The sequence below is a fragment of the Nocardia anocheti genome (assembly GCF_029675105.1).
Taxonomy (GTDB): domain Bacteria; phylum Actinomycetota; class Actinomycetes; order Mycobacteriales; family Mycobacteriaceae; genus Nocardia.
Map to the genome: position 1 here is coordinate 55,685 of NZ_JAQQFV010000005.1, position 113,901 is coordinate 169,585.

Annotated in this window: 109 protein-coding genes (1 of these 109 running past the window's edge); 52 read left to right on the forward strand and 57 right to left on the reverse strand. The window is 70.3% G+C overall.

Features of this window, described 5'->3' with window-relative positions:
• Together mshB and QC180_RS14230 are read left to right on the forward strand one after the other, a co-directional pair.
• Positions 1–559 carry the 3' portion of an N-acetyl-1-D-myo-inositol-2-amino-2-deoxy-alpha-D-glucopyranoside deacetylase gene (gene mshB / locus QC180_RS14225; RefSeq protein ID WP_278263206.1) on the forward strand. Its footprint begins 335 nt before the window's first position, so the window shows 559 of its 894 coding nt (coding positions 336–894); the start codon falls outside the window, past its left edge; it ends in the stop codon at positions 557–559.
• A gap of 75 nt (positions 560–634) precedes the next feature.
• Complete coding sequence (locus QC180_RS14230; protein WP_278263207.1) at positions 635–1,051, forward strand: hypothetical protein; 417 nt, start codon at positions 635–637, stop codon at positions 1,049–1,051.
• Here the strand turns inward: QC180_RS14230 and QC180_RS14235 are convergent.
• The 3 genes from QC180_RS14235 to QC180_RS14245 form a co-directional block, all read right to left on the reverse strand.
• On the reverse strand, positions 1,048–1,395 hold the full coding sequence (locus QC180_RS14235; RefSeq protein ID WP_278263208.1) for a DUF1622 domain-containing protein: 348 nt from the start codon (positions 1,393–1,395) through the stop codon (positions 1,048–1,050). The genes QC180_RS14230 and QC180_RS14235 overlap by 4 nt on opposite strands.
• A 94-nt stretch (positions 1,396–1,489) precedes the next feature.
• Positions 1,490–3,091 carry a PH domain-containing protein gene (locus tag QC180_RS14240; RefSeq protein WP_278263209.1) on the reverse strand — a complete coding sequence of 534 codons (1,602 nt, stop codon included), beginning with the start codon at positions 3,089–3,091 and terminating at the stop codon, positions 1,490–1,492.
• Positions 3,088–3,588 (reverse strand): PH domain-containing protein, encoded by a 501-nt coding sequence (locus QC180_RS14245; RefSeq protein ID WP_278263210.1) that lies wholly within the window; start codon positions 3,586–3,588, stop codon positions 3,088–3,090. Before QC180_RS14245 ends, QC180_RS14240 begins: the two co-directional genes overlap by 4 nt.
• Before the next feature lie 148 nt (positions 3,589–3,736).
• Between QC180_RS14245 and QC180_RS14250 the strand changes: the two genes are divergently transcribed.
• The 4 genes from QC180_RS14250 (at position 3,737) to QC180_RS14265 (ending at position 9,299) form a co-directional block, all read left to right on the forward strand.
• The gene (locus tag QC180_RS14250; protein WP_278263211.1) at positions 3,737–6,337 is read left to right on the forward strand and encodes a bifunctional FO biosynthesis protein CofGH; all 2,601 of its coding nucleotides are present in this window, start codon (positions 3,737–3,739) and stop codon (positions 6,335–6,337) included.
• 107 nt (positions 6,338–6,444) lie between these two features.
• Positions 6,445–6,768 (forward strand): ferredoxin, encoded by a 324-nt coding sequence (fdxA, locus tag QC180_RS14255; RefSeq protein WP_022566345.1) that lies wholly within the window; start codon positions 6,445–6,447, stop codon positions 6,766–6,768.
• Positions 6,765–7,856, forward strand: a complete 1,092-nt coding sequence (gene dapC, locus QC180_RS14260; protein WP_278263212.1) for a succinyldiaminopimelate transaminase — start codon at positions 6,765–6,767, stop codon at positions 7,854–7,856. Before fdxA ends, dapC begins: the two co-directional genes overlap by 4 nt.
• A 237-nt stretch (positions 7,857–8,093) precedes the next feature.
• Positions 8,094–9,299, forward strand: coding sequence for a serine/threonine-protein kinase (locus tag QC180_RS14265; protein WP_278263213.1), 1,206 nt, complete (start codon positions 8,094–8,096; stop codon positions 9,297–9,299).
• A gap of 64 nt (positions 9,300–9,363) precedes the next feature.
• Here QC180_RS14265 and QC180_RS14270 read toward each other — a convergent pair whose 3' ends face one another.
• Positions 9,364–10,215 (reverse strand): oxygenase MpaB family protein, encoded by an 852-nt coding sequence (locus QC180_RS14270; protein WP_278263214.1) that lies wholly within the window; start codon positions 10,213–10,215, stop codon positions 9,364–9,366.
• Between the two features lie 115 nt (positions 10,216–10,330).
• Between QC180_RS14270 and QC180_RS14275 the strand changes: the two genes are divergently transcribed.
• Complete coding sequence (locus QC180_RS14275) at positions 10,331–11,758, forward strand: acyl-CoA synthetase (RefSeq protein WP_278263215.1); 1,428 nt, start codon at positions 10,331–10,333, stop codon at positions 11,756–11,758.
• Between the two features lie 8 nt (positions 11,759–11,766).
• Here QC180_RS14275 and QC180_RS14280 read toward each other — a convergent pair whose 3' ends face one another.
• The 4 genes from QC180_RS14280 to QC180_RS14295 all read right to left on the reverse strand — a co-directional run bounded on the left by QC180_RS14280 (position 11,767) and on the right by QC180_RS14295 (position 15,540).
• Positions 11,767–12,645 carry an RNA polymerase sigma-70 factor gene (locus QC180_RS14280; protein WP_278263216.1) on the reverse strand — a complete coding sequence of 293 codons (879 nt, stop codon included), beginning with the start codon at positions 12,643–12,645 and terminating at the stop codon, positions 11,767–11,769.
• Positions 12,642–13,721, reverse strand: coding sequence for an NAD(P)/FAD-dependent oxidoreductase (locus tag QC180_RS14285; protein ID WP_278263217.1), 1,080 nt, complete (start codon positions 13,719–13,721; stop codon positions 12,642–12,644). The genes QC180_RS14280 and QC180_RS14285 overlap by 4 nt, the downstream gene beginning before the upstream one ends.
• Before the next feature lie 133 nt (positions 13,722–13,854).
• Entirely contained in the window at positions 13,855–14,805 is a 951-nt protein-coding gene (gene dapD / locus QC180_RS14290) for a 2,3,4,5-tetrahydropyridine-2,6-dicarboxylate N-succinyltransferase (RefSeq protein ID WP_278263218.1), read from the reverse strand.
• A 117-nt stretch (positions 14,806–14,922) separates the two neighbouring features.
• Complete coding sequence (locus QC180_RS14295) at positions 14,923–15,540, reverse strand: DUF8020 domain-containing protein (protein ID WP_278263219.1); 618 nt, start codon at positions 15,538–15,540, stop codon at positions 14,923–14,925.
• 292 nt (positions 15,541–15,832) lie between these two features.
• Here QC180_RS14295 and dapE point away from each other — a divergent pair, with 292 nt between their 5' ends.
• The 7 genes from dapE to QC180_RS14330 are packed head-to-tail and all read left to right on the forward strand — an operon-like array spanning position 15,833 to position 22,760.
• The gene (gene dapE / locus QC180_RS14300) at positions 15,833–16,927 is read left to right on the forward strand and encodes a succinyl-diaminopimelate desuccinylase (RefSeq protein ID WP_278263220.1); all 1,095 of its coding nucleotides are present in this window, start codon (positions 15,833–15,835) and stop codon (positions 16,925–16,927) included.
• Positions 16,928–16,954: 27 nt separating this feature from the next.
• A complete protein-coding gene (locus QC180_RS14305) occupies positions 16,955–17,761 on the forward strand; it encodes an LOG family protein (RefSeq protein ID WP_474646445.1) in 807 nt (268 codons plus the stop codon).
• Positions 17,755–18,309, forward strand: a complete 555-nt coding sequence (locus tag QC180_RS14310) for an LOG family protein (protein WP_278263221.1) — start codon at positions 17,755–17,757, stop codon at positions 18,307–18,309. Before QC180_RS14305 ends, QC180_RS14310 begins: the two co-directional genes overlap by 7 nt.
• 11 nt (positions 18,310–18,320) lie before the next feature.
• A complete protein-coding gene (locus QC180_RS14315) occupies positions 18,321–20,087 on the forward strand; it encodes a long-chain-acyl-CoA synthetase (protein WP_278263222.1) in 1,767 nt (588 codons plus the stop codon).
• A gap of 48 nt (positions 20,088–20,135) precedes the next feature.
• On the forward strand, positions 20,136–21,101 hold the full coding sequence (gene folP / locus QC180_RS14320) for a dihydropteroate synthase (protein WP_278263652.1): 966 nt from the start codon (positions 20,136–20,138) through the stop codon (positions 21,099–21,101).
• A complete protein-coding gene (locus QC180_RS14325) occupies positions 21,098–22,036 on the forward strand; it encodes a glucosyl-3-phosphoglycerate synthase (protein ID WP_278263223.1) in 939 nt (312 codons plus the stop codon). The genes folP and QC180_RS14325 overlap by 4 nt, the downstream gene beginning before the upstream one ends.
• A gap of 55 nt (positions 22,037–22,091) precedes the next feature.
• The gene (locus QC180_RS14330; RefSeq protein WP_278263224.1) at positions 22,092–22,760 is read left to right on the forward strand and encodes a hypothetical protein; all 669 of its coding nucleotides are present in this window, start codon (positions 22,092–22,094) and stop codon (positions 22,758–22,760) included.
• A gap of 101 nt (positions 22,761–22,861) precedes the next feature.
• Here QC180_RS14330 and QC180_RS14335 read toward each other — a convergent pair whose 3' ends face one another.
• The 9 genes from QC180_RS14335 to sigE all read right to left on the reverse strand — a co-directional run bounded on the left by QC180_RS14335 (position 22,862) and on the right by sigE (position 30,052).
• Entirely contained in the window at positions 22,862–23,413 is a 552-nt protein-coding gene (locus QC180_RS14335; protein ID WP_278263225.1) for a DUF6640 family protein, read from the reverse strand.
• Positions 23,410–23,973 carry a TetR/AcrR family transcriptional regulator gene (locus QC180_RS14340; protein ID WP_278263226.1) on the reverse strand — a complete coding sequence of 188 codons (564 nt, stop codon included), beginning with the start codon at positions 23,971–23,973 and terminating at the stop codon, positions 23,410–23,412. The genes QC180_RS14335 and QC180_RS14340 overlap by 4 nt, the downstream gene beginning before the upstream one ends.
• Before the next feature lie 93 nt (positions 23,974–24,066).
• A complete protein-coding gene (locus QC180_RS14345) occupies positions 24,067–25,137 on the reverse strand; it encodes an XdhC family protein (RefSeq protein ID WP_278263227.1) in 1,071 nt (356 codons plus the stop codon).
• A 90-nt stretch (positions 25,138–25,227) separates the two neighbouring features.
• Entirely contained in the window at positions 25,228–25,800 is a 573-nt protein-coding gene (locus QC180_RS14350; protein WP_278263228.1) for a hypothetical protein, read from the reverse strand.
• Between the two features lie 116 nt (positions 25,801–25,916).
• On the reverse strand, positions 25,917–26,774 hold the full coding sequence (locus QC180_RS14355) for a hypothetical protein (protein WP_278263229.1): 858 nt from the start codon (positions 26,772–26,774) through the stop codon (positions 25,917–25,919).
• A gap of 181 nt (positions 26,775–26,955) precedes the next feature.
• Positions 26,956–27,375, reverse strand: a complete 420-nt coding sequence (gene tatB, locus QC180_RS14360; RefSeq protein ID WP_278263230.1) for a Sec-independent protein translocase protein TatB — start codon at positions 27,373–27,375, stop codon at positions 26,956–26,958.
• Positions 27,376–27,408: 33 nt separating this feature from the next.
• Positions 27,409–28,944, reverse strand: a complete 1,536-nt coding sequence (locus tag QC180_RS14365) for a trypsin-like peptidase domain-containing protein (protein ID WP_278263231.1) — start codon at positions 28,942–28,944, stop codon at positions 27,409–27,411.
• An 11-nt stretch (positions 28,945–28,955) separates the two neighbouring features.
• Positions 28,956–29,324 carry a hypothetical protein gene (locus QC180_RS14370; RefSeq protein ID WP_278263232.1) on the reverse strand — a complete coding sequence of 123 codons (369 nt, stop codon included), beginning with the start codon at positions 29,322–29,324 and terminating at the stop codon, positions 28,956–28,958.
• Between the two features lie 74 nt (positions 29,325–29,398).
• Positions 29,399–30,052 (reverse strand): RNA polymerase sigma factor SigE, encoded by a 654-nt coding sequence (sigE, locus tag QC180_RS14375; protein ID WP_278263233.1) that lies wholly within the window; start codon positions 30,050–30,052, stop codon positions 29,399–29,401.
• A gap of 269 nt (positions 30,053–30,321) precedes the next feature.
• Here sigE and QC180_RS14380 point away from each other — a divergent pair, with 269 nt between their 5' ends.
• The gene (locus QC180_RS14380; RefSeq protein ID WP_278263234.1) at positions 30,322–30,954 is read left to right on the forward strand and encodes an O-methyltransferase; all 633 of its coding nucleotides are present in this window, start codon (positions 30,322–30,324) and stop codon (positions 30,952–30,954) included.
• A gap of 24 nt (positions 30,955–30,978) precedes the next feature.
• Here QC180_RS14380 and glgC read toward each other — a convergent pair whose 3' ends face one another.
• Positions 30,979–32,196, reverse strand: coding sequence for a glucose-1-phosphate adenylyltransferase (gene glgC / locus QC180_RS14385; protein WP_278263235.1), 1,218 nt, complete (start codon positions 32,194–32,196; stop codon positions 30,979–30,981).
• A gap of 110 nt (positions 32,197–32,306) precedes the next feature.
• On the opposite strand from glgC, the gene glgA reads away from it, so the two are divergent.
• Positions 32,307–33,473, forward strand: a complete 1,167-nt coding sequence (gene glgA / locus QC180_RS14390) for a glycogen synthase (RefSeq protein ID WP_278263653.1) — start codon at positions 32,307–32,309, stop codon at positions 33,471–33,473.
• A 116-nt stretch (positions 33,474–33,589) separates the two neighbouring features.
• On the opposite strand, the gene QC180_RS14395 is transcribed toward glgA, so the two are convergent.
• From QC180_RS14395 to QC180_RS14435, 9 genes are all read right to left on the reverse strand, one after another.
• Entirely contained in the window at positions 33,590–34,618 is a 1,029-nt protein-coding gene (locus tag QC180_RS14395; RefSeq protein WP_347567328.1) for a putative RNA methyltransferase, read from the reverse strand.
• Positions 34,615–34,782 (reverse strand): DUF3117 domain-containing protein, encoded by a 168-nt coding sequence (locus QC180_RS14400; protein WP_011211259.1) that lies wholly within the window; start codon positions 34,780–34,782, stop codon positions 34,615–34,617. Before QC180_RS14400 ends, QC180_RS14395 begins: the two co-directional genes overlap by 4 nt.
• Positions 34,783–34,887: 105 nt before the next feature.
• A complete protein-coding gene (locus tag QC180_RS14405; RefSeq protein WP_278263237.1) occupies positions 34,888–35,520 on the reverse strand; it encodes a DNA-3-methyladenine glycosylase I in 633 nt (210 codons plus the stop codon).
• Positions 35,517–35,837: a DivIVA domain-containing protein gene (locus tag QC180_RS14410; protein ID WP_278263238.1), complete on the reverse strand. Its 321-nt coding sequence runs from the start codon at positions 35,835–35,837 to the stop codon at positions 35,517–35,519. Before QC180_RS14410 ends, QC180_RS14405 begins: the two co-directional genes overlap by 4 nt.
• 37 nt (positions 35,838–35,874) lie before the next feature.
• Positions 35,875–37,011: an Mrp/NBP35 family ATP-binding protein gene (locus QC180_RS14415; RefSeq protein WP_278263239.1), complete on the reverse strand. Its 1,137-nt coding sequence runs from the start codon at positions 37,009–37,011 to the stop codon at positions 35,875–35,877.
• 30 nt (positions 37,012–37,041) lie between these two features.
• Complete coding sequence (locus QC180_RS14420; protein WP_278263240.1) at positions 37,042–37,899, reverse strand: lytic transglycosylase domain-containing protein; 858 nt, start codon at positions 37,897–37,899, stop codon at positions 37,042–37,044.
• Positions 37,900–37,964: 65 nt separating this feature from the next.
• Positions 37,965–39,338: a lytic transglycosylase domain-containing protein gene (locus tag QC180_RS14425; protein ID WP_278263241.1), complete on the reverse strand. Its 1,374-nt coding sequence runs from the start codon at positions 39,336–39,338 to the stop codon at positions 37,965–37,967.
• Positions 39,339–39,480: 142 nt separating this feature from the next.
• Entirely contained in the window at positions 39,481–40,071 is a 591-nt protein-coding gene (locus QC180_RS14430; protein ID WP_278263242.1) for a DUF1003 domain-containing protein, read from the reverse strand.
• Positions 40,064–41,359, reverse strand: coding sequence for a magnesium transporter MgtE N-terminal domain-containing protein (locus QC180_RS14435; protein ID WP_278263243.1), 1,296 nt, complete (start codon positions 41,357–41,359; stop codon positions 40,064–40,066). Before QC180_RS14435 ends, QC180_RS14430 begins: the two co-directional genes overlap by 8 nt.
• A 75-nt stretch (positions 41,360–41,434) precedes the next feature.
• Between QC180_RS14435 and QC180_RS14440 the strand changes: the two genes are divergently transcribed.
• From QC180_RS14440 to QC180_RS14455, 4 genes are all read left to right on the forward strand, one after another.
• Positions 41,435–42,364 carry an HpcH/HpaI aldolase/citrate lyase family protein gene (locus QC180_RS14440; protein WP_278263244.1) on the forward strand — a complete coding sequence of 310 codons (930 nt, stop codon included), beginning with the start codon at positions 41,435–41,437 and terminating at the stop codon, positions 42,362–42,364.
• Between the two features lie 94 nt (positions 42,365–42,458).
• A complete protein-coding gene (locus QC180_RS14445) occupies positions 42,459–42,950 on the forward strand; it encodes a YflT domain-containing protein (RefSeq protein ID WP_278263245.1) in 492 nt (163 codons plus the stop codon).
• A gap of 4 nt (positions 42,951–42,954) precedes the next feature.
• Positions 42,955–43,536, forward strand: a complete 582-nt coding sequence (locus QC180_RS14450; RefSeq protein ID WP_278263246.1) for a suppressor of fused domain protein — start codon at positions 42,955–42,957, stop codon at positions 43,534–43,536.
• A gap of 877 nt (positions 43,537–44,413) precedes the next feature.
• Positions 44,414–44,701, forward strand: coding sequence for a DUF7919 family protein (locus QC180_RS14455; RefSeq protein WP_474646446.1), 288 nt, complete (start codon positions 44,414–44,416; stop codon positions 44,699–44,701).
• 18 nt (positions 44,702–44,719) lie between these two features.
• On the opposite strand, the gene QC180_RS14460 is transcribed toward QC180_RS14455, so the two are convergent.
• Complete coding sequence (locus QC180_RS14460) at positions 44,720–45,781, reverse strand: magnesium and cobalt transport protein CorA (RefSeq protein ID WP_474646463.1); 1,062 nt, start codon at positions 45,779–45,781, stop codon at positions 44,720–44,722.
• 95 nt (positions 45,782–45,876) lie between these two features.
• Between QC180_RS14460 and QC180_RS14465 the strand changes: the two genes are divergently transcribed.
• From QC180_RS14465 to QC180_RS14485, 5 genes are all read left to right on the forward strand, one after another.
• Positions 45,877–46,731, forward strand: coding sequence for a PHP domain-containing protein (locus tag QC180_RS14465; protein ID WP_278263249.1), 855 nt, complete (start codon positions 45,877–45,879; stop codon positions 46,729–46,731).
• Positions 46,728–46,994: a hypothetical protein gene (locus tag QC180_RS14470; RefSeq protein WP_278263250.1), complete on the forward strand. Its 267-nt coding sequence runs from the start codon at positions 46,728–46,730 to the stop codon at positions 46,992–46,994. The genes QC180_RS14465 and QC180_RS14470 overlap by 4 nt, the downstream gene beginning before the upstream one ends.
• Positions 46,995–47,045: 51 nt before the next feature.
• A complete protein-coding gene (locus QC180_RS14475; RefSeq protein ID WP_278263251.1) occupies positions 47,046–48,590 on the forward strand; it encodes an FAD-dependent oxidoreductase in 1,545 nt (514 codons plus the stop codon).
• A 411-nt stretch (positions 48,591–49,001) separates the two neighbouring features.
• A complete protein-coding gene (locus QC180_RS14480; RefSeq protein ID WP_474646447.1) occupies positions 49,002–50,222 on the forward strand; it encodes an NAD(P)-dependent malic enzyme in 1,221 nt (406 codons plus the stop codon).
• A gap of 77 nt (positions 50,223–50,299) precedes the next feature.
• A complete protein-coding gene (locus QC180_RS14485; protein WP_278263252.1) occupies positions 50,300–50,509 on the forward strand; it encodes a hypothetical protein in 210 nt (69 codons plus the stop codon).
• On the opposite strand, the gene QC180_RS14490 is transcribed toward QC180_RS14485, so the two are convergent.
• Positions 50,506–51,390 carry an ABC transporter substrate-binding protein gene (locus QC180_RS14490; RefSeq protein WP_278263655.1) on the reverse strand — a complete coding sequence of 295 codons (885 nt, stop codon included), beginning with the start codon at positions 51,388–51,390 and terminating at the stop codon, positions 50,506–50,508. The two genes, QC180_RS14485 and QC180_RS14490, sit on opposite strands and share 4 nt — an antisense overlap.
• Positions 51,391–51,599: 209 nt before the next feature.
• On the opposite strand from QC180_RS14490, the gene QC180_RS14495 reads away from it, so the two are divergent.
• The 5 genes from QC180_RS14495 to QC180_RS14515 all read left to right on the forward strand — a co-directional run bounded on the left by QC180_RS14495 (position 51,600) and on the right by QC180_RS14515 (position 56,337).
• Positions 51,600–52,481, forward strand: a complete 882-nt coding sequence (locus QC180_RS14495; RefSeq protein ID WP_278263253.1) for a glycine betaine ABC transporter substrate-binding protein — start codon at positions 51,600–51,602, stop codon at positions 52,479–52,481.
• A 186-nt stretch (positions 52,482–52,667) separates the two neighbouring features.
• Positions 52,668–53,354, forward strand: coding sequence for a helix-turn-helix transcriptional regulator (locus QC180_RS14500; protein WP_278263254.1), 687 nt, complete (start codon positions 52,668–52,670; stop codon positions 53,352–53,354).
• A gap of 35 nt (positions 53,355–53,389) precedes the next feature.
• The gene (locus QC180_RS14505; protein WP_278263255.1) at positions 53,390–54,862 is read left to right on the forward strand and encodes a DHA2 family efflux MFS transporter permease subunit; all 1,473 of its coding nucleotides are present in this window, start codon (positions 53,390–53,392) and stop codon (positions 54,860–54,862) included.
• A 233-nt stretch (positions 54,863–55,095) separates the two neighbouring features.
• Positions 55,096–55,542, forward strand: a complete 447-nt coding sequence (locus QC180_RS14510; RefSeq protein ID WP_278263256.1) for a hypothetical protein — start codon at positions 55,096–55,098, stop codon at positions 55,540–55,542.
• Between the two features lie 84 nt (positions 55,543–55,626).
• Positions 55,627–56,337 (forward strand): cutinase family protein, encoded by a 711-nt coding sequence (locus QC180_RS14515; RefSeq protein WP_474646448.1) that lies wholly within the window; start codon positions 55,627–55,629, stop codon positions 56,335–56,337.
• Between the two features lie 59 nt (positions 56,338–56,396).
• Here QC180_RS14515 and QC180_RS14520 read toward each other — a convergent pair whose 3' ends face one another.
• The 4 genes from QC180_RS14520 to QC180_RS14535 all read right to left on the reverse strand — a co-directional run bounded on the left by QC180_RS14520 (position 56,397) and on the right by QC180_RS14535 (position 61,624).
• Positions 56,397–58,190 carry an AMP-dependent synthetase/ligase gene (locus QC180_RS14520; RefSeq protein ID WP_278263258.1) on the reverse strand — a complete coding sequence of 598 codons (1,794 nt, stop codon included), beginning with the start codon at positions 58,188–58,190 and terminating at the stop codon, positions 56,397–56,399.
• Positions 58,191–58,282: 92 nt separating this feature from the next.
• On the reverse strand, positions 58,283–59,236 hold the full coding sequence (locus tag QC180_RS14525) for an alpha/beta hydrolase (RefSeq protein WP_278263259.1): 954 nt from the start codon (positions 59,234–59,236) through the stop codon (positions 58,283–58,285).
• A 16-nt stretch (positions 59,237–59,252) separates the two neighbouring features.
• Positions 59,253–60,086, reverse strand: a complete 834-nt coding sequence (locus tag QC180_RS14530) for an SDR family NAD(P)-dependent oxidoreductase (protein ID WP_278263260.1) — start codon at positions 60,084–60,086, stop codon at positions 59,253–59,255.
• Positions 60,083–61,624 (reverse strand): flavin-containing monooxygenase, encoded by a 1,542-nt coding sequence (locus QC180_RS14535; RefSeq protein ID WP_278263261.1) that lies wholly within the window; start codon positions 61,622–61,624, stop codon positions 60,083–60,085. The genes QC180_RS14530 and QC180_RS14535 overlap by 4 nt, the downstream gene beginning before the upstream one ends.
• Before the next feature lie 75 nt (positions 61,625–61,699).
• Here QC180_RS14535 and QC180_RS14540 point away from each other — a divergent pair, with 75 nt between their 5' ends.
• Entirely contained in the window at positions 61,700–62,326 is a 627-nt protein-coding gene (locus QC180_RS14540; RefSeq protein WP_278263262.1) for a TetR/AcrR family transcriptional regulator, read from the forward strand.
• 134 nt (positions 62,327–62,460) lie between these two features.
• Here QC180_RS14540 and QC180_RS14545 read toward each other — a convergent pair whose 3' ends face one another.
• The gene (locus QC180_RS14545; RefSeq protein WP_278263263.1) at positions 62,461–63,627 is read right to left on the reverse strand and encodes a hypothetical protein; all 1,167 of its coding nucleotides are present in this window, start codon (positions 63,625–63,627) and stop codon (positions 62,461–62,463) included.
• Between the two features lie 271 nt (positions 63,628–63,898).
• On the opposite strand from QC180_RS14545, the gene QC180_RS14550 reads away from it, so the two are divergent.
• Positions 63,899–64,390, forward strand: a complete 492-nt coding sequence (locus QC180_RS14550; protein ID WP_278263264.1) for a hypothetical protein — start codon at positions 63,899–63,901, stop codon at positions 64,388–64,390.
• Here the strand turns inward: QC180_RS14550 and QC180_RS14555 are convergent, their stop codons facing one another.
• A complete protein-coding gene (locus QC180_RS14555; RefSeq protein WP_278263265.1) occupies positions 64,391–64,975 on the reverse strand; it encodes a helix-turn-helix domain-containing protein in 585 nt (194 codons plus the stop codon).
• 81 nt (positions 64,976–65,056) lie between these two features.
• Between QC180_RS14555 and QC180_RS14560 the strand changes: the two genes are divergently transcribed.
• Together QC180_RS14560 and QC180_RS14565 are read left to right on the forward strand one after the other, a co-directional pair.
• Positions 65,057–66,070 carry an NAD(P)/FAD-dependent oxidoreductase gene (locus QC180_RS14560; protein ID WP_278263266.1) on the forward strand — a complete coding sequence of 338 codons (1,014 nt, stop codon included), beginning with the start codon at positions 65,057–65,059 and terminating at the stop codon, positions 66,068–66,070.
• Between the two features lie 147 nt (positions 66,071–66,217).
• On the forward strand, positions 66,218–66,832 hold the full coding sequence (locus QC180_RS14565) for a Uma2 family endonuclease (protein WP_278263267.1): 615 nt from the start codon (positions 66,218–66,220) through the stop codon (positions 66,830–66,832).
• A 10-nt stretch (positions 66,833–66,842) separates the two neighbouring features.
• Here QC180_RS14565 and QC180_RS14570 read toward each other — a convergent pair whose 3' ends face one another.
• Positions 66,843–67,394, reverse strand: coding sequence for a TetR/AcrR family transcriptional regulator (locus tag QC180_RS14570; protein WP_278263268.1), 552 nt, complete (start codon positions 67,392–67,394; stop codon positions 66,843–66,845).
• A 142-nt stretch (positions 67,395–67,536) separates the two neighbouring features.
• Between QC180_RS14570 and QC180_RS14575 the strand changes: the two genes are divergently transcribed.
• From QC180_RS14575 to QC180_RS14585, 3 genes are all read left to right on the forward strand, one after another.
• Entirely contained in the window at positions 67,537–68,124 is a 588-nt protein-coding gene (locus QC180_RS14575; RefSeq protein WP_278263269.1) for a hypothetical protein, read from the forward strand.
• A gap of 129 nt (positions 68,125–68,253) precedes the next feature.
• The gene (locus tag QC180_RS14580) at positions 68,254–69,762 is read left to right on the forward strand and encodes a serine/threonine-protein kinase (RefSeq protein WP_278263270.1); all 1,509 of its coding nucleotides are present in this window, start codon (positions 68,254–68,256) and stop codon (positions 69,760–69,762) included.
• Entirely contained in the window at positions 69,759–70,385 is a 627-nt protein-coding gene (locus QC180_RS14585) for a hypothetical protein (RefSeq protein ID WP_278263271.1), read from the forward strand. Before QC180_RS14580 ends, QC180_RS14585 begins: the two co-directional genes overlap by 4 nt.
• Before the next feature lie 12 nt (positions 70,386–70,397).
• On the opposite strand, the gene QC180_RS14590 is transcribed toward QC180_RS14585, so the two are convergent.
• The 8 genes from QC180_RS14590 to QC180_RS14625 form a co-directional block, all read right to left on the reverse strand.
• Positions 70,398–71,468: an HtaA domain-containing protein gene (locus QC180_RS14590; RefSeq protein WP_278263272.1), complete on the reverse strand. Its 1,071-nt coding sequence runs from the start codon at positions 71,466–71,468 to the stop codon at positions 70,398–70,400.
• Between the two features lie 48 nt (positions 71,469–71,516).
• The gene (locus QC180_RS14595) at positions 71,517–72,509 is read right to left on the reverse strand and encodes a DUF3039 domain-containing protein (protein ID WP_278263273.1); all 993 of its coding nucleotides are present in this window, start codon (positions 72,507–72,509) and stop codon (positions 71,517–71,519) included.
• A 68-nt stretch (positions 72,510–72,577) separates the two neighbouring features.
• Complete coding sequence (locus QC180_RS14600) at positions 72,578–73,087, reverse strand: helix-turn-helix domain-containing protein (protein ID WP_278263274.1); 510 nt, start codon at positions 73,085–73,087, stop codon at positions 72,578–72,580.
• Positions 73,088–73,159: 72 nt separating this feature from the next.
• Positions 73,160–76,945, reverse strand: coding sequence for a multifunctional oxoglutarate decarboxylase/oxoglutarate dehydrogenase thiamine pyrophosphate-binding subunit/dihydrolipoyllysine-residue succinyltransferase subunit (locus QC180_RS14605; RefSeq protein ID WP_278263275.1), 3,786 nt, complete (start codon positions 76,943–76,945; stop codon positions 73,160–73,162).
• Positions 76,946–77,071: 126 nt separating this feature from the next.
• The gene (locus tag QC180_RS14610; RefSeq protein WP_278263276.1) at positions 77,072–80,701 is read right to left on the reverse strand and encodes an ABC transporter ATP-binding protein; all 3,630 of its coding nucleotides are present in this window, start codon (positions 80,699–80,701) and stop codon (positions 77,072–77,074) included.
• Entirely contained in the window at positions 80,671–81,453 is a 783-nt protein-coding gene (locus tag QC180_RS14615) for an ABC transporter permease subunit (protein ID WP_278263277.1), read from the reverse strand. The genes QC180_RS14610 and QC180_RS14615 overlap by 31 nt, the downstream gene beginning before the upstream one ends.
• A complete protein-coding gene (locus QC180_RS14620) occupies positions 81,450–82,421 on the reverse strand; it encodes an ATP-binding cassette domain-containing protein (RefSeq protein ID WP_278263278.1) in 972 nt (323 codons plus the stop codon). The genes QC180_RS14615 and QC180_RS14620 overlap by 4 nt, the downstream gene beginning before the upstream one ends.
• Positions 82,418–83,161: a hypothetical protein gene (locus QC180_RS14625; protein WP_474646449.1), complete on the reverse strand. Its 744-nt coding sequence runs from the start codon at positions 83,159–83,161 to the stop codon at positions 82,418–82,420. The genes QC180_RS14620 and QC180_RS14625 overlap by 4 nt, the downstream gene beginning before the upstream one ends.
• A gap of 92 nt (positions 83,162–83,253) precedes the next feature.
• Between QC180_RS14625 and QC180_RS14630 the strand changes: the two genes are divergently transcribed.
• Together QC180_RS14630 and QC180_RS14635 are read left to right on the forward strand one after the other, a co-directional pair.
• The gene (locus QC180_RS14630; protein WP_278263279.1) at positions 83,254–84,048 is read left to right on the forward strand and encodes an enoyl-CoA hydratase/isomerase family protein; all 795 of its coding nucleotides are present in this window, start codon (positions 83,254–83,256) and stop codon (positions 84,046–84,048) included.
• Positions 84,049–84,129: 81 nt separating this feature from the next.
• The gene (locus QC180_RS14635; RefSeq protein ID WP_278263280.1) at positions 84,130–85,380 is read left to right on the forward strand and encodes a class I adenylate-forming enzyme family protein; all 1,251 of its coding nucleotides are present in this window, start codon (positions 84,130–84,132) and stop codon (positions 85,378–85,380) included.
• A 3-nt stretch (positions 85,381–85,383) separates the two neighbouring features.
• Here QC180_RS14635 and QC180_RS14640 read toward each other — a convergent pair whose 3' ends face one another.
• On the reverse strand, positions 85,384–86,127 hold the full coding sequence (locus QC180_RS14640; RefSeq protein WP_278263281.1) for a tyrosine-protein phosphatase: 744 nt from the start codon (positions 86,125–86,127) through the stop codon (positions 85,384–85,386).
• Between the two features lie 402 nt (positions 86,128–86,529).
• On the opposite strand from QC180_RS14640, the gene QC180_RS14645 reads away from it, so the two are divergent.
• Together QC180_RS14645 and QC180_RS14650 are read left to right on the forward strand one after the other, a co-directional pair.
• Positions 86,530–87,009: a TetR family transcriptional regulator gene (locus tag QC180_RS14645; RefSeq protein ID WP_278263282.1), complete on the forward strand. Its 480-nt coding sequence runs from the start codon at positions 86,530–86,532 to the stop codon at positions 87,007–87,009.
• Positions 87,010–87,056: 47 nt separating this feature from the next.
• Positions 87,057–88,235, forward strand: a complete 1,179-nt coding sequence (locus QC180_RS14650) for an alanine racemase (RefSeq protein ID WP_278263283.1) — start codon at positions 87,057–87,059, stop codon at positions 88,233–88,235.
• Between the two features lie 4 nt (positions 88,236–88,239).
• Here QC180_RS14650 and QC180_RS14655 read toward each other — a convergent pair whose 3' ends face one another.
• Together QC180_RS14655 and QC180_RS14660 are read right to left on the reverse strand one after the other, a co-directional pair.
• The gene (locus tag QC180_RS14655; RefSeq protein ID WP_278263284.1) at positions 88,240–88,860 is read right to left on the reverse strand and encodes a phosphoribosyltransferase; all 621 of its coding nucleotides are present in this window, start codon (positions 88,858–88,860) and stop codon (positions 88,240–88,242) included.
• An 11-nt stretch (positions 88,861–88,871) separates the two neighbouring features.
• On the reverse strand, positions 88,872–89,741 hold the full coding sequence (locus QC180_RS14660) for a carbon-nitrogen hydrolase family protein (RefSeq protein ID WP_278263285.1): 870 nt from the start codon (positions 89,739–89,741) through the stop codon (positions 88,872–88,874).
• A 62-nt stretch (positions 89,742–89,803) separates the two neighbouring features.
• On the opposite strand from QC180_RS14660, the gene QC180_RS14665 reads away from it, so the two are divergent.
• Together QC180_RS14665 and QC180_RS14670 are read left to right on the forward strand one after the other, a co-directional pair.
• Positions 89,804–91,612 carry a DEAD/DEAH box helicase gene (locus QC180_RS14665; protein ID WP_278263286.1) on the forward strand — a complete coding sequence of 603 codons (1,809 nt, stop codon included), beginning with the start codon at positions 89,804–89,806 and terminating at the stop codon, positions 91,610–91,612.
• Positions 91,613–91,723: 111 nt separating this feature from the next.
• Positions 91,724–95,494 carry a bifunctional RecB family nuclease/DEAD/DEAH box helicase gene (locus QC180_RS14670; protein ID WP_278263657.1) on the forward strand — a complete coding sequence of 1,257 codons (3,771 nt, stop codon included), beginning with the start codon at positions 91,724–91,726 and terminating at the stop codon, positions 95,492–95,494.
• 151 nt (positions 95,495–95,645) lie between these two features.
• Here the strand turns inward: QC180_RS14670 and QC180_RS14675 are convergent, their stop codons facing one another.
• From QC180_RS14675 to QC180_RS14690, 4 genes are read right to left on the reverse strand one after another with little or no spacing between them, the layout of a single operon-like run.
• Complete coding sequence (locus tag QC180_RS14675; protein WP_278263287.1) at positions 95,646–96,350, reverse strand: ESX secretion-associated protein EspG; 705 nt, start codon at positions 96,348–96,350, stop codon at positions 95,646–95,648.
• Positions 96,347–97,669, reverse strand: a complete 1,323-nt coding sequence (locus QC180_RS14680; protein ID WP_278263288.1) for a WXG100 family type VII secretion target — start codon at positions 97,667–97,669, stop codon at positions 96,347–96,349. Before QC180_RS14680 ends, QC180_RS14675 begins: the two co-directional genes overlap by 4 nt.
• On the reverse strand, positions 97,662–98,060 hold the full coding sequence (locus tag QC180_RS14685) for a hypothetical protein (RefSeq protein ID WP_278263289.1): 399 nt from the start codon (positions 98,058–98,060) through the stop codon (positions 97,662–97,664). Before QC180_RS14685 ends, QC180_RS14680 begins: the two co-directional genes overlap by 8 nt.
• Before the next feature lie 18 nt (positions 98,061–98,078).
• Complete coding sequence (locus QC180_RS14690) at positions 98,079–98,684, reverse strand: alpha/beta hydrolase (RefSeq protein ID WP_278263290.1); 606 nt, start codon at positions 98,682–98,684, stop codon at positions 98,079–98,081.
• 248 nt (positions 98,685–98,932) lie between these two features.
• On the opposite strand from QC180_RS14690, the gene QC180_RS14695 reads away from it, so the two are divergent.
• Entirely contained in the window at positions 98,933–99,844 is a 912-nt protein-coding gene (locus tag QC180_RS14695; protein ID WP_278263291.1) for an SMP-30/gluconolactonase/LRE family protein, read from the forward strand.
• Positions 99,845–99,909: 65 nt separating this feature from the next.
• Here QC180_RS14695 and QC180_RS14700 read toward each other — a convergent pair whose 3' ends face one another.
• Positions 99,910–100,737 carry a hypothetical protein gene (locus QC180_RS14700; protein ID WP_278263292.1) on the reverse strand — a complete coding sequence of 276 codons (828 nt, stop codon included), beginning with the start codon at positions 100,735–100,737 and terminating at the stop codon, positions 99,910–99,912.
• A gap of 189 nt (positions 100,738–100,926) precedes the next feature.
• Here QC180_RS14700 and QC180_RS14705 point away from each other — a divergent pair, with 189 nt between their 5' ends.
• The gene (locus QC180_RS14705; RefSeq protein WP_278263293.1) at positions 100,927–102,099 is read left to right on the forward strand and encodes an acyl-CoA dehydrogenase family protein; all 1,173 of its coding nucleotides are present in this window, start codon (positions 100,927–100,929) and stop codon (positions 102,097–102,099) included.
• Positions 102,100–102,108: 9 nt separating this feature from the next.
• Complete coding sequence (locus tag QC180_RS14710; protein WP_278263294.1) at positions 102,109–103,236, forward strand: acyl-CoA dehydrogenase family protein; 1,128 nt, start codon at positions 102,109–102,111, stop codon at positions 103,234–103,236.
• 67 nt (positions 103,237–103,303) lie between these two features.
• Here the strand turns inward: QC180_RS14710 and QC180_RS14715 are convergent, their stop codons facing one another.
• On the reverse strand, positions 103,304–103,696 hold the full coding sequence (locus QC180_RS14715) for a PPOX class F420-dependent oxidoreductase (protein WP_278263295.1): 393 nt from the start codon (positions 103,694–103,696) through the stop codon (positions 103,304–103,306).
• A gap of 79 nt (positions 103,697–103,775) precedes the next feature.
• Here QC180_RS14715 and QC180_RS14720 point away from each other — a divergent pair, with 79 nt between their 5' ends.
• The gene (locus tag QC180_RS14720; RefSeq protein ID WP_278263296.1) at positions 103,776–104,300 is read left to right on the forward strand and encodes a hypothetical protein; all 525 of its coding nucleotides are present in this window, start codon (positions 103,776–103,778) and stop codon (positions 104,298–104,300) included.
• A 13-nt stretch (positions 104,301–104,313) separates the two neighbouring features.
• Positions 104,314–104,865 carry a TetR/AcrR family transcriptional regulator gene (locus QC180_RS14725; RefSeq protein ID WP_278263297.1) on the forward strand — a complete coding sequence of 184 codons (552 nt, stop codon included), beginning with the start codon at positions 104,314–104,316 and terminating at the stop codon, positions 104,863–104,865.
• Between the two features lie 15 nt (positions 104,866–104,880).
• Here QC180_RS14725 and QC180_RS14730 read toward each other — a convergent pair whose 3' ends face one another.
• Positions 104,881–105,543, reverse strand: coding sequence for a hypothetical protein (locus QC180_RS14730; RefSeq protein WP_278263298.1), 663 nt, complete (start codon positions 105,541–105,543; stop codon positions 104,881–104,883).
• Positions 105,544–105,799: 256 nt separating this feature from the next.
• Here QC180_RS14730 and QC180_RS14735 point away from each other — a divergent pair, with 256 nt between their 5' ends.
• The gene (locus QC180_RS14735) at positions 105,800–106,084 is read left to right on the forward strand and encodes a hypothetical protein (RefSeq protein WP_278263299.1); all 285 of its coding nucleotides are present in this window, start codon (positions 105,800–105,802) and stop codon (positions 106,082–106,084) included.
• Between the two features lie 95 nt (positions 106,085–106,179).
• Positions 106,180–106,788, forward strand: a complete 609-nt coding sequence (locus tag QC180_RS14740; protein WP_278263300.1) for a GNAT family N-acetyltransferase — start codon at positions 106,180–106,182, stop codon at positions 106,786–106,788.
• A gap of 15 nt (positions 106,789–106,803) precedes the next feature.
• On the opposite strand, the gene QC180_RS14745 is transcribed toward QC180_RS14740, so the two are convergent.
• From QC180_RS14745 to QC180_RS14755, 3 genes are all read right to left on the reverse strand, one after another.
• A complete protein-coding gene (locus QC180_RS14745; protein WP_278263301.1) occupies positions 106,804–108,780 on the reverse strand; it encodes a serine/threonine-protein kinase in 1,977 nt (658 codons plus the stop codon).
• Positions 108,781–108,784: 4 nt separating this feature from the next.
• The gene (locus QC180_RS14750) at positions 108,785–110,584 is read right to left on the reverse strand and encodes a serine/threonine-protein kinase (protein WP_278263302.1); all 1,800 of its coding nucleotides are present in this window, start codon (positions 110,582–110,584) and stop codon (positions 108,785–108,787) included.
• 136 nt (positions 110,585–110,720) lie between these two features.
• Positions 110,721–111,839 carry a serine/threonine-protein kinase gene (locus QC180_RS14755; protein ID WP_347567325.1) on the reverse strand — a complete coding sequence of 373 codons (1,119 nt, stop codon included), beginning with the start codon at positions 111,837–111,839 and terminating at the stop codon, positions 110,721–110,723.
• A gap of 118 nt (positions 111,840–111,957) precedes the next feature.
• Between QC180_RS14755 and QC180_RS14760 the strand changes: the two genes are divergently transcribed.
• A complete protein-coding gene (locus QC180_RS14760; protein WP_278263303.1) occupies positions 111,958–112,728 on the forward strand; it encodes a deoxyribonuclease IV in 771 nt (256 codons plus the stop codon).
• Between the two features lie 99 nt (positions 112,729–112,827).
• The gene (locus QC180_RS14765; protein WP_278263304.1) at positions 112,828–113,757 is read left to right on the forward strand and encodes a TauD/TfdA dioxygenase family protein; all 930 of its coding nucleotides are present in this window, start codon (positions 112,828–112,830) and stop codon (positions 113,755–113,757) included.
• Positions 113,758–113,901: the final 144 nt, after the last annotated feature.

The following is a 113,901-nucleotide window of genomic DNA, read 5'->3' on the forward strand; positions in this document are numbered from 1 at the left end:
CGCCTTCGTGCGCTCCGGGGACGCGGCGGTCGACGAGCTCGTCGCGGTGATCCTGGCGCTGCGCCCGCGCGTGGTGGTCACCTATGACCCGCGCGGCGGCTACGGCCATCCCGACCACATCCGCGCCCACGAGATCACCACCGCCGCGGTGACCGCGGCCGCCGAGCGGGGCTGGGACGTGCCCAAGTTCTACTGGACCGTCACCGATGGGGAACTGCTGCGTCAGCACACCGCCGCGCTGGCCCGGCGCACCGTCGACGCGCTGCCCGGCGCGCTGCCCGCGGGCTGGCGGCTGCCGGTGGAGGCCGAGCTGGCGGCGGTGTCGACCGATACCGCGACCACCCTGGTCGATGTCTCCGAGGTGCTCTCGGCCAAGCGCGCCGCCCTGCGCGCGCACGCCACCCAGGTGAGCGTGGCGCCCAGCGGCCGGGAGTTCGCGCTGTCCAACGACATCGCCATGCCGGTGCTGCCCGTGGAGCACTTCCGGCTGGTGCGGGGAACCCGGGGGCCGGTCGCGGCCGACGGGCTCGAACACGACCTGTTCGCCGGGCTGGAGTGAGCCCGGCGACGGACGCGCGGCGCCGTGCCGATCCGCGCGGCCGGTCGGGCGTCGCGCCCGCATAGACTCGGCCGCATGACCGACCAGCCCGCCGCCGTGTCGCGGCGTCTGCCCTCGCTGCCGGACCCCGTGCTCTCGGGACTGGTCGTCGTGCTGCTGCTGTTCAACGCGCTGCTCACGCTGGTCGTCGAGGTGCTGTTCCTGCCGCTGTACATCGGCTCGGTGCCGGTGCCCATCTCGGCGCTGCTGGCCGCCCCGATCAATGTGGCGCTGGTCTACGGCATGGAGTCGGTGACCGGGCGGCTCGGCTTCACCTTCGCCCCGATCGTGGTGTGGGTCTTCGGTTTCCTGGTCGCCGCCTCGCGCGGCCCCGGCGGTGACATCCTGCTCGGCAGCAACGGCCGCACCCTGCTACTGCTGGCCTGCGGCGTCATCCCGCCGATCGCCTACCTCTACTACCGCTCGAACGCGAACCTGTTCCGCACGGGCTAGGTGCTCGCCTTGCGTTGGTTCCATGGCCACTGGCCGGTGAGTTCCAGTTGCATCGAGTAGCTCAGGAAGGTTCGCACCAGCACGATCAGGGCCAGCACGCCGACGCTGGTGAAACTCGGTGCGACGGCGACGGTTCGGATGATGTCGGCGGCGACCAGGAATTCCAGGCCGAGCAGGATCGCGCGTCCGAGGCCGCGCCGGTAGGTCTCGTAGGCGGGTTCGAAGTCGCCGCGCCAGCTGCGCGCGAACTGTGCCGTGGCGACCAGCGCGCCGATCGCGATGGCGGCCACGCCCGCCCCGTCCAGCGCCTTGCCTGCGGTCTCGATGATCTCGGTGAAGTCCACGAAGCACCCCTTGCGTGAGCGGCCGGGCGAGCTCTTCGCAGCCTACGCCGACCCGCGCGGCCCCGCGCCCGGACACTCGCGGCGTCGCGGGACCTCAGCGGTGGCCGAGCCGTCCGGGCGTGACCTCCTCGATGAGGGCGTAGGCGCGGTCGAGCGGGAGGTCGACGACGAGATAGGCCTTCTTGCCCGCCGCCGTCGCCGCGACGACGGTGGCCAGCCCGGCGCGGCGCTGCCAGAAGGTCTGGCGGACGGTCCAGCCGATGATGCCGGGCGCTTCCAGACAGTCGCGGTTGCGGTCGAGGCTGCCCCGCCGGGTGATGAGCCAGGTGGGGCCGCTGGTGCCGGGCAGCACACGGTGGCCGAGGCCCCGGTACCGGTCTTCGGCCAGGGCCGCCATGACCAGGGCGAACAGCACCGGAAGGGTCCAGCTCCAGCCGGGCAGGTCGCTGCCGTACAGCACGACGAGGAGCATGGCCACGAGCAGGATGCCCACCGGCCAGGCGGCTTTCGTATAGCGACGGCGGCGGGCGGCGGGGCCGTGTCGGTGCAGCTCGATGGTCCCGAGCGTGGCACCGGTGACCGAGCCACCGATGACGTCAGCGTCACCGAGGTCGGCGTCCGCGCGCGGCGGCGCCTCGGAAGACCCCACGCCGACTTCGGCTTTCGTGAGGGTGCCCGGGTGACGACGGGTGCGCAGCAGTTCGTCCAGGGTGCGTTCGACGGCCGTGCGCGGGGCCTGGGGGAGGATCTTCTGCCTCGGGTTCTCCCCGGTCATGATCATTTCCAGCTGCGCGGCGCGGGCGGCCCGCAGCAGCAGCGGTTCGCTGAGCGTGGCGCCGCGGAAACGGGCCAGGTCCAGGGTGATCTGGCGGGTGGTGAACAGGCCGTGGCGCAGGTGCAGGGTGGCGCCGTTGTCGAGGACCCGCAGGCCGAACCAGGTGGCCAGGTACTGCCCGCAGGCGGCCAGGCTCACCAGCGCCACCGTGCCCAGGGTCAGCCCGAGGACGACGATGGTGACGATCGAGACGCTGTCGTCGCCGAGATGCTGCACCGGCGCGGAGTCGGAGACCACATCGATGAGCCCGTACTGGGCGCCCAGGCCCGCGATCGGCGCGACGATGGCCAGGCCGGTCAGCGACAGCGGCGCGTAGCGCACCCAGGCGGCCCGCCAGTGCCCGATCTCGGTGCCGGTCTCGGTGGTGTGGGGTGAAACATGCGGAACCACCGGGGAATCCGGTGACGGCGCGGCTCCGGTGTGGGCGAGCAGTTCCGCGCGCAGCGCCGGGATGCGGCTGGTGTCGAGCGCGTCGAGCTTGAATTCGTCGCCCTTGCCGGTCTGCTTGCCGGTGCCGATCGCCAGCACCGCCAGGCCCAGCATCCGGTGCAGCAGATCGGCTTCCACGTCCACCGAGCGGATGCGCGGCCGTGGCACCGACAGGGTGCGCCGCTGCAGGATGCCGGTGCGCAATTGCACGTGGTCGGCATCGATGCGATAGGAGGTGGTGAACCAGCGGGCCACACCGTAGGCCGCGACCAGCGCCACCGGTCCCAGACTCCACAGCGGATTGCCGCTGGTGGTGCCGACGATCACCGAACCGAGCAGCACCGGGATGTATTTGATGATCTCGGTGACCGGATACACCAGCAGCATCCGGGGATCGAGCCGCTGCCACTCGACCGGGGTCACAGCGGTCATGTCGCGTCGCCGCGGTGCTGGGCGGCGATGGCGGCCAACCGGGTGACGGTCTGTTCGGCGACCGGCAGATCCAGCGCGCCGATCTTCACCGCGCCCGCCGAGGACGCGGTGGTCACCGTGACCGTCGCCAGGCCGAGCAGGCGTTCGAGCGGCCCGCGCTCGGTGTCGACGGTCTGCACCCGCGAGATCGGCGCGACCCGCGATTCCTGATCCACCCATCCCACCCGGGTGTAGACGGCCTCGTCGGTGACCTCCCAGCGGTGCACCGCGTAACGCCACATCGGCACGACCCCCACCGCGAGCACGGCCAGCAGCACCAGCACCAGCGCCGCCAAGCCCTGCAGATTGCGGTGCGCGCTGTCGAGCACCACCCATATGACCAGCACGGCGACCAGCACCACGATGCCGAGGGCGTTCTCCAGCGCCCACAGCAGCTTGGCCTTGGAACTCGGACGCCAGGCCGGTTCGGCCAGAATGGTGGAGCGCGGCAGTGACATGCTGCCCATGGTTCCACGCGGGACCGACGAGTTCACCCGGTCGGGAATACCGACGCGCGTCCGGCGGGTTGTCGTTCGACGGGACCGAACGACGCGCGCCGGTCATGGCCGTGACCAGCAGACCGCACGTTCTGGAAGGAAATAGCGCATGATCGACGGGGTGAGCGATCTTCCGAAGCCGAGCTTCCCGCTGCCGCCACCGACGCCCGCCGCCATGCGCAGGGCGTTGCGCCGGGCTCGCGACGGCGTCACCTTGAACGTGGACGAAGCCACCGTTCTGCTGCACGCCACCGGCGAGGACCTGGCCGATCTGTGCGCCAGCGCCGCGCGGGTGCGTGATGCGGGCCTGGAATCGGCGGGCCGACCGCGCACCATCAGCTACTCGCGCAATGTGTTCATCCCGCTCACCAAGCTGTGTCGGGACAAATGCCACTACTGCACGTTCGTCACCGTGCCGGGCAAGCTGCGCGCCGAGGGCAAGGGCATGTTCCTCGAACCCGACGAGGTGCTCGAGATCGCCCGTCAGGGTGCCGCGCTGGGTTGCAAGGAGGCGCTGTTCACCCTGGGTGACCGCCCGGAGGACCGCTGGCCCGAGGCGGCGCAGTGGCTCGACGAACGCGGCTACGACTCCACCCTGGACTACCTGCGCGCGGTCTCCATCCTCGTGCTGGAGGAGACGGGCCTGCTGCCGCACCTGAACCCCGGGGTGATGAGCTGGGCCGAGATCGCCCGACTCAAGCCGGTCGCGCAGTCCATGGGCATGATGCTCGAGACCACCTCCACCAGGCTGTTCACCGAGAAGGGTGCCTGCCACTACGGCAGCCCCGACAAGGACCCGGCCGTGCGGCTGCGCGCGATCACCGACGCGGGCAGGCTCTCGGTGCCCTACACCACCGGCATCCTGGTGGGCATCGGCGAGAGCCTCACCGAGCGCGCCGAGTCGATCATGGCCATCCGCAAGCAGCATCGCGAGTTCGGGCACATCCAGGAAGTGATCGTGCAGAACTTCCGCGCCAAGGACGACACCGCCATGCGCGATGTCCCCGACGCCGGGGTCGACGAGTTCCTGGCCGCCGTCGCGGTGACGAGATTGCTGCTGGGCCCGGATGTTCCGGTGCAGGCACCGCCGAACCTGGTGTCGCACAGCGATTGTCGCGCGCTCATCGACGCGGGCATCGACGACTGGGGCGGGGTGTCGCCGGTGACGGTCGACCACGTCAACCCCGAGCGGCCCTGGCCGAACCTGGACACGCTGCGCGAGATCACCGAGGCCGCCGGATTCACCCTGGTCGAGCGCACCTCGGCGCATCCGAAGTACGTGCGCGCCGGGCATCCGTGGATCGACCCGCGCATCGGCGCCCACGTCGACGCGCTCACCGACCCGGCCACCGGCCTGGCCCGGCCCGACGCCCTGCCCGTGGGCCTGCCCTGGCAGGAACCCGACGAGTCCTGGGATTCGATCGGCCGCGTCGACCTCAACACCGCCATCGACAGCGAGGGCCGCAAGACCGACAGCCGCAGCGACTCCGGCCTCGGTCAGGAGGTCGTCGGGGCCTTCGGCGACTGGGAGACCATCCGCGAGCACGCCCGCGAACTGGCCGTCACCGCGCCCGAACGCCTCGATTCCGAGGTCATGGCCGCCCTGAACGCGGCCGAGAAGGACCCGGCCGGACTCACCGACGATCAGTACCTGGCCCTGGCCACCGCCGACGGCGTGGCGCTGGATGCCGTTGCGGCACTGGCCGATCAGCTGCGTCGCGAGGTCTCCGGCGACGAGGTCACCTACGTGGTGAACCGCAACATCAACTTCACCAACATCTGCTACACCGGCTGTCGGTTCTGTGCCTTCGCCCAGCGCAAGGGCGACGCCGACGCGTTCACCCTGAGCACCGACGAGGTCGCCGACCGCGCCTGGGAGGCGCACGTCGACGGGGCCACCGAGATCTGCATGCAGGGCGGCATCGACCCCGAACTGCCGGTCACCGGTTACGCCGACCTGGTGCGCGCCATCAAGGCCAAGGTGCCCTCGATGCACGTGCACGCGTTCAGTCCGATGGAGATCGTCAACGGGGCCTCGCGCGGTGGGCAGAGCATCCGCGACTGGCTCGCGGCACTGAAAGAGGCTGGCCTCGGCAGCATTCCGGGCACGGCCGCCGAGATCCTCGACGACGAGGTGCGCTGGGTGCTCACCAAGGGCAAGCTGCCCACCTCGGCCTGGATCGAGGTGATCACCACCGCGCACCAGCTGGGCATCCCGTCGAGCTCGACGATGATGTACGGCCACGTCGACAATCCCACGCACTGGGTGGGTCATCTGCGCGTGCTGCGCGGCATCCAGGACGAGACCGGCGGCTTCACCGAGTTCGTCCCGCTGCCGTTCGTGCACCAGAGCGCCCCGCTCTACCTGGCGGGCGCGGCGCGACCGGGCCCGACCAACCGCGACAACCGGGCCGTGCACGCGCTGGCCAGGATCATGCTGCACGGACGCATCCACAACATCCAGACCAGCTGGGTCAAGCTCGGTACCCTCGGTACCCAGGCGATGCTCTCCGGCGGCGCCAACGATCTCGGCGGCACGCTGATGGAGGAGACCATCTCCCGGATGGCGGGCTCGCAGCACGGCTCGGCCAAGACTGTGGCCGAACTCACCGAGATCGCCGCGGGCATCGGACGCCCGGTGCGCGAACGCACCACGACCTACGGATCGGTGGCCGCGAAACCGGTGCCGTTGACGCTGTCGATCGGGTGAGAAAAACGTCGAGTTAGGGCAGGCTGACCTGGGGGTAACGTGGAGTCACGCGATAGGGTTTCGGGGGCGGAGCAACCCGCAGGTGAGGACAGACTAGGAGAACGGCAGTGCCGTACATCATCGCTGAACCGTGCGTTGACGTGAAGGACAAGGCGTGCATCGAAGAGTGCCCCGTGGATTGCATCTACGAGGGTGGCCGCATGCTCTACATCCAACCCGACGAGTGCGTTGACTGTGGTGCGTGTGAGCCGGTCTGCCCCGTGGAGGCGATCTTCTACGAAGACGACACCCCGGACCAGTGGAGCGGCTACATCAACGCCAACGTCGACTTCTTCGACGAGCTGGGTTCTCCCGGTGGCGCGACCAAGGTGGGCAAGGTCGACTACGACCCGGCCTTCATCAAGGCGCTGCCCCCCATGGCCGAAGAATGAGGGTCAGCAGCCTGCTGCCCGATTTCCCCTGGGACACCATCGCCGGGTTCAAACAGAAGGCGGCCGCGCATCCCGGTGGGCTGGTGGACCTGTCCGTCGGCACGCCGGTCGACCCGGTCGACCCGCTGATCCAGGCCGCGCTGAACTCGGTCGCGGCCGTCCCCGGCTACCCGACCACCCACGGCACCCCCGAACTGCGTGAGGCCGCCGTCGCGGCGCTGGCCCGCCGGTTCGGGGTCACCGGGGTCGACCAGGCGGCGGTGCTGCCGGTCATCGGCACCAAGGAGCTCATCGCGGGGCTGCCGCGACTGCTCGGGCTCGGCGCCGAGGACCTGGTGGTGATCCCCGAGATCGCCTACCCGACCTACGAGGTCGGTGCCCTGCTGGCCGGTGCCAAGCCGTGGCGGGCCGACGGTCTCACCCAGATCGGCCCGCAGAACCCGGCGCTGATCTTCGTGAACTCGCCGTCGAACCCCACCGGCAAGGTGCTGCCCGTCGAGCACCTGCGCAAGGTGGTGGCCTTCGCCCGCGAACGCGGCGCGATCGTCGCCTCCGACGAGTGCTACCTGGGCCTGACCTGGGAGGGCGAGGCCGTCTCGATCCTCGACCCGCGCGTGTGCGACGGCGACCACACCGGTCTGCTGGCCATCCACTCGCTGTCGAAGACCTCGAACCTGGCCAGCTACCGCGCCGGTTTCGTCGCCGGTGACCCGGAGCTGGTCGCCGAACTGCTCGAGGTGCGCAAGCACTCCGGCATGATGCTGCCGTTCCCCATCCAGGCCGCCATGACCGCCGCCCTGCGCGACGACACCCACGAGGCCCAGCAGCGCGAACGCTACCGCGCCCGCCGCGACATCCTGCGAAAAGCCTTGCTGGCCGCCGGTTTCCGCATCGACCATTCCGACGCGGGCCTCTACCTCTGGGCCACCCGCGGCGAACCCTGCCGCCGCACCCTCGAGTGGCTCGCCGACCGAGGCATCCTCGCCGCCCCCGGCGACTTCTACGGCCCCCGTTCCCCCGAACACGTCCGCATCGCCCTCACCGCGACCGACGAACGCATCGCCGAAGCGGCGGCCCGCCTGGCCTGACACCGTTCGCTCCCGACCGGCCGGATCGACTACTGTCCGGCGGGTCGGGGCGACACGGGCAGTACGTCGACGGGACCGACGCCTCGGTCTTCCGTGGCAAGCCCCTGGACCCCGCCCGCGCGCTCGGCATCATCGCCCAGACCGCCGAGGCGCTCGACTACGCCCACGAGCGCGATGTGCTGCACCGGGACGTCAAGCCCGCCAATCCTGCTGACGCCTTCGCGCGCGGGAGATCGCGTGGTGCTCACCGATTTCGGTATCGCCCGGTTGCGCGGTGACGCTCGTCAGCTCACCCGCACCGGCGACTTCCTCGCCACCCTCGCCTACGCCTCGCCCGAACAACTGTCCGGCGGCGAGATCGACCACCGCTCCGATCAGTACTCGCTGGGCTGCACCCTGTTCGCGTTGCTGACCGGTGAAAGTCCCTTTCCCGCAGGCAATCCCGGTGCGGTAGTCGCCGCGCATCTGACCAAGCCGGTGCCTCGGGTGTCCGCGGCTGTCCGCCTGCCCGCTGGGATCGATACGATCGTCGCCCGGGCGCTGGCCAAGGAGCCCGCCGAAAGATTCGACAGCTGTGCGGAATTCGCGCGGGCGGCCGCTGTCGCGCTGTCGGGCGGTGTCGAATCGGGAGAGGGTCCGGCGTTCGCGGGTACCGCTGCGGCGCGCCATGTCTCACCCGATGCGAGCGATCGGTGGACATCGGCTGGCTCGTCGGCGTCGGCGACATCCGCGCACCCGCCCGCGCACCGGCGACCGGCCGCCGACGCGACGCGGTTCAGCGATCCCCACCATCCGACCGTCGTGAGTACACCCCGCGCCGTTCCTCGGCCGCCCGCCAGCCCCGTGTCGTACACCCGGTCACCGCATCCGATTCCGGACCGCCGGGTCGCCGCGGGCTGGCGCACCCTCTCGGTCCTCCTGGTTGGGGTGGCGGTTCTGGGCGTGGCGGCCATCGGCATGGCAGGCGTCTACTGGAAATTCATCCGCCCCCACCGTCTGGCTCCTACGATGCCCTGGGGACAGCACCACTCGATCGCCGTGGCCTACCCCCAGATGATCCCCACCGATCCCCAGGGCGTGGGCTGGCGCGATGCCCGCTGCTCGGGCGCGGGCACCGTTGTCGCCATGGTGGGTGACCCGGTGCCGCGCGGTCAGATCATCTGCACCCAGCCCGACGGCGTCACCATCTGGTACACCGAGTACGACTCGCAGGACGCGGTGAGCGCCTACCTCGCCGCCCACACCGAGCGCGCGGGCGAGCGTGACTTCTCGCGGATGGGCACCCTCCTCCTGTTCCGTCCCACCGACCCCGGCGCCCCGTTCACCCTCGCCACCCACGCCTGGATCACTCCTGGTCCCGATGACGTCCTCGTCGAGGTCGCCTGGCCCGGCCACACCTTCGACGACCTCCGCACCCAGTGGTGGGACCAAGCTCCCCTGTGATCTCGACCGGGCAGAGCGGTACGGCCCGTGGCCGAGCGGTGGCCGCTGACGTGTCGCCTCGGCGTCAGACCAGGGGCTTTCCCTTGCGCTGACGGCGGCGCATGTCGGCGAGGGTGGCGTTGAAGGGGAAGTTGCGGATCGGGCGGGGGAGGCGGCTTACGACGGTGCCGGTGGTGCGCATGAGGCGGTTGAGGCGGCGTTCGTCGCGGGGGGTCCAGGTCATGCCCAGCTGGGTGCGGAGGTGGTCGGGGAGCAGGCCGGTGGTGTACCAGCGGTGGAAGCGGGCGAAGGGGAGGCGGATCGGGGCGGCCAGCATGCGGAGGTCGAGGAGGCGGTCGAAGTAGGCCTTGATGGTGGGGTCGATGCTGGTCAGGGGGAGGTGGGTGGACCAGTAGGCGTCGAAGGCGGCGCGGTCGGCGGGCCACATGTCGCGGGGGACCTGCAGGGTGGTGCCGAGGTGGTGGGCGTAGGAGTAGAAGACGTCGGCGACCTCGTCGTCGGTGGGGCCGTGCAGGCGGCGCATGACGTCGACCGAGCCCCAGTAGAGACAGGCGGCGACCCACAGCTGCAGGTTGCGGTCGAAGGCGTTGTACTTCACCGGGCTCTCGGCGGTGGAGCGCACGTGGCGGTGCACGCTGTCGACGGCGGCGCGGAAGGCGGCACGGTCCTCGTCGGTGCCCATCAGGGCGACCGAGAGGTAGGTGAGGGTGGTGCGGGTGCGCTTCACCGGATGCCGCATGATGCTGCCGCTGTGGACCCGTGATTCCGCGACGCCGTAGCCGACGGGGGCCAGACTGAGCTGCATGATCACGTTCGCGGTGGCGCCGTAGAAGGCGGCGGCCCCGTCGACATAGTCGCGAATATCGAAATCGGCCGGTTCGAACTTCGGCGAACGCGGGCGAGCGAGGATGGTCATCGTTGACCCCGTCTTCATCGGTGAGAGAACTATACGTTGAATGTCTCATTCTGTCGCCGGGGTGTCAACGGACGGCGGCGTACCGCGCCGGACCACACCGGGTTAGCGTGGACGAATGCCTTTCGGTCCGCCGCTGCTGCTCGCCTCACTCGATCCGGTCGCCGTCGCCGCCGGGGCCGACATTCCCGACGCCGTCACCATCGATGATGCCACCGTCTCGCGCTCCGATCTGCTGGGTGCGGCAACTTCGGTGGCGGAACGGGTGGCGCGGGCGCAGCGGGTCGCGGTGCTGGCCGAACCCACGCTGCGCACGGTGCTCGCGGTGGTCGGCTGCCTGATCGCCGGGGTGACGGTGGTACCGGTACCGCCGGATTCCGGCAGCGCCGAGCGCGCGCACATCCTGCGGGACTCCGGCGCGCAGGCGTGGGTGGGTGCCGCGCCCGAGGACACCGAACTGCCGGTGATCCCGGTGCGCCTGCACGCGCGCTCCTGGCACACCTATCCCGAGCCCGACCCGGCCCGCATCGCGTTCATCCTCTACACCTCCGGCACCACCGGCGCGCCCAAGGGCGTGCAGCTCAGTCGCGGCGCCATCGCCGCCGGGCTGGACGCGCTCGCCGAGGCGTGGGCGTGGACCTGGAAAGACACTCTCGTGCACGGACTTCCGCTGTTCCACGTGCACGGGCTGATCCTGGGTCTGCTCGGTCCGCTGCGGGTCGGCAGTCCGGTGATCCACACCGGCAAGCCGACGCCCGAGGCGTATGCGAAGGCGGGTGGCAGCCTGTACTTCGGGGTGCCGACGGTCTGGTCGCGCATTGTCGAAAAGCCGGAGCTGGCCAAGGAATTGAGCGCGGCGCGGCTGCTGGTGTCGGGCAGCGCGCCGCTGCCGGTGCCGGTGTTCGAGCGGCTGCGCGAACTCACCGGGCAGGCACCGGTGGAGCGCTACGGCATGAGCGAAACCATGATCACCCTGTCGACCCGCGCCGACGGCGAGCGCAGGCCGGGCTGGGTGGGCACGCCGGTGCGCGGCGTGCAGACCCGGCTGCGCGACGAATCCGGCGAGCCGGTCCCGCACGACGGCGCCAGCATCGGTGGTCTCCAGGTGCGCGGCCCGATGCTCTTCGACGGCTATCTGAATCGCCCCGAGGCCACCGCCGCGGACTGGACCGAGGACGGCTGGTTCCGCACCGGCGACGTCGCCGTGATCGACCCCGACGGTTTCCACCGCATCGTCGGCCGCGAGTCGATCGACCTGATCAAATCCGGCGGCTACCGCATCGGCGCCGGGGAGATCGAGACCGCACTGCTCGGGCATCCGGCGGTCGCCGAGGTCGCGGTGGCCGGGCTGCCCGACGACGACCTCGGCCAGCGCATCGTGGCCTTCGTGGTGCCCCGCGCGGCGGGCTCGGCCGAGCTGGGTGCCGAGCTGACCGCCTTCGTCGGCGAACAGCTCTCGGCGCACAAGCGACCGCGCGAGGTGCGCTTCGTCGACGCCCTGCCGCGCAACGCCATGGGCAAGGTGCAGAAGAAACTGCTGGGCTGAGCCCGGGCTCAGTCGGTGAGCCGGACGGTGGCGAGCTTGTCGGGATTGCGCACCGAGTACAGCGCGGTGACCACACCGTCGACCACCTCGATGGTGGTCACCTGGTCGACCACTCCGTCGAGGGTGGTGACCACCGCGGGCATGGCGTTGTAGGTGGCGATCCGTGCGCCCAGCTCACCCATCCGCGCGCCCTTGGCGAGCAGCCCGATGACCAGCCGCGCGACCTTGTCCGGTCCCTCCACCGGACGCCGCGCCGCGCTCACCACCCCGCCGCCGTCGCCGAGGAAGACCACATCGGGGGCGAGCACGTCCATCAGCGCCTGCACATTGCCGGTGGCGGCGGCCAGCGCGAACCGCTCGACCACCGACTGCGCCTGCGCGGGCGTGGCGATGGCGGTGTGCCGCTGCGCGTGCACCCTGGCCCTGGCCCGCTGATTGAGCTGGCGCACCGCGGCTTCGGATCGGTCCACCGCGGCCGCGATCTCGGCGTAGTCGAAGGCGAACACCTCGCGCAGCACGAACACCGCGCGTTGCAGCGGGGTGAGCGTCTCGAGCACGAGCAGCATGGCGACGGTGACGTCCTCGCCGGTGAGCACGTGCTCGACCCCGCCGTCGGCGGTGGTGGCCAGCGGCTCGGGCAGCCACGGACCCACGTACTCCTCGTGCCGGTGCGCGGCCGAGCGCAGCACCCCCAGCGCCTGCCTGGTGACGATCTGGGCCAGGTAGGCGCGGGGATTGCCGATCGCGGACAGGTCGACCCCACGCCAGCGCAGGTAGCTGTCCTGGAGCACGTCCTCGGCGTCGACCACGGTGCCGAGGATCTCGTAGGCGATCGAGAACAGCAGCCGCCGGTTCTCGGCGAAGGTGTCCTCGTGGGAGTGGGTCATGGCTGGCGGCCGCGCAGCCAGAGCGCGTTGCCGGTGCGCGCGGCGTGGGCGGCGTAGCGGACGATGCTCTCCTTGGCGACGGCGGCCGGGCGCCGGGCCAGATACAGCGGCAGCGGGGTGTCGTCCCCGCGCGTGGCCTGGACCACCGCGTTACGGCGGCCGATGCTCAGCGCCTGCCCGGCATAGGCCATCGAATACGGTCGCGGCGCACGTCCTTCGATCATCCGGGCGAGCGTATCGGCCGCGTGCGTGCCCTGCGGACCCGCGGTGGCACAGGCCATCCGCGCGCCGGGCACCGCCGCGCAGTCGCCGATGACGAACACGCGCGGGTCGGTGACGCTGCGCAGGTGCGCGTCGACGAGTGCGCGGCCCTCGGCGTCGACCGCGAGCCCGCTGCGCGCGGCGAGTTCGGGCACGCCCGAGACCACCGCCCACAGCGTCAGATCCGACTCCAGTTCCGTCCCCGAGCGCAGCCGCACACCCGACCCGTCGACCTGGTCGATCTCGCCACGCACACACTCGACACCCAGCCGGGCGAGCCCGCGCCGCGCACTGCGCTGCCCACCGGGCGACAGGCTCGCGCCCAGCGTGCCGCTCACCAGGCGCACCCGCAGGTCGGGGCGGGCCTCGGCGACCTCGGCGGCGGTCTCGATGCCGGTCAGCCCGCCGCCGACCACCGTGACCACACGATCCGCGTCCAGCGCGGCCAACGCGGCGCGCCCCCGCTCGGCGCCCTCCCAGGTGCCGACCGGGATCGTGCCGGGCAGGGGCCGCGCGGTGCTGCCGACGGCCAGCAGCAGGTGGTCGAAGGCGACGTCGGTGCCGTCGTCGAGGGCCACCGTGCCGTCGCCGATCTTGTCCGCCGCCGCCACCCGCAGCGTGATGCCGGGGCGCAGCATCTCGGTCAGCGGGGTCGCCGCCGACCCGGTGCCCGCCAGTTGCTCGTGCAACCGCACCCGCTCGATGAAATCGGCGCGCGGATTGACCACGGTGATCCGTGCCCCCGCCACCTTCGCGGCCAGCCGGTTGGCCGCCCCCGCTCCCGCATACCCTGCCCCGATCACGACGATGTGCATCGCTGCCTCCTGCTGTTGGATGGTGCGTTCGACCATGGGATGCCGCAGGGCGCGGTTCTGTGACGGTGATCTGGATCACCGCAGGCAGAAGGCCCCGCACTCGGGTGAGTACGGGGCCTTCGTGAAGCGTCGATCAGTCGTTGGCGTGCAGGGCGGCGTTGAGTTCCACGCCGGTGCCCTTGCGCGGCACGACCTCCACCGCGCCGGTGGTGGAGTTGCGGCGGAACAGCAGGTTCGACTGCCCGGACAGCGTGGCGGCCTTGACCACGGTGCCGTCGGGGCCGGTCACCTTGGTGCCCGCGGTGACGTAGAGGCCCGCCTCGATCACGCAGTCGTCACCCAGCGAGATGCCCAGGCCCGAGTTGGCGCCCAGCAGCGAACGCTCGCCCACCGAGATGACCTGGGTGCCGCCGCCGGACAGGGTGCCCATGATCGACGCGCCACCGCCCACATCGGTGCCGTCGGCGACGACGACACCGGCCGAGATGCGGCCCTCGACCATGGAGTTGCCCAGGGTGCCCGCGTTGAAGTTGACGAAGCCCTCGTGCATGACGGTGGTCCCCGAGGCCAGGTGCGCGCCCAGGCGCACGCGGTCGGCGTCACCGATGCGCACCCCGGAGGGCACCACGTAGTCGACCAGGCGGGGGAACTTGTCGACGCTGAGCACGGTCACCGGGCCGCGGGCGCGCAGCTTCAGCCGGGTCTGCTCGAAGCCCTCCACCGCGCACGGGCCGTGGTTGGTCCACACGACATTGCTGAGCAGGCCGAACTGACCGTCCAGGCTCAGGCCGTGCGGGCGCACCAGGCGGTGCGAGAGCAGGTGCAGGCGCAGGTAGACGTCGTGCGCGTCGACGGGGGCGGCCGACAGGTCCGCGATGGTGGTGCGCACCGCGATCACCTCGACCCCGCGCGCCGCGTCCACGCCGAGCAGCTCGGCGAACTCGCCCGCCTCCTCGGCGTCGAGGCGCTTGGTGCCGGTCTCGGTGACCTCGCCCAGCTCCGGGCTGGGGTACCAGGTGTCGAGGACGGTCCCGTCCGAGGTCACATTGGCGATACCGACTGCGGTGGCTCCCTGAATACTCACGTCCCCCATTTTGCCGGGTCGGCCCCGCGAAGTGTGCGCTACCCCCGGTGGCCCGACGAGAAAGGGGTGTGCGGGCCGCGATGGCCCGCACACCCCTCACGGTGTCAGCGTGTCAGATCAGGGCTGACCGGTGGCGAAGGCGATGACGGCGTCCAGGAACTCCTGGCCACCCATCACGTAGCCGCCGATGAGCATGCCCGCCGGGATGGTGATCAGCCACAGGAACGGGATGAACGCGCCGATGATGCCGCCGATGGCGATACCCGGCAGGTTCTTGTTGACCTGCTCCATGAGCCGGTCGTAGGAGCTGATGTCCTTCAGCTCGGAGATGTTGCCCAGCTTGCTGGTGTCCTCGGGGGTCAGCGAGGCGGCCAGCTTGACGCTGCGGCCGTCGGCGCTGATCTCCTGCGCCACCGCGATCGGCAGCCCGGCGACCTCGGACTTCAGCGCCACCTGGTCGACCGTCGCGCCGTCCTCGGCGATCAGGGCGACGGCGGTGCCGTCCTCGGTCAGCTGGAAGCGACCGCTGTCCACCGCCCAGGTGATGGTCTTGTCGACCGGCGAGACGGTGGTGTTGTAGTTGATGCCGTGCGCGACACCCGAAGTCACGCCCCCCGAAGCCACCACGACCGGCTGCTCGGTCGCCACGGCGGGCTGACCGTTCGCGGTGGCGGCGGTGATGCCCACCGCGGTGACCGCGAGGAAAACGGCGGTGGTGATCTTTCCGAACTTCATTCTGATGAACCCCTCCATGTGTGCGCGGCCCGATCGGGACGCAGCTGTAACGCTAGCCGAGCGAAAAACGATGGGGCACACCCGGGTTCGTCGTCATGAGATCGTCATATTTGCTCGAGCAGGCGTTTCGCGGTCTCGTGGGTCAGGTTCCGAGCGTCGCTCGGGGATGCGCGGGTTCGCTGAGGCGATGCTGTGCTCGGCGCGCGGGCCGGATCGTCGGTCCGGCGTCGCGGATCGGTGCGTGCTCGCGCGAACGCCCGGTGCGGGCCGCGCGGCGTACTACTGTCGAGATGTGACTCTCGATTTGCGCGCCGACCCGATCCAGTTGACCGCCGCCCTCGTGGACGTCCCCAGTGTGTCGCGGGACGAGGCCAAGATCGCGGATCTGGTCGAGCAGGCCCTGCGGGAGCAGACCAGCGGATTCGAGGTGCTGCGGCACGGCAATGTGGTCCTCGCGCGCACCCGACGGGGGCTGCCGACGCGGGTGATCCTGGCCGGGCACCTCGACACCGTGCCGATCGCCGACAATGTGCCCAGCCGCCCGGCCGAGGTCGACGGGGAGCCGGTGCTGTTCGGCTGCGGCACCGTCGACATGAAGTCCGGCGACGCGGTCTTCCTGCACCTGGCCGCCACCATCACCGACCCGGCGCACGACCTGACGCTGATCTTCTACGACGGCGAGGAGATCGCCGCGGAGTTCAACGGCCTCGCCCACATCGAGCGCGACCTGCCCGAATGGCTCGAGGGCGACCTCGCCGTGCTCGGCGAGCCGTCGGCGGGCTGGATCGAGGCGGGCTGCCAGGGCACCCTGCGCGTGCGGCTGAGCACCTCGGGTGTGCGGGCGCACTCGGCCCGGGCGTGGTTGGGCGAGAACGCGATCCACGGATTGGCGCCGGTGCTGGAGCGGCTGTCGGCGTATCAGGCCCGGCAGGTCGACATCGACGGCTGCGTCTACCGCGAGGGCCTGTCGGCGGTGCGGGTCTCCGGTGGGGTGGCGGGCAATGTGGTGCCCGATGTCGCCGAGGTGGATGTGAACTTCCGTTTCGCGCCCGACCGCAGTGTCGAGCAGGCCGTCGAGCACGTGCGCGAGGTCTTCGCGGGGCTGCCGGTCTCGTTCGAGATCACCGACTCCTCGCCGGGCGCGCTGCCCGGGCTCACCGCGCCCGCCGCGCGCACCCTCATCGACTCGGTGAACGCGCACGGCGGCGGCGGGGTGCGCGCCAAGTACGGCTGGACCGATGTCTCGCGCTTCGCCGCGCGCGGCATTCCGGCGGTGAATTTTGGCCCCGGCGACCCGAATCTGGCGCACAAGCGCGACGAGCACGTGCCGCTGGCGCAGATCACCGCCGTCACCGCGATGCTGCGCACCTACCTCACCCGGGGCTGATCGGTGCTCGGCAAGTAGGTTGGGAGCATGTCTACCGATTCCGCGGACGAGCAGGGTGGGAAGGTCAGATCGACGGCGAAGTTCCGGGGACCGGTGATGTTCCGGCGCGAACGCAAACCGGGCGTGCGCACCGCCGACCGCAACCTGCTGGACTCGCGTCAGGACGCCGACTGGGTGCACACCGATCCGTGGCGGGTGCTGCGGATCCAGGCCGAGTTCGTCGAGGGTTTCGGCGCGCTGGCCGAGGTGCCGCCCGCGGTGACGGTGTTCGGTTCGGCCCGCACCCCGCGTGACCATCCGGAATACCAGGCGGGCCTGGCCATCGGCGCCGCGCTGACCGAGGCCGGGTTCGCGGTGATCACCGGCGGCGGTCCCGGTGCCATGGAGGCGGCCAATCGAGGGTCCTCGGAGGCGGGCGGCTACTCGATCGGGCTCGGTATCGAGCTGCCGTTCGAGCAGGGCCTCAACGAGTGGGTCGACCTGGGCATCAACTTCCGGTACTTCTTCGTCCGCAAGACCATGTTCGTGAAGTACTCACAGGCTTTCGTGTGCCTGCCCGGCGGGTTCGGCACCCTCGACGAGTTGTTCGAGGCGATGACGCTGGTGCAGACCCGCAAGATCACCCGGTTCCCGATCATCCTGTTCGGCACCGCCTTCTGGTCGGGCCTGGTCGACTGGCTGCGGGATACGCTGGCCGCCTCCGGCAAGATCTCGCCCGAGGACGTCGACCTGATCCAGGTCACCGACAGCGTCGAGGAGGTCGTGCGGATCATCCAGGGCGAGCACGTGGGTCACCCGGACATCGAGCGCCTCGGCAGCGAGGACCAGTGGTGAGCCGAGCGATCTGTGTCTACTGCTCGGCCAGCACCACCGACCCCGAACTGATCGGCCTGGCCGCGCGCGTGGGCACCGAGATCGCCCGGCGCGGGTGGAGTCTGGTCTCCGGCGGCGGACACGTGTCGATGATGGGCGCGGTCGCCACCGCGGCCAGGGCGGGCGGCGCGCACACCCTCGGGGTGATCCCGAAACACCTGGTGCACCGGGAAGTCGCCGATGTGGACTCCGACGAACTGGTCGTCACCGACACCATGCGCCAGCGCAAGCAGATCATGGAGGCGCGGGCCGACGCGTTCCTGGCGCTGCCCGGCGGAATCGGCACACTGGAGGAACTGTTCGAGACCTGGACCGGTGGCTACCTCGGCGAGCACGACAAGACCGTGGTGGTGCTGGACGCGAACGGCTTCTACGACGGGCTGTTCCGCTGGATCGACGAACTGTACGAGCGCAACATCATGACCCGGCAGGCCCGGGACCGCGTCATCGTGGTCACCGACCTGGCGGCCGCGTTCGCCGCGCTGGAACCGGCTGCGGCGCAAGGGTAGGAGAGATCGACGTGAGCAATGACGCCCGCGACACGGTGAGCGTGTTCGACCTGGCCAGAGCACTGCCCGGGATGGCCATGGAAGCGCCCGGCATGCTGCGCAACGCGCGCGGAATGCTGGTGGGGCCCAAGGACAAAGCCTCCATCGGCCTGTACTTCCAGCGGGTCGCCCACCGCCGTCCCGACCGGGTGTTCCTGAAGTTCGAGGGCACCTCCTACACCTATCGCGCGGCCAACAGCGAAGTGAACCGCTACGCCGCCGTGCTCTCGGCGCGCGGGGTGCGTCGCGGCGAGGTGGTCGGCGTGCTGATGACCAACCGGCCCGAGACGCTGTTCACCGTGCTGGCGGTGCTCAAGCTCGGCGCCACCGTCGGCCTGCTCAACTACAACCAGCGCGACCAGGTGCTCGCGCACAGCATCGGCCTGCTCGACAGCGTGCTGAACGTGGTCGGCGCCGAATGCGCCGAGGCGCTGGACTCGCTGCCCGAACCGGCCGCGAACGTGCTGTCCGCCGAGGAGCTGGCCGAGGCCGCCCGCACCGCCGCCGACGCCGACCCCGAGGTCTGCGCGAAGGTCACCGCGGGCGAGCGTGCCTTCCTGATCTTCACCTCCGGCACCACCGGCATGCCCAAGGCCAGCGTGATGACCCATCATCGCTGGACCAAGAGCATGTCCGGCCTCGGTGGGCTCGGCGTCCGGCTGCGCGCCGACGACGCCCTGTACTGCTGCCTGCCGCTGTATCACAACAACGCGCTCACGGTCGCGCTGTCGTCGGTGCTGGCCGGGGAGGCGACCTATGTGCTCAGCCGCAAGTTCTCCGCCTCCGGCTTCTGGGACGAGATCGCCCGCGAGCGCGCGACCGCGTTCATCTACATCGGCGAACTGTGCCGCTACCTGCTCAACCAGCCGGTCCGCCCGGCGGAGCAGGGCAACCGGGTGCGGCTGGCCGTCGGCAACGGGCTGCGGCCGGAACTGTGGGACGAGTTCCGCCGCCGCTTCGGGATCGCCAGGGTGGTGGAGTTCTACGGGTCCAGCGAGGCGCCGCTGGCCTTCGTCAACGCGTTCGGTGTCGACCGGACCGCCGGGCTGTGCCCGCTGCCCTACGCGGTGGTCGAATACGACGACGAGACCGGTAAGGCGCGGCGTGGCCGCGACGGGAAGCTGCGCCGGGTGCGCTCGGGTGGGGTCGGGCTGCTGCTGGCCAAGGTGAACGACCGGCAGCCCTTCGACGGCTACACCGACAAGAAGGCTTCCGAGTCCAAGCTGGTGCGCGACGGCTTCAAGAAGGGCGACTGCTGGTTCGACACCGGCGACCTGGTGCGCGACCAGCACTTCTGGCACATCGCCTTCGTCGACCGGCTCGGCGACACCTTCCGCTGGAAGGGCGAGAACGTGGCCACCACCGAGGTGGAGGGCGCCCTCGACCACGACGAGCAGATCGAGCAGGCCGTGGTCTACGGCGTCGATATCCCCGGCACCGACGGCAAGGCGGGCATGACCGCGGTCACCCTGCACCCCGGCGCCGAGTTCGACGGCAAGTCCCTGGCCGACACCGCCTACGCCCGCCTGCCGCTCTACGCGGTACCGCTGTTCGTGCGGGTGGTCGCGGAACTGGAACAGACCTCCACCTTCAAGAGCCGCAAGGTGGAACTGCGCAAGCAGGGCTACACCCCCGACGAGAAGAGCCAGCTCTACGTACTGTCCGGCCCGTCGCGGGGCTACGTCCCCGCCTACGACGACTACGCGGCCGACGTCGCGGCCGGTCGGGCCCCGCGATAGCCCGGAATCGCCAGAAGACCGCAAGGTAACGTCTGATTTCGCATGAACATGGGTAACTCGTCGGGCACGCCCGAACCGCCACCAGCCACCGAACCGCCTGCCCGAGACACGACCGGCAGCGGTTCTCAGCCGTCGGCAGAAGTCGCGGGGAGGCGGGCGAGCTTCTGTGGGCGGGAGGTGGCCGGGGATCGGGCGTTGGTGATGGCGATCGTGAATCGCACCCCCGATTCCTTCTACGACCGCGGCGCCACCTTCACCGACGCGGCCGCCATGGATCGGGTGGCCCGTGCCGTCGACGAGGGCGCCGACATGGTCGATATCGGCGGGGTGAAGGCGGGCCCGGGCGCCACCGTGGACGCGGCCGAGGAAACGCTGCGGGTGGTGCCGTTCGTGGCGGCGATCCGGGCGAAGTATCCCGACCTGTTGATCAGTGTGGACACCTGGCGCGGTGAGGTCGCGCGGGCAGCGGTGGCCGAGGGCGCGGAACTCATCAATGACACCTGGGCGGGGGCCGACCCGGATCTGGTGCGGGTGGCGGCCGAGACCGGCGCGGGGATCGTGTGCAGTCACACCGGGGGCGCGGTGCCGAGGACCCGTCCGCATCGCGTGCGCTACGCCGATGTGGTGGCCGAAGTGACCGCGACGGTGGTCGCCGCGGCCGAGCGCGCGCTGGCCGCGGGCGTGCGTCGGGACGGGATTGTGATCGATCCCACGCATGATTTCGGCAAGAACACCTATCACGGGCTCGAGTTGTTGCGTGGAATCGACAGTCTCGTAAAAACCGGATGGCCAGTACTGATGGCACTGAGCAACAAGGATTTTATCGGGGAGACTCTAGGGGTAGGTCTCACCGAAAGGGTCGAGGGCACCTTGGCGGCCACCGCGTGGTCGGCCGCCGCGGGCGCTCGGATCTTCCGGGTTCACGAAGTCGCCGAAACCCGGCGGGTCGTGGACATGATCGCCGCGATCCAGGGCATCCGGCCCCCCGCACGAACTCTGCGAGGTCTGGCATGAAAATCCAACACCGCGAGCCCGCCTGGGCCACCACCCACACCTGGGACACCCCCGACTGGACAGTCGACGAACTCGTCGCCGCCAAGGCGGGCCGCACCGTCTCGGTGGTGCTGCCCGCGCTCGACGAACAGGACACCGTCGCCGACGTGGTGGCCAGTATCCGGCCGCTGCTCGGCACGCTCGTCGACGAACTGCTCGTCCTCGACTCCGGCTCCACCGACGCCACCGCCGCCCGGGCTCGCGCCGCGGGCGCCGAGGTGGTCACCCGCGAGGAAGCCGTTCCCGAACTCGAACCGCTGCCCGGTAAGGGCGAGGTGCTGTGGCGCTCACTGGCCTGCACCAGCGGCGACCTGATCGCCTTCGTCGACTCCGATCTCATCGACCCCGACCCGGCCTTCGTGCCCAAGCTGCTCGGCCCGCTGCTGACCACGCCCGGCACCCACCTGTCCAAGGCGTACTACCGACGCCCGCTGCGCCAGGGCGAGTCGGTGGACGCGCACGGCGGCGGCCGGGTCACCGAGCTGGTCGCGCGTCCGCTGCTGGCCGCGCTGCGCCCCGAACTGGCCCAGGTCCTCCAGCCGCTGGGCGGCGAGTACGCGGGCACCCGCGAGCTGCTCACGGCCGTTCCCTTCGCCCCCGGTTACGGCGTGGAGATCGGCCTGCTGCTCGACACCTACGACCGCCTCGGCCTCGACGCCATCACCCAGGTCAACCTGGGCGTGCGCACCCACCGCAACCGCCCCCTGTCCGACCTGGGCGTGATGAGCCGCCAGATCCTCGGCACCGCCCTGCGCCGCAGCGGCGTCCCCGACTCCGGCGCCGCCCTCACCCAGTTCCCGTTGATCGGCGGCGAATTCATCGCCCACTCCACCGAGGTCTCCCTCGAGGACCGCCCCCCGATGAAAACCCTCCGCCCCGAACAGGTCGCCGCCTGACCGACGGCGTAATGTCCCGCAGTTCAACTGAATCGAGCTGTGGGAGCGGGAATCGGTGTCGGCCATCGAGCAATACGGCAATGTCAGGTGTCGACACTGCGGGGCATCGCCCGCGCTGGACGTGGATCTCCTCGGGCACTGGGGGCTGCTGCTGTTCCGGGTCGAAACCACCGAGGTCGGCCCCTTCTGCCGCGACTGCGGACTGGCGACCTATCGCGAACTCACGGTCACCAGTTCGTGGTTCGGCTGGTGGGGCGTCCAGTCGCTGTTCTACAACGTGGGCGGTTTCGTGGCCAACGCCAGGACCCGCCGTCGTCTGGCCGCCCTCCCCGCGCCCGAAACCTCGTGGGGGCACACCCCCATGGACCCCGGCAAGCCCCTGTTCCGCCGGATCGGCGCGCTCGGACTGACCCTGCCGCTGTGGGTCGCGCTAGGCATCGTCGCGTCCTACTACGCCGCCGACCAGCTCGCGATCGAGGAATCCATGCAGCGGGTCACTTCGGGGCAGTGTGTCGGGCGGGTGGAGGTCGGCTGGTTCGGTGACGAGATCCGCATGCAGAAGGTCTCCTGCGCCGACTCGGCCGCCCTGGGCCGCGTGCTGCTGAAAGCCCTCGGCACCCCCGAGAACCCGCCCGGCGACGCGGCCTGTGCGGGCCTGCCGAGCACCCTGTTCACCCACACCGAACGCGGGTTCACGCTGTGCGTGGGGCCGGTCGGGATCTAGTCGGGCGATCGCTGGATCAGCGCGAGCTCAGACGCAGGCAGTTGCGGCACCTCGCCGACCGTACCGCACCGGTTCCGGCGGGCGCGGGGACGAGAAGTCTCTCACTCGTCTTCCAGCGAACGGACATCCGCCTCGGTCAGCGTCCCTCCGAGGGTGACGGTGGGTAGACCGGTACCCGTGCCGGGTGTCGGCTCGGAGCGTCGGTCGCCGCCGTTCGCGACGCGTCGGTTGAGCACGACGGCGACGCCCAGCAGGACGAGGAGGACCAGGGCCAGCAGGACCTGCGGGTGCAGCCCCAATGCCTGCGGGTTGTCGAATTCGGGGTCCTCGATGGCGGTGCCGGGGAACAGGAACGCGCCGAGCAAGCCCAGCCATGGGACGGTCAGGATCGCGCAGGCCGTGTCGATCCGGGCGCGCGAGACGCCGGGGCGCAGCAGCAGGATCAGTGCGAGGGCGCCGAGCAGGATCGACATCACGATGTACTGGGCGTCATGGAATTTCGCGTGCGGGGGCCAGGCCGCGTTGTGCAGGTGCTGGTCGGCGCTGGCCGGAATCAGGTAGTCGGCGAGCAGTGCGCCCACGGCGGTGATCACTGCGACCAGAACGACGAGAATACGTGCGGTGGAACGGGTGCGGGTGGGGGAGGTGCTCATGCGGGGCCTCGCAGGAAGTCGTCGATCACGTCGTCGACGTAATCGAGGTCGAAGGTCCGGTCTGCGAGGAGCCGCCGGAAGAACAGGGGACCGAAGAGCTGGTCCACGGCGCGGTCGACATCCAGCCCGGCCGGGAGCTCGCCGCGCGCGACGGCGTCGGTCAGTACGGTCCGCACCACCCGGGTGCCCGACTGGTAGAGCGCCTGCTTGATCCGCGCGAATTCCGGTTCGACAGCGGCTCTTTCGATCACTACGCGCATGGCCTGGTCGCTGCCGGGGTCGTGCAGCATGGCGCGGGTGCCCGCCAGTTCGCGACGCAGGTCGGTCCGGAGGTCGCCGGTCGGTTCGGACTGGGCCTGTGCGATGTGCCGGGTCAGGGTGGCGCGCACCAGATCGGTGGGTTCGGGCCAGAGCCGGTACAGGGTGGCCCTGCTGATGCCGCTGCGGGTGGCGACGGCGCCGTGGGTGAGCCCGGCGAAGCCCCGTTCGATCAGCAGTTCCCTCGCGGCGACCAGTGCGGTGTCGCGGCTGCGCACGGTGCGGGGATCAGGTAAACGCATCGGACCTCATTGTGAGACAGCGTGTTACGAACTTTCGAGACAAACTGTATCAAAGTTCGCGTGGAGGTGTCGATGGCCCGGGCGGCGGGACGCTCACCGGGGTGGATGGATGGGGCCGTCGAGGTCGGTGAGGGGGCGGGCTGAGGCGTGGGTGCGGGTGGCGAGGATTTCGGCGAGGATGGAGATGGCGGTTTCCTCGGGGGTGTGGGCGGCCAGGTCCAGGCCGAGGGGGCTGTGGACGCGGGCGATATCGGCGGGGGCGCAGCCGGATTCGCGCAGGCGGGCGGTGCGGTCGGCGTGGGCGCGGCGGGAGCCGAGGGCGCCCAGGAAGGCCAGGGGGAGGGGCAGGGCCGCGGCGAGCAGGGGGACGTCGAATTTCGGGTCGTGGGTGAGCACGCAGACGACGGTGCGGTGGTCGAGGCGGCCCGCGCGGTGTTCGGCCGCGAGATAGCGGTGCGGCCAGTCGACGACCACCTCGTGCGCGCCGGGGAAACGGGCCGGGGTGGTGAAGGTTTCGCGGGCGTCCACCACGGTGACGTGATAGCCGAGCTGGGCCGCGGCGGTGGCGAGCGCGCGGGTGTAGTCGTCGGCACCCGCCAGGATCATCCGCGCTGGCGTGTGGAAGACCTGCACGAAGGCGCGCGGACGGGCGGCGGTATCGGCACAGTCGCGGGCGCCGATGAGTCCGTGGTGACCGGCCGCGAGCAGGGCGGCGGCGTCCTGATCCAGCCCACGCCACGGCTCGTGTCGGTCGGGGCGCAGGAGTCTGCGGTCGGGGGTGCTCTCCAGCGTGGTGGCCAAGGCGACCGGATGATGGGCGGTGAGCGCGTCGTGGAGTTCGCGGAGCAGAGGCAGAGCGGTGTGGTCGAGACGTTCGACGAAGACCTCGATCTCGCCACCACAGGGCAGTCCGGCCGTGAATTCGTCGGCCGCGGCGAAGCGTTCGGTGCAGGCGTTGCCCTCGCGCAGGACCTGTTCGGCGGTGTGGACGACGGCGGCCTCGACGCAGCCGCTCGACAGCGAGCCCAACACCCGTCCGTCGCCGGTCACCGCCATGGCGGCACCGGTCTCGCGTGGTCCGGCATCGGTCCGGTCGACGATCCTGGCCAGGGCCACCGGCTGTTCGCCGAGCAGATCGAGTACCGGTCCGAGTAGCTCGCGCATCGCCCACCGGCCTCTCCGCAGTCGCATTGTGACTGCGCTGACCAGCCTAGCTATCGCCGAGCACGCGTGCGCGCCGAGCGCGCGGGAGTGTCAGTCGAGGATTTCGCGGCGCTGCAGCCCGGCCGGGACCGTGCCCGCGTGGAAGAAGTCCCGGAAGACCTCCGTCGCGTGGTCGGCCGTGAACACCTCTTCCGGGTAGACGTAGGTGTCCTCGTCACCGTGCGGCAGGTACACCGTGGGCAGGCCGAGGCGGCTGCCGACGGCACCGAGGGTGTAGCGGCGGGTGACGTGGTCGATGGTGGTGCGCAGCTGCAGCGTCATCGCGCCCGCCGAGCCCGCGCAGTGCAGCGCGAGATCGCCACGCGCCGCGCTCACCGTCGCGGTGACGTCGGTGGCGGGCATCGGTTCGGGGAGCAGGCTCAGTTCGAGCGCGTAGCGCTGGTGGCCGTCCATCCGGCGTAGCGGGCGCAGGAAGCTGTCGACATCCTCGTGCGGGCCGATGAAGACCTTCAATCGGTCGCTGTAGGTGACGCGGTGCGTGGCGACGATGACCTCGTCGGCCAGTGGCGTGGCGTCGAACGGGGGGACGGGGCGTGGATCCGGGGTGCCTGCCGCGCGGACGGGCAGGACCCGGCATGCGCTGGCCTCGGGAGACGAGAACATGTGAAGCTCACCTACTCACACTCGGTTACTCGCTAGCAATCTAACCATCGTGGACGACATGTGATCCATAACAATACCGTGATGCAGATCACAAAGCATGGTTAGTTTAATTCCAGCTATGGATGAACCCGGGTCGTAGCCAACCTGGGGTCGGTTTCGTGGCGATAGACCGGGGTGAGCAGGTCCGCGTCTACCGGTTCTCCTGTCGTGCGGTCATACCGAACCGCGATCAACACCGAGAACAGCTGGGTGCTCGCGCGTTCGTGCAGGGTCGCGAGGCGGGTCGCCAGCAATCGGATCGCACCCAGCGAGCCGGGCGGGTGCAGGCCGTCGATGAGCATGATGCTGCCGCGCCGGTCGGGGCGGGGGAGCCGGGCGAGGTAGGCGATGTCGTGCGGTTCGGTGCCGCCGGGCCGGTAGACGCGGCGCGCGGCCCGGTCCTCGATGCCGCGGCGGGTGTCGCCCGCGCGGGTGACGGTGCGGCGCAGGCGCGGATCGGCGACCACCAGCTGACGCAGGCTCGGCGAGAGTTCCGGGCCGCCGAGGATCACCAGACCGTCGCGATTGAGATCGATCGGGCGACCGGGCAGGAAGGTCTCCACCGTCGCCACGAAACCGAGCTGGCGCAGCAGCTCGGCCAGGCGTTGCGGGGCGGCCGGATCGGGCGCGCCCAGTAGCCTGCCCGCGCGGACCTCCGGCGCGAGTACGGTCAGCGCGCCGTGCCCGAAGAACAGGCCCTCGGGCACCGGACCCTGGGTGCTCACCTGATGGATTCGGGCGCGCGACAGGCCCGCCGCGGCGCCGATCCGGGCGAAAGTCCAGCCTTCGGCATGGAGTTCGCGGATCACGGCGCGCCTGATCCTGGTGAGTTCGTTGATGGTCTGCTGGGCAGCCGCCACCCCGTCGGTGGCCGCTTTGAGTCTCTCGACCTTGTCCTCGATCGCGAAGACTCTTGCCACGTCATCGGCCGACATGTGCGAAGTCTAGACAGCTCGACAGCATTCCGTGTCTATATCGGTTGACATCCAACTGTCCTGTGCGACAACGAGAATTCACGCCGTATTGTCGGCAATCACAAGGATGCGAGGTCGGCGCGGCCACGGGCCGATCGCGCGATCCTGTGGCAAATGCCGACCGTGCGGTGTGTTCTTCGGATCAGGTGGCGTCGAAGTCGATCGGCGGACGCTCGTTGTGTGTCAGCGGCTTCTGCGTCGGCGGGGTGGGCCCGGCGCCGGGCATGCCGCTGCTGGTCCCGAACAGCTGCTGCTTGTCGGGCACCGCGCTCTCCAGATCACGCAGGACCGAGTCGTCCCCGCCCAGCAGATGCTTGGTGACCGCGGCGCGCGGGCTCATCGACCGCAACTCGTTGAGCTCGGCCAACGGCTTGCGCAGCTCGTCGAACTCCGGTCCCAGCTCCTGCTTGAGCTGGCTGGTGGCCCCGCTGGCGTAGTCGCGCACCTGACGCAGCGAGCGGGTGGTCCAGCGCACGGCGCCGGGCAGGCGCTCCGGGCCGAGGATCACGAGGGCGGCGACGAGCAGGATCATCATCTCGCTCCACCCGATGTTGCTGAACACGGATCCAGGTTACCCGGCGCGCGACGCCGCTGGTCAGTCGGATTCCAGCGTGACCGAGACGTCCACCTGCCTGCCGTCGCGGATCAACTGCACGTTCACCTTGTCGCCGATCTTGTGCTGCTGCACGGCCACGACCAGCTCGTCGGGATTGGTGACCTCACGGTCGCCGATCTTCACGATCACATCGCCCTCGACGATGCCCGCCTTGGCCGCGGGCCCGTCCGGCACGACATCGGCGACGGCGGCACCGCTCATCACCTCGTTGGCGACGGTCTTGGTGCGCGCGCTCAGCCCGATCACCGGATGGTGCATCTGGCCGTCGTTGATCAGCGTCTGGGCCACGCTGCGCATCACGTCGACCGGGATGGCGAAGCCCAGGCCCACCGAGCCGCCGGTCTCGCTGCGGATGGCGGTGTTGATGCCCACCACGCGGCCCTGCATGTCGACCAGGGCGCCACCGGAGTTACCGGGGTTGATGGCGGCGTCGGTCTGCACGGCGTCGATGACGGCGTCGGTGTCGCTGCCCTCGCCCTGCAGTTTCACCGGGCGGTGCAGGGCGCTGACGATGCCGGAGGTGACGGTCTTGCTCAGGCCCAGCGGCGAGCCGATGGCCAGCACGTCGTCGCCGACCTGCACGTCGGCGGATTTGCCGAGATTGGCCACGGTGAGGTTCTTGGCCTCGACCTTGAGCACGGCCAGGTCGGTCTTGGGGTCGCGGCCCACGATCTGGGCGGGCACCCGGGTGCCGTCGGAGAACTGCACCTGGATGGCGGCGCGCTCGGACTTGTCGGTCGCGGCCATCGAGATGACGTGGTTGTTGGTGACGACATAGCCCTTGCCGTCGATCACCACCCCCGAGCCGGTGGCGCCGTTGTCGCCGACGGTGACGCGGATGGAGACCACCGAGGGCAGCACCGCGTTGGCGACCGCGGCGATGCGGCTGTGCGGCTCCTCGGTGCCCCCGGTCTGGTCCAGGGTGACCTCGCGGGAGGTGAGCGTGGAGGCGGTCTCGGCGGTGATCCGCCCGACCAGCCCGCCCACCACGGCGATACCGAGCGCCAGGGCGGCCAGCACCGCGAGGGCCTTGGGCGCGACGGTGGAACCGAACAGCACCTCGCGGGCGGTCAATTTGGGGGCGTCCGGCGGGCGCAGGGTGGGCGCGGCGGCCACGGCGGGAGCGCCGAGGCGGGCTCCGGCGGCCGGGTCACGCCAGGGATCGACCGGTCCGGCGACGGCGGGCTTGTCCTCGGCGGCACCGGGCTCGCGCTGCAGCAGCTCGTTCGAGCCCTCGGGCCGGGCGAAGGCCTCGGCCAGCACCCCGTCGGGCGGGCGCTGGGTGACGAGCTGATCGGCGTCGGCGGGCCGATCGGTGGGACGGGACTCGTGCGGGGCGAACGAGCCGGACTGTCCGTTCGGACGGCGGAACGCGCGCGCGGTATGGCTGTCGATGTGCGGCCGGTACACCGGGCGCGGACCGAGGTTCGGCGCGTCCGCGGGACGCAGGTTCCCCCGTTCGGCCCCCGATTCCGCGTGCTCGGTCGATCCGGAATTCGTCGATTCGCCTGTCACGTGTCGAGACTCTACTTGCGCCGCCAGGTTGTCCACCGGGTCGCGGTGAAGGAATCGGTGATGAATCCGAGAAACGCCTCGTTACGGCGCGGCGGCTGGGCCTGTGTGCCGGGCAGTTCGGCCAGCGGGATGCGGGTCAGGCTGTCGTGCAGGCTGCGCGGCACGGCCACCTCGGCGGCCCGGCGCAGCGCGATGCGGGCCTGCTGCTGGGCGTCGACCTCGGCCGCGCACTCGGGGCAGACCGAAAGATGCTGGGCGGCGCGCAGATAGGCGTTCATGCGCAACTCGCCGTCGACATAGGCCGCGACCGCTTCGCTGGCCAGGTGCTCGGTGGGCTGGAAGCGCGGCGATCGACCCGCCGCTCCGGGGTCCACACTCATGCGGAGTTCATCCTTCCGACCGACATCGACCGACAAGCCGGGGACACCTGACCCGGCGTCACCCAGCGTAGGCGTCAGCGGAGTACCGCTGCTGTAGTTCCATTATGCGCAAGGTGCTCGCGCAGTGCCTGCCGCCCACGGTGGATCCGGCTGCGCACGGTGCCCAGCTTCACGCCGAGTGTCGCGCCGATCTCCTCGTAGGACAGACCCTCGATGTCACACAGCACCACCGCGGCGCGGAACTCCGGCGCCAACGCGTCGAGCGCTTTCTGCAGGTCGGGGTCGAGGCGGGAGTCGTGGTAGGCGTCCTCGGGGGTGGGGCCCTCGGCGGGCACCCGGTCGTAGTCCTCGGGTAAGGCTTCCATCCGGATGCGGTTGCGGCGGCGGACCATGTCCAGGAACAGGTTGGTGGTGATGCGGTGCAACCAGCCCTCGAAGGTGCCCGGCTGGTAGTTCTGCAGCGAGCGGAAGACCCGGATGAAGGTCTCCTGGGTGAGGTCCTCGGCGTCCTGGGCATCGCCCGAGAGGCGGTAGGCCAGGCGGTAGACCCGATCGGCGTGTTCGCGGACGAGTTCGTCCCAGGAGGGCATGACGGTGCGGTCACCGGTGGCGTCGAAGGCCGCGGTGCCGGTGAGTTCGGCATCGAGCGCGTCACCCTCGAGGGCGACGAGGTCGGCGGGGAGAGTGTGGTCGGGCAGTGGGGCGTTGCGACGCGCCGTGTCTACCATCGGGATGGGACACCTCCTACTCGGGACCGCTGGCACGAAACCGGCCGGTCCGGGTCAGCGAACCTTGCTCTCGGTATCAACCCGCAGCGGTGTGGGGTTGTTCCCGTCTCGTGCCCGCCGCGATCGGCTGGCCTTGCGTAGGGCAACTATTTCCTGTCGCGATATGGGACAGGTGTGGGGATCCTGAGCGTGGCCTGAGAATCGACATTTCGCCGCACCCGCGCCTTCGCTGAATACACAGACCCCTCCTGTGACATAGCCTCTTAGCTGTGGCATCGAACGTGGAGCGGAACCTGGCGTATGTGGAGGAGTCCGTCGTCGAGGACGAGGTCCTCCTCGACGCGCGCGAGCGGGCCACCGAACTGGGCGCCGCACCCGTGCCCGCCTCGGTCGGCGCGGTGCTGAGCATGTACGCGCAGATGCTGGGCGCCCGCGCGGTCGTCGAGGTGGGCACCGGCGCGGGAATCAGCGGGTTATGGCTGCTCGACGGCATGCGTGAGGACGGCACCCTCACCACCATCGACTCCGAACCCGAGCATCAGCGCGCCGCCAAGGAGGCCTTCCGCACCGCCGACATCCCGCCCGCGCGCACCCGGCTGATCAACGGCCGCGCCCTCGACGTGCTGCCCCGGCTGGCCGACGGCGCCTACGACCTGGTCTTCGTCGACGCCGCGCCGATGGAACACCTGCACTACGTGGAGCAGGGCGTGCGACTACTGCGCGAGGGCGGGGCGATCATCCTGCACAACGCCCTGCTCGGCGGGCGTGTCCCCGATCCCGAACAGCGCGACCCGGCCACCACGGCGGTGCGTGCCGCCACCCGCGCCATCGCCGAGAATCCCGATCTGACCAGCGTCCTCATCCCGATCGGTGACGGTCTGCTCTGCGCCTCGCGGTGTTGAACGCGCGGCGTCAGCCGCCGTGTATCAACCGACCCAGATGCCCTTGCCGACGGTGACCACCCCGCCGTTGCTCACCGCGAAGCGTTCGCGGTCGCGGTCCAGGTCGACGCCGATGATCTCGCCCTCGCCGACCACCACGTTCTTGTCCAGGATGGCGTGGCGCACCACCGCGCCGCGCCCGATCCGCACGCCGGGCATGAGCACGCTGCCCTCCACGGTGGCGCCGTCGTCGATCATCACGTTCGAGCTGAGCACCGAGTTGCGCACGGTCGCGGCCGACAGGATCGAGCCCGAGCCCACGATCGACTCCTGGGCCAGCCCGCCCTGGGCGAACTTGGCCGGGGGCAGGTTCTCGGCGGCGCCGCGGATGGGCCAATGCTTGTTGTAGAGGTTGAAGACCGGGTGCACCGAGACCAGGTCCATGTGCGCCTCGTAGAAGGCGTCGATGGTGCCGACGTCGCGCCAGTAGCCCCGGTCGCGTTCGGTGGCGCCGGGCACCTCGTTGTCGGCGAAGTCGTAGACGGCGGCCTGACCGGCGGCCACCAGGGACGGGATGATGTCGCCGCCCATGTCGTGGTCGGAGTCGGAGTTCTCCGCGTCGGCGCGGATGGCGTCGACCAGCACGCGGGTGGTGAACACGTAGTTGCCCATCGACGCGAAGGTCACGTTCGGGTCGTCGGGCGTGCCGGGCGGGTGCGCGGGTTTCTCCAGGAACTGGGTGATCCGGCCGGACTCGTCGGAGTCGATACAGCCGAAGGCGCTGGCCTCGCTGCGCGGCACCCGGATACCGGCGACGGTGACGCCCGCGCCGGAGGCGATATGGCTGGCGACCATCTGTTCCGGGTCCATCCGGTACACGTGGTCGGCGCCGAAGACCACGATGTAGTCGGGGTCCTCGTCATAGATCAGGTTGAGCGACTGCATGATCGCGTCGGCGCTGCCGGTGTACCAGCGCGGGCCGAGCCGCTGCTGGGCGGGCACCGGGGTGATGTACTCGCCGGTGAACCCGGACAGCCGCCAGGTCTGGGAGATGTGGCGGTCGAGCGAGTGCGACTTGTACTGGGTGAGCACGCACAGGCGCAGATAACCCGCGTTGACCAGATTGCTGAGCACGAAATCGATCAGTCGGTAGGCGCCACCGAACGGAACCGCGGGCTTGGCGCGGTCTGCCGTGAGCGGAAACAGTCGTTTGCCCTCGCCACCGGCGAGCACGATCCCGAGTACGTGCGGCTGGCTCCTCACCCTGCTCAAAGTACAGGTCCGCGCAGGCGTCGGTGGCTCATGTCGACCCGACGGTCTAATTTGGACCGGTGAGTTCTGGCACCGACAGCGACGAGGAGCGGGCGGACGCGCTGCGCGTCGCCGTGCTGACCCGGGAATACCCGCCGGAGGTGTACGGCGGGGCGGGCGTGCACGTCACCGAACTCACCGCGCGGCTGCGCGCGTTGTGCGCGGTGACCGTGCACTGCATGGGCGCGCCGCGACCCGGTGCCGTGGTGCACCGACCCGATCCCGAACTCTCCGCCGCCAATGCCGCGCTGCAGATGATGTCGGCCCAATTGCGCATGGCCGACGCGGCGGGCGGTGTCGAGGTGGTCCACTCGCACACCTGGTACGCGGGCCTGGCCGGGCACCTGGCGGCCGCGCTCTACGACATCCCGCACGTGCTCACCGCGCATTCGCTCGAACCGCGCAGGCCGTGGAAGGCCGAGCAGCTCGGTGGCGGCTACCGGTTGTCGTCGTGGTCGGAACGCACCGCGATGGAGAACGCCGACGCGATCATCGCCGTCAGCGCGGGCATGCGCCACGACGTGCTCGACGCCTATCCGGCCATCGACCCCGCCCGAGTGCACGTGGTGCACAACGGGATCGACGCGACCGTCTGGCATCCCGGCCCGCCCGCGCCGGGGGAGACGCCGGTGCTGGAACGCCTCGGGGTCCGTCCCGATCTGCCGATCGTGTCGTTCGTCGGGCGGATCACCCGGCAGAAGGGCGTCGGCCACCTGCTCGCCGCCGCCCACGACTTCGACCCCGACATCCAGCTGGTGCTGTGCGCGGGCGCGGCCGACACCCCCGAGCTCGAGCAGGAGGTCGCCACGGCGGTCGACGAGCTACACCGCCGCCGCGGCAAGGTGTTCTGGGTGCAGGAGATGCTGCCCACCGAGCAGGTGCGCCAGATCCTGGCCGCCTCGGCGGTCTTCGTGTGCCCGTCGGTCTACGAGCCGCTCGGCATCGTGAACCTGGAGGCGATGGCGTGTGCCACGGCGGTGGTGGCCTCCGATGTCGGCGGGATTCCCGAGGTGGTCGCCGACGGGGTCACCGGCACGCTGGTGCACTACGCCGCCGACGAGCCGGAGGTCTACGAACGGGCGCTGGCCATGGCGGTGAACGCGGTCGCGAGCGATCCGGCGCTGGCCCGGCGCTACGGCGAGGCAGGGCGGGCGCGGGCCATCGCGGAATTCGACTGGGCCAAGATCGCCGAGGACACCGTGGCGGTGTATCGCAGCGTGCTGCGCTGAGGTGCTGGGGGCACCGGGCGGTCCCAGGCGACGCTCGGGGCGCGTGGTGGCGTGGGGTCGGGACTGCCGCCCGCGTGATGGAGTCCGCGGTGCGCGTGGCCCACGTGGGCGATGCGTCAGCCGTTCGGCGAGTAGACCGAGACCGTCACCGAGGCGGTGACTTCGGTGGTGTCCGGGAGCGCGGCGATGCGGGGGTCGTCGGTCGGGGTGCCGTGGAAGGCCGACGGGCCCATGGCGACCACGTTCGTGACATCGGCGCGGGTGAGTTTCATCGGAAACTCGATCAGGGTGTGCTCGATGCGGGTGAAGGTGGCCGACAGCGACTCGGCCAGGCGGCGGTCCTTGTCGGGGTCGACGCGGACCATGCCGAGTGGGCCGATCAGTTCGCCGAGATGCCGGTCGGTGGGGGTGACGACCACGAAGCGTCCGCCGGGGGCCAGGACGCGCGCGATCTCGCCGGGGTTACGTGGCGCGAAGATCGAGAGCACGCCGGTGAGGGCGTGGTCGCGGACCGGCAGGCCGCGCCAGGCATCGGCCAGGATCGAGGCCGTGCGCGGGTGCGCGCGAGCGGCCCGGCGCGCCGCCGGTTTGGACACGTCCAGTGCGATGCCGACGGCGCCGGGCCGGGCATCGAGGACCGCGGCCAGGTAGAAACCGGTGCCTGCGCCGATCTCGAGCACCGCGCCGTCGGCCGGGGAGAGCCCATGAGCGCCGTCCACGTTGTCGGCCATCGCCGCGACCGGTGAGGTCGCGGTGCCCGTGGAGGCGGCAGTGTCGTCGAGCGCGGTGACGGCCGCGGCCGCGTGGGCTTCGGATGCCGCATCGACCCTGGGTGCCGGGGCCGTGGCGGGATCGGCGCTGTCACGGGGTATACGGGTCGGCGAACCGATGCTCAGGGCGTGAGCGACGGCCACGGCGATGGGGGTGAAGTGCCCGGCGCCCTGGAAGGCCGCGCGGGCATCGAGCATGGCGGCGGTGTCGCCGGTCATCTTCGTCGACGCCCCGGTCAGCAGCCCGACATAACCCTGGCGGGCGATGTCGAAGCTGTGCCCGGTCGCGCAACGCAGCGCGGTGTCGCGCTGATGCAGTGCGGCGCCGCACTCCGGGCAGGCCAGGAGTGCGGCGACCGTGTCGAGCGCTGTCAGCTGGTGACGCTCTTCAGTTCGTCACCGAGTGCCGCAGCCTCGTCCGGCGTGAGTTCGACGACCAGACGCCCGCCACCCTCGAGTGGAACCCGCATGACGATTCCACGACCTTCCTTGGTTGCCTCGAGGGGACCGTCCCCGGTACGGGGCTTCATGGCCGCCATCCTCTGCTCCCTCCAGATCTGCGCGGTCTGTCTGCGCACTGTTTCTCGTCTGCCGGTTGTCGCCAACCAGCGGGCTCGCCGGGTGTTCGGCGGGCCACACCGGTCCTATTCTTCCCTATTGCCCGCGCGGGCGGACACCTGAGTAGGAAATGTGACTCTCGAGTCGGTTCCGTCCGGCGTGGGGCGTACCCAGCAAACTTCCAGGTGGTCGTCCACCATCCCGGTCGCCTGCATCAGGGCGTACGCCGTCGTCGGGCCGACGAAAGCGAAGCCCCGGCGCTTCAATTCCTTTGCCAGAGCAACGGATTCGGGTGTGGTCGCGGGCACATCCGCGAGGGTGGCCGGTCGCGGGCGTGGCGCGGGTGCGAAGGACCACACCAGCTCGTCCAGGCTCACCGGCAGGTCGCGAGCAACCCGGGCATTGGTGATGGCCGCGTCGATCTTGGCGCGATTGCGCACGATGCCCGCGTCGGCGAGCAGTCGCGCGCGGTCGTCGTCACCGAACTCGGCCACCTTCGCGATCTCGAACCCGGCGAAGGCGGCGCGGAAGGCGGGCCGCTTGCGCAGGATGGTGATCCAGGCCAGGCCCGACTGGAACGCCTCGAGGCACAGGCGCTCGAAGAGGGCGTCGTCGCCGTGCAGGGGCACGCCCCATTCGGTGTCGTGGTAGTCGCGGTAGAGCTGGGAGCCGATCGACCAGCCGCAGCGGACCAGTCCGTCGTCGGCGAGCTCGCTCACGGGCGTTCCTGGCTCGCCATGACCTGCGCCTGCCAGTGCCGCGCCTGGGCCAGCTCGAGCTCCAGTTCATCGATGCGCTCGGCCAGCCTCCCCAGCGCCCAGTCGACCTCCCCGGCCTTGTAACCGCGCACCACCTGCTGAAACCGCAGCGCCCGCACATCGGCCCCGGTGACGCCCTGCGCGGGCAGCACGGTGGCCGTGGTCCCCTCGGGCAGCGGCCCGAGCTCCTCGGACCGCCCGAACACCGCACTCGCGACCAGGAACAGCATCGCCGCCACCAACCCGACGATGAGCACGTATAGAAGCAGCGTCAGCATGGGTCCAGCCTAGGCACCCCCACCGACAACCCCCGAATCAGAGATGGCGGGTGGTGTCGATGCCCAGGGACATGCCCGCCAGGCCGCGCTTGCGGACGGCGAGCTTGTCGGCCACGCCGCGCAGGGCGACGGCGGCCGGGTTCTCCGGGTCGCCGAGCACGATCGGGGTGCCCGCGTCGCCGCCCTCGCGCAGGGACTGCTCGATCGGGATCTGGCCCAGCAGCGGCACCGTCGAGCCGACCGCGCGGGTGAGGCGGTCGGCGACCACCTGGCCGCCGCCGGAGCCGTAGAGCTCCATCCGCGAGCCGTCGGGCAGGTCCAGCCACGACATGTTCTCCACCACGCCCGCGATGCGCTGACGGGTCTGCAGCGCGATGGCGCCCGCGCGTTCGGCCACCTCGGCGGCGGCGATCTGCGGGGTGGTGACCACCAGGATCTCGGCGTTGGGGATCAGCTGGGCGATGGAGATGGCGACGTCGCCGGTGCCGGGGGGCAGGTCCAGCAGCAGCACGTCCAGGTCGCCCCAGAACACGTCGGCCAGGAACTGCTGCAGCGCGCGGTGCAGCATCGGACCGCGCCACACCACCGGCGTGTTGCCCGTGGTGAACTGCGCGATCGAGATCATCTTCACGTTGTGCGCGACCGGCGGCAGGATCATCCGCTCGACCTGGGTGGGTTTGGCGTCGGAGCCGAGCATGCGCGGGATGGAGTGGCCGTAGATGTCGGCGTCGAGCACACCCACCGACAGTCCGCGCTCGGCCAGCGCGACGGCGAGGTTGGCGGTGACGCTGGACTTGCCCACGCCACCCTTGCCGGAGGCAACCGCGTAGACGCGGGTCAGCGAGCCCGGCTGGGCGAAGGGGATCACCGGCTCGGCCGAATCGCCACGCAGCGACTTGCGCAGTTCGGTGCGCTGCTCGTCGCTCATCACATCGAGATCCACCGTCACCGCGCCCGCACCGGGCACATCCGCCACGGCCTTGGTGACACGCTGGACGATCTCGGTCCGCAACGGGCAACCGGACGTGGTCAGATACACCTCGACGTGCACATCACCGCTGTCGGCGATGGCGATGGACTTCACCATGCCCAATTCGGTGATCGGCTTGCGGATCTCCGGATCGTCGACCTTCGCGAGCGCCGCCCGCACATCCGCTTCCGTAATCACTGCCATGAAACCGAGTTTATGCTGGCTCGCCTCGGGTCAGATTCGGGGGAGGTCCTGGGGGCGGGGGGCGAGGCCGCTGGAGTAGGAGCCGGACCAGGCCATGACGTTGGCTACGTAGGCCATGGAGTTGTTGTAGCGGAGGATGGCCTTGGACTGCTGGGACAGGTCGCGCATGTTCAGGCCGCCGTCGCAGAGGTAGCGGCCCGCGGTGAGGGCGGCGTCGAAGAGGTTCTGCGGGTCGGCGATGCCGTCGGCGTTGCCGTCGGCGGCGTAGCGCTGCCAGGTCTCGGGCAGGAACTGCATGGGGCCGATGGCGCGGTCGTAGCCGCCGAGGCCGTCGAGTGCGCCGCCGTCGCTGTCGTGGATGACATTGTTGCCGTAGAGGCTGCCGTCGAGGACCGGGCCGTAGACCGCCTTGATCGGGTTGCCCTGCGCGTCGGCCTTGCCGTAGGCGTGGGTGGACTCGACCCGGCCGATACCGGCCAGCAGCGACCAGTTCATGCCGCAGTGCGGATTCTCCACGGCCAGTTGCTGTTCGGCGCTCTGGTAGGCGGCGACCGCGATACCGGGAATGCCGAGCGGACCGGCGGGCAGATCGGAGGCGGGCCGATCGTCGGGTAGCGCAACGGTTTTCACCACCGGCGCGGCCGAGGCCGACTGCTTGGCCTCCAGGTGCGCCACCTCGGCGATGTCGGCCTGGGGTGCCGCGACCAACTCGGCCGCGCCCTCCTGGTCGATCTCGGGAAGATCGTGTTCGACCGCTGCGCTGGCCGCGCTGGTCACGTCGGTCGCGGCGGCGGTGACGGCCACGAGTCCGGCGGGGACCAATCCGGTCAGTGCGATGAGCGAGCTCCGGCGAACGGTGGTGGCTGGCTGTTTCCGATGACGGCCCATGCCAAGAGATTACCGCACCCGAGACCTTTTTGTTACCCCTCTGTGATCTGGAATCCGGTTTGATTTCAGGGCAGCGCGGGCGGGGCGGGCAGCGGGATGACGATGTTGAACGGCAACGTGATCGCGGGCTGCGGCGCGGGCGCCACCGGGGCGGGCTCGGGCTCGGGCGCGGCCTCCTCGGTGGGGGCGACACCCGGTTCCGGCGTCTTCTCCGGCGCGGCGGGAGCGGGGGCCGGAGTCTGCGCGGGCGCGGCCTCGGCGGGCGTGCACTTGGCCGCGTCGGTGGGCGCGGGCTCCAGCTCCGCGGGCTTGGCGGGGTCCTTGGGCGCCGCGGCACCGTAGGTCTGTTCCACGGGCTGCTGGACGGGCTGTTCGGCGGGCGCCAGCGGATCGGGCATCTTCGCGGGCTGCGGTTCGCTGACACAGGTTTCGGGCACCACGGGCGCGGGACAGAAGATGCCGCACGGGATCGGCGGCAGACCGGGCAGGGTGATCATCACCTGGGTCGGCGTGGCGGTCTTCGGCGTGTTGGGCGGCAACTGGTTGGCCGTCGAGGGCGGGGCCGCGGTGGTGGGGGAGTCGGTGGAGGCGGCCAGTACGTTCGGCGAGACCAGCGGGGCGCTGCCCGGCGGCACGATCTCCGGGGAGATCGCGACCTGGCTCGGCGCGCCACCGTTGCGATAGGCGGCCGACCAGCTCAGCACATTGGCCGCGTAGGACATGGAGTTGTTGTAGCGCAGCACCGCCCGCAGTTCCTGGGACGCCTCGCGCAGGTTCAGCCCGCCCGAGCACAGGTACTTGCCCGCGCCGAGCGCCGCGTCGAAGACATTGTGCGGATCGGCCACGCCGTCGCCGTTGCCGTCGGCGGCGTAGTGCGCCCAGGTGCTCGGCAGGAACTGCATCGGACCCACGGCGCGCACGAAGCCGCCGTCGGCCTCCTTGATGACCTCGTTGCCCGGCAGCGTGCCGTCCAGCGCCGGACCGAAGATGGGGGTGGTCGTGGTGCCCGCGGCGTCGGTGCTGCCGCTGCTGGCGTGCCCGGACTCGATCCGGCCGATCCCGGCGAGCAGGTTCCAGGTGAGTCCGCAACCGGGCTCGGCGGTCTCCATGGCCAGCTCGGCATTGCGGTAGGCGGCCAGCACGATCTCCGGGATGCCGAGGGCGCCGCTGCCGGTGGGCAGCGAAATGCTCTGCAGGGGAACGGTTCCGGCGAAAGGTGCCGCGCTGTTGGCCGACGGGCTCAGGGCGCGCAGCTTGCGCGGGGCCTCCTGCGAGACCGGCAGCAGGCCGACGACCTCCGAGAGTGGGGCGTCGCCCTGGTCGGTGCTGCTGGCGTTCGCGGCCAGCAATGCCTCCGGGGCCTGCGGCGCGGTACTGGGATTCGTGGAGTGCGCGGCCGATCCGGAGGCGACGAGCCCCGCGACGACCAGGGCCGACATCGTGATCGGAGTAGAGATTCGCATTGGCGACACACCAGCCCTTTACGTCGAAGCAGCGGCACCGCAGAGTCCCCCCTCCGGCCCGCCCGGAACAACGTGATCCAGGTTACCTACCGGTCAGGAAGTTGTTGAGCATTTCCGGTCACGCGTCTGGAGCGCCTGGCGAAATCGGGGCGGAAGAGGGCGTTTGACCGGAGGTTTTCTTGCGGACGGCTTTTCGCTTTTTCTCCGTCGTCGGCGCGCCGTCGGGCGTGGTGACCGCGTCGATGCGGTCGAGCACCTCTTTGATCTCCTCGAGTTCGCGGCGCAGGTAGTCACGGGTGGCCACATCGCCGACGGCCAGGCGCAGCGAGGCCAGCTCACGGGCCAGGAACTCGGTGTCGGCCTTGGTCTGGGCGGCGCGGGTGCGGTCCTCCTCCAGGGCGACCTTGTCGCGGTTGTCCTGGCGGTTCTGCGCCAGCAGGATCAGCGGCGCGGCGTAGGCGGCCTGGGTGGAGAAGGCCAGGTTGAGCAGGATGAACGGGTACGGGTCCCAGCGCAGCGACACCGCGAACACATTGAGCACGATCCACACCACGACGATGACGGTCTGGATCGCCAGGTAGCGGCCGGTGCCGAGGAAGCGGGCCACCTTCTCGCTGGCGCTGGCGAACGCGTCGGAGTCCCAGTCGAAGCGCAGCCGCGAGCCGACCGGCGTCTCCAGGCGCTGCCGGGCTGGGCTCTTCTCACTCACTGCGGATCTCCTCCTCGGTGTGCGCCAGTGGCGGCTCTTCCTCGCGCCAGTCCTCGGGCAGCAGATGATCGAGCACGTCGTCGACGGTGACCGCGCCGAGCAGATGGTTCTCCGCGTCGACCACCGGCCCGCACACCAGGTTGTAGGTGGCGAAGTAGCGGGTCACCGCGGCCAGCGGCAGCTCGGCCGACAGCGGCGACAGATCGGCGTCGACGATCCCGCCGACCAGATGCGCGGGCGGTTCCCGCAGCAGCTGCTGGATGTGCACGCAGCCCAGATAGCGACCGGTGGGCGTGGCCGTGGGCGGCCGCACGACGAAGGCCATGGAGGCCAGCGCCGGAGTCAGGTCGGGATCGCGGACCCGCGCGAGCGCCTCGGCGACGGTGGTGGACGGACTCAGCACCACCGGTTTGGTCGTCATCAGACCGCCCGCGGTGTCGGGGGAGTGGGCGAGCAGGCGGCGCACCGGCTCGGATTCCTCCGGGTCCATCAGCGCGAGCAGCGATTCGGCCTCGCTCTCGGGCAGCTCGCCCAGCAGGTCGGCGGCGTCGTCGGGGTCCATGGCCTCGAGCACATCGGCGGCGCGGTGCACCTCGAGGTGGCCGAGCAGGTCGACCTGGTCGTCGTCGGGCAGCTCCTGGACCACGTCGGCGAGGCGTTCGTCGTCGAGCGCGATGGCCACCTCCACGCGCCGCTTCTCCGGCAGCTCGCGCAGTCGGTGCGCGACATCGGCCGGGCGCAGGCCCTCGAACTGTGACAGCAGCGTGGTGACATCCTGGCCCGGCCTGCCGACCACCGCGGGCGTCAGCCCGACGACCTGCGACCAGTCGACCACGTGCACGGTGCGGCGTCGCCCGATCCGCCGGTGCCCGCGCACCGCGACCCGCCCGATCACCCAGTCGCGGGTGCGGGTCTGCTCGATACCGAGGTCGGCGACGAAGACCGCCACCCCGTCCAGGTCGGGCAGGCCAGGATCGTCGACGCGGACCTGCGAGTCCACGATCTGCGCCAGCGCCAGCATCTCGCCCGGTCGCTGCGCGAATCGGCGCAGGCTGACGGTGCCGGTATTGAGCGTCACCATGCCGGGTTCGATCGCGGTGACCCGCAGCATCGGCACGAAAATCCGCCGCCGGGTGACCAATTCGACCACCAGCCCGTGCACCCGCGGTTGCTGGCGGCCGTAGCGGACGGCCACGACCACATCGCGGACCCGGCCGATAGACTCCCCGTCCGGACCCAGCACCGTCAGGCCAGCGAGCCGGGCGACGTACACCCTGGTGGTTGCCATGATCATCAGGCTAGGCGGTCCGCTACGGCCGGTCACCACACGCCACGGCCGGTGTGACGAACAACAGGAGGCCCCATGCAGCCGCGTCGCTCGGTGCTCGCCGTGCCGGGGAGCAATCCCAAGATGATCGCCAAGGCCAAGGGTCTGCCGGTGGACGAGGTGTTCCTCGATCTCGAGGACGCCGTCGCGCCCGGCGCCAAGATCGCGGCGCGGGCCAATATCGTCGCCGCGCTCAACGAGCCGGGTTGGGGCAACCAGCTGCGGGTGGTGCGGGTCAACGACTGGTCGACCGAGTGGACCTACGCCGATGTCATCCAGGTGGTCGAGGGCGCGGGCGCGGTGCTCGACGCCATCCTGCTGCCCAAGGTCACCGACGCCGGTCAGGTGCACGCGCTGGACCTGCTGCTGACCCAACTGGAGAAGGCCAGCGGACTCGAGGTGGGCCGCATCGGCATCGAACCGCAGATCGAGAACGCGCTGGGCCTGCGCAATATCGACGCCATCGCCACCGCGAGTCCCCGGGTGCGGACACTCGTGTTCGGCCCGGCCGATTTCATGGCCAGTATCAATATGCGCACCCTGGTGGTCGGCGAGCAGCCGGAGGGCTACGACGTCGGCGACGCCTACCACCACATCCTGATGACCATCCTGCTCACCGCCCGCGCCCACGGCCTGCAGGCCATCGACGGCCCCTACCTGCAGATCCGCGACCTCGACGGCTTCCGCCGGGCTGCGAGCCGCACGGCCGCACTCGGTTTCGACGGCAAGTGGGTGCTGCATCCGACCCAGGTCGACGCGGCCAACGAGATCTTCAGCCCCCGCCAGCGCGACTACGACCGCGCCGAGCAGATCCTCGACGCCTACGCCTTCCACACCTCGGCCGAGGGCGGCGCGCGCGGTGCCGTCATGCTCGGAGATGAGATGATCGACGAGGCCAGCGCGAAGATGGCGAAGGTGATCGCGGAGAAGGGCCGCGCCGCCGGAATGAAGCGGTCGGACGCCTGATCCGGGAGCCCGTGATCACAGATCGGGCATTCCGGACATTTTGGAGACGCGTTTCACTCCACCACACCCACCCCGGACCTAGCAGAATGGGACTATGACGAATCCCTTGGGCAACCCGAATCGCGGACGGCAGTTGCCGACGCCGCCGTCGGGCTGGCCGGTCGGCTCGTATCCGACCTACGCCGAAGCGCAGCGCGCGGTCGACTACCTGGCCGACGGGCAGTTCCCGGTGGGCGATGTGACCATCGTGGGCGTCGATCTCATGCAGGTGGAGCGGGTGCTCTACCGGCTCACCTGGGGCAAGGTCATCGGCGGCGGTGTGGTGTCGGGCGCCTGGCTGGGCCTGTTCCTCGGTCTGCTGCTGAGCCTGTTCACCACCACCGGTGGCGCGCTGGGTCCGCTGGTCGTCGGCCTGGTCGGCGGCATCATCTTCGGCGTCATCACCACCTCGATCCCGTACGCGGCCACCAAGGGCCAGCGCGATTTCGCCTCGACCATGCAGCTGGTCGCCGGGCGCTACGACGTGCTGTGCGACCCGAAGTCCGCCGAGCGCGCCCGCGACATGCTGGCCCGATTGGCGCTGTGAGCCGATGGATGTGGTGAACACGGTCCGCACCGCGGTGCTGGACCACTACGAGGTCGCGCGCGACCAGGTCGACGCGGCCTCGGTGACCTTCCTCGGCCTCGAACCGATCGAGATCCTGCGCATCCCCGGCGACGGCGTGGTCCACTACGTCACCCTCGGCGGCTCCCGCCACCCCATGGGCGACCCCTCCGACCTGCTCGCCGACCCCCTGCGCGGCCCCCGCGCCGAACTGGTCCTCACCCTGCTCCTGAGCGCCGGACCGCAGGCAGGGGTCGCCCGGTCACTGGGCGTGCTGGTCGCCACCCCGTCAGTGGAAGGCGTTGTGCTCCAGGCCGACGCGCTGCTCGACCTCGGAGAACCGCTGTGGCGCAACGCGATCTTCACCGCAGTGCTGCTCGGCGAGAGCGAGGTGCCCGAGGTGACACTGCCCGAACCGGCCGACCCGGTGCGCTATCTCAGCGTCACCCCGATCACCGCGACCGAGGCCGCCTGGGTACGGGTGCGCGGCGCCCAGGCCCTGCGCGACGCCTGGGCCGAGGCGGGCATCGACGTGCGCGATCCGGCGCGCGGCGCGGTGAATCTCTAGAGCCACTCGTTGCCGAGCAGTCGACGGTCATGCCGTCGACTACGGCAATCACCGCTGCCGCGACGGCGGTTGCGGGGAGCCATCACTTACCCGTTGTTGAGCTCGTCGGCCTTGTTGTTCGTCGCCGCGGTCTGCGTGCTGGAAGATTTAATCATAACGCACAGAAATTTGTCGACGATGTGCTTCAGAACGGCGAGTACTCCGTAGAGCGGGGCAGAGCTGCCGGTGTGTATCAAGACCTACATTCGTTTAGGCTGCCCGACACCGGTAAGGGGGTACGGTTTACGATGGATGGGGCGTTTGTGGGCTTTGTATAAAGGTTGGTAATATCTGCACCGTCTAGTGCTGTCGTCGCAATTAGTCGGCGAAGCTTGGTGTGCAACATAATCTAAGGTTGGTTATGGAGAGAAAAATACCCTTTAATGGGCGGGTCATCGAAGTTGAGTCCGTTGCAAATGTGGTAGATGATCTGGATTCGCTTGAGTTCAGAGACGCGGAATCGAGTTCTCCCCTGATCTCGGTATTTGAATACGATGAAAATCCTGGCCGACTATGGGTAAGTGTAGACGGTGAAGTGGAAGTGGAAATGCTGAAGGTGTCGCTTGACTATGCGACTCGGTACTTTCAGAGACCGTCTCCAACAGGTCAGTGCTCGAATATCGGGCCAGTTCAAACATACGGTCCTGGCGACAGTGCCGAATCACGTCATTGATGCACCGGCGGCGCTAGATATTCGATCTGGTTCGATGACCGCCGCCGGACCGACCAGGTTGGCTGTGTTGCTATCGAGCGGCTGGCAATCGGCGTGGTTCACATGGTCACCTACAGAGAGGTGCTGCTCTGACATGTATTTCGCCGATCTCAGTCCGTACACCTATTGCAAAAAGAAGCAAAAAATCGCATCAACATGACTCGGGGATACCATGGATGTGAATTCTGCGTGTCCGAAATCCTGGCTGGAACCCAAGAGGAAATGACTGGACTTCAAATATATAATGAGCTGGTCGGGTTGGAGGCCCTGGGAAACGGAGAGATCCTGGTGCGGGGAGCGGTGGGTGAATGCTATATTGCACCGGTAATGATCATTCATTACGTTTTGCTTCACAACTATTTGCCTCCCCGGGAATTCATAGATGCGGTGTTGAACGGCGCCGCGCTCGAGTGACCGCGGCGCAGTGAATCTTTAAAGCCACTTGTTGCGCCGGAAGCTGCGGAACAGCATGGCGCACAACACTGCCATGATGATCAGCACGATCGGGTAGGCGGCGGGTTGGTGGAGTTCCCACATGTAGTCGAAGTTCATGCCGTAGACCCCGGCGATCATCGTGGGTACCGCGGCCATGGCGGCGTAGGCGGAGATCTTTCGCATGTCGGTGTTCTGCTGAACGCTGATCTTGGCCAGCGCCGCGTTGACCAATCCGCTGAGCGCCTCGTCGAAGAAAGTGATGTGCTCGGAGACGCTGGTGTGGTGATCGGCCACATCGCGCAAATAGGCGCGGATCTCCTGGGGCACCGGCAGTTCCCGATTGTGCACCAGCAGTTGCAGCGGCAGGCCCAGCGGCGCGACCGAGCGGCGTAGCTCCACCACTTCCCGTTTGAGCTGGTAGATCGACTCGACGCCGATCTTGGAGTTCGGCGTGAACACCGCCTCCTCCATCTCGTCGATGTCCTGCTCGACGGATTCGGAGACCTCCACATAGGAGTCGACCACGTGGTCGGCGACCGTGTGCAGCACCGAGTACGGGCCGAGGCGCAGCTGGTCGGGGTGGTCCTCGAGTTCGCGGCGCACCCCGGTGAGCCCGGTGTGCTCGCCGTGGCGGACCGTGATGGCGAAGTGCTCGCCGGTGAAGACCATGATGTCGCCGGTCTCGACGATCTCGCTGATCGCGTGGATGTCGTGCTCGACGTAGCTGACGGTGCGCATCACCAGGAACAGGGTGTCGTCGTAGCGTTCCAGTTTGGGCCGCTGACGGCCCTGCACCGCGTCCTCCACGGCCAGCGGATGCAGGCCGAAGATCTCGGCGATCTCGCTCATCTGCGTCTCGTCGGGATCGTGCAGGCCCAGCCAGACGAACCCGTCCTCGCTCGCGCTCGCCTCGGTCAGCGCCTGTTCGGGGGTGAAGTGTCCGGCCCGCCGCTTGCCGTCGACGTAGACGCCGCAGTCGACGATGGCCCGCGCGGTGGGGACGGGAACCCGGGCACGCGGACTCGTGCGCGCGCGGCCGGACCCGCGCCAGGACGGCATCGGGGGCAGTGTCGGCACGAGACGATGTTACGGCCACCGACCGGTTTCCCGGACGGACCGCCCGCGCGCGGGCACCGCACGGTAAGACTTGAGGGGTGCGCATCGATCTGCATACCCATTCCACGGCCTCCGACGGCACCGACACCCCCGCCGAACTGGTGCGCCGTGCCGCGGCGGCGGGCCTGGACGTCGTCGCCATCACCGATCACGACACCACCGGCGGCTGGGCCGAGGCCGAGGCGGCGCGCCCACCGGGGCTGACGCTGGTGCGCGGGATGGAGATGTCGTGTCAGGGGATGGGCGAGGACGGCCACCCCGTCCCCGTGCACCTGCTGGCCTACCTGTTCGACCCCACCGACGCCGGTTTCGCCGAGGAACGCGAGCGGCTGCGCGCCGAGCGGGTGGCGCGGGTGCGGGCGATGGCCGACAAGATGGTGGCCGACGGGCTGCCGATCGACCCCGACGCGGTACTCGCCGGAGCCGGACCCGCCGCGGGCAGGCCACATCTGGCGCGGGCGCTCGTCGCGGCGGGGGTGGTCGAGAGTGTCGACGCGGCGTTCGTCGACCTGCTGGCCCCGCACGGGCCCTACTACGCCGAGAAGGCCGACACCCCGCTGACCACGGCGGTGCGGCTGATCGCCGCCGCGGGCGGGGTCAGCGTGCTGGCCCATGTGCGCGCCCGCAAGCGCGGTCGCCTGCTCGCCCTCGACGACATCAGGGAACTGGCCACCCTCGGCCTGGGCGGTCTGGAGATCGACCACCCCGACCACAGTGCCGCCGATCGCGCGATGCTCACCGGCCTCTCGGCCGAACTCGGCCTGCTGCGCACCGGCTCCTCGGACTATCACGGCAGCAACAAGACCATCGCCCTGGGCGCCTGCCACACCGATCCCGAGCAGTTCGAGGCGCTGATCGGCAAGGCCAGCGGCGTTCCGGTGATCACCGCGTGACGCTGATACGCGGAATCAGCGGCATCGTCGCCGGGGGCGTGGTGGTGCTGCTGTGTGTGGTGGCCGGGGCCGCGGTGATGGGCGCGCGTCGCGATTTTCCCGGGCCGGGCGTCGAGTCGCTGGGCTGGCATGTGGTGGCGGCCGTGGTGGTCGTCGGCGCGCAGCTCGTCGCGGATCGGGGACGGGGTCTGGCGGCCCTGTCGGGCTCGGCGATCGTTCTGGTCACGGCCGGTGTACTGCTTTGGACACAATGGTGGGGTTGACCGCCGCGTAGTGGTTGCGGGCAGGTGAATGAGCGGCGAACATTTCTCTTTGTGACCAGCATCGAGACCGATGTTCTGATCCTCGGCGGCGGACCCGCCGGGCTCTGGGCCGCGCTCGCCGCCGCGGCCACAGGCGCGCGTGTGGTGCTGGTGGACAAGAGTCGCTGCGGTTCCAGCGGCACCACCGTGCACGGCACCACCGTGCTGTGGGACATCGCCCCAGGTCCAGGCCGCGCCGAGGCCGTGGCCGCGAGCATCGCGCACGGTGGCGGACTGGGTGATCCGGTCTGGCTCGAGCGCGTGCTCGACGAGACACATCGGCGCCTGCGCGGCTGGACGGGCCCGCTGCGGCGCCGATCCGGACCCGGTCCGGCGCGCGTGTACGTCGACGGCGCGAGTTATCTGCGCAGGCTGCGTCGCGGGGTGCTGGCGGCGGGCGTGCGGGTGCTCGACCATCATCCGGCGCTGCGGTTGCTCGTCGACCCGGCGGGCACCGTCGTCGGGGCGGCGGGTCTGCAGCGGCACCACCGGTTCCGCCCGTGGACCATCCGGGCGGGCGCGGTGGTCGTGGCCACCGGCGGCTGCGCCTTCCTGTCCGGCGGGGCAGGGACCGAAGTGAACACGGGAGAGGGCCTGTTGATGGCCGCCGAGGCGGGCGCCGAGCTGGCGGGCATGGAGTTCTCCAGCGCCTACGGCCTGGCCCCGGTCCCCGCCCGCCTGTACTCCGCCCTCTCACCGGGCCCGTCGATGCCCTTCGCGGTGCTCTACGACGAGGCGGGCACCGCGCTGCCCGCCGGGGACGGCGCCGCCCTGGCCGCCATCGCCGAGGGCCGCCAGGTCTTCGCGGCCCTGCACGAGACACCGGAACCGCTGCGGCTGTGGCTGAGCCGTCACGGCGCGGTCGACGCGACGGGCCGGGTGCCGGTGCGCGCGGTGCTCGAGGGCACCATCGGCGGCGCGGGCGGCCTGGCGCTGACCGGACCCGACTGCGCCACCACCGTGCGCGGCCTCTACACCGCGGGCGACCTGGCCGGACGCGAACTCGTCGCCGGAGCGGCGGGCACCGGCGGCGGACTCAGCGGCGCGTGGGCCGTGGCCTCGGGCACCTGGGCCGGGACGGGCGCGGCGGCCTTCGCCCGGTCCGCCGAGTGGGCCGGTAGCGCCCGCCCGGTCCCTGGCGCCGGACTCGGTCCGCGCGCCCACATCGACCCGCGCTCGGTCGTCGGCCTGGTCCAGGAGCACACCCTGCCGTTGCGCCGCAGCTACCGACGCAGCGCGGGCAGCCTGTGCGACAGCATCGCCGAACTGGACGCCATGTGGCCCGGCGCGCAGTTCGAACTCGGCGGCACCGGCGCGGGACAGCTGCGCGCCCGCCAGGCCGCCGCGCTGCTCGCCGTCGCCCGCTGGGCCGGATACAGCGCGCTGGTGCGCACCGAGTCGCGCGGCATCCACCGCCGCAGCGACCATCCGCACACGGCCGCGGACTGGCGTGCGCGGCTGCGCTGTGGTGGGCTGGACGAGGTCTGGGTGCGCCGGGAACCAGGGCCGCAACCGCTCGGCGATCAGCTCACCACTCCGCGTCCGGCCGCGGTGTGATTGTTCACCGGCTGTTCCCCGTCAGCTGCGAGTTTTCTCTTACCCGGCGGCAATTCGGCCTCGTTACGCTCGACAGATGACACGCTGTCGGCTGACACCCCGGACCGGTTTGGCAACTGGTCGGCCCGGCTGGCAGAATGTTGCGGATTCCCTTCCCTCGCCACCGCCGGGTTCGGGAAACCTGGTGACCTCCCGCCACGCGACGCACCGTCGCGGCCGAGGGACCACCCTTTGTTCGCCCGGACCACCCGTCCGGCTCCGCTCCCTGGATCAGTGCCGCGCCCCGCGACCGGTTGTGACCGGTGTACGCGTCGGGCTGCGCGTCCGGTGAGCGCTCATGAAGAACCGTAACCCGATATACCCGGCGGTAACCGTCCCCCGGTTGAGTCCGACTCGAGCAGGAGTGAAATCGTGTCATCTGTGACTGACGCACCGAATGCCACCGCGGCGCCCCAGGCCGATGATGCAGCGAGCCTGGCTGCCATCACCCACGACGAGATCTTCGCGGGCCACCTCGGCGGCAAGCTGTCGGTAGAGCTCAGTGCTCCGCTCGAGACCCAGCGCGACCTGTCCATCGCCTACACCCCGGGCGTCGCCCAGGTCAGCCGGGCCATCGCCGAGGACGCCGCGCTCACCAAGACCTACACCTGGACCGACCGCCTCGTGGTGGTCGTCAGCGACGGCACCGCCGTGCTCGGCCTCGGTGACATCGGCCCGCGCGCCTCGCTGCCGGTCATGGAGGGCAAGGCCGCGCTGTTCAAGAAGTTCGCCGGGCTGAACTCCATCCCGCTGGTGCTCGACACCACCGACCCCGACGCGATCGTGGAGACTCTGATCCGCCTGCGCCCGAGCTTCGGCGCGGTGAACCTCGAGGACATCTCTGCCCCGCGCTGCTTCGAGATCGAGCAGCGGGTCATCGAGGCGCTGGACTGCCCGGTCATGCACGACGACCAGCACGGCACCGCCATCGTGGTGCTGGCCGCGCTCAAGGGTGCCGCCGCCCAGCAGGGTCGCGACATGTCCGCCCTGAAGGTGGTCGTCTCCGGTGCCGGTGCCGCCGGTGTGGCCTGCGCCAACATCCTGCTCGCCGCCGGTATCCCCGACGTGGTCGTGCTCGACTCCAAGGGCATCGTCTCCGCCGGTCGCGACGGCCTCAACGGCGTCAAGGCCGACCTGGCCGCCCGCAGCAACCCGCGCGGCCTGACCGGTGGTCCGGCCGAGGCGCTGGCCGGTGCCGATGTGTTCCTGGGCCTGTCCGCGGGCACCATCCCCGAGGAGCTCATCGCCTCGATGGCGCCGGAGTCGATCGTGTTCGCCATGTCGAACCCGGACCCGGAGATCCACCCCGAGGTGGCCGCCAAGTACGCCGCCATCGTGGCCACCGGCCGCAGCGACTTCCCGAACCAGATCAACAATGTGCTCGCCTTCCCCGGCGTGTTCAAGGGCGCGCTGGACGCGGGCGCGCGTCGCATCACCGAGGGCATGAAGGTCGCCGCCGCCGACGCCATCTTCGGCGTGGTCGCCGACGAACTGTCGGTCGACAAGATCATCCCCAGCCCGCTGGACCCGCGCGTGGCTCCGGCCGTCGCCGAGGCCGTGGCCGCGACCGCGCGCGCCGAGGGCGTCGCGTAACTCGTAGTTCCCCAGGCAGCGCCCCCGTTCCGAACCGGAGCGGGGGCGCTGCCGCGTGGTCTGGGATCATCGGGGACATGGCTTCGATCACCGTGCAATTCCCGGACGAGATAGCCGCGGAGCTCGTGGCCGCGGCCGAGGCGGCGGGCGTCGGAGTGAACGTCGTGCTCGTGCAGGCCGCCCAGGACTGGCTGCACGCCCAGGCCCAGCGCGCCCACGAACGTGCCAGGATGCGGGCGGTGCTGGCCGATGACCCGCACCTGCGCGCCCTGCTGGGTGACGACTAACCGATCGGGGAATTCAACCCCTTCGCGGTGATCCACGCGAGCGCGGCCGCTTTCGGCTCGATCTTGCTGGTCCCGGAGACCGCGGTGTTGAGCGAGATCAATTCCGCGGTGGTGAGTTTGGCCGACACCGCGTCGAGCACCGCGACGGCTTTGTCGGTCTTCTTGGCGGCATTGAACAGCGGCACCACATTCTGCGCCGCGAAATTCCGCTTCGGATCGGCGAGGACCACCAGATCGTTCTGCGCGATCGCGGGGGAGGTGGTGTAGATATCGGCGGCGACGATCTTTCCGTCGACCAGTGCGCGCACCGTCGCCGGACCGCCGTTGTCGTCGATCGCCTCGAAATCCTCGGCACCGATGTCGAGCCCGTAGTTCTTCCTCAGCCCCGGTAATCCGCCGGGCCGCTGCGCGAATTCCGGCTCGGCGCCGAAGGTCACCTCGGCCGAATGCGGTGCCAGATCGGCGATGCTGGTCAGCTTCCATTTCTCGGCGGTCGCCCTGGTCACCACCACGGCGTCGGAATCCTGGCCGGGCGCGGGGGTCGCGATGGCCAGGTCCTCGCCGAGCACGCCGGGCAGGGCCGCGGTGACCTCGTCGGCGGTGGTGGCGGTGGCATCGGTGTCGAGGTAGCGCAACAGGTTTCCGGTGTATTCGGGAATCAGCGAGATCGCGCACTGGCGCAGGGCCGGGAGATAGGTTTCGCGGTTGCCGAGATTGAACTTGGTGTCCACCTTGAAACCATTGATGCGTAAGACCTCGGTGTAGATCGTGGCGACGGTCTCGGATTCGGGAAAATCGGCCGAACCGATGATCAGCGCGTCGCTGGTGCAATCGCCCTTGGCGGCCAGCGGATCGGAGTTGCCGCAGGCCGAGACGATCATGGCGGCGGCGAGAGCGACAGCGGCGGCGAGCACCCGACCGGCCCGGACCACGAGGCGACGACCCGGTCGGCGATGTCCTGGAGCGGCGATGAACGCGGTTTTCACTGGGGTCCTTCCGGCAAAGGCGGGCAGTGCGCTGTGCATGCGTCCCGGGGGCTGCAGGTACATTCTGGGTGGTAATACTGCCCGCGTCGCGCCGAATTGCGTGGGTGGACGGCGAATACGGGAAGTTGGTGTCGGAGGCGATGGTCTCGCGCGCGGTGCGTCGAAGGGTGGCCGCGATCCTGGTGACGGCCGCGGCGATCACCGCCGTGTCCTGCGCCGATACCGACGATCGGCCGATGATCGCGGTCGGTGCCGACGCCTCCACCGAGTCCGTCGTGCTGGCCGAGATCTACGCCCAGGCCCTGGCGCGTGTCGGCACCCGCACCAGCGTGGTCACCGGCCTGACCGACCCCATGGCCGCCCTCGACGCGGGCCGCGTCTCGGTTCTCGGTGCCCGCAACGGCGCCCTGCTCGACCGCTGGAATCCCACCTCACCCGCCCGCGAACCCGCTGCCGTCAACGCTGCCGTCAACGCCGCCCTCCCGCCCGGCCTCACCGTCTCCGACGCCGCCGACGGCACCGACCTGCGCGCCCAGTTCGTGCGCACCGACACCGCCGTCGCCGCCGATGGCCTGCGCACCGTCACCGACCTGGCCCCCCACTGCGCCACCATGACCATCGGCTCCCTGGACCCGGCCCCCGACCTCGTCGCCGGTTGCGCGCCCGCCCAGCTCCTACCGTCCCCCGACCTGCCCACCCTGCGCGCGAACCTGCTCGACAACCATCTCCAGGCAGGCATCACCGCGGGCCCCGGCGGCGACCGCACCGGCCTGATCACCCTCCCCGACCCCGAGTACGCCATCCGCGCCCAGAACACCCTCGCCCTCTACCGCAGCGGCATCTTCGACCGCGCCCAGATCAAGAAACTCAACTATGTAGCAGGCGAACTCACCACCGAAGCCCTCCTCGACCTCATCACCCAAGTCGACTCCGGCACCACCCCCACCACCGCCGCCCGCCTCTGGCTGGACGCACACGCCCTCTGAAACCCGCCCTCGCCCAGCGGTTTCGGCATCGCCCGTCTGATCGGCGCGTAACTCGGCCTGCCTGTCTCTCGGCCCGTCGGGATCCCTTCTTGCCCGATGGTGTTTCACTCCGTATATTCCTACTGGAATATTTGGTCTGGAACAGCGACCGCGTGGGTGCGGGAGTGGAGGTGGGTGGTGGTGCGGATGGGTAGGGGGGTCATGTCGCCGCTGGCGGTGGCGGTGCTCGCGTTGTTGGACGAGCGGCCCATGCATCCCTACGAGATGTATCAACTGCTGGTGGCGCGGCGGGAGGACCTGCTGGTCAAGGTGCGGCCGGGGACGCTCTATCACGCGGTGGCGCGGCTGGCCGACGACGAGATGGTCGCCGCGGAGGGGACCGATCGGGCGGGTAACCGGCCCGAGCGCACCACCTACCGGATCACCGAGACCGGCCGCGCGGCGTTGCGCGCCCGGATCGCCGAACTGTTGAGCACCCCCGCGCGGGAGTATCCGATCTTCCGGCTGGCGCTGGCCGAGGCGCACAGCCTGCCGCGCGAGCAGGTCGTCGCGCTGCTCGACGAACGGGTCGGGCACCTCGGCGCCGAACTCGCCGACCTCGACGCGTTGCTGGCGTGGGCGCACGAGCACGCGATGCCGCGCCGGTACTGGATGGTGCTGGAGTACATGCGCACCACCTCGGCCGCCGAACTCACCTGGATCGAGCAGTTCGCCGCCGAACTCCGCGCCGAGGCGATCGAGTGGGAGGTGTTCGACCCGGTCACCGGCGAGCGCGTGCCCACCAGTGTCGGCACCGTCGACGACTGGCCCGGCCGGGGCGAGTCCGATCGTCCGCCGCGTCCCCGCTGGGCGGGAAGTCCCGCTCGCGGCTGATATCCGCGTTCATTTCTCCGATAGGAATCCTTGCGATGAATACCCGACGCAATCCGTGGCTGGCGCTGTTCGCGCTGGTCGTCGGGTTCTTCATGATCCTGCTGGACATGACGATCGTCGCGGTCGCCAATCCGGCCATCATGACCGAGCTCGACACCGACATCTCCAACGTCATCTGGGTCACCAGCGCCTACCTGCTCACCTACGCGGTGCCGCTGCTGGTCACCGGCCGCCTCGGTGACCGCTTCGGCCCGAAGAACATCTACCTGATCGGCCTGGCGGTGTTCACCGGCGCCTCGCTGTGGTGCGGCCTGTCGGGCAGCATCGGGATGCTGATCGCGGCGCGCGCCGCCCAGGGCATCGGCGCGGCGCTGATGACGCCGCAGACGATGGCCGTCATCACGCGCACCTTCCCGCCGGACAAGCGCGGCGCGGCGATGGGCCTGTGGGGTGGCGTGGCCGGTCTGGCGACGCTGGTGGGCCCGATCCTGGGCGGTGTGCTGGTCGACAATCTCGGCTGGGAGTGGATCTTCTTCGTCAACGTGCCGGTCGGCATCGTCGCGTTCGCGCTGGCCGTGTGGCTGGTGCCCGCGCTGCCCACCAGCGAGCACAAGTTCGACATCGTCGGCGTGGTGCTCAGCGGCGTCGGCATGCTGGCGCTGGTGTTCGGCATCCAGGAGGGCAACGCGCAGGACTGGTCGCTGCGGATCTGGCTGCTCATCGGCTTCGGCGTGGTGATGCTGGTGGTGTTCGTGATCAACCAGGCCCGCAACACCGGCGAACCGCTGGTGCCGCTGAGTCTGTTCCGCGACCGCAATTTCGCGCTGTCGAACCTGGCGATCGCGGCCATGGGCGCCGCGGTGACCTCGCTGATGGTGCCCTCGTACTTCTACCTGCAGGCCGTGCGGGAGATGTCGCCGACCAGTTCGGCGCTGGTATTCGCCCCGATGGCACTGGCCACCGGTTTCACCGCGCCGTTCATCGGCCGCGTCTCCGACAAGCTGCCGCCGCGGCTGGTGCCGACCATCGGTTTCACCCTGTTCGCGGCCTCGGTGTTCGCCTTCGCGGCACTGATGCGACCGGACTCGTCGATCGGCTGGTTCCTGCTCGCGGCCACCCTGGCCGGTTTCGCCAACGCCTGCATCTGGGCGCCGCTGGCCTCGGTCGCCACGCACAACCTGCCGGTCGCCCAGGCCGGTGCGGGCGCTGGCATCTACAACACCACCCGTCAGGTGGGTTCGGTGCTCGGCAGCGCCGCGATCAGCGCGTTGATCGCGGCCCGGCTCACCGCCAACGGCCTCGGTGGCGGCGGCCCGGTCGGCGAGGGCGCGGCCACCGGCCCGCTCCCGCCCCAGATCCTCGACGAGTTCAGCACCTCGCTGGGCCAGTCGATGATCCTGCCCGCCGCCATCCTGCTCATCGGCGTCGTGGCCTCGGCCCTGTTCGTCGGCCACACCAAGTCCGCGGCCCCCAGGCCCGAACTCGCGAAAGCCGACGCGGGCGTCTGACCATCGATCCCGGCCGCCCGTCGCCACCTGCGACGGGCGGCCCTGTCATGCCACTGGCGGGCATGCTGTCCACCCTGGTGAACACGAACGGTGAAGGTGCCGTCTACCAGCGCGAACATCCTCGTCGGTGGTGGCCGGAGGGCGTGGTGACCTATTCGTGACGGCGGAAACCCTGTCCGGACAACCCTCGGAAAACTACGCTATGTAGTAGTCATGAAGGGCAGGAGGACCCCATGCCGGAGACCGCTACCAACCCAGCCGACCGGGCATTGCGGGCGACGACCGCGGTGTTCGCCGTCGCCTTGTTCGTGCACGGCGCGGATCACTTCCGGCGGGGGCTGAACGTCTGTTCGGCGCTGGTCAACGCGCTGGGCACGCTGCAATCGATGTTCGCGGTGCTGACCATCGTGCTGGTGTTCCGCGGGCACAGGGCGGCTCCGCTGGCGGCGACGATCGTCGGGTTCGCCAGCGCGGTCGGCTTCCTCGTCGTGCACATCCTGCCCGACTGGTTCGGGCCGCTCAGCGACAGTTTCATCAACCCGCCCGCGTCGGCCCGCGTCACCGGATTCTCCTGGTTCGCGGCACTGTTCGAGATCACCGCCGACCTCGCCGTCGGCATCGCGGGCCTCTACGCCCTGCGGGCCCGCCGGATGGCCCTGGCCCCGGCGCCCGTTTCCTAGAACCACCAAAAGACCCGCTGACCGGCGGCGCGTCGGCGGCCCGGAAGTGCCGGGCACGCGCGGCCGGTCGGTAGTCTGCGCGGCATGACAGCACGTTCTCTTCCCCGATTCGTGTCTGCAGCCCTTCTGGCAGCCGCGATTCCGCTGGTAGCGCCCACCCATCCGGCCACCGCCGCGCCCTGCGCCGACATCGAGGTGGTCTTCGCTCGCGGGACCGCCGAGCCCGGCGGCGAACTCGGACTCACCGGCACGTCCTTCGTGGAGGCGGTGCGCCTGAACTCCGGCGGCCGCTCGGTCGGCGCGTACGGGGTGAACTACCCCGCCAGCGGCGATTTCACCGACCGGCTCGCCTTCGCCCACACCGTCCTGCGCGGCATCGACGACACTCAGCAGCGCGTCGAGTACCTCGCGGCCAACTGCCCCGGCACCCGGATCGTGCTCGGCGGCTACAGCCAGGGCGCCGCGGTCGCCGGTTTCGCGCTCGGCGCCGAGGTCCCCGAGGGCGTCCCGGCCGAATACCGTTCCTACCTGCCCGAGCCGCTGGCCCCCGAGATCGCCGACCACATTGCCGCGGTCGCCCTGTTCGGCAAACCCTCCGAACGCTTCCTCACCGACGCGGGCGCCCCCGTCGTCACCGTCGGCGCCCCCTACGCCGCCAAGACCATCGACCTGTGCATCCCCACCGACAACATCTGCGACGGCTCCCCGCTGGCCCAACCCAACGCCGTCCACACCCTCTACGCCGTCAACGGAATGACCCTCACCGCCGCCGAATTCGCCGCCCAACGCTACTGACAACAAAACGGCCGGTCGCGCATACACTGCGCGACCGGCCGTTTTCGAAGTGGTAAGACCTACGAGTAGATCTTGTCCACCTCGGACGCGTACTGCTTCATGACGACGGCGCGCTTGAGCGACATCTTCGGGGTGAGCTCGCCACCCTCCTGGGTCCAGTCGACCGGCAGGATGCGGATCTTCTTGATCGCCTCGGCCTTGGAGACCTTCTTGTTGGTCTCGTCGACCGCCGCCTGCACCTCGGCGACCAGCGCCGGGTTCTCGATCAGCGACTCGATCGCGGTATCGGCGGCGACGCCGTTGCGGTCCTTCCAGCCCGGCAGGGCTTCCGGATCCAGGGTGATCAGCGCGCCGATGAACGGCTGCCCGTCACCGACGACCATGACCTGGCTGATCAGCGGGTGCGCGCGCAGGGAGTCCTCGAGCACGGCGGGGGAGACGTTCTTGCCGCCCGCGGTGACCAGGATTTCCTTCTTGCGGCCGGTGATGGTGATGAAGCCGTCGGCGTCGATGGCGCCGAGGTCACCGGTCTTGAACCAGCCGTCCTGGATCGCGTCGGCGGTGGCCTCGGCGTTGCCCCAGTAGCCGTCGAACACGACCGAGCCCTTGAGCAGCAGCTCGCCGTCCTCGGCGATCTTGGCCGCGTGGCCCTGGATCGGGCGACCGACCGAACCGACGCGGATGAACTGCGGGGTGTTGACGCTGAACGCGGCGGTGGTCTCGGTCAGGCCGTAGCCCTCGTAGATGGTGACGCCGACGCCACGGAAGAAGTGGCCCAGGCGCGCGCCCAGCGGGCCGCCACCGGAGACAGCGGCCAGGCACTGGCCACCGAGGGCCGCGCGCAGCTTGCTGTAGACCAGCTTGTCGAAGACGAAGTGCTTGAGCTTGAGCAGCAGGTCGGGGCCGCCCTTCTCGAGCGACTCGCTGTAGGCGATGGCGGTCTCGGCGGCGGCGTCGAAGATCTTGCCCTTGCCACCGTCGTGGGCCTTCTGCTTGGCCGAGTTGTACACCTTCTCGAACACGCGGGGCACCGAGAGGATGAAGTCGGGCTTGAACTCGCCGAACTGCTCGACCAGGGTGGTCCAGTCCGAGCTGTGGCGGATGGTCACCTTGGAATCGAAGGCGATCAGCGCGACCGCGCGGGCGAACACGTGCGCCAGCGGCAGGAACAGCAGGGTCTTCTGGCCCTCGGCGACGAACGCCGAGAGCTCGATGCCGCCCGAACGCGACTCCGCGTAGAGGTTCGCGTGGGTCAGCTGCACGCCCTTGGGCTTGCCGGTGGTGCCCGAGGTGTAGATCAGGGTGGCGGGGGAGGCCGCGCCGACCTGCTTGCGACGCTCGTGCACGACCGAGTCGTCGAGGTCGGTGCCGCGCTTGGTCAGCTCGTCGATCGCGCCCTTGTCGATCTGCAGGGTCTCGGCGAGCGCGGGCAGCGAACCGGCCTCGATCTCGTCGATGGTGGCGCGGTGCTTGTCGTTCTCGACGACGAGCAGCTTGGTCTCGGAGTCCTGCAGGATCCACTTGGCCTGCTCGGCCGCCGAGCTGTCGTAGATCGCGACGGTCACGCCACCGGCGGCCCAGATCGCGAAGTCCAGCAGCGTCCACTCGTACCGGGTGGCGGCCATGATGGCGACGCGGTCGCCCAGCTCGATGCCCGAGGCGATCAGGCCCTTGGCCACGCCGGTGACGGCCCGCTCGAACTGTGCCGCCGTGACGTCGTTCCAGCCGCCGCTGCCGTTCGGGACGTTGAACAACACCGTGTTCGGCGTCTCCTGCGCGAAGCGGAAGACGTTGTCGGAATTGTTCGCATCGTCCGGGATGGTGTAGGAAGCCGGAACTTCGAACTCTCGCATCTGTGCCCTTCCAGTGGGTTCTACTCGCCAGTAATCTACGACACTCTCGGCCGGGTCGCGATATCGCCGCCCGAATTGCCCGTCACCAGGCTTTATCGTAAATCGTCTATCGATACCGGCTGAATTGCTTCTCGCAGGAATTCTGCGAGTTCGCTCAGTGTCCGCGCGGCCTCGGTGACCAGCGCGGCCTGCAGTTGCGCGACGTGCCACAAGCCGCGCGTTTCGGTGAAACGGACGTGCACACCCGCCCCACGAAGGGCCGAGACCAGCTGGCGACACTGGTCGTGTAACAGTTCGCTCACATCGACCTGCACGTAGGTGGGAGGCAGGCCGATCAGCTCACCGAGCAGCGGCGCGTAGCCCGCTTCGGTGACGGCGGCGTCGCCCAGATAGTGGGCGGCGCACGCCTGCGACCACGCCCGGTTGATCACCAGGTCGCGGTCGCGGGAGGGCGGCTGGGTCGGGTCGACCCAGGGCGCGATCAGACCCAGCGCGGCGGGCGCGACGCCGTGCCGGGCCAGCAGGCGCTGCGCCAGCGCCAGCGCCAGGCCGCCACCGGCCGAGTCACCCGCCAGACAGATCTGCTCGGGTCGGTAGCCGACATTGTCGACCAGGTCCAGGAACGCGGCCTCGGCGTCGTCGAGACCGGCCGGGAACGGGTGCTCGGGGGCCAGCCGGTAGTCCAGCGAGTACACCGCGCAGCCGCTGTCCCTGGCCAGATGGGCCACCAGCGAGCGGTGCGTGGCCAGCGAGCCGACCACGTAGCCACCGCCGTGCAGGTACAGGATCGCGCCCGCGGCGCGTTCGGGCGGGACCGCGTGGGTACGCGAACCCGGCATCGCGGTCTCGGCGATGACCCGCTCGGCCGGGCGGCCCCCCAGCTGCAGCCGCTGGACGATGGAACCGTCCGGCACCAGCTGCAGCAGGGAGACCGCGTCGAGCAGAGCGCGTTGTGCCGCGATCGGCAGCCGCGCGTTGAGTGTCACCCGGAAGACCGGGTCGAGCACCGCGCGCACGATCGGCAGCGGAATCTTGAACTCGCGCATGGGCGTCGTCCTGAGGTCAGTGCGGCATGAAGCGGCCGTTGACCACGGCCGAGATCCGGTTGTAGCCCGAGGCCAGGAAGCGCACGCTCGCGTCGAGCACCTTGGCCTCCCAGCCGATCAGCACGCGGGCATGGCCCTTGCGCACACCCTCGGTGATGGTCTGGGCGGCCATCTCCGGGCTGTGGATCGCCAGGTACTTGTCGAACAGCGAGGCGGTGTTGGCGCCGTCGATGCCCTCGGCGTAGGTGGCGTTGCGGGCCACCGCGGTCTTGATGCCGCCGGGGTGCACGCAGGTGACCTTGACCGGCGCCTTGGCGATCTTCATCTCCTGGTACAGCGCCTCGGTGAAGCCGCGCACCGCGAACTTGGCCGAGTTGTAGGCCGCCTGACCGGGCACGGTGACCAGGCCGAACAGGCTCGAGACGTTGACGACGTGCCCGTCGCCGGAGTCGATCAGCATCGGCAGGAACGCCTTGGTGCCGTTGACGACACCCCAGAAATCGACATCCATGATGCGTTCGATGTCTTTGAAGTCGGTCTTGACCACGTCACCGTGGTAGGCGATACCGGCGTTGTTGTAGATCTGGTGCACGACACCGAAGTGCGCCTTCACCGAATCGGCGTAGAGCAGGAACGCCTCGCGCTCGGCGACATTGAGCCGGTCGGACTTGACCTGCGCGCCCAGTGCCTCGACCAGGCGCACGGTCTCGGCCAGGCCCTCGGCGTCGATGTCGGACAGCGCCAGCTTGGCGCCGCGACGGGCCAGGTTCTCGGCCAGCGCGCGGCCGATGCCGGACCCGGCGCCCGTGATCACACAGACTTTGTTCGTGAAGTAAGCATCTTTGCTCACTGTGCTGCCACCACTTTCAGTTCGGTGTCGGAGTCGGTCGAGGTGGTCGTGTTGTAGGCCGCCAGGTCGAAGTTCTTGGTGAGCCTACGGAATTGGAACGTGAAATCGGGCCACAGCGTGGTGTTGTTGCCGTGCTTGTCCAGGTACCAGCTGGCGCAGCCGCCGTTCATCCAGACGCTGTCGGCCATCTTGTCCTGCAACTCACGGTTGTACACCCGCACGGCCTCCGGGCTGACCTCGACGGTGCGCAGGTCGCGCTGGTCGATGGTGGCCAGGGCGTCGGCGACGTAGTTGATCTGCGATTCGATCATGAACACCATCGAGGTGTGGCCCAGGCCCACGTTCGGGCCGAGCAGGAAGAACATGTTCGGGAAGTTCTCGATGGACGAGCCCTTGTAGCCGCGCTGGCCCACCTCGTCGAACTGCTCCGACAGCGTCTGCCCGGTGCGCCCGACGATGGTCTCGAAGGCGGGGGAGTCGGTGACGTGGAAACCGGTGGCCACGATCAGCGCGTCGATCTCGCGCTCGGTGCCGTCCTTGGTGACGATCGAGCCCGCCTTCACCTCGGCGATGCCGTTGGTGACGACCTCGACATTGTCGCGGTCGATGGCCGGGTAGTACTCGTTGGAGATCAGCATGCGCTTGCAGCCGATGCGGTAGTCCGGGGTGACCAGCGCGCGCTTGACGGGGTTGCGGACCTCGGCGAACAGCTTGGCGCGCGAGATCGTCTCGAAGATCTTCATCAGCGCGGGGTACTTGGCCAGGCCCACGACCTGGGTCTCGCGGGCGGCGTAGATGGCCGCGCGCGAGAGGCGCTGCACGCCCGGGATGTACCTGAACGCCAGGCGCTCGGGCAGCAGGTACGGGCGGTCCATGCGCGGCAGCAGCCAGGGCGCGGTGCGCTGGTAGAGGTCGAGGTGGGCGACCTTGCTCGCGATGGCGGGCACGATCTGGATGGCCGAGGCGCCGGTGCCGATCACGGCGACGCGCTTGCCGGTCAGGTCGACATCGTGGTCCCAGCGGGCCGAATGGAAGATGTCGCCGGAGAAGTCGTTGATGCCCTTGATGTCGGGCAGCGAGGGCTCACAGAGGGCGCCGACCGCGGAGACGACGGTGTCGGCGGTGAAATCGCCCTTGCTGGTGGTGATGTCCCAGCGGGCGGTCTCGGCGTTCCAGCGCATGCCGAGCACGTCGCAGTCGAACAGGTGCTTGTCGAGCACGTTGTTCTTCTCGGCGACGTCGCGGATGTAGGCCTGGATCTCGCCCTGCTTGGAGAACGAGCGCGACCAGTCGGGGTTCAGCGCGAAGGAGTACGAGTACAGGTGCGAGGGCACGTCGCAGGCGGCGCCGGGGTAGGTGTTGTCGCGCCAGGTTCCGCCGACATCGCTGCCGCGCTCGAGGACGAGGAAATCGTCACGACCCTGCTGACGCAGGCGGATGGCCATGCCGAGGCCCGCGAACCCGCTGCCGACGATGATCGTCTTGATGTGGCGGGCGGCGCTGCGGTCGACATCTTTGTCTGTAACCTTGCGACTCATGTACAGCAGACTACGGTCTTATTGAGCGGGAGTCAACAGCTATTGAATCAAGTTCAGTAGCGCTACCATGGCGGCGTGACCATCAGGACTTCCGGCGAGACCAAGCGCATCCGGCTCAGCCCCGAGGAGCGTCGGCTGCAGCTGATCACCCTCGGTGCCGAAATGCTGGCCGGGCGTTCGCTCGAGGACATCTCGGTCGACGACATCGCCAAGCAGGCGGGCATCTCGCGCGGCCTGCTGTTCCACTACTTCGCGTCCAAGCAGGAGTTCCACGAGGCCATCGCCCGGCACGTGATCGAGGAGTTCTACACCGCGATCGCCCCGAATCGGGAGCTGTCGCTGTTCGACATGCTGCGCGATTCGATCGACCGCTTCGTCGACTACGTCACCGAGCACTCGGCGTCCTACCGCTCGGTGCTGCGCGGCCCGGCCAGCATCACCCCGGAGATGTCGGGCTACGTCGACAGCACCCGCGCCACCATCGCCGACCTCATCGTCAGCGAGCTGCCGCTCCCACCCAACGACCCGGACCTGGCCCGGCTCACCCTGGCCATCCGTGGCTGGATCGCGTTCGTCGAGGAGACCATCCTCACCTGGATGCTCGAAAAGCCGGTCAGCCGGGAGCAACTGGTGGAACTGCTGGTCGAGTCGCTGCCCGCGCTGGCCTTGAGCCCGGCGCTGATCGCGGCGCTACAGGGCTGAGGGTCGGCGCCGATCGGCCTCGCGCGCTCAGTCCGGTGCCCGCTCGTCGGCCGCGCCCCCTCGCGGGGTCTCGGTCGCTGTGCGCCGGTGAGCGGCCCCGGCCACCGACCGCGCCGACGAACCCGGCGCCCGGATCAGCGCGTAGCCGCCCGGCGGGCCAGGAGCAGGATCGTCAGCACGCAGGCGCAGGCGACCGCCGCTACCGTCACGAGCACCCGGATCGACGGCGAGTTCCAGAACACCAGGACCAGCGCGGCCAGCCCCACGACACCCCAGCTCGACAGTCCCGGTCGGCGCAGCACGGCCGCCCAGCCCGCCGAGATCCGCGCCCGCACCGCCCGCGCGGGTCGTGACGGGCCGGTCACCAGCGCGAACACCACCAGGAAGGCGCCGTAGGCGGCGACCGAACGCAGCTTGCCGCGCACCGGGTCGGTGACGGTGTCGAACAGCAGCCGCGCCACCTCCGGGTCCAGCGGGACCGCCGACAGATACCGGTGGCGGCCCAGCGCGATCGCCACCGCGAGCAGCGCCATGGCGGCGATCAGAATCGCGCCGTGCAGGGCGACCGCGCGACGGCGCGTGCCCGGCGGGGCGATCACGATCGCGAGGATCGCCAGCAGCAGGGCGATCACCGGCAGCAGGGTCGCGGCCCGGTCGAGCAGGCGCGTCCAACGCTGGGCCTGCGCGATCCGCTCGTCCTGGAAGACGACGACCTGCGCGGTGAGTGTGCCCGGTTCCCCCGGGACGTCCACGCCGCGTTCGGCCAGCCGCTGCCGCACCGCCTCCGCCACCTGATCGAGTGGAACGCGCACGGTGCCGTCCTCCTCGACCTCGAGCGGTCCGGAACCGGTGAGCACGCCGCTCACCGCCGTGTGCGCGCCCCGATTGGCGGCGGTCCACAGCTCGGCGAAACGGTCGCTACGCACCACGGATTCGGTGGTCTGGTGGACCAGGTCATCGATCTCGGCGCGCAACAGCGCGGGCAGGGTGCGCAGCGCGGCCCGCAGGCGCGGGGAGTCCGGGTCGGCGTCGGCGAGGGCGGTGGCGAGGTCGTTCGCCAGAGCGGTGTCGTCGAGTCGGGCCAGGATCGCCGCGCTGACCTGGTCGGTCACCGCGTCCTGGATGGCCGGTTCGGTGGCGAGCGGTCCCACGATCTCGACGTAGTGGTCGGTGTCGAGCAGATCCGAGTGCACGTAGCGCGCGAGCACCCCCGCGATCACCAGCACGCCGGTCAGCACCAGGAGTACGACGGAGACGGTGAACCGGAACCGGCTCGCCCTCGGGGAATGCCGCTCGCCCATCTGCCCTCCTCGGCGGAAGTGCTGGATCGGCTCAGAATACGACCGCGCGCGATGATCGCCGCCGGACCCGGCCGGACGGGCGCGTTGCGGGATCGAGACCGTTGTCCCGGCTAACGGACCGGCGTCCGCACACGACATACGGGCACGGGACGTGCATGTCTTCGCGCAACTGGCAAGACCTCAAAACTGTTGTGCCCCTTGGTTATTCGAATATCCAACCGAGATCTTCGCGGTGGTTAACGGCTTCTCGGCAGGGCGCGAAGTACGAAACATGACTCTCACGAACAGCAAGTACTCGCTTCCCCGTCGCGCCGCGATCGCCACCCTGGCGACCACGGCCGCCCTGATCGGGCTCACCGGTCCGGCCACCGCGATCCCCAGCGACCCGGTCGTCCAGTTCACGCCCACGCTCAGCCGCACGCCCGGCGCCAACTGCGCGGCGATCATCAATGCCCAGACCGTGCCCCAGCCGCAGTCCGGCCAGTTCGGCGTGAAGGTGACCATCACCCAGACCGGCGATTTCTGCCAGTCCTACCGCATCGCGGTGCGCTTCCGGAACCTCGACACCGGCTACAGCGACGGCCAGTCGCACCGCGTGGACAACGGCGCGCTCGTCGGCCTGCCCGACGGCGTGATGACCGGCATGGGCATGGGCCCCGGCGCGGGCAATATCGAAGCGTGGATCGTCACCACCGACGAGACCCTGCCGCAGCACCAGGAGCTCGAGCACATCTCCGGCCGGGCGAGCTTCACGCTCGGCTGATCAGTCCGATCCCCGGGGGCGGGCGCGCAGATGAGCGCGCTCGCCCTGCTTGCCGAACAGGCTCAGGAATTCGACGGGCTGATCGTCGGCGGCGCCGAACCAGTGCGGCACATGGGTGTCGAACTCGGCGGCCTCGCCGGGGGTGAGCACGATGTCGTTGTCGCCCAGGATCAGGCGCAACCGTCCGTTGAGCACATAGAGCCACTCGTAGCCCTCGTGCACCTGCGGGGTCTGCGGCCGGTCGGTCGCGCCGGGGGCGATGATCATCTTGAACGCCTGGATACCGCCCGCGCGCTTGGTGAGCGGGAGCATGGTCATCCCGTGGCGGGTGATCGGGCGCAGGTGGATGCGGGGATCGCCGGTGGCGGGGGCGTCGACGAGTTCGTCGAGTGTCACCCCGTGTGCCTTGGCCAGTGGGAGCAGGAGTTCGAGCGTGGGTTTGCGGTCGCCGGACTCCAGCCGCGAGAGGGTGCTCACCGAGATGCCCGTCTCCTGGGACAGATCGGCCAGCGTGGTGCGGCGCTGCGAACGCAGGGCGCGCAGGCGGGGGCCGACCGAGTCGAGGGTCTGTTCGAGGTCGTCCATGTCATCCAGTTTGCCATAGCGGCAAATAACCTTGCCAGTTCGGCGCGGCGATCGGCACTGTGGTCGGCGAAGGAGGTTGAGATGAACGACTCATATGACGTGGTGGTGATCGGCGGTGGCGCCGCCGGACTGAACGGCGCATTGATGCTGGCCCGATCGCGGCGCGCGGTCCTGGTGATCGACGCGGGCTCGCCGCGCAACGCGCCCGCCGAGGGTGTGCACGGGCTGCTGGCACGGGACGGGACACCGCCCGCGGAACTGGTCGCGCAGGGCCGGGCCGAGGTGGTCGGGTATGGCGGGGAGGTGGTGAACGGGGTGGTCGTCGGAGTCGATCGGATCGACGGAGATGGTCGGATCGGCACGCCCGACCCCGCGAGCGGCGCGGATTCGGACGGGTTCCGGGTGTCCCTCGCCGACGGGCGGACCGTGCGGGCCCGGCGTCTGCTGGTCACCACCGGCCTGACCGATGTGCTCCCCGAGATCCCCGGCCTGCGCGAGCACTGGGGTCACGACGTGCTGCACTGCCCGTACTGCCACGGCTGGGAGGTGCGCGACAAGCGCATCGCCGTGCTGGCGAGCGGCCCGATGTCGGTGCACCAGGCGCTGCTGTTCAGCCAGCTCAGCGACGATGTCGTCGTCCTCGCCCACACCGCTCCCGCGCTGAGCGCCGAGGACGCCGAGAAGCTGACGGCACGGGGTATCCGGATCGTCGAGGGCGAAGTCGTCGAGGTCCTCGGCTCCGCCGACCGACTCACCGGAGTCCGCCTGGCCGACGGCACCGTCCTCGACCGCGACGCCCTGGTGGTGGCACCCCGCGCGAGCATCCGCGCCGAATTCCTCACCCACCTCGGCCTGGTCCCACAACCCCACCCGGCGGGCTTCGGCGACCACCTCCCCGCCGACCCGGTCGGCCGCACCACGATCCCCGGCGTCTGGGCCGCGGGCAATGTCACCGACCCCGCCGCCCAGGTCGGCGCGGCCGCGGCGGCGGGCGCGATGGCAGGCGCCCAGATCAACGCCGACCTGGTGATGACCGAAACCGCCGCCGCGGTAGCCGCCCTCCGCACCACCACCCCGTCCCCCCTCCCGTCCTGACCCACCGACCCCGCCCGGCTGGTTCGCCACACCCGGCGAACCAGCCGCTCCGGTGCCTCTGAGCAGCCATAATCCCGGCTGGGGAGCACTATCGGTGTGCCATACTCGGTGATGTCAGATGATCGCCGCACGCCGAGCGAGGAACCGGTGACAGCCGAGCCGATGCCACCGGGGGACCGGGCCCCGCTGAGCTGGCCGGTGCCGCCGCCGGGGGGATATTTCGCCGAGGACCTGGACCATCTGAGTGATCTACCGCAGCACACTCAGATGATCGACGGGAGCCTGGTTTTCGTCAGTACGCAGATGATGTCTCACCTGCTCCTCATCCGATTCCTCGAAGGGCAGTTGCTTCGTCAGGTCCCCGGGGACCTCGCGGTGATCCGTGAGATGACGGTGACCCTGGGACCGCGGCAGCGTCCCGAGCCCGACGTGATGGTCGTCAAGGCGGCCGCGTGCACCGGGCTCGACCAAACCACCTTCCGGCCGCAGGACGTGATCCTCGCGATCGAGGTCGTCTCCCCGGATTCCGTCGAACGCGACCGCCATCGCAAGCCGCAGCTCTACGCCGAAGCGGGCATCCCCTACCTGTGGCGCGTGGAAAACGTCGACGGCCGCGCCGTCATCTACTCCTACCAACTCGACCCCGCCGCCGGAAAATACTCGACCGCGGGTATCCATCACGGCCGCATGAAGGTCGATCTCCCGTTCGCCCTCGACCTGGATCTCGCTCGCGCGACCGACCCCAAGGGTCCCGTGGACTGACCCGCCCGATTCAGCGCGCCGTCGAGGCGGCATCGATCGCCCCGGTGAGCAGCATCCGAGCTCGCTCGGGGGAGATCTGGCCGACCGTGGCGTGCAGAGCCAGACCGTCGAGCAGGGCGAGCAGGGTGTCCGCGGCGGTGGTCGGATCGGGGTGGTCGGGGAGCATCGCGGCGAGGTGGTCGCGAAAGGACCGGCCGTTGGTGGCCAGGGTGGCGGCGACCTGGGGACGCACGGAGGCGAAGGCCAGATAGCCGATGAGGCTGCGGGCGTCGGCGGCCGATGCGTCGTCGGTGGGGAGCAGGGCGGTGAGGATCTGGTGTAGGTCCGGGTCGGGCCCCGCGGTGGCGACGCGGGCGCCGATCCGTTCGGCGATGGCGCCCGCCGCGTACTCCATCATCGCGTCCTTGCTGGGGAAATAGTGCTGCACCTGTCCCGCGGAAACGCCCGCCTCCGCGGCGACATTGCGCAGGCTGATGGACTCCAGTCCCTCACGGGCGAGCAGCCGCATCACCGCGTCACTGATCGCCGTCCGCCGCGCCTCGTGATCCACCTGTTTCGGCATCCGCCCATCTTTTCACGATGCAGTCGTATTGCGCTGCGGGGTCGTCCATCTTTACAATGCATTTGTATTGCAAAGGAGGGGTTCCATGCGTGCGATATGGCGGCTCGGCCGGGGCTTGGTCCGGTTGGAAACGGATATGTGGGTGAGTCTCGCGCGGGCGATCACCCGTCGACCGGACAGCGCGGATGGGCTTCCGATCCGCTACGCGGGCGCGGAATCCGCAGTGCTGTGGGCATTCCTGGCGGTGAGCGCGATCGAGATCCCGGCGGTGCACTTCCTCATCCCGTGGGCGCCGGTGCGGATCGTCGCCCTGATCCTCGGTGTCTGGGGAGCGCTGTTGATCCTCGGCATGATCGCCGCGCACCACGTCTACCCACACCTGCTCACCACCACGCGGCTCCGCGTTCGCTACCTGCGCCGCACCCGTCTCGACATCGTCCTCGGCGATATTCGGAGTGTCCACCGGGATCTGCGCGGTTACGACGGGGCGAAATCCACGCAACTCGACGGAAAGACGCTGGCAATCGTCGCGGGGAGCGCGACCAACGTCCGCGTGAACCTCGCGGGGCCGCAGACCTTCGTGACACCGCAGGGTGAGTTCACGGCATCGGCCATCGCGTTCTGGGCCGACGATCCTGGCGCGGCGGTGTCGGCGATCCGCGCGGGAATCGCGGTGGACCGAACGGACGCTTCCTCGAGGTCATCACTATCCGGCCCCCGGAAACCATGATCGACGCATTGCGTCGCTGGATCCGGCCGGACTGAGTGGTGGCGGAATCGCCGATCGCGCGGAAGGAGTTGCCCCTTCCGTGCGCGCACTTAGATTCGATGCGATCGGGACGGCGAGAAGGTGGGGGCGTTGGAACGCGGGACGTTGTTCGCGGGACACACGATCGAACGGCTTCTCGGCACCGGCGGCATGGGCGCGGTGTATCTGGCCCGGCATCCCCGGCTTCCGCGCAGCGTCGCGGTGAAGGTGCTGGGGCACGGGATCTCCGTCGATCAGAAGGCCCGCAACGCCTTCGAACGCGAAGCCTCGGTGGCCGCGCGTCTCGAGCATCCCCATATCGTCTCGGTCTACGACCGCAGCGGTCCCGACGATCCGGTGCTGTGGTTGTCGATGAAATACGTCCAGGGCGGCGACGCGCTGGGCCTGCTGGCGTCCGCGCCCGGCGGGCTGTCCCCGGACACGGCGCTGCGGCTGCTCCACGATGCCGCCGCCGCACTGGATTTCGCGCATGCGCGAGGAGTTCTGCATCGCGACGTGAAACCCGCGAACCTGCTGATCGAACGCGACGCGGCGGGCCGGGAATCGGCACTACTCACCGATTTCGGCATCGCCCGCAGCCTCGACGACACCGTGACCCTGTCCGGCATGGCGGCGACCTTCGCCTACGCCGCCCCCGAACGATTCCAGGGCCTGCCCGTCGATCACCGCGCCGACATCTACTCCCTCGGCTGCACGCTGTACCAACTGCTCACCGGAAAGCCCCCGTTCCCGCGCGGTTACCAGGCCGCCGTCATCGCCGCGCACCTCAGCGCACCCCCACCCCGCGCCACCGACCTGCGCCCCGAACTGCCCGCCGCCATCGACACGGTGATCGCCACCGCCATGGCGAAACGCCCGGAGGACCGGTTCGCCACCTGCGCGGCCCTGGCCACCGCGGCGACTCGGGCCTTGGAGAACATCGCACCGGACCGGCCCGCCGCGCCCTCGGCAGCCGCGGCGCCTGCCGTCTCCTCGGGTGCCGGGATCGCCGCGCGGCCGGAACAGGCGGCGCGACGGCGCATTCCGCTCGTGCCGTGGACGCTCACCGCCGTGTTGACGATGGCGACGGTCGCGCTGCTCGTGGTCATGACGACCACCGACCTGTTGCGGGCCGAGATGCCGCGTGTCTACAGCACGCAGAGTGTCGGGAACGCCTGTGAACTCATCGACACCGCGGCGATCGGCGAGTTCGGCGGATCGCTGGGCCGACCGCCCGCCCACTCCGAATCCGCGGACGCCGACCCGTATTCCAGTCATCACTGCTCGATCGGCTGGCGCTACGTGGCCGTCACCGTCTTGGTCCGGGTGGTGAACGACGGCCGCAGGCCCTCGAATTTCTATCAGGCCGCCCTGGAGTGGGCGCGCGGTTCGGCGGGCACACTGTCCGCCGACCGCCGCCTCGGCCTCGGCGACGACTCGTACTTCTATCTGCGCGCACCCGCGTATCCGTACGGTGCCACCTGCGATCTCGGCCTCATGGACGACAACGTGGTCGTCTCGGTCCGGCTGGCGACCGCCGAGGAATCGGGTGTGCAGGAAGCCGATCTCGCGACCGCCTGTGAACACCAGGGCCGAACACTGTGGGAGCGCCTCGCATGACATCTCGGAACCGGTCGGCGCTGCCGTGGCTCGCGACGGCGATCGCGGCGTGCGCGCTCGTCGTGGTCGTGGTGATCGCGGCCGCCATGTGGCTGGGGCGCGACACCACCACCGCCGAGCCGACCGAACCGATACCCGGTACCCCGGTCGACACCCCCGGCTCGCAGAAATACCGCGACCACGGCCGTGGGAACTACTGCGAGCTGATGGACCTGGCGGAACTGACCCGCCACGGCAGCGCCGCGTGGCGGCAGACCACCGCGACCAACGGCTACTGCGCCGGTGAGTTCGGTGATCTCCAGGTGTCGCTGAATGTGCGGGTCACCCGGCCGGACGGGGATCGGCGGCGGTCCCACGATCAGTTCAAGGAACTCGTCGGCAACACCATCGCCGAGCCGGACGGCAGCTTCGAGTACCTGACCGGCCTCGGCGAGGACGCCTTCGTGGCTGCCGAGACCGGGGCGTTCGGCAGACCGCCGACCAAGGTGCGCATCGGCGTCCTGGACGAGAATCTGGAGATCGACACCACCCTCGTGGTCACGAGCGGTCGGATCACGAGCGCGGAACTCCGCCAGCTGACCGAGCAGCACGTCCGCGCGGTGATGGGCAATGTGCTGGCCTGAGTTGGGCCGCGCTCACCAGCGGAAGTCCACCGGTTCGGCGGCGTCGGTCGCGAGCAGTCGCAGGGACAGGGGTTCGATTCCCGGTTCGAATCGGACCGGGACGTCCGCTCGATCCCGGTGGTCGGTGTCGGGGGCGGTGTCCAGTCGGGCCAGGCGCACGCGCTGGAGCGAGTCCGCGCCGATGGTGTCGGAGGTGGAGGTGCGGGCGCTGAGCCAGGTGCCCTCGGGGGTGAATTCGATCCACGGGTCGGCCAGGGCGATCTCGCCGAGGTGGAAGCGGGTGGAGGCGACGACGGTGCCGCGGTAGCGGAGGGTGCCCAGGCCGGTCGACGGGTCGAGGTCGGCGCCGTCGAGTTGGTAGGTCAACCGGCCGTCGCGCACCGCCGCGCCGTCGGTGCCGCTGAGGCTGCCCTGGAGGGGGCCGGTGACGGTACCGGCGAAATCGCGGGTGACGGCCCAGCTCAGGTCGGCCGGGGGTGGGGTCGGGGTGTTGGGGCCGGGCGTGGGGTCGAATCGCACCGGCACCGCCAATTCCTGTGCGGCGTTGACCGATTCGGCCGCCGCGTAGGTGTAGACGCCGAATACCGCGTCGGCGGGTGTGGTGGCCGGGGCCTTCACTGTGAGGGTGGCCTCGAACCGGCCGTCACCTGTCAGCGGCACCCACTGCTTGCGCACGGTCCGCTGGAAATCGAACGGTACCTGCGGAATCCGCTCCAACGCCGACTGGCTCAGCACCCACTGGGCGACCGAACGATCGGCCGCCCGCGCCGAGGTGGGCGCCCCGCTCGACGGTTTCCATTCCGGCGCGAAGGCGCCGAAGGTCACGAAGGTCCCATGCGGAACCCCCGGCGGCACCGGCACCGGCAACCCGGACGTATTCGCCTCCGGATCGAACCCACTACCCCGCACCACGATCCGATCCCCGGGATGCACCACACCCGCCCCGAGCGGCGTCCGCCCGTCCGCCGCGAACAACTCGATCGACGGCGCCCCGTCGACCGCCCCCACTGGCCCCGCCTGCGCCACCCCGACCGCCATCAGCCCAGCGAACCCCACCACCAGCCACCGCAACCCAGTACTCATAAGGGCATCCTAACTCCCGAAGCTGGTCGTCTCACCCGGTGACGGTATTCAACGGCGGAGTGACGTATACCGTGCCCTGCATTCTTCGCATTCTTGGAGTTCCGCGTGGTCCTGCGTAGGTACGAAGAAGACGCCGCACAGCGCCCGGGAGGCTGTGCCTTCGATCATCGCCGCCGCGAGATGCTCGACATGCACGCGGTGACCGACGGTGCCGGGCTCCTGCGGTAGCAGTTCGTCGTGAGCTGAGGCGCTGCGCAGGCGGTCGAGCTGCGCGAGGCTGTAGCCGTGCTCAGCAATCGTCGAGAACGTCGCACCGAACCGGTCCCAGCTCTGCACGGGTGGCGAGAGGGAAACCAGTACGCGCGCCGTCAGTAGCCAGCCGAGATTGCTCGCCGCGAATTCGTTGTCGATGCGCAGGTCCACGACGAGCTCCTCACAGTCGTCGACGTACGCGACCGTGACCGCGGCACTCGCCATCGCGGTCGACCTCGTCGGGTGTGGGAGGTTCCAGCGATAAACGCCACTCTCGGTCGCGGTCCCGAGCGCGGCGGCGGCTTCCTGCTGTATCCGCAACTCCCACTGGGTGATCAGCCACGCCGCCTTCTCTGTCTTGAACAACGTGAGATCGAGTTCAGTGGGTAGTAGCTCGGAACCCCCGGTGCGGCCGACAAGCGAGCCGAGCCATTGATAGAAGTCCGCCTCGTCTTTGTGTCCGCCTTTGGCAAGGCCTGCGGCGCAGATCCAGCGAACCCCGGTCTCCGGGTCGGTCCACAGGCCCGCGCGCCATTGAGAGTTACGCAACTCTTGCAGTCTCAGATCACCCGAACAGGTGATCAGGCGAGGTGCCGGATCATTGGCGGGGTCGGCGCCGTACAACTCTGCGGCTTTGCGCAACAGTGGGTGGGGGAGCTCGGTGAAGGGATGGAGGTCCTGCCATCGGCTCTCCGTCACCGCTCGTAACGCGTGGGGCTCGGTCCAATCCGTGGAGAGGTCATCTTCCAGCACGCGGACGGTGGGCCGGGCGCGACGGTAGGGAGGCACGGGGTGATGTTGCCAGGGTGGATTCCCGTGTCCCAGCCGTCGAGACGCTACTCACCGGTTATGTGGGCTCAGATCTCGTCGAGAAGCTCGCGGACGGCCCCGGCGCGGACGCGGTCGATGTGCGCGAAGCGCTCGGCGAGTTCGCGGCGGTCACGCTGGCGAGCGCGTTCGAATTCGATGATGTCCTCGAGCTTGATCCGGCGGTCGCGGCCGACACGGAACGAGGGTAGTTCGCCGGAGTCGAGCAACTTGTAGAGGTGGGTGCGACTCATGCCCAGGCGCTGTGCCACCTGACTGGGTGTCCAAGGCTCGGCGATGTCGACGAGGGCGACATCCGTACCCGCGGCGACGTTGCTGATCAGCGCCAGCAGCAGTTCGCGCAACTCCGAGGGGGCGAGGTCGTTCACCAGCGTCTCGACCTTCGCCAGCTCGGTCGCGGAGACATGGCCTGCGTCGACGCGATGAAGCGTGGATGTCATTCGACAGCCCTCCCGAATCTTCAGCCAGCCGAGCAGGCAGATGTCACAGATGAAATCGATGTCACAGATGACAATACGTGCGAAGGAGTGCCGGGTCAACACACCCCGGGTCACAACACAGTTGGGGTGGGGCCTTGGATGGCCCCACCCCAACTGTTGCGGTTCTAGGAACTACGTGGTCGGTTCGAAGGCCTCGGCGATGATCTCGGCCTGTTCGACGGCGTGGACCTTGGACGAGCCCGAGGAGGGGGCCGACATGGCGCGGCGGGAGATGCGGCGCAGTTTGCCCAGGTGGTCGGGGAGGACCTCGGGGAGGTTGAGGCCGAAGAAGGGCCAGGCGCCCTGGTTGGCCGGTTCCTCCTGGACCCAGGCGATGTCGGTCGCGTTGGGGTACTTGGCCAGTGCCTCGTTGAGGCGGTAGGTCGGGATCGGGTAGAGCTGTTCGATCCGGACGATGGCCACGTCCTCGCGCTTGTGCTTGGCCTTCTCCGCGGCGAGCTCGTAGTAGAGCTTGCCCGAGGTCAGCAGGATGCGCTTGACCTTGGCGGTGTCGCCGACGCCCTGTTCGTAGGTGGGCTCGTCGAACACCGAGCGGAACTTGGACTCGGTGAAGTCCTTGATGTCGGAGACCACGGCCTTGTTGCGCAGCATCGACTTCGGGGTGAAGACGATGAGCGGACGACGGATGCCGTCGAGGGCGTGGCGACGCAGCAGGTGGAAGTAGTTCGCCGGGGTGGACGGCACCGCCACGGTCATCGAACCCTCCGCGCACAGCTGCAGGAAGCGCTCGATACGACCGGAGGTGTGGTCGGGGCCCTGGCCCTCGTGGCCGTGCGGCAGCAGCAGCACCACGTCGGAGAGCTGGCCCCACTTGGCCTCACCGGAGGAGATGAACTCATCGATGATCGACTGCGCGCCGTTGACGAAGTCACCGAACTGCGCTTCCCACAGCACCAGGGCGTTCGGATTGCCCAGGGAGTAGCCGTATTCGAAGCCGACCGCGGCGTACTCGCTCAGCGCCGAGTCGTGCACCGCGAACCAGCCCGGCTTCTCCGAGCCGATGTTGTGCAGCGGGGTGTACTCGTCGGCGTTGACGCGGTCGATGATCACCGCGTGGCGCTGGGTGAAGGTGCCGCGGCGCGAGTCCTGACCGGTCAGGCGCACGTCGTGGCCCTGGTCGATCAGGGTGCCGAAGGCCATCAGCTCGGCGAAGGCCCAGTCGACCTTGCCCTCGTAGGCCATCTCGCGGCGCTTTTCCAGCACCGGCTTGACGCGCGGGTGCACGTTGAAGCCGTCGGGCGGGGTGTTGAACGCGTCGCCGATGCGCTGCAGGATCGACTTGTCGACGGCGGTCTGCACGGTGGCAGGCACCTTCTGGTCGTCCTCGACCGACTCCGAGGGCTCCGGGCTGTACTTCTCCAGCTCACGGACCTCGTTGAACACGCGCTCGAGCTGCCCCTGGTAGTCGCGCAGCGCGTCCTCGGCCTCTTTCATGGAGATGTCGCCACGACCGATCAGCGATTCGGTGTAGGCCTTGCGGACCGAACGCTTGGTGTCGATGACGTCGTACATCTCCGGCTGGGTCATCGAGGGGTCGTCGCCCTCGTTGTGGCCCCGGCGGCGGTAGCAGACAAGGTCGATGACGACGTCCTTGCGGAACTTCTGGCGGAAGTCGACCGCCAGGCGCGCGACCCAGTCGCACGCCTCCGGGTCGTCACCGTTGACGTGGAAGATCGGCGCGCCGATGAACTTCGCGATGTCGGTGGAGTACTCGGTGGAGCGGCTGTTCTCCGGCGCGGTGGTGAAGCCGATCTGGTTGTTCACCACGATGTGGATGGTGCCGCCGACGCGGTAACCGCGCAGGCCCGAGAGGTTCAGCGTCTCGGCGACCACGCCCTGACCGGCGAACGCGGCGTCACCGTGCAGCATCAGCGGCATGACCGAGAAGCCCTCGGGGCCGTCACCCTTGTCGAGCAGGTCCTGCTTGGCGCGCACCAGACCCTCGAGCACCGGGTCGACCGCCTCGAGGTGCGAGGGGTTGGCGGTGAGCGAGACGGCGATCTCGTTGTCGCCGAACATCTGCAGGTACTGGCCCTCGGCGCCGAGGTGGTACTTCACGTCACCGGAGCCGTGGGTGGCCGCCGGGTTCATGTTGCCCTCGAACTCGGTGAAGATCTTCGAGTAAGGCTTGCCGACGATATTGGCCAGCACGTTGAGGCGGCCGCGGTGCGGCATACCGATGACGACCTCGTCGAGCGAGTGCTCGGCGCACTGGTCGATGGTGGCGTCCATCATCGGGATGACGGCCTCGGCGCCCTCGAGCGAGAAGCGCTTCTGGCCGACGTACTTGGTCTGCAGGAAGGTCTCGAACGCCTCGGCGGCGTTGAGTCGGTTCAGGATGTACTTCTGCTGCGCGACAGTCGGTTTGACGTGCTTCTGCTCGACCCGGTCCTGGATCCACTGCAGCTGGTCGGTCTCGAGGATGTGGGTGTACTCCACACCGACGTGGCGGCAGTACGCGTCGCGCAGGATGGAGAGCACATCGCGCAGCTTCATCCGCTCCTGGCCGTGGAAACCCGCGACGTTGAAGGTGCGGTCGAGGTCCCACAGGGTCAGGCCGTGCTGGGTGACGTCGAGGTCGGGGTGGCTGCGGAACTTGTCCTTGACCAGGCGCAGCGGATCGGTGTCGGCCATCAGGTGACCGCGGTTGCGGTAAGCCGCGATCAGCTCGAGCACGCGGGCGCTCTTGTCGACGCCGCGCTCGCTGATGTCCTTGCGCCAGCGCACCGGCTCGTACGGCACGCCGAGGCCGTGGAAGATCTCGTCGTAGAACTCGTCGGAGATCAGCAGGTTGTGGATGGTGCGCAGGAAGTCGCCGGACTCGGCGCCCTGGATGATGCGGTGGTCGTAGGTCGAGGTGAGCGTCATCAGCTTGCCCACGCCGATGTCGGCGATGCGCTCGTCGCTCATGCCCTGGAACTCGGCCGGGTACTCCATCGCGCCCGCGCCGATGATCGCGCCCTGGCCCGGCATCAGACGCGGCACCGAGTGCACGGTGCCGATGGTGCCCGGGTTGGTCAGCGAGATGGTGACGCCGGAGAAGTCGTCGGCGCCGAGCTTGCCCTCGCGGGCGCGGCGGACGATGTCCTCGTAGGCGGTGTGGAACTGGCCGAAGCTCATGTCCTCGGTGCCCTTGATGGCCGCGACCACCAGCGAGCGGTTGCCGTCCTTGCCCGCCAGGTCGATGGCCAGGCCCAGGTTGGTGTGGGCCGGGGTGATGGCGTTGGGCTTGCCGTCGATCTCGGCGAAGTGGCGGTTCATGTTCGGGAACGCCTTGACCGCCTGCACGATCGCGTAGCCGAGCAGATGGGTGAAGGAGATCTTGCCGCCGCGGGTGCGGGCCAGGTGGTTGTTGATCACCTGACGGTTGTCGATCATCAGCTTGGCCGGGATCGCGCGCACCGAGGTCGCGGTGGGGATGGTCAGCGAGGCCGACATGTTCTTGGCGATGGCGGCGGCCGGGCCACGCAGCACCTTGGACTCGTCGGCGGCGGCCGGGGCCTTGGGCGCGGTGGTGGCCGGTGCGTTCGACACCGGGGCAGGGGTGGTCTGCGGTGCGCGCACGGTCGCGGCGGGCGCGGGCTTGGCGGCGGCCGGAGCGGGCTTCGCGGCGGGCGCGGGCTGCTTCGCGGCGGGTGCTGCCTGCTGCGCGGCGGGCTTGGGCGCGGGCGCGGTGGCCACGGCCGCCTTCGGCGCGGCGGGGGCCGCGGCGGCGGGAGCCTGCGCCTGGTTGTTACCGGACTCGCTCGCTTCGGGGGTGTAATCCGCGAGGAACTCGTGCCAACTGGCGTCGACCGAGGACGGGTCCTGTTTGAACTTCTGATACATCTCGTCGACTAGCCACTGGTTCTGTCCGAACTGGGAAGTTGAGCTGCTCACAGCTGGTGTTCGCCTCATTTCGTTCTTCGCGCTGCGACGTTTGTGACGTGCCCGGCAGGGGTATCAGCGGATGGCTGCCGATGCGCCCTCACCGAGCATATGCCCAGCGGCATATCGGCGTTGCTACTGACCCGATCTCCTCACCTACGACCGGTCCCGCGCCGACAGTATTCCCTCGGCCCCGGCGCCCGCCGCCCAGAGTCGCGCGTAACGACCATCGCGGTCGAGCAGTTCCCGGTGCGTCCCGAATTCGACGATACGTCCGGCATCGACCACGCCGATCAGGTCGGCGCGCGCGGCCGTGGCCAGGCGGTGCGCGACCACCACGGTGGTCCGGCCCCGGGCCAGCGATCGGCTCGCGACCAGCACCGATGCCTCGGTTTCGGGGTCGAGGGTGGAGGTGGCCTCGTCGAGCAGCAGCAGGTCCGGATCGACCAGTTCGGCCCGCGCCAGGGCGACCAGTTGACGCTGTCCGGCGGAGAGTCCGCGGCCGCGTTCACCGACCGGCTGGTCCATTTTTCGGGGTAATCCGGCGATCATTCCGTCCGCGCCGACCTTCGCGGCCGCGGTACCGATGTCATCTGCCGAGGCGAAAGGTTTCCCGAACGCAATGTTGCTCGCCACGTCGCCGGTGAACAAGTGAGCTTCCTGGGGCACAATTCCCAGCCGCCGTCGGTAGTCGGTGAGCACAAATTTACGTAGATCGACCCCGTCGACCCGGATCGAGCCCGCCGCCGGGTCGGCGGGCAGGTCGTAGAGCCGGGCCAACAGCTTCACGATCGTCGACTTGCCCGCCCCGGTCGCGCCGACCAGCGCCAGCGTCGCGCCCGCCGGGACGGTGAAGGAGACCTCGTCGAGGGCGGGGGTGCTCGCGCCCGGATAGCGGAAGCCGACCCGGTCGAAGACGATCTCGCCGTCGAGCCGGGTGATCGGCAGCGCGTCGGGTGGGTCGGCGGCGATCGAGGACTCGGTGCGCAGCAGCTCGCCGATGCGGCGCAGCCCGACCCTGGCCTGCTGATAGCCGTCGAAGACCTGGGAGAGCTCCTGGATCGGGCTGAACAGCAGACCGAGATACAGGACGAAGGCGACCAGGGTGCCCGTGCTGGTGCGCCCGTCGGCGACGGCGGTGGCGCCCAGATAGACCACCACGGCCAGGGCGAGGTCGGCCCAGGCCAGGCCGAAGGAGAAATAGGCGGCGATGGCGCGCTGGGCGCGCACGCGGGCGTCGCGATAGCGGTGCGAGTACTCGGCGAAGCGGCGCGCGGCGACCGGCTCGTTGCGCGCGGCCTGCACCGCCCGCAGCCCGGCGATGTTCTCCTGGAAATCGGCGTTGACCACCGAGACGCGCTCGCGGGACACGCTGTAGGCGCTCGACGAGACGCGGCGGAAGGCCAGCGTGGCCAGCAGCATGGGTGGCACGGTCGCCAGCACCACCAGCGCCAGCGCGGCGTCGATGAACACCAGTCCGACGGCCACACCCACCAGGGTGATCACCGCGACCAGCCCGGTCGCCACGCCCGTCTGCAGGAAGGTCGACAGGGCGTCGACGTCGGTGGTCATCCTGGTCATGATGCGGCCGGACAGTTCGCGCTCGTAGTAGTCCAGGCCGAGCCGCTGCAGGTGCGCGTAGCTGCGCACGCGCAGGCCGAACAGCACCCGTTCACCGGTGCGGGCGGTGAGCACGGTGACCGCCGCGCCCACGGCCAGCCCGGCCAGCACCAGGCAGATCCCGGCGACGCCCGCGACGGCCAGCGCGGTGCCGTCACCCGCGGTGACGCCGGTGTCGATGGCGTAGCGCACCAGCGGTGGGAAGGCGACGCCGATGAGCGCGTCGGCGGTGAGCAGCGCCATCACCGTCAGCACCAGGCCGCGCACCGGGCGCAGCAGCGCGCGCAGGCCGAAGTCGGGTTGGGGCGCGCGCGGGTCGCCGGGGAGTCGGGGCGGTTCGGTGGCCGGGGGGAGGGCGTCGACGGCGGCGCGCAGTTCGGGGGTCTCGCTGAGTTCGGTGGCGGTGGCCGACATGGTGCGCGGCTTGCCGAGGTCGGCGCGCGGCCGGTCGGCGGTCGCGGCGGTCGACACCAGCGAGACGGCCGGGGCGGGCAGCCGGATGACGCGATCGGCCCTGGCCAGCGTGGATTCGCGGTGGGCCAGGATGAGAGTGGTGCGTCCACCGGGGTCGGGCAGGCGGCGGAAGATCTCGGCCTCGGTGACGGCGTCGACGGCGGAGGTGGCGTCATCGAGGACGAGCACGCGCGGCCGGGTGAGCAGCACCCTGGCCAGCGCGATGCGCTGTCGTTGGCCGCCGGAGAGAGTGAGGCCGCGTTCGCCGATCACGGTGTCGTAGCCCTCGGGCAGCGCGACGATGAACTCGTCGGCGGCGGCCGCGGTGGCGGCGGCCCTGATCTCGGCGTCGGTGGCCTCGGGGCTGCCCAGGGCGATATTGGCGGCGATGGTGTCGGAGAACAGGAAGGGGTCGTCGAAGACCACGCCGAGCGCGCCGCGCAGGTCTTCGGCGCGCAGCTCGGCCAGGTCGACGCGGGTGCCGTCGGTGCCGACCAGGCTGATCCGGCCCGCGTCGGGGGCGTAGAAGCGGGGCAGCAGCAGCGACAGGGTGGACTTGCCCGACCCGGCCGGACCGATGATCGCCACGGTCTCGCCGGGGCGCACGGTGAGGTCGAGATCGCGCAGCACCGGCTGTTCGGCGTCGAAGCCGAAGCGCACCCCCGCGAAGTCGATGCCGAGCGGGCCCGACGGCAGCTCGACCGGCCGGTCCGGGTCGACGAGCACCGGCGCGGCGTCGATCACCTGGAACACCCGGTCGACGGCGGCCTTGGTGAGCTGGCCCATGATCACCACCGAGGTGATGGTGCGGGCCGAGGCGGTCATGGTGGCCAGGTAGGCGGTGAAGGCGAGGAAGGTGCCAACGCCGATCGCGCCGTGGCGGGCCAGCACACCGCCGACGATGATCACCGCGACCAGTCCGGCCTGCGGCAGCGCCGAGACCACCGGCGCGAACCGGGCGTTGATCTTGGCCGCGCGCAGCCGTTCGGCGAAGAGCGCGCGGCTGTGGTCCTCGAGGATGTCGACCATGCGGGCTTCCTGCCCGAAGCCCTTCACCACGCGCACGCCGGTGACCGTCTGCTCGACGTGTTCGGCGATGTCGGCGGCGCGCTGCTGGGCCGACCAGGTCGCGGCGTAGAGGCGGGGGCGCAGCCGCAGCACGATCACCGCCATGGCGGGCGCGACCAGCAGGGCGGCCAGGGCCAGCGGCGGGCTCAGCCACACCATCACCACCGCCGAGAGCACGAACTGCAACACGGCCAGCCCCGACCAGGGCACCATCGCCAGCAGGCCCTGCACCAGTTGCAGGTCGGTGATCGAACGCGAGACCACCTGACCGGTGCGGATCGCGTCCTGGCCAGCCCCGTCGAGGCGTTGCAGCGCGGCCATCAGCGCGACGCGCAGGTTGTGCTGCACCTCGAGGGAGAGCTTGCCCGCCCAGAGCCTGCGCGCGAACGTCGCGCCGAACCGGCCCACCGCGAGCAGCGCCAGCAGGGCGGCCGCGCTGCCGATCACCGCGGTGTCGCCCGCCTGGGCGGCGTCGACCGCGCGTTTGGTGGCCAGCGGCGCCGCGATGGCGACCACCGCCCCGGCCAACACCGACAGCGTGATGCCCGCGAGCAATCGCGGATGACCCAGGCACTGCCGCCAGAGCCTGCGGATCCAGCCCGCCTCGGCGCGCACTACAGGTCGCGGGTGCGCAGGTCCCACCATCCGGCGGCACCGACCGCGGCGGTCCACAGCACCAGCACCACCAGGGCGGCGGGCGTCGGCGCGAACACCTCGGCCTCCTCGAACGACCCGGCGCTGACTCCGGCCACGGTGGCCGACACGGGCAGCATCGCCGCGAGACCACCCGCGCCGAAGCCCTTGGCGATCAGCCAGATCATCGGTTCGAGCACGAAGGCCCAGCCGAGCACGAGCCAGATCGCGCCGCTGAGCGTGTGCAGCAACAGGCCGATGCCCGCGCCGAGCACCGCCCAGCACACCGCCACCAGCAGTCCGGCCCCGAGCACCTCGAACAGCTGCCAGCCGAGCTCGAACTTGCCGCGTCCCGCGCCGAGCAGCACCAGGAAACTCACCAGTTCGGCGACCACGGCGGTGCCCAGCGCGAAGGCGCCCGTGACCAGGTATTTGGCGGTGACGAGCCGGTCGCGGTCGGGGGAGAGCAGTACCGACAGCGCCATAGTCTGATGCCGGTACTCCCCGCCGGTCGCGGCGATCCCCAGCAGCGCGGCCGCGACGAACACCGCGATCATCCCGAGGTAGACGCCGATGGTCGCGGCGCCGGTGGCGGGCTGACCCGTCGGATCGGCGGGCCCCGACATCAGCGCGGTGATCAGGGTGCCGACCAGCGCGAGCACCACCGGCGCGCCGAGCAGCAGCCGGACGCGGGGGACGGCGACGATCTTGCGCGCCTCGGTCTCGGCACCGGGCAGCAGGTCGGCGGGCAGCACAGCGGTCATCGGGGCATCCCATACGGAGTCGGCGCCGGGGCGAAGCCGCCGGGGTGCGCGGGCGGGGTGTGGAGGTGATGGGCGTGCCTGCGCGGTTTGGTCAGCGAGGCGAGCACCCGGTCGGGATGGATCGGGTCGGACACGATGCTGCCGATGCGCACCTGCGCGGCCTCGGCGATCGACCGGATGGTCGCCTCGCTCGCCTCGGCCACCGCCAGCCGCCCGTCGGGCCGCATGACCGCGTCGGTGAAGCCCTGCGCGGCCAGTGCGGTGGCCAGCGCGATCGAGGGCTGCGCGGCCACCACCAGCCGGTCGGGATGACCCCGCCGCAGCTTGGCGGGCGTGCCCTGCCAGACCACCGCGCCCTCGCTGAGCACCACGAGCTGATCGGCCACCGCCACCACGTCGGCGAGGGTGTCGGCGCTCACCAGCACCGCGCCCCCGCGCTCGACGTGGCCGCGCAACAGCCCGTGCAGCCATCCGCGTTCCACGCCCTCGGCCCCGGCGAACAGGTCGTCGAGCACCAGCAGCGGGGGATCGGCCAGGATGGCGATGGCCAGCGCCAGCCTGCTCTGCTGCACCGGATGCAGCCGGGCGACCGGCGTCTCGGCCACCGCGGCGAGCCCGGTGTGTTCGAGCACCGCGGTGACCCGCCGTCGCGACACCCCGACGACCGGGGCGTAGCAGGCCAGCTGATCGCGCACGGTGCGCGCCGGATGCAGTCCGCGCGGGGTCAGCACCCCGCCCATCGCCGCGGGTCCGCTGCCGTGCACGTCGACGACGATCTCGCCGCTGGTCGGCCGCTGCAGACCCAGCACCATCCGCAACACCGTCGACTTGCCCGCGCCCGCGGGCCCGACCAGCGCGGTCACCGCACCGGCGGGCACCGCGACATCGATGCCGTCGACGGCGACCGTCTGCGCGAACTGCTTGCCGACACCGCGCAGGCGGACAGCGTCACCGCGGCGAGTGCTCACCGGTTCTTCACCTCGACGGACTCCAGCGCGGGCAGGGGATCGGCATCGATGACATTGTGCAGCGGCGTGGCCCAGCGCGCGGGCGCGGGACCGAACGCCTTGCGGGCATTGTCGATGGTCACCTTGCCCAGGGCCCGGTTGCCCGCGCCACCGATGGCCGCGCCGATCCCCGCGGGTAGCACCTTGCCCGCCATCAGCGCGGCGCGCTTGGTGATGAAACGCTTGATGAACTGCTGCAACAGCGAGCTGTTGATGGCCCCGAGGCCGGGCACCTTGCCCGCCAGCGCGCCCGCCCAGTTCTTCGACGAGGTGCGCAGGCCCTTCTGCACGATGGCGATGCCGGTGTCACCGAGGACCACCGCCAGCACCATGGCGCGGCGGGCCTCCTTGTTCTCCGGCTCGATGCCGTGCACGTAGGCCTGGGCCAGAGTGAACAGGGCCGAGGCTTCCATGAAGAAGGCGGTCTCCGCGCCGACGGCACCCAGCGCGGCCAGCGTGCCCACCCCGGGGACGGCCGCGGTGGCACCCACCGCCGCGCCGCTGCCGGTGACGGCGAGCAGGTACTGCTTTTCCAGCCGGGTCACGATCTGGGCGGGATTTTCGCCGGGATGACGTTCACGGAGGAATTCGACGTAGCGGCGCACGGCGGGCGCCTGCAGTTTGGAACCGGTGTCGAGTACATCGACCACGGCCTTTTCGATCGCGTTCTTGAACACGGCGTCGTCCTCCTCTTCGCCCAACGAGTCGAACTGTAGGGCACTTCCGTGCGGGACAGCTCATCATGTCAACGACCACCGACATCCCGGGGTTCCACGGGTTCTACGCTGACCGGATGAGTGAAACCAAGCCCACCCGACTCACGCGCGAATTCACCGAGGCCGGTGCCGAGATCGCCACGATCACCCTGGCCAACCCGCCGCTGAACCTGTTCGATCGCGCGCTCATCGACTCGCTGATCGCCGATATCGCGGCCGTGCGCGCGCAGCCGCCGCGCGCGCTGCTCATCGACGCCGAGGGCAAGGTGGTCTCCGGTGGTGTCGACGTGAACGTCTTCGACGGACGCACCGTCGAGGAGGGCGCGCAGCTGTGGCGTGAGCTGTTCGAGCAGCTCATCCACCCGATCGAGGCGCTGCCGTGCCCGGTGGTCTTCGCCGCACACGGGCTCACCCTGACCGCCGCCTTCGAGATCTCGCTGGCCTGCGACATCATCCTGGCCGCGCCGAAGGCCAAGTTCGGGCTGGTGGAGACCGTCGTCGGGCTGACCCCGTCGATGGGCGGGCCGCAGCGGCTGGCCGAGCGAGCGGGTTCGGGCCGGGCTCGCGAGTTCGTGATGACCGGTGACCTCTACGACGCGGCGACCATGGCCGAGTGGGGCGTGGTCAACGCCGTGCACGACGACGTCGCCACCGCCGCGCGCGCCCTGGTCGCCCGGCTGGCCGAGGGCCCGACCAAGGCGCACGCCGCCACCAAGCAGATCATCGAGGCGTGGCGTTCCGGCGGTGTGGCGCACGCGGATTCGGTGACCCCCGAGGTCTCCGGCGAACTGTTCGGCACCGCCGATCTGCGCGGCGCGGTGCGCAGCTTCCTCGAGGTCGGGCCGGGCAAGGCGACCTATCGCGGCGAGTGAGCACGCCGACCGCCTGACAGAAATGTGATCCACGTCATATAGTTCAGGTGCGGTGCCGCATCGACGTACGTGGAGGTCCGGATGGGTCAGGGCGAGCAGGAACCGGGCGCGACCATCATCGAGTTCCCCGGCAGCGGTGCGCCCACGCCGCTGCGGCGGGGCCCCGACGGCGTGCTGCGCTACGGCGATCTCCATCCCGCGCTCACCGAATTGCTGGATCTGCGGGTGCACGCCTTCACCGGGCGCGAGGCCGTCGTCGAGGTCGGCGGCCCGCGCCTGACCTATCGCGAACTCTGGTACAGCGCCGCGCGGATCGCTGGTGGCCTGCAGGCGCACGGCATCGGGTACGGCGACCGGGTCGCGATACACATGCCGACCAGCGCCCGCTGGGTGCGGGCGTTTCTCGGCGCGTTGCTCTCGGGCGCGGTGCCGGTGCTGGTGCCCGACGCCCTGCCCGCGGCGGTCGCCGAGCGCGTGATCGCCGACGGCAGAGCCGATTTCGTGCTCGGCTCCGAGGGCCCGCTGCCCGACGGCACCGCCTACATCGACGACGGCGCCGCCCTCGACGACCCGGCTCTGCTCTGCTACACCGGCACCGCCGCGCGTCAGCCGGTGCACGCCGGGGTGGAGCTGAGCAACGAAAACCTGCTCTCCGCGGTGTCTTCGGTGGTGAGCGCGCTCGACCTGCCCGCCGACGGCCTGCGCAATCTGGTGCTGCTGCCGCTCGCGCACGCCAGCGGCTGTGTGGACCAGCTGCTGCCGACCTTCGCCGTCGGCGGCACCGTCGTCCTCGCGCCGCGCGCCCGACGGCTCACCGAGGTCCTCGACGCCGAACGCGTCGACACGATCTCGGCCACCCCGCGCATCCTCGCCGGACTGCTCCCGGAACTGGCCGCGCGACAGGCGGGTTCGGCCGTGCGCCGGATCAGCAAGGCGTGTCACCGATCCGAGCGCGCCGCCGCCGCGGCCCCGGCCACCCTCACCGCCGCCCTGCGCGGCCTGTTCCCCGCGGCCCGGCAGTGGTCGGTGTGGGGCGCCACCGAGACCAGCGGCATCGGCCTGATGGTCGACGACACCGAGCTCGCCGATACCGCCTCCACCCTCGGATTCGCCTTCGGCGGCACCGAATTGGCCCTGGCCGGTCCCCGGGCGGCCCAGGGCCATGGCGAATTGCTCTGTCGCGGACCGAATGTCAGCCGCCGCTACTGGAACGACCCGACTGCGTCGACCACCCGCTTCAGCGGCTCCTGGTTCCATACCGGCGACCAGGTGAGCATCGACCGGAACGGCCTGGTCCGCGCCCACCCGGAGAAGCGGGTCAGCGGCTTGTGAACCTCACACCAACCGTTGGCGCAGGGCCTCGCGCAGGTCGCCGGTGAGGCCGATCTCGGTGAGGTAGCCCTCGGTTCCGCCATAGCGCGCGTGCACCGTCGCGTCGGCCGTGCGCAGGTATTCCTCGTGTACGCCGAGCAGGTCCTGCGACAGCGCCGCGCCGTTGCCGATCTTGGGTTCGAGCAGGCGGCGCAGCGGTTCCACGGCGGCGTTGCTGGCCAGGAAGTCGGTGTAGATCGCGTCCTCGGTGACGCCCACCGCGCGCAGCACCGTCGCCACCGCCCAGCCGGTGCGGTCCTTGCCCGCCGCGCAGTGCACCAGCGCGGCGCCTTGGCCCGCCACGATCGATCCGGCCAGGCGGGTGATGGCGGTGTGGGCCTCGGGCAGGACCGGGAACTGCCGGTAGACCTCGATCATGTGCGCCTTGGCCGAGGTGGTGGCCGCCTCGTGCGGCGGGGCCTCGTCCATGCGCGAGTCGAACGGGGTGACGTGCAGGCGCACGCCCTCGGGCAGGGTGTCGTGGCCGATGTGGGCGATCTCGGCGTGGCCGCGCAGATCGTGCACGTCGGTGACGCGCAGTTCCCGCAGCGTCACCAGTCCTTGGGCGTCGAGGCCACTCAGCTGCGCCGAGCGCAGCAGCACCCCGGCGCGCACGGTGGCGCCGTCGGCGGTGCGCAGGCCGCCCACATCGCGGAAATTGAAGGTGCCGCTGAGGGCGAACTGATCGGCGGAGGGGGAGAGAGTCACTTGTCCAGGTTATCGGCGGCCGGGCGAGCGACACGCCCGAGTTCCCCGAACGGACACACACTGTGTCGTGTCCGTTTCGCCGGGTGTCGCTGTGTCGTCCCCCACAGGCGGGTAGCACCAGGTTGTGGACTTGTACAATCGACCAGTATGTGCTTTTCGGCGCATGGGGGCGCCGGATTTGTTGGAGTGCGAACAAATTGAGGCCGTATGGTCGGTTTTACAAAAGGTCGCATTCGGATAACAAAACAATCTTTCAGTCTGAAAAGGACGGCTGAACCAGTTCGTGAATCCAGAAAACCTTCTAAGATCGAGCTCGCTGGATAGGACGATCCATGATCGAACGACCTGTCTACAGTGCTCGCATCGCAGCGGGCAGCGAAATTTGTTGCCGAGGAGTTGTCGTTGAGCGCCAGTTCTGAACTTACCGAAGCCCCGTTGCGACCCGCCGTCTGCGACGCGGTCGACCAAGCCGCCGCCAGTATCGACGTCACCGGTCTGCGGGCGCTGCGGGTATTCCTGCATGCCGGGATGAGCGCCTACTGGCCGCTGATCAAGGCCGCCCCGGTCCGGCAGGTCGCCGCCTACGAGACGGCCCTGCAGACCCTGCGGCAGCGGTGGTCGGCCTCGGGCGAGACCATCGGCGACCCGACCGCGGCCGCCATGTTCCGCCAGATGGACGAGGAGGCCGTCGCCTTCCTCGGCCTGTGCGCGCAGCGCTCGGGCACACAGTGGATCGAACCGCTGGACTCCGTCGCCACCTACCTGGTCTCGGTCCTCTACGGCGCGGTGCTGCGCTGGCTGGCCGACGGCAACGACGAGACCACCCTGGTGGTCATCGACGACCTCGTCGGCTGCCTGACCCTCAAGGCCGTCGAAGTCTGATCCCGGCAATGCTGGACGCCTGACCAAATAGGTGGTTCAGTAGGGGAGTGACCGCCACGACATCGCTGCCCGAGCTGCACGCGGCGACCGCCGAACTCGACCCGCCGCTGGCCGCCCTCGACCTGGCCGCCCTCGACGCCAACGCCGCCGACCTGGTCCGCCGCGCGAACGGCGTCGCGGTCCGGGTGGCCAGCAAGTCGGTGCGCTGCCGGGCCGTGCTCGAGCGAGTCCTCGGGACCGGACTCACCGCCAGCGGCGGCTTCGCCGGGATCATGGCCTACTCGCTGCGCGAGGCCATCTGGCTGGCCCGCCTCGGCGCCGGTGACATCCTGCTCGGCTACCCCGTCCTGGACCGGGCGGCGCTGGCCGAACTCGCCACCGACCCGGCGCTGCTGCGCGCGATCACCCTGATGATCGACGACGTCGACCAGCTCACCCTCACCCGCGCCGCCCTCGGCACCGGTCTCGTCCACCCCCGCGTCTGCCTCGATGTCGACGCCGCCCTGCGCATCGGCCCGCTGCATCTGGGCACCCGCCGGTCCCCGGTCCGCAGCCCCGAACAGGCCGCCGCGCTGGCCACCGAGGCCCGGCGCCTGGGCTTCGACGTGGTCGGCGTGATGACCTACGAGGCGCAGATCGCGGGCCTGCCCGACAGCAATCCCGCCGTGCGGGTGGTCAAGCGACTCTCCGCGCTCGAGATCGGCCGCAGGCGGACCAGGGTGCTCGACGCGGTGCGCTCGGTGACCGGCCCGCTCGAGATCGTCAACAGCGGCGGCACCGGCTCGATCGAGGTGTCGATCACCGATCCCGACGTCACCGAGGTGACCGCCGGTTCGGGCCTCTACGTGCCGACCCTGTTCGACCACTACCGCTCCTTCACCCCGCGCCCCGCGCTGTTCTTCGCCACCCCGGTGCTGCGCAAGCCCACACCGCGCATCGCCACCGTCTTCGCGGGCGGCTACATCGCCTCCGGTCCCGCCGGGCCGAGCCGCGTGCCGCTGCCGGTCTGGCCGACGGGCTTGAAGCTGCTCGGTTCCGAGGGCGCGGGCGAGGTGCAGACGCCGCTGGCCGGTGCCGCCGAACTCGAGATCGGCGACCGCGTGTGGTTCCGGCACGCCAAGGCGGGCGAGTTGTGCGAGCGTTTCGCCGAGATCCACCTCGTCGACGAGTCGGGCACCCGCACCACCGTGCCCACCTATCGCGGCGAAGGACAGTGCTTCGGCTGATCCCTCAGCGCAGCAGTTCGACGACCTCGGCGTCGGCGAGCTGATGGAAATCGGTGTAGGCCATGCCGACTCCGCCCAGATCGGCGGGCGTCCACAGGCACACCAGCTCGTCGCATTCCGGGCGCACCCGCCGCTCGGCCTCCGGGGAGGACACCGGCACCGCCACCACGATCCGCGCGGGTTCCTGCTCCCTGGCCACCCGGCAGGCGGCGGCGACCGTCGCCCCGGTGGCCATGCCGTCGTCGACGATCACCACCGTGCGCCCGGCCAGCGGGATCGGATCGCGCTCGCGCAGTACCGCCTGCCTGCGCGCGAGTTCGGCCAGCTCGGCCTGTTCGACATCGAGGAAGGCCGCCTGCGAGACCCCGCTGCGGTCGACCACGTCGCGATTGAGCACCACCACCCCGCCCTCGCCGAGCGCGCCCATGGCCAGCTCCGGCTGCCAGGGCAGGCCCAGCTTGCGCACCAGCAGCACGTCCAGATCACCGCCGAGCACCGCGCGCACCGCCGCGGCCACCGGTACGCCGCCGCGCGGCAGACCGAGGACCAGCGGGTCGGTGTCGCGCAGGTGCTCGAGAGCCGTGCCGAGGACGCGGCCCGCCGCCTCGCGATCCGGGTACACCATCGCCTCGAACGCTACTCCGCGCCGGGCTCCGGCGATACGCGCTCGACCACCGCGAAGCGGCGCAGCGACAGGCTGGGGTTGGCGCTGCGGACCCGGGCCAGCTGGGCCGGATCGACCGTCGCGACGAGCACGCCCGGCTCGTCACCGAGCTCGGCCAGCACCTCGCCCGCCGGGTCCACGATCATCGAGGCGCCCGCCCCACGCGGCGCGCACTGATCGGCCGCCGCCACGTACACCGTGTTCTCGATGGCGCGGGCCCGCAGCAGGGTGGTCCACTGGTCGACCTTGGCCGGGCCGGGAATCCACTGCGCGGGCAGCAGCAGCACGTGCGCGCCCGCCGCGGCGACACGCCGACAACCCTCCGGGAAACGCAGATCGAAACAGGTCTGCATGCCGAAGATCACACCGTCGACGGCGAAGGTGGCCGGTTCGGTCACCGGACCGGGCACCACCACCTCCGATTCGCGGTGCCCGAACGCGTCGTAGAGATGCACCTTGCGGTACACCGCGACCACCGCGCCGTCGGGCCCGTGCGCGACCAGGGTGTTGCTGATCCGCGCCGATTCCGCCGCCGGACGCTCCACCACACCGGCCACCAGATACACCCCGAATTCGGCTGCGAGCGCGCCGAGTCCGGTGGTGAACGGGCCGTCGAGGGGTTCGGCGATCGCCACCACCCGCTCGTCGAGGCGGGTGACAGCGAACATCGAGTATTCGGGCGCGAGTACCACCCGCGCGCCCGCTTCGGCGGCGGTGCGCACGTGCTCGCGCAGGGTGGACAGATTGGCGGTGGGGTCGGTCGTCGGCGCGAATTGGACGACCGCGATCGGCACCGTCACCGGTGCCGGTTCCTGATGCGCTGACCGGTTCTGCAGTTGCATAGGTCTCACCGTATTCACCTGGTGGTTGGGACAGCTACCGCCAGGCAGTAAACTGCTGGTCAATGAGTACCAATGAGGTCGACAGCGTTCCTGCCGACGACGACAGGCACGACGGCGGCCCGACTTTCGCCGATCTCGGCATCGATGACCGCGTGCTCGCGGCCATCGCCGATGTGGGCTACGAGTCGCCGTCCCCGATCCAGGCGGCGACCATCCCTCCGCTGCTCTCCGGCGCCGACGTGGTGGGCCTGGCCCAGACCGGCACCGGCAAAACCGCGGCATTCGCGATCCCGATCCTGATGGGTCTGGACACCGCGCAGCGCAAGCCCAGCGCCCTGGTGCTCGCGCCGACCCGTGAGCTCGCGATCCAGGTCGCCGAGGCGTTCGGCAAGTACTCCTCGCACATCCCCGGTCTGCACGTGCTGCCCATCTACGGCGGGCAGAGCTACGGCGTGCAGCTGTCGGGCCTGCGCCGCGGCGCGCACGTCGTGGTCGGTACGCCCGGCCGCGTGATCGACCACCTGGAGAAGGGCACGCTGGATCTGACCCAGCTGCGCTACCTGGTGCTCGACGAGGCCGACGAGATGCTCAAGATGGGCTTCCAGGAAGACGTCGAGCGCATCCTGCGCGACACCCCCAACGACAAGCAGGTCGCGCTGTTCTCGGCGACCATGCCGGGCGCGATCCGCAAGATCTCCAAGCAGTACCTGCACGACCCGGTCGAGATCACGGTCAAGTCCAAGACCACGACCAACACCAACATCACCCAGCGCTATGTGCAGGTCTCCCACCAGCGCAAGCTCGACGCCCTGACCCGCGTGCTCGAGGTCGAGGACTTCGAGGCGATGATCATCTTCGTGCGCACCAAGCAGGCCACCGAGGAGTTGGCCGAGAAGCTGCGTTCGCGCGGTTTCTCCGCCGCCGCCATCAACGGTGACATCGCGCAGAACCAGCGCGAGCGCACCATCGGCCAGCTCAAGTCGGGCGCGCTCGACATCCTGGTCGCCACCGATGTCGCCGCCCGCGGTCTGGACGTGGACCGCATCTCGCACGTGGTGAACTACGACATCCCGCACGACACCGAGTCCTACGTGCACCGCATCGGCCGCACCGGTCGCGCGGGCCGTTCCGGTGAGGCGCTGCTGTTCGTGGCCCCGCGCGAGCGGCATCTGCTCAAGGCGATCGAGCGCGCCACCAAGCACCCGCTCACCGAGATGCAGCTGCCCAGCGTCGACGACGTCAACGCCCAGCGCGTGTCGAAGTTCGGCGATTCGATCACCGAGAACCTGGCCTCGGACAACGTGGCCCTGTTCCGCAAGTTGATCGAGGACTACGAGGCCGAGCACAACACCCCGCTCGTCGACATCGCCGCGGCCCTGGCCGTGGCCTCCTACGACGGCGACAACTTCTTCATGGCCGCCGAGCCGGAGCCCGCCCCGCGCCGCGAGCGCGACCGGGATCGTGACCGTGATCGGGAGCGTGCCCCGCGTCGCTACGACGACGAGGACCGCGGCCCGCGTCCGCCCTCGTTCTCCCGCGAGACCGGCCAGGAGCTGGCGACCTACCGGATCAGCGTCGGCAAGCGCCATCGCGTGGTGCCGGGCGCGATCGTCGGCGCCATCGCCAACGAGGGCGGTCTGCGCCGCAGCGACTTCGGGCACATCAGCATCCGCCCGGACTACAGCCTCGTGGAGCTGCCCGCCGATCTGCCGCACGAGACGCTGGAAGCCCTGCGGCGCACCAGGATCAGCGGCGTGCTGATCCAGCTGCAGCCCGACCAGGGTCCGCCCGCGCAGCGGCTCAACTCCCGGGGCCCGCGGCGCGACCGCGATGCCCGCCCGCGCGCGGAACGCCGCAAGCCGCGTTCCTGACCGGGGTCGGGGAAGGGCCGACATGTCCGCGGGTAGCGCCCTGGTCGCCCGCGACGCTGGTTAAGGTGTTGCCGTCGGGTGTGCGTGAACACAGGAGGGCCGCGGTTGTTCGTGTCCGGTGATCGGGTGATCGGTGCCGTCGGCGATCTCGCACGGGCGGCGAACTGTGAGTTCGCGCTCCTGCGTGCCGTCGACGCCGCCCTGGGCAACCTGCCCGTCGGACCGGACTCCTTCGCGCCCCTGCTCCGTTCGCGCCCGCCTGCTCCGGAGTTGCTGGCCCACTTCGGTTCCCGGCTGACCCGCATCCCGTCCCCGGATCTGCCCGGCGCCGACCCGGCCGCCCGCATCGCCGCCCTCACCATCGCCGCGGCCCGCACCGCCGACATGGTCCGCGCCGGTGCCGAGGCGATCGTCGGCGCGGTGTTCTTCGACGGTGGATTCGCCTGCGGGGTAGACCTTCTGCTGCGCACCGGCGACGGCCCGCGCTACACGATGTACTCGGCGGTGGGGTCCGACACGATCGGCCTGCCCGCCGACCTGCGCCGCTCGGTGGCGGTGGGCGTCGGCGGGGCCGTCCTCGCCACCGAGGCGAACACGGTGCGCCCGCCAGCTCCTGGGCCGACCACATTCGGTCGCGGCGGGAGCTATTCGTCCTCGGCACCAGCCTTCGGTGATCCGGCCACCGGTCCGCGGACTGCCACGCGCGAACCCGTCCTGCCCGCCGGTCCGCGTGACGAGCCAAGCAATCCCGGCCCGCTTGCCGGTTCGCGTACTGATGCGCGCGATGTCGGCCCGACCGCAGGTTTTCGCGCCGATGCACGCGATCCCGGCCCGGCTGCGGGTTCGCGGGGCGATGTGCGTGATCCCGGCCCGGCAGTGGGATTCACGCGGGCCGATCAGGGTGCGCATGCCGGGGGTGGCGTTGGCGCCCTGGATGACCCCCGCGCACTGCGCCGGGAAGTGGCGGCGGGACGCACGCCCTTCGAACGGGCGGCCGCGTCGGTGCAGGTCGTCCCGGTCGATCCGGTGCGTGAGGCGCTGTGCGCACGCCTCGAATTCGCCGCCGTGGCGCGGGAACTCGCCTCACTGGGCGCGAGTGTCGATCCGGTGGCCCGTCTTTCGGGAACGCACGGTGAAGAGCGTACGGCGGCAATCGAACTCGCCCCGCTGTATCGGGCACGGCGGGCGCGGGTCGCGCACATCATCGAGGACAAGCTGGCCGAACTGCTGCCGGTGCAGTGGGGTGACCCGCGCTATCTGGCTTGCGGGGTGTGCCCGAGCTGCCGCACCGCCGTGGCGACGGCGCGGGATCTGTTGCTGGTGGCCGGAATCCGGCCCACCCAGCGCGCGCGCCTGCGCGAGGCCGGGGTGCTCACCGTGGACCGGCTCGCCACCACCAGCACCCCGGTGCCGGGCCTGACCCCGCGCACCGTGCACGCCCTGCGCCGCCAGGCCGAGATCCAGCTGCACCGCGAACGCACCGGCGAACCCACCTACGCCCTGCGCGACGCGACCGTCCTGGGCGCCCTGCCCGCACCGTGCGCCGACGACCTGGCCCTGATCATCGACCTCGACGACCACGGCGCCGTGCGCACCGTCGAACTGGCCGACGCGGCCACCGTCGTCCACCGGCCGGAGCTGCCGCCGGTGGCGGACGCGGCGGTGCTCGACGAACTGCTCGACATCATCGCCGAACACCGCGCGGCCAACCCGGACGTGCGGGTCTACCACTACGGTTCGGCCGTCCGCACCGCCCTGCTGGACTGGTCTGGCCGGGTGGGGGCGGGCGCCGATCTGCTCGACGCGCTGCTGGCCGCGGGCGCCCTGGTCGACCTCGCGCCGATCGTGCGCACCGCCGTGCTGATCGGCGAACAGTCCTACGACATCACGGGTCTGGCCGCCCTGCTGCCCGGCACCCACAGCCGCGCCGCCACCGTCCTCGCGCTGCGCGACTGGCTGCTCGACCGGGCCGCCGACGCGGGCATCGAGGTGCCGGGCAGCCGGTTCGCCGTGGCCGCCGCCGATTTCCCGCCCTCGCTGCGCACCGGCTCGCTCGAGGCCGCGCTCACCGAGTTCGCCGCCGACAGCACCGGCGACGCGGCCAGGGCCGCCGCCCTCACCGCCGCGGTGCTCGGCTACCACCGGCGCGAACGTCAGCCGCGCTGGTGGGCGCACATCGACCGGCTCGGTCTGCCGGTCGGTGAGTGGGCCGACGAGCCCGGGGTCCTCATCGCCGACCGTGGCACCGTCGACACCAAATGGCATCGCACCCCGCAACTTCCGACCATGCGCCGCTATCTGACCCTCACCGGCCGCCTCGGCACCGGCGCCACGCTCACCCCCGGCACCCAGATGGTCACCATCTACGACGGTGCCGCCGCGGCGGGCATGACCCAGACCCTGGGCCGTCGCGCCACCGCCACGGCCACCGTGCTCGGCTGTGCCGTGGACGCCGACTTCGACGACACCGTGCGCCTCGAGGAACTGCTGCCCGCGGGCTGTCCCTCCTACGACGACCTGCCCGCCGCCATCGCCCCCGGCCCGCCCGACGGTGAGGCCGAGATCGAGGCCGCGCTCGAGTCCACCGCCCAGAACCTGCTCGTGACCCTGCCCCGGGTTCCCGAGAACGCGGTCTACGACCTGTTGCTGCGCCGCCCGCCCCGCCTGCGCGACGGCCTGACCCTGCCCGAGGTGCACGGCGACCCGGCCGCCGCGCTGGCGACCGCGGTGGGCGCGCTGGAGTCGTCGTATCTGGCCGTGCACGGTCCGCCCGGCACCGGCAAGACCGGCACCCTCGGCCATGCCATCGAACGCCTCGTCACCCGGCACCGGTGGCGGGTCGGCGTGGTGGCGCAGTCGCACGCGGTGATCGAGCGGATCTTCGACGCGGTGGTCGAGGCGGGCCTACTGCCCGAACTGGTCGCCAAGAAGGACGTGGCCTCGGTGGGCCCGGAGTGGTCGGCCATCGACGCCGCGCGCTACCCGCGCTTCCTCGACAACGCCGTCAACGGCTGCGTGATCGGCGGTACCCCGGCCGATTTCGTGGACGACGCGCTCATCCTGCCCGGCAGCCTGGATCTGCTGGTGATCGCCGACGCGGGGGACACCTCGATCCCCGACACGGTGGCCGTCGCGGTGAGCGCCCGCAATCTGCTGCTCGTCGGCGACCCGCAGCCGCCGCGCGCCCAGGCCGCCCACCCGCTGCCGGTGCAGGTCTCGGCGCTGGGCTGGCTGTGCGAGGGCGCGCGCACACTGCCCGCCACCTACGGCTACTTCCTCGACCGCACCTGGCGTATGCACCCGGCGGTGTGCGCGCCGGTGTCGGCGGGGTGCTACGACGGCAAGCTGCGCGCCAGCGAGACCGTCACGCTCGCCCGCGATCTGGCCGGGATCGCGCCGGGGGTGAGCACCGTGCTGGTGGAGCATCGCGGCAGTGCCACCGAGTCCGACGCCGAGGCCCGCGAGGTGGTGCGCCGGGTGCGCCTGCTGCTCGGCGAGACCTGGACCTCGGCCGGGCGCACCCGCAAACTGCACCCCCACGATGTGTTCGTGGTCGCCCCCTACGCCGCGCAGGTGGCCCGTATCCGAACGCTGTTGGCGCGGGCCAAGATCGAGGACGTCCTGGTCGGGACGCCGGATCGGTTCCGTGGCCGGGAGGCGGCGGTCGTGCTGCTGTCGATGACCACCTCCACCCCCGCCGACGCGCCCTTCGGTATGCGGGCACTGCTCTCGCCCACCGTCCTCCACGCGACGCTGAGCCGCGCCATGTGGAAGGCCATCATCCTGCGCTCGCCGCTGCTCACCGAATACCTCCCGGACACCCCCGAGGAACTGTCGGCCCTCAACGGTTTCCTCCGCCTGGGCGCCGAACCCACCGCCTAGCCCTGGGTCCGCAGATCCGCGCTGCCCACGCGGCTGCTCGACGGGGCGATGCGACACCGGCCCGCCCACACCGACGCCGGTGCGGAGCCCGGTGGGGTGGCCAGCCGGACCGCGCCGGAGAGGACTTCCTCGGTGACGGGGCGGGCGGCGATCAGACGTTGCGCAGCAGGTGGCGCAGCCAGTCGACGGAGGATTCGGCGGTGGCGGGGGTGATGTCGACCTGGCGGGCGGTGTGGACGAGGTAGCGGCCGTCGCCGGTGACGTCGATCCACGAGAGCACGCCGGAGGGGTCCTTGTCCCGGCCCGCCGCGACCAGGATCTGGCCGATGCCCGTGCGCGGGCGCTGCAGGAGCTTGCGGATACGCGCCGCGTCGGAGGGCCCCGAGACGGGCACGGTGACCATATCCCGGCTGTCCTCACGGACCTTGGCGACCGGGGCTCCGATGCGCGGCAGCGCACCGGGACGCTGCGCTGGCAGGCGGGAGAATATCTGCGCGGCAAGGCGTTTCGTACTGCCCACCTGCACGTGCAGCGCGCCGCCGCGATCGTCGGCGCTGCCGGGTTCCTGCACCGCGAGCACCGCGATATCGGCGCTCACCGCCCCGTACATCCGCACCGGCGACGTGGTCCGGCCGCAGACCTCGACGCGGATCTCGGGATCGGCCAGCACCCGCAGCGCGGCCGAGAAATCGGCGTCGAGCACGCGGGCGCACCAGGCGTCGAGCGCGGGTTGCTGCGCGGCGCGTTCGGCCGTATCGCGGGCGGACGCGCGAACGGCGAGCGGGTACGGGACCCGGTCGCCGTCGGTGCGGGCCCAGGCCAGCGCGAACTGGTCCGGGGTGACATGCCAGTTCACTCGCGTTCGGTCCACTCACCGAGCACGGCGGGACTGGTCGGCTCCATCCGGCCGATCAGCGCGTTCACCTCGTCGGCGGGTTCGAGGTAGGTCGGCTCCTCGTCCAGGAACCGCAGGAACTCGTCGTCCTCGTCCTCGAGTTCCTCCGGCGGCGCGGGATGGCGGGGACCGCCGGGGGAACGGTGATTGTCGGCGGCGGCCATGGCCCCACCCATCAGCCCGCCGATCGCCCCCGCGCTCATCCCGGCGGCGGCCTCGCCACCGGCGGCCGTGACATCGCGGTCCGGGCGCGCGTCGGTCGCGGCGGCGCCGGTGTCCGACCCCGGGGTGCTCCCGGCGGTCGTGGTGCCGGTGCCGGGGGTGGCGGCCGGTTTTCCGGAGCGGTCGCGGCGATTTCGGGGATCGGCGCCGGGAACGGAGCCCATCACGGCGCCCGGCGTCCCGGCGGCGGGCGTGCCACCGGAGGCGGAGGTGGTGGTCGAGGTGGTGCCGACGCGGCCCGGCTGTGCGGTGGTGGCCGGGACCGTCGGTGCGGCCGCCGCGGTCACGGTGCCCGGCGCGGAGGTCGTCGCCGGAGTGGCCGACGGGGTCTGCGGCTGACCCGGGGTGGGCGCGGTGGTGTCGGCGGGGAGCACGGTGACCACGCCCGCGACCTGGGTCTCACCGGTGGTCGTCGTCGGCGGCGCCACGGCGGCGGGGTTCGCGCCGGTGAGCGTGACCGCCGGGGTTCCGCCGGTGAGCGCGGTGTCGGTCCCCGGCGCGGTGCCCGATGTCGTGTCGAGGACGGGGAACGACGGCACGCCCGAACCCGTCGGCACCAGGGCGCCGCCGTAGATCGTCTCCATCGCCCGCACCGCGTCCAGCCGGGCGTTCTCGGCCTCGCGCACCACGGTCGCGTTGTCGGCGGCCTGCTGGGAATCGAGCAGGGCGGCGGACGGATCGGGTTGTGCCGCATCGGGTTCGGCGATGGCGGCGCGCACGGACTCGGCGGCGTCGCCCGCGCGGGACAGTCGCACGCCGACGGCGGTGAGCACATCGGCGATGCGCCTGCCCGCCTGCTCGAACTCGCTCACCGCGTCCACGGCCTGCTGGGCGGCACTACCGCGCCAGCCGTCGGCCAGCGCCGCGCGGATCTCCCCGTGCGCGTTGTCGACCTCGTCGCCGAGCCCGGTGGCCGTGGTGAGGAAGGCGTCGCCCGCGGCGGACAGGGCGGCCGGGTCGAGCCTCTGCACGGCCTGGTGGATCTCGGCGTGCGAGAGATTGTCGAAGACCTCGATCACCGGCGCGTAGTCCGGATCGGTGCCGGAGAGCTTACGCATGGCCGTCTCCCTCGAGCTCGAGCGCGGCGACCGCACCGGCCAGCGCCTGGTCGTTCTCGCGGTAGGCCGCACCGGCGGCGCGGAACACCGTGGCGAGCTCGCGCGCGGTGCGCGCGTAGGCCCGCAGCTGCTCCAGCGCGTCACCGGTCTTGGACTCGAAACCGGTGCGCAGCGCCGCGCCGGAGGCCAGCCCGCCGAAGCCCGGCAGCGTCTGCGCCGCGCCGAGGACTCCCAACTGCGCCTCCACCGCGTCGGCCAGCCGTTCGTAGCGCAGCGCGCACCGCTCGGGTGCGCCGTCGGCGACCAGCACGCCGTCGATCCACAGCCCGCCCTCGTCGACGGCCGTGCCCAGCGCGGCCGTGTTCGGCAGCCCCGTTCGATTCGGTTGCACCGTTTCCCCCTTCGTCGTTCAGCGCGCGGTGCCGAGTACCCACTGCGCGATATCGGCCGCCACGCGCTGGCGCACCGGTTCGTGCAACAGGTCGTGGCCCGCGTCGGCGTACTCGCGCAAATCTACCGATCCGTGGCGCGCTGTCCATAGCCGGATCACATCGATCGGTGCCCGCCGATCGTCCACACCGTGCACCGCCAGGACCGCCAGCGCGGGGTCCGGCGTGATCTCGGTGCCCCGCCGCGGCGTGCCGCACAGCACGAGTCCGGCCAGGCCCGACGGCGGGTCGGCGGCCACGGTGAGCGCGGTGGCCGCGCCCAGTGAGTGGCCCATCAGCACCGGGGCGCGGTCGTGCTCGGCGCGCGCCAGCGCGAGCAGTCCGCGGGCGTCGGCGGCGAGTTCGTCGAGGGTGCCCGGCGCGTCCGGGTCGCCCTCGCTCAACCCCTGTCCGGCGGTGTCGAGGGCCCACAGCGCGATCCCGGCCGGACGCAGCGCCGCGGCGAAATGGTGGTAGTGCCCGCTGTGTTGGCCGGTGCCCGGCAGCAGGACCAGCGTCGCCGTCGCCCCGGCGGGCGACCACCGTCGGTAGTGCAGGCGGCCGCGGTCGCTGTCGAAGGAGGGCACCGTCCGATTATGGCTGTTCGGGGTGCCGCGAGCGTAGGGGGGCGCGCACCGGAATTCGGGGCGCGCTCTTGTGACATCACCGATCGGCCGATGAATAGTCCTGTGCGACAAGATCAATCCGGACGCGCCTCGCCGTGCACGGTGCCGGGGTGCGCGGGTTTTCGGAGTGCAGAGTGCGCTCACCATCGATCCGCCGGAGCCGCTACACTTCCCGCGTCGAACTGAGTCAACAGAGTCGAGGTTTGTGCATGTTGTCGTTCCGTCGTTGCGTCGCCCATCTCGCCGTCGGCGCGGCCGTCGTGACCACTGCCTCGATCGGCACCGGGACCGCGAGCGCCGCGCCGGTGGCCTCCTGCGCGCAGGCGCGCGAGGACGTCGCGATCCGCTCGAGCGTGCCGCTGCTGGACTGGTCGGAGAACTTCGGCATCGACGGTGCCGGGAACCTGTGGGTCGCCCGGGTCATGCGCGGTGAGGTGCAGCGCTACGACGGCGACGGCAGACTCACCGCCACCGTCGCGGTGCCCTCGCCCGGGGCGGTCCGGCTCGGCCCCGACGGGCTGCTGTATGTGGTGACCGGCAACTCGCCGCTGGCGGGCGCGGGCGGCATCGTCCGCTTCGACCCCGCCGCGGCCGACCCCGCGCCGACCTCCTTCGCCACCGGCTTCGCCCACCCCAACGGCGCCGCCTTCGACGACGCGGGCAACCTCTACGTCACCGCCTCCGACGGCGTGCACCGCCTGCGCCGCGACGGCAGCGAGGACATGGACTGGTGGTCCGAGGTCGCCGTCGAGGGCCCCAACGGCATTGCCGTGTCCGGTGATTCGGTGTATGTCACCGCCAACTTCGTCGCCGATTCCGGCCCCGTCGGGCGCGTGCTGCGCCTCTCGCGCACCAACCCCGCCGACAGCACCACCATCGCCGACCTGACCTCCATCGGCAGCCTGCCCGACTTCGTCGACGACCTGGTCATCCGCGACGGCGACCTCTACGTCACCACGCTGGCCGGTCACCTCGTGCGCGTCGACCCGGTCACCGGGACCGCGTGCAATGTCCTGTCCACCCAGCCGCTCACCGCGGTGGTCGCCGATCCGGACGACCCGTCGGCACTGCTGGCGGGTTCGGAAGAGGGCACGGTTCTGCGCATCCGCCCGCAGGGCTGAGCGGGCGGGGTGTGTGCGGGCCCGGAACCGTAGCGCGGCAGCTGATTCCGGGCGATGACCGGCTCTCAGCCGTCGACGGTGACCGCTGACGGCGCGCTCGGACGTTCCGGCGCGGGCGCGGGCGTCGTGGTCTCCACGGGCGCCGGAGCCGGTGCGGGCGCGGGGGTTTCGGGGGCGGGGGCCTGCGAGGTGTTCGGCCCACCCGAGGACGATTCGCCCGAGCCCGGATTGATCGGTTCCGGTGCGGGTGGGGCCGCCGGGGTCTCGGTCGACACGACCGGCAGATCCGGGACGACGAAGGTGCCCACGGTCGGCGTCATCACGCAGCGCGCGCCCGGGTAGTCGATGGAGCCCCACATGGAGGCGATCACCGTTCCGGCGCCGGTGTGCACGGTCTTCGACAGCGAGGGCAGGTGGTACTCGGTCTGGTCGTCGAGGGCGATGATGCCGCTCTGCCCGGTGTTCACGTTCACCCAGGCCACGCTCAGACCGGACGACAGCGGCACACCCGAGTGGCGCGGGCTCGCGCTGAACCGCATGTCACCGGGGGTGAGGCTGAACTCGTCGCGCGGGCCGGGGCCCTCGTAGGTGGCGGCGGCGATGATCGTGGTGACCGGGCCGTTGCTGCCGCAGCCGAAAGTCGGTGCGGCATAGGTGAACGGGGTGAACTGCGCGGAGACCTCGCGCAGCGCGTCGGCGCCGACGAGGGTGGTGAAGCTGCTCAGCGCGCCGACCCCGGCCCGGGCGGCGGTGTCCTGGCCCGCGATCTCGCCGAGGTGGGTGAGGCCGTCCTCGAGTGGCGCGGCGCTCGCCGGTGACATCAGCAGCGCCAGGGCGCCGATGCTCGCCGCGGTGACCGTCGCCGCCCTGTCTGCGATGGATCTGCCGTTCACCCGTACTCCTCGATGGATGCTCCGCGCCGGTTCCCCGGCCCGTCTGGCAACGTACCAGGTCGTCCTCGGGCTCGTAGACCACCGATGACGCGGCCGGGCCGGGCGTGCGGTGGGTGTGATGTAGTCGACATCCGGCTTTACCAAGGGGTAGGTTTCTTCTCGACGGCTACGAGACGCTGGGAGACCCGTATGAAGTTAGCCTTGTCCCCCGAAGAGCTCGCTTTTCGTGACGAGCTCCGGCAGTTCTATCGCACCGAGATCCCGTCCGAGATCCGCGACCGGGTGAAATACGGACACGAGTTGTCCCGCGAGGACATCGTCACCGCCAACAAGATCCTCAACGACCACGGCCTGGCCGTGCCCAACTGGCCGGTGGCCTGGGGCGGCAAGGACTGGACGCCCATGCAGCGTCACCTGTGGCTCGACGAGATGCAGCTGGCCTCGGTGCCCGAGCCGCTGACCTTCAACGCCTCGATGGTCGGCCCGGTCATCGCCCAGTTCGGTTCCGAGGAGCTCAAGCAGCGCTTCCTGCCGCCCACCGCCGCCCTCGACATCTGGTGGTGCCAGGGCTTCTCCGAACCCGACGCGGGCTCCGACCTCGCCTCGCTGCGCACCACCGCCATCCGCGACGGCGACTCCTACATCGTCAACGGCCAGAAGATCTGGACCACGCTGGGCCAGTACGCCGACTGGATCTTCTGCCTGGTCCGCACCGACCCGAACGCGCCCAAGAAGCAGGCGGGCATCTCCTTCCTGCTCTTCGACGTGAAGACGCCCGGTGTCACCATGCGCCCGATCAAGCTGATCGACGGCAGCTTCGAGGTCAACGAGGTGTTCTTCGAGAACGTCCGGGTGCCCGCCGACCAACTCGTCGGCGAGGAGAACCAGGGCTGGACCTACGCCAAGTTCCTGCTCGGCAACGAGCGCACCTCCATCACCGGCGTCGGCAAGACCAAGGTCAAGATCGGCCTGGCCAAGGACCACGCCCGCTCGGTCAGCACCGGTCACGGCACCCTGCTCGACGATCCGGTCTTCGCCGCGCGGGTGGCCGAGCTGGAGAACGAGCTGCTGGCACTCGAGCTCACCCAGCTGCGGGTGGTGTCCAATTCCGTCGACGGCAAGCCCAACCCGGCCTCCTCGGTGCTCAAGCTGCGCGGCTCGGAGCTGCAACAGGCGGCCACCGAACTGCTGCTCGACATCGCCGGGGCCGACGCGCTGCCGGTGGACGCCGACGGCATCGCCTCCCCGCCGTGGGCCCAGCACAGCGGTCCCGGCTACCTGAACTACCGCAAGGTGTCCATCTACGGAGGCTCGAGCGAGGTCCAGCGCTCGATCATTTCCTCCACGATCCTCGGATTGTGAGGCGCTGACATGGATCTCGCACTGACCGAAGAACAGACGATGCTGCGCGACACCGTGCGCGATCTGCTGCGCCGCTTCTACGACGGCGAGGCACTGGCCAAGGTCGGAGACACCGACCCCGGCTGGAACCGCACGGTCTGGAAGCAGCTCGCCGACCTGGGCGTGCTCGGCCTGACCATCGACGAGGACGACGGCGGCGCGGGCGCCGGTCCGGTCGAGGCGATGCTCGTGCAGGAGGAACTGGGCCGCGCGCTGGCCCCGGAACCGGTGCTCGACGCGGTGGTGATCCCCGCCGAGCTGCTGAAGCTGACCGGCAGCGCCGAACAGCGTGCCCGCCTGCTGCCCGCCCTCGCCTCCGGCGAGAAACTGCTCGCCTTCGCCCACACCGAGCCCGGCAAGCGCTGGCCGTCCACCGAACTCGCCACCACCGCCACCGGGCAGGGCGATACCCACACGCTGACCGGCGTGAAGAACCCGGTGCTGCGCGGCGACTGCGCCGACGAGCTCATCGTCAGCGCGGTGCTGCCGGGCGGCGGCGTCGGACTGTTCCTGGTCGACCCGACCGGCGCCGGGGTGGTGCGGCGGACCTACCGCACCTTCGACGGCCGCCGCGGCGCGCAGATCGAGCTCGACGGCGCGGCGGGCGAACTGCTCGGCGACACCGTCGACGCGGCCGAACAGATCGCCCTGGTGCAGGGCTACGCGCAGGCGGCGCTGTGCGCGGAGTCGGTGGGCGCGATGGAGATCGCGCTCACGCTCACCACCGAATACCTCAAGACCCGCAAGCAGTTCGGCGTCACGCTCTCGAAGTTCCAGACGCTCACCCAGCGCGCGGCCGACTGCTATGTCTCGCTGGAACTGGCCCGCAGCATGAGCCTCTACGCCACCGCGGCCCTGGCCGACGGCGGCAACGACCCGGTGGTCGCCTCGCGCGCGCGACTGCAGATCGGCAAGTCCGCCGAACACATCGGGCAGGAGGCCGTACAGATGCACGGCGGTATCGGCGTCACGGCGGAATACCCGGTGAGCCACTATGTCGCCCGGCTCACGGCCATCGGCCAGACCCTCGGCGGCGCCCTGGAACACCGCAGGATCCTCGCCGACCGCGTCGGCTCCTACGACCTACCCCAGCTCTAGCTTTCGATCCCGATGGTGCGTACCCGCTCCGGGTGCGCACCATCGTGCTGTCGGCCGCCGTTTCCACTCACCCCTCCAGCCGGATCCGGATACCCGCCATGCGCTCGGCACCCCCGCGCAGCGCGGTGCCGATCAGCCCGATCCGGGCGACCAGCCCGTACTTGCGCTTCATCAGACCGGCGAAGTGCGCACTCGCGTCGGGCGCCAGCACCTCGGCGACCCCGGGCACCGGGAGCCCGAGTGGCTTGCCACGCCAGTCGCAGGGGGCCAGAGTCACCCGGCCGCTGTTGCGGATGCGCTTCACCTTTCCCGCGTCCGCCGCGCTCCACACCGCCAGCGCCGCGCCGTCACGCATCGCCCAGACCGGGGTCGGGACCGGGGTGCCGTCCCGACGAAAAGTGGTGAGCAGCAGATACTTACCGGCCGCCAGATCGTCCAGCACCGTGTCGAAGTGTTCCATCGGTCCGATACTAACCAGTTAGTTAAGCTGGTGGATCGGAGCCGCCGACGACGCGCGGCGCGGCTGGAAGGGATCCCGCATGGGACGATTCGCCTGGACCTTGCTCGCGGGGTTCGTCTTGGGCACCCCCGCGATTCCCGTCGGGCTCTCGCTGTCGCTGCCCGGTCCGGCCGCGCTGTTCGCGGTGCTCCTGGGCGCGGCGTGCTGTGTCGTCTGCGCGGTGTTCGTCGGGGACCGCGCACGGTCGCAGTGGCTGTCGTGGCGTCTGCGCCGGAAACAGTCCGCGATACAGGCGGGTTCGGTGCGAGAAGCCGAGGGCGGGACGCTCGTCACCACGGTGGCCGCCGGTGCGTCCGAGCCGGACACCCGGCTCTCCGGCGCCGCGGGCCAGCGAGCACGCCGGGTCCTCGCGCGGTTCGGCGTGGTCGGCTTCGGCCTGGTGGGGCCCGCCCTCTTCGGCACCTGGGGCTCGGCGCTGCTCGGTGCCGCGTTGGGCATCCCGCGCTGGCGGCTCGTCGGCTGGCTGATGGCCGGGGTCACCCTGTGGTGCACAGTGCTGCTGTTCGCCTCGAACGCGGCCTTCGGTCTCCTCGAATTCCCGTAACTACGATGGCTCCATGTCCAGAGCCGACGCCACCAAGGCGCGCATCCTCCGAGCGGCCACCGAGGAGTTCGCGCGATTCGGCATCGCCGGGGCTCGGGTGGACCGGATCGCCAAGAGCGCGGCGGCCAACAAGAACCTCATCTACATCTATTTCTGCAGCAAGGACCAACTCTTCGACGCGGTCTTCGACGCCCACGTCACCCAGGGCCTCGGCTCGGTTCCCTTCACCCCCGACGATCTTCCCGAGTACGCCGGACGCCTCTTCGACTACTGCACGGCCCACCCCGACGTCGTTCGGTTGTCCACCTGGTATCGCCTCGAGCGCGCCGAGCAGAACCCGGGCTCACCGGCGCGCGACGCCGAACTGGCGGCGCTGGCCGCCGTGCGCAAGACGAACGACCTCGGCGCCGACTTCTCGAACTCCGCGCTGCTGACCCTGGTCCAGAGCATCGCGCTCGCGTGGAACCCGAGCGGCGTGGTGGGGATCTCCGCCGCCGAGACCGCGGCCGAGACGATCGAGGACCGTCGCGGTGCCGTCGTCGAGGCGGTGCGGCGCCTGCTGTGAACCGCGCGGGCGTTGCTACCGGGACCCGTGCTCGGGTGTTGGCGTCGCGGCGGTGTTCAAAGGGATCCGGGTGGTGGGTCGGGGCGTGGTTTCGGCCGGGCTCGGGGTCGCGGCGGTGTCGGTGGGATCGGTCGTCGCGTGGTCGTAGGCGTGGGTGGGTGGGAAGTCGGGGATGGTGACTTCCTCGTCCTCGTCGTCCGGCGTCGGGATCTGTAGCGGCGTGGTGGTGCGCGGCGGGACCGTTCGGGTGGGGGTGGGGCGGGTGGTGGTGATGCGGGGCCGGGTGGTGGTCACCGGCTGGTCCTCGACGGTGGTGGTCTCCGGCGGGTGCGATTCGGTGGTCGCCTCGGCGGGGCGTGAGCTCTCCGTCGGTTCGCCCTCGGCGGGCGGTTCGCCGGGGGAGGTCTCGGTGGAGCTGAGGCTGAACGGTTTCCGCGGGGACATCTGCGGGGCGATCCGCCAGCTCGGTGACGGCGGGATCGAGATGGTCGAGGTCGTCGAGGTGGTCTCCGCGTCGGCGACCGGAGCCGGTGCCACCGCCAGCTCCGCCTCGATCGGCGGGGGCGGAACATAGACATCCTGCTGGCCGACACCGCACGCACCGATGATGATCAGTCCGAGCGATACCGCGCCAACAGCGATTGCCGGACCTACGATCTTGGCCCTGCTGTCATCCATCGCCTACTACTCCTCGTCGGCTTCGAGTCGCCTCACAGTAGTGCAGGTCGGCCGAAAGAGCGTATTTTAAATGGTGGCGGTCCACATATCGGATTGATCTCTTCGGCGTGTCGTGGGGACGTGTCGCGCGCGTTCGCCGTCCCCGAGTCGTAGCGTGTGTGAGCAAAGTTACGCATGAGACGCCCGGAACGAAACCCCTGAACGCGCGAATCCGCGCGACGCAAGAATCTTTTCGGCGTCATCGAGGGAGAATCTGATGGGATCTTACTCGACATCCCGGCTGGAAAAGGCGGCGACGAGCCATGATTCGGCCGCCGTGGAGCTGCAGCAGGCGCTGTCGTCCGCGTCGGGCACTCGCGGATTCGCCGTCGTGGCCCGGGTCTTGGGCTGGCTGTTCTTCGTCGGCGGACTCGTCGGCGCCGGGCTCGGCCTGGCGGGCCTGCACGTGGAGATCACCGTGGCCGGTCTGATCCTGGCCTGCACCGCGGGCCTGATCCTGCTGAAGCTGCGCACCGATCGGGACGTGCTCGAAACGAGCTGAGCCGCGCGGAAATCCGCTTCCTCGCGCTGCGTGAGGCGGGCGAGCTCACCGGAATCGCCCAGTGCACTTCCGACGGCCGCGCCTACCTGGCCGCCGTGCCTCGGGCGGGCATCGGGGCCGTGGCCGACGCGCTGATCGCCCTGGACGGGCCGCTCACCAGCGTCGAAGGTCCGGCCGAGGCCGTGGACGCCTTTGTGGCGCACTGGTCGTCGCGCACCGGCGGCACTCACCGCGCGGAGTACACCGCCCGCCTCTACGCCCTGGCCACCTCGCGCCCGGCCAGCGCGCCCGGGCGACCCCGCCGCGCGGAGGCCGCCGATCTCGACTGGTGCCTGCGGATGATCCAGGACTTCGCGGTGGAGACCGAGGCGGTGCGCGGCTTCTCGCGGGCGGTCGCCGAACGCAAGATCGAGGCCGGGATGTGGTGGCTGTGGGAACGCGACGGCGTGCCCAGCGCCTTCGTCGCGCGGCAGATCGAGGCGTTCGGCTGGGTGCGGATCGGGCCGGTGTACACCCCGCCCGCGATGCGCGGCAACGGGTACGCCAGCGCGCTGACCGGTGCCGTGTCGGCGGCGATCCTGGCCGAGGGCGCCGAGGTCTGCCTGTTCGCCGACGTGGCCGATCCGACCTCGAACAAGATCTACCGGGTCATCGGCTTCGAGCCGGTGTGCGACTTCACGCACCACAGGCTGGTTCCCGCCTAGGCGCGCGCGGTCTGTTCAGACCAGCGGTGCCGCGTGCCACCACGCGAGCATCTGGGCCTCGTCGGCGATGAAACCCCGGCTGTACATGAGCATGGCGGCACGGCCGGGGTCGGCGTCGAAGCGGGTGACCATGCGCGGGGAGCGCGGCTGGCTGTCGTGCAGCACGAAGTTCGTGTAGTCGCGGCCCGTGTGGGTGGTGGGGCGAGCGTCGTTGGCGGGCAGGGCGGCCACCGCCGCGCTGGCCGCGTCGGCCGAAGGGTAGAGGAAGAACTCGTAGGTGGCCTTGTTGCCGCCGCCGAAGCAGCGCCACATGACCGACCAGTCGCCCATGTCGGCGTCGTCGCTGTCGCGGCTCGCGGAGGCGGGGTCGTAGGCGAAACAGCCCGCGCTGCCCAGGCCGGACCCCGCGTGCACCAGGGTGCTGGCCGTGGTGTGCGGGAGCATGCGCGGGAATTCGTCGCTGAGCTGTGCCGCGTTGGCACCGATCACGGCCCGGTCGGCGGTGCTCGGCGCGGCGGTGGTGGTGCGCTGGGCGACGGTCGTGGTGGACGTGGTCGTCGCGTCGACGATCTCGTTGGTCGACGCGGCCGAAGCGCTGTCGTCCCCGGGCATGGTCAGGACCTTCACGAGGAACGCGACGACCAGCACGATCAGAACGATCATCGCGATCCAACCCCCGGGCGTGGCCTGCCAGCGCGATTTGCGCTTGGGGCCCAGATACGACTCGGCGACGGACCGCCGGTCGGCGCCGGTGGCCTCCGCGTCGGCGAGACGCTGGCCCGCGCGAACACCACCGGACATCGCACCCTGCCGCACCTCACCGTGCCACGATCCCTGGGGAGCCTGAATCGCGCCGGGGCGCACGTCTCCGGGGGCATGCCCCGCACCCGGCCACGCGTTGCCGGGGACGTACCCCGCGCCGGGCGAGGAGTCGCGGGAGGCTTGGCCTGTGCCGGGCCAGGGGTCGCCGGGGGCGTGTCCCGCGCCCGGCCACGACTGTCCGGGCCCGGAAACCGCGCCAGCGGGCCAGTATTCGGCACCTGCGGCGGGCCAGGCGCCTGGTGTGGGCATGGCACCGGTGCCGGGGATCGGGTAGCCCGGTGCCGGGGTGAACGGTGAGTTCGGGGGATAGGTGCGGGTGGGGGCCGAGGTGGGGAAGGGCTGGGCGCCGGTGAGGGCCTGGTCGGCCGCGGCGGCGAAATCCGCGCAGGTGGCGAAGCGTTCGGCGGGTCGCTTGGCCATGGCGCGGGCGATCACCGCGTCCAGCGCGGGCGGCAGTTCGGGACGCAGCGCGCGGGCACTGGGTGGGGGCAGTTGCAAGTGGCCGGAGATGACCGCGACCGGATTGGCCGCCTCGAACGGCGTGGTGCCGGTGAGGAGCCGGAACAGGGTGCAGGCCAGGGAGTACTGGTCGGCGCGGCCGTCGAGCGCGATGCCGGAGAGCTGTTCGGGGGAAGCGAAAGCCAGGGTGGCGGTGAAGGTTCCGGTCTGGGTGAGCTTGGCGGCGGTGTCGTCGTGCAGCCGCGCGATCCCGAAATCGGTGAGGTACACGCGCTCGCCGCCGTGCGCCTGCTCGAGCAGGATATTGGCGGGCTTCACATCCCGGTGCAGCACACCGCGACTGTGCGCGAAGTCCAGCGCCGCCGCGGTCTCGGCCACGATGCGCACCGCCCGCGCCGGATCCACCGGGACCGGCAGCGACGCCGCGTCGGAACCCTCGATGTAGCGCATCGAGATCCACAGCTGATCGTTCTCGACGCCACGGTCGTAGACGGTCACGATGTTCGGATGTTCGAGCTGGGCGACCAGATCGGCCTCCCGCTCGAACCGGGCCCGGATCTCGTTGTCGTCGAACAGCTCCCGGTTCAGCAGCTTCATCGCCGTGCGCCGGGGCAGGCGCGGATGCCGGGCCAGATAGACCGAACCCATCCCGCCGCGCCCGAGCAGCCGCTCGATGGTGTACCCGGCGAAGACGCCGGTCTCGTCGCGCATCAGGTCAGTTCAGCGGTGCCGAGCGCCACCAGCGCAGCACGTCGTCGGGGTCGCCGTAACCGTCGGTGAACATCAGGAACTGGGCGCGGTCGGGCTCGCCGGTGAACTGGGTGATGATCTTGTTCCCGTTGTCGGTGTACTTGTAGTTGGTGTACTGCTTGCCGCCGTTGGTGTCGGTCGACTTGGTGTTGGTGGGCAGACCGTTGATCACCGCCTGCACGTCGGCGGCGGAGTTGTAGACGTAGAACCGGTAGAACGGGTCGTCACCGGAACCGCCGCCCCCGTCGTAGCAGCGCCACTGCCACACCCACGCGCCGAAATCCGGGTCGCCGTCGTTGGGCGAGGGCGTGTAGTTGGTGTCGGTCTCCCAGCAGGTGGCCTGGTTGTAGCCGGTCTCGCCGGTGACCGTGGCGGGCACCATCCGGCTGAACGCGGCGCTGATGGCGTCGGCGTCGGGCGTCACCTGCTTGCCCGCCACGGCGCTGGTCGTGGTGGTGGTCGTGGTGGTGGACTTGTCGTCGCTGACGGCTACGCCGATGGCGATGAGCAGCACGATCACCAGCAGTACCGCCACCACGATGCCGATGATCAGCCCGTTGTTGGACTTGCCCGCCGGGCGCGGACCCTGCGGGTACTGGGCGAAGTTGCCCGTCGGCGGACGCGGCGGCGCGGGCGGCGTCGGGTACTGCGGACGCGACTGCTGGGTGAAGGGCTGCTGGGTGGACGCGCCGCCGGTGGTGTGCGGGGTCGGCATCTGGTTGGCCGTCATCGGGCCCTGGGTGCCGCCGCCGGTCATCGGCGAGGCCACCGGATAGGGCGCGCCGGTCTGCGGGATCGCGCCGCCGGTGGTCGGGCGGGGTCCGCCGGTCTGCGGATAGGCACCGCCGGTCGTCGGGTGCGGGAGACCGGGCAGGGGATGCGCGCCACTCGTGCCCGGGCGCGGGCCCACGGTCGGCAGGGCGGGCGCGCTCGGATTGTTCAACGCCGACAGCGCGGCCGCCGCGAAATCCGAACAGCTGTCGAAGCGGTCGTCGGGACGCTTGGCCATCGCCTTGGCCAGCACCGCGTCGAGGGCATAGGGCAGGCCGGGGCGCACGCTGCTCAGCGGCGGCGGCGGTTGCTGCAGGTGGCCCTGGATGACCGCGGCCGGATTGGTCGCGGTGAACGGGCCGGACCCGGTGAACAGCCAGAACAGCGCGCAGGCCAGCGAATACTGGTCGGAGCGGTGATCCAGCGCGGCGCCGGTGAGCTGCTCGGGGGAGGCGTAGGCGAGGGTGGCGGTGAAGGTGCCGGTCTGGGTGAGATGACCGGTGTCGTCGCGCAATCGGGCGATCCCGAAGTCGGTGAGATACACCCGCTCACCCCGGCCCGCGCCGGAGCGGGCGAGCAGGATGTTGGCCGGTTTCACGTCGCGGTGCAGCACGCCCATGCCGTGCGCGTAGTCCAGCGCGTCGGCGGTCTCCTTGACGATCTGCAGCGCGCGGGCGGGCGGCAACGTCTGCGGATCCACCGAGGCCGCGTCCACGCCGTCGATGAACTGCATGGAGATCCACAGCTGTTCGTCGTCGAGCCCGCGGTCGTAGACGGTGACGATGTTCGGATGATCCAGCCGCGAGACCAGATCCGCCTCCCGCTCGAACCGCGCCCGCACCTCCTGATCGAAGAACATCTCGCGGTTGAGCAGCTTGAGCGCGGTCATCCGGGGTAGGCGCGGGTGCTTGGCCAGATAGACCGATCCCATGCCACCACGACCGAGTTGCCGTTCGATGACGTAGCCGGCGAAGACATCTCCGTTGGCCAGCATGTCTGCTCCACTTCCCGCCGTGCGCCGGGACCCACCAGCGCACATGCGTACAGCACGAAAGCCGCGGCCGGGTGGCCCGCCACGGGAAAATCAACGAAACCTTAGCAGTCGGGCGTGACGCCGACGGGTGCCTCGATCACGACGGACGACGCGGCTGCGGCGGCACGATGAACCCCGGATGGTTACGCCCACCGGGGAAATCGATGGTGGCCGGTCGCGGCGCGACCCGGCGTCCCGGCACCGAGGGCGGACGCGCGGCGTGCGGATGCGGCTGCGCGGGCGTCACCGGTGGGGACACGTGGGGATAGGGCTGCGGCGGGGTGTTCGGCCGCGCGTAGCCGGTGGCCTGCGGATACTGCTCGCGAGCGCGCAGCACCACGCCCGCGGCGGTGGGCTGCGGCCGGTGCTGCCACGGACCCGGCGCCGCGAACAGCGCCGACTTGGCGGCCTGGGCGAACTCCGCGCAGCTGGCGAAGCGCGCCTCGGGCCGCTTGGCGGTGGCCCTGGCCAGCACCGCGTCCAGGGTGCCGGGCAGGTCGCCGCGCTGGCTGCGCAGCGGCGGCACCGGGGCATTGAGATGCGCCTGGATGACGGTGGCCGGATTCGGGCCGGGGAACGGCACCGAGCCGGTCAACATCCAGAACAGCGTGCAGGCCAGCGAGTACTGGTCGGCGCGATGGTCCAGGGGCGCTCCGGCGAGCTGTTCGGGGGCGGCGTAGGCCAGGGTGGCGGTGATGGTGCCCGCCGAGGACAGCGTGGTCTCGCTGTCGCGCACCGCCGCGATCCCGAAATCGGTGAGCACCACCCGTTCCGGGCGTCCGATCGGCGGTTTGGCCAGCAGGATGTTGGCCGGTTTCACGTCGCGGTGCAGTACCCCGCCCGCGTGCGCGAAGTCCAGCGCGGTCGCGGTCTCGCTCACGATCTGCACGGCGCGGTCCGGGGTCAGCACGTTGACGTCGGCGGTCGCCACGTCGGTGCCCGCCACGAACTGCATCGAGATCCAGAGCTGGTCGTCCTCGGTGCCGCGGTCGTAGACATTGACGATGTTGGGGTGTTCGAGCTGGGCGACCAGATCGGCCTCGCGCTCGAAGCGCTGCCGGATCTCGGCGTCGGCCGACAGCTCGCGGCTGAGCAGCTTGAGCGCGGTCAGCCGGGGCAACCGGGGATGACGCGCCAGATACACCACGCCCATGCCGCCCTGACCCAGTACACGCCGGATCGTGTACCCGGCGAACACGTCGCCTTTGCGCAACACGCGAAGTCACCCCCTCCAGGGCAGAGCACCCGTCGAAAATTCTACCGATGTATCTCGGGTAGCTCCCAGAGTGCAACATCCCCCGATCCTGTCGGTACGGGGGTTTAGGGTTTGGGTCATGCGCATTGGAGCACATGTTCGCGACGAGAGCGATCCGATCGGGTTCGGCGAGAAGCTCGGTGCCGAGGTCGTCCAGATGTTCGTGGTCGATCCGCAGAGCTGGGACAAACCCCAGCCGCATCCCAGGGCGGCCGAGATCGTGGCCAGCCCGATCGACGTGGTCGTGCACTCCTCCTATCAGATCAATGTGGCCAGCCTGAACAACCGGCTGCGGATGCCCTCGCGCAACGCGGTGGCCCAGCAGGCGAAGGCCGCCGCCGAGCTCGGCGCGTTCGGCCTGGTCGTGCACGGTGGGCACGTGCGTTCCGACGCCGAGCGTGACACCGGAATCGACAACTGGCGCAAGCTGTTCGAACGTCAGCAGGACAAGGGCGGCTTCGCCGTGCCGATCCTGATCGAGAACACCGCGGGCGGCAATCACGCCATGGCCCGCCACTTCGACTCCATCGCCCGGCTGTGGGACGCCGTCGGCGATTACGGCGCGGGCTTCTGCCTCGACACCTGCCACGCCTGGGCGGGCGGGGAGGAACTGGTCGGCGTCGTCGAGCGGATCAAGGCGATCACCGGCCGCATCGACCTGGTGCACCTGAACTCCTCGCGCGACGAGTTCGACTCCGGCGCCGACCGGCACGCCAACTTCGCCGACGGCACCATCGACCCGCAACTGCTGGCCGAGGTCTGTCGCACGGCGGGCGCGCCCGTCATCTTGGAGACCCCGGCCGAAGGCGTCGCCGAGGACCTCGCCTACCTGCGGGAGAACCTCGGCTGAGGGTTGGGATCAGCGGGAGGGAAAACCTGTCTGCCGAACGGATTTCGCGGTGTTCTAGAGACACATCAGCAACCGATCGAAGACAGTGAAGGTGATCCCATGACGGTCGACCACGCCACCCCCACCGTGACGGTGACCAAGCTCGGCGCGCACATCGGCGCCCAGGTCGACGGCGTCCGTCTGGGCGGTGACCTGGACGCGGCGACCGTCGCGACCATCCGCCGCGCGATCAACGAGCACAAGGTGATCTTCTTCCGCGGCCAGCAGCACCTCACCGAGGACGGGCAGCACGAGTTCGCCGCGCTGCTCGGCAGCCCCACCACCCCGCACCCGACCGTGAAGTCGCAGGGCGTGAAGAGCCTGGCCATCGATTCCGAGAACGGCCGGGCCAACTCGTGGCACACCGACGTCACCTTCGTCGACCGCGTCCCGAAGGCGTCGATCCTGCGGGCCGAGTACCTACCGAGCTACGGCGGGTCCACCACCTGGGCCTCCACGGTGGCCGCGTACAACTCCCTGCCCGATTCGCTCAAGGTCCTCGCCGAGAACCTGCGGGCCGTGCACACCAATGTGTACGACTACGCCGCGCGCAACGTCGAGCCGATCCGCCCCAACTCGGAGAAGTACCGCGCGGAATTCCAGTCGACCTACTACGAGACCGAGCACCCTGTCGTGCGCGTGCACCCCGAGACCGGCGAGCGCGCGCTGCTGCTGGGCCACTTCGTGAAGAACTTCGTCGGCCTGTCCACCAGCGAGTCGCAGGCCCTGTTCCGCCTGTTCCAGGACCGCGTCACCCGCCTGGAGAACACCACCCGCTGGAACTGGTCCGAGGGCGACGTCGCGATCTGGGACAACCGCGCCACCCAGCACTACGCCATCGACGACTACGACGACCAGCCCCGCCGCCTGACCCGCATCACCCTCGCCGGTGACATCCCGGTCGGCGTCGACGGAAAGCCGAGCACCGTCATCGAAGGAAACGCCGAGCACTACTCGGTGATCGAGGAAGTAGAACTCCTGGCCTCGTAAACCCCACGGCGCGGGCCCACACCATGCAACCACCCCGGTGTGCGGCCCGCCTCGCGTCCGAGGGGCGAGACGTAACGGCGAAGCCGGAGTATCGCCCCTCGGACGCGAGGCATAAGGGGGCCGCACACCCCCGCGGCGCCAGCC

Bases quoted from the DNA above. Each gene is read 5' to 3' on its own strand.
- QC180_RS14230 (WP_278263207.1), top strand. From the start codon at position 635: ATGACCGACCAGCCCGCCGCCGTGTCGCGGCGTCTGCCCTCGCTGCCG.
- QC180_RS14240 (WP_278263209.1), bottom strand. From the start codon at position 3,091: ATGACCGCTGTGACCCCGGTCGAGTGGCAGCGGCTCGATCCCCGGATG.
- QC180_RS14245 (WP_278263210.1), bottom strand. From the start codon at position 3,588: ATGTCACTGCCGCGCTCCACCATTCTGGCCGAACCGGCCTGGCGTCCG.
- QC180_RS14250 (WP_278263211.1), top strand. From the start codon at position 3,737: ATGATCGACGGGGTGAGCGATCTTCCGAAGCCGAGCTTCCCGCTGCCG.
- dapC (WP_278263212.1), top strand. From the start codon at position 6,765: ATGAGGGTCAGCAGCCTGCTGCCCGATTTCCCCTGGGACACCATCGCC.
- QC180_RS14270 (WP_278263214.1), bottom strand. From the start codon at position 10,215: ATGACCATCCTCGCTCGCCCGCGTTCGCCGAAGTTCGAACCGGCCGAT.
- QC180_RS14275 (WP_278263215.1), top strand. From the start codon at position 10,331: ATGCCTTTCGGTCCGCCGCTGCTGCTCGCCTCACTCGATCCGGTCGCC.
- QC180_RS14280 (WP_278263216.1), bottom strand. From the start codon at position 12,645: ATGACCCACTCCCACGAGGACACCTTCGCCGAGAACCGGCGGCTGCTG.
- QC180_RS14285 (WP_278263217.1), bottom strand. From the start codon at position 13,721: ATGCACATCGTCGTGATCGGGGCAGGGTATGCGGGAGCGGGGGCGGCC.
- QC180_RS14295 (WP_278263219.1), bottom strand. From the start codon at position 15,540: ATGAAGTTCGGAAAGATCACCACCGCCGTTTTCCTCGCGGTCACCGCG.
- QC180_RS14305 (WP_474646445.1), top strand. From the start codon at position 16,955: ATGTCTACCGATTCCGCGGACGAGCAGGGTGGGAAGGTCAGATCGACG.
- folP (WP_278263652.1), top strand. From the start codon at position 20,136: ATGGGTAACTCGTCGGGCACGCCCGAACCGCCACCAGCCACCGAACCG.
- QC180_RS14325 (WP_278263223.1), top strand. From the start codon at position 21,098: ATGAAAATCCAACACCGCGAGCCCGCCTGGGCCACCACCCACACCTGG.
- QC180_RS14335 (WP_278263225.1), bottom strand. From the start codon at position 23,413: ATGAGCACCTCCCCCACCCGCACCCGTTCCACCGCACGTATTCTCGTC.
- QC180_RS14340 (WP_278263226.1), bottom strand. From the start codon at position 23,973: ATGCGTTTACCTGATCCCCGCACCGTGCGCAGCCGCGACACCGCACTG.
- QC180_RS14345 (WP_278263227.1), bottom strand. From the start codon at position 25,137: ATGCGCGAGCTACTCGGACCGGTACTCGATCTGCTCGGCGAACAGCCG.
- QC180_RS14350 (WP_278263228.1), bottom strand. From the start codon at position 25,800: ATGTTCTCGTCTCCCGAGGCCAGCGCATGCCGGGTCCTGCCCGTCCGC.
- QC180_RS14355 (WP_278263229.1), bottom strand. From the start codon at position 26,774: ATGTCGGCCGATGACGTGGCAAGAGTCTTCGCGATCGAGGACAAGGTC.
- QC180_RS14370 (WP_278263232.1), bottom strand. From the start codon at position 29,324: ATGAGTGTGGACCCCGGAGCGGCGGGTCGATCGCCGCGCTTCCAGCCC.
- sigE (WP_278263233.1), bottom strand. From the start codon at position 30,052: ATGGTAGACACGGCGCGTCGCAACGCCCCACTGCCCGACCACACTCTC.
- QC180_RS14400 (WP_011211259.1), bottom strand. From the start codon at position 34,782: ATGGCGGCCATGAAGCCCCGTACCGGGGACGGTCCCCTCGAGGCAACC.
- QC180_RS14410 (WP_278263238.1), bottom strand. From the start codon at position 35,837: ATGCTGACGCTGCTTCTATACGTGCTCATCGTCGGGTTGGTGGCGGCG.
- QC180_RS14415 (WP_278263239.1), bottom strand. From the start codon at position 37,011: ATGGCAGTGATTACGGAAGCGGATGTGCGGGCGGCGCTCGCGAAGGTC.
- QC180_RS14420 (WP_278263240.1), bottom strand. From the start codon at position 37,899: ATGGGCCGTCATCGGAAACAGCCAGCCACCACCGTTCGCCGGAGCTCG.
- QC180_RS14425 (WP_278263241.1), bottom strand. From the start codon at position 39,338: ATGTCGGCCCTGGTCGTCGCGGGGCTCGTCGCCTCCGGATCGGCCGCG.
- QC180_RS14435 (WP_278263243.1), bottom strand. From the start codon at position 41,359: ATGGCAACCACCAGGGTGTACGTCGCCCGGCTCGCTGGCCTGACGGTG.
- QC180_RS14440 (WP_278263244.1), top strand. From the start codon at position 41,435: ATGCAGCCGCGTCGCTCGGTGCTCGCCGTGCCGGGGAGCAATCCCAAG.
- QC180_RS14445 (WP_278263245.1), top strand. From the start codon at position 42,459: ATGACGAATCCCTTGGGCAACCCGAATCGCGGACGGCAGTTGCCGACG.
- QC180_RS14450 (WP_278263246.1), top strand. From the start codon at position 42,955: ATGGATGTGGTGAACACGGTCCGCACCGCGGTGCTGGACCACTACGAG.
- QC180_RS14460 (WP_474646463.1), bottom strand. From the start codon at position 45,781: ATGCCGTCCTGGCGCGGGTCCGGCCGCGCGCGCACGAGTCCGCGTGCC.
- QC180_RS14485 (WP_278263252.1), top strand. From the start codon at position 50,300: ATGGCTTCGATCACCGTGCAATTCCCGGACGAGATAGCCGCGGAGCTC.
- QC180_RS14490 (WP_278263655.1), bottom strand. From the start codon at position 51,390: ATGATCGTCTCGGCCTGCGGCAACTCCGATCCGCTGGCCGCCAAGGGC.
- QC180_RS14500 (WP_278263254.1), top strand. From the start codon at position 52,668: ATGGGTAGGGGGGTCATGTCGCCGCTGGCGGTGGCGGTGCTCGCGTTG.
- QC180_RS14505 (WP_278263255.1), top strand. From the start codon at position 53,390: ATGAATACCCGACGCAATCCGTGGCTGGCGCTGTTCGCGCTGGTCGTC.
- QC180_RS14510 (WP_278263256.1), top strand. From the start codon at position 55,096: ATGCCGGAGACCGCTACCAACCCAGCCGACCGGGCATTGCGGGCGACG.
- QC180_RS14515 (WP_474646448.1), top strand. From the start codon at position 55,627: ATGACAGCACGTTCTCTTCCCCGATTCGTGTCTGCAGCCCTTCTGGCA.
- QC180_RS14520 (WP_278263258.1), bottom strand. From the start codon at position 58,190: ATGCGAGAGTTCGAAGTTCCGGCTTCCTACACCATCCCGGACGATGCG.
- QC180_RS14525 (WP_278263259.1), bottom strand. From the start codon at position 59,236: ATGCGCGAGTTCAAGATTCCGCTGCCGATCGTGCGCGCGGTGCTCGAC.
- QC180_RS14535 (WP_278263261.1), bottom strand. From the start codon at position 61,624: ATGAGTCGCAAGGTTACAGACAAAGATGTCGACCGCAGCGCCGCCCGC.
- QC180_RS14545 (WP_278263263.1), bottom strand. From the start codon at position 63,627: ATGGGCGAGCGGCATTCCCCGAGGGCGAGCCGGTTCCGGTTCACCGTC.
- QC180_RS14550 (WP_278263264.1), top strand. From the start codon at position 63,899: ATGACTCTCACGAACAGCAAGTACTCGCTTCCCCGTCGCGCCGCGATC.
- QC180_RS14555 (WP_278263265.1), bottom strand. From the start codon at position 64,975: ATGGACGACCTCGAACAGACCCTCGACTCGGTCGGCCCCCGCCTGCGC.
- QC180_RS14560 (WP_278263266.1), top strand. From the start codon at position 65,057: ATGAACGACTCATATGACGTGGTGGTGATCGGCGGTGGCGCCGCCGGA.
- QC180_RS14570 (WP_278263268.1), bottom strand. From the start codon at position 67,394: ATGCCGAAACAGGTGGATCACGAGGCGCGGCGGACGGCGATCAGTGAC.
- QC180_RS14585 (WP_278263271.1), top strand. From the start codon at position 69,759: ATGACATCTCGGAACCGGTCGGCGCTGCCGTGGCTCGCGACGGCGATC.
- QC180_RS14590 (WP_278263272.1), bottom strand. From the start codon at position 71,468: ATGAGTACTGGGTTGCGGTGGCTGGTGGTGGGGTTCGCTGGGCTGATG.
- QC180_RS14605 (WP_278263275.1), bottom strand. From the start codon at position 76,945: ATGAGGCGAACACCAGCTGTGAGCAGCTCAACTTCCCAGTTCGGACAG.
- QC180_RS14610 (WP_278263276.1), bottom strand. From the start codon at position 80,701: ATGGTGGGACCTGCGCACCCGCGACCTGTAGTGCGCGCCGAGGCGGGC.
- QC180_RS14615 (WP_278263277.1), bottom strand. From the start codon at position 81,453: ATGACCGCTGTGCTGCCCGCCGACCTGCTGCCCGGTGCCGAGACCGAG.
- QC180_RS14630 (WP_278263279.1), top strand. From the start codon at position 83,254: ATGAGTGAAACCAAGCCCACCCGACTCACGCGCGAATTCACCGAGGCC.
- QC180_RS14635 (WP_278263280.1), top strand. From the start codon at position 84,130: ATGGGTCAGGGCGAGCAGGAACCGGGCGCGACCATCATCGAGTTCCCC.
- QC180_RS14655 (WP_278263284.1), bottom strand. From the start codon at position 88,860: ATGGTGTACCCGGATCGCGAGGCGGCGGGCCGCGTCCTCGGCACGGCT.
- QC180_RS14660 (WP_278263285.1), bottom strand. From the start codon at position 89,741: ATGCAACTGCAGAACCGGTCAGCGCATCAGGAACCGGCACCGGTGACG.
- QC180_RS14665 (WP_278263286.1), top strand. From the start codon at position 89,804: ATGAGTACCAATGAGGTCGACAGCGTTCCTGCCGACGACGACAGGCAC.
- QC180_RS14680 (WP_278263288.1), bottom strand. From the start codon at position 97,669: ATGCGTAAGCTCTCCGGCACCGATCCGGACTACGCGCCGGTGATCGAG.
- QC180_RS14695 (WP_278263291.1), top strand. From the start codon at position 98,933: ATGTTGTCGTTCCGTCGTTGCGTCGCCCATCTCGCCGTCGGCGCGGCC.
- QC180_RS14705 (WP_278263293.1), top strand. From the start codon at position 100,927: ATGAAGTTAGCCTTGTCCCCCGAAGAGCTCGCTTTTCGTGACGAGCTC.
- QC180_RS14710 (WP_278263294.1), top strand. From the start codon at position 102,109: ATGGATCTCGCACTGACCGAAGAACAGACGATGCTGCGCGACACCGTG.
- QC180_RS14715 (WP_278263295.1), bottom strand. From the start codon at position 103,696: ATGGAACACTTCGACACGGTGCTGGACGATCTGGCGGCCGGTAAGTAT.
- QC180_RS14720 (WP_278263296.1), top strand. From the start codon at position 103,776: ATGGGACGATTCGCCTGGACCTTGCTCGCGGGGTTCGTCTTGGGCACC.
- QC180_RS14725 (WP_278263297.1), top strand. From the start codon at position 104,314: ATGTCCAGAGCCGACGCCACCAAGGCGCGCATCCTCCGAGCGGCCACC.
- QC180_RS14730 (WP_278263298.1), bottom strand. From the start codon at position 105,543: ATGGATGACAGCAGGGCCAAGATCGTAGGTCCGGCAATCGCTGTTGGC.
- QC180_RS14735 (WP_278263299.1), top strand. From the start codon at position 105,800: ATGGGATCTTACTCGACATCCCGGCTGGAAAAGGCGGCGACGAGCCAT.
- QC180_RS14745 (WP_278263301.1), bottom strand. From the start codon at position 108,780: ATGCGCGACGAGACCGGCGTCTTCGCCGGGTACACCATCGAGCGGCTG.
- QC180_RS14750 (WP_278263302.1), bottom strand. From the start codon at position 110,584: ATGCTGGCCAACGGAGATGTCTTCGCCGGCTACGTCATCGAACGGCAA.
- QC180_RS14760 (WP_278263303.1), top strand. From the start codon at position 111,958: ATGCGCATTGGAGCACATGTTCGCGACGAGAGCGATCCGATCGGGTTC.
- QC180_RS14765 (WP_278263304.1), top strand. From the start codon at position 112,828: ATGACGGTCGACCACGCCACCCCCACCGTGACGGTGACCAAGCTCGGC.